This window comes from Candidatus Eremiobacterota bacterium (assembly GCA_031082125.1).
In the GTDB taxonomy this organism is placed as follows: domain Bacteria; phylum Vulcanimicrobiota; class CADAWZ01; order CADAWZ01; family Ess09-12; genus Ess09-12.
Window position 1 is genome coordinate 1 of sequence record JAVHLM010000021.1, and the last position, 115,343, is coordinate 115,343.

94 protein-coding genes (1 of these 94 running past the window's edge) are annotated in these 115,343 nt (G+C 57.8%); 43 read left to right on the forward strand and 51 right to left on the reverse strand.

Going from position 1 to position 115,343, the window contains the following annotated elements:
• Window positions 1–368: 368 nt before the first annotated feature.
• Entirely contained in the window at window positions 369–1,613 is a 1,245-nt protein-coding gene (locus RDV48_20660) for a hypothetical protein (protein MDQ7825224.1), read from the forward strand.
• 20 nt (window positions 1,614–1,633) lie between these two features.
• Here RDV48_20660 and RDV48_20665 read toward each other — a convergent pair whose 3' ends face one another.
• A complete protein-coding gene (locus tag RDV48_20665) occupies window positions 1,634–4,075 on the reverse strand; it encodes a cellulose binding domain-containing protein (GenBank protein MDQ7825225.1) in 2,442 nt (813 codons plus the stop codon).
• Window positions 4,076–4,315: 240 nt separating this feature from the next.
• On the reverse strand, window positions 4,316–6,235 hold the full coding sequence (locus tag RDV48_20670; protein MDQ7825226.1) for a PAS domain-containing protein: 1,920 nt from the start codon (window positions 6,233–6,235) through the stop codon (window positions 4,316–4,318).
• 380 nt (window positions 6,236–6,615) lie between these two features.
• Here RDV48_20670 and RDV48_20675 point away from each other — a divergent pair, with 380 nt between their 5' ends.
• Complete coding sequence (locus tag RDV48_20675) at window positions 6,616–8,523, forward strand: PAS domain S-box protein (protein MDQ7825227.1); 1,908 nt, start codon at window positions 6,616–6,618, stop codon at window positions 8,521–8,523.
• Between the two features lie 45 nt (window positions 8,524–8,568).
• Entirely contained in the window at window positions 8,569–8,865 is a 297-nt protein-coding gene (locus RDV48_20680) for a hypothetical protein (GenBank protein MDQ7825228.1), read from the forward strand.
• Between the two features lie 13 nt (window positions 8,866–8,878).
• On the opposite strand, the gene RDV48_20685 is transcribed toward RDV48_20680, so the two are convergent.
• Complete coding sequence (locus RDV48_20685; protein MDQ7825229.1) at window positions 8,879–9,649, reverse strand: lytic transglycosylase domain-containing protein; 771 nt, start codon at window positions 9,647–9,649, stop codon at window positions 8,879–8,881.
• Between the two features lie 118 nt (window positions 9,650–9,767).
• Here RDV48_20685 and RDV48_20690 point away from each other — a divergent pair, with 118 nt between their 5' ends.
• Window positions 9,768–11,183 carry an amidohydrolase family protein gene (locus RDV48_20690; protein MDQ7825230.1) on the forward strand — a complete coding sequence of 472 codons (1,416 nt, stop codon included), beginning with the start codon at window positions 9,768–9,770 and terminating at the stop codon, window positions 11,181–11,183.
• Here the strand turns inward: RDV48_20690 and RDV48_20695 are convergent.
• The 11 genes from RDV48_20695 to RDV48_20745 all read right to left on the reverse strand — a co-directional run bounded on the left by RDV48_20695 (window position 11,161) and on the right by RDV48_20745 (window position 26,734).
• Window positions 11,161–11,901, reverse strand: coding sequence for a CPBP family glutamic-type intramembrane protease (locus RDV48_20695; GenBank protein ID MDQ7825231.1), 741 nt, complete (start codon window positions 11,899–11,901; stop codon window positions 11,161–11,163). The genes RDV48_20690 and RDV48_20695 overlap by 23 nt on opposite strands.
• A 5-nt stretch (window positions 11,902–11,906) precedes the next feature.
• On the reverse strand, window positions 11,907–12,476 hold the full coding sequence (locus RDV48_20700) for a hypothetical protein (GenBank protein ID MDQ7825232.1): 570 nt from the start codon (window positions 12,474–12,476) through the stop codon (window positions 11,907–11,909).
• Between the two features lie 150 nt (window positions 12,477–12,626).
• A complete protein-coding gene (locus RDV48_20705; protein ID MDQ7825233.1) occupies window positions 12,627–13,652 on the reverse strand; it encodes a hypothetical protein in 1,026 nt (341 codons plus the stop codon).
• Window positions 13,653–13,667: 15 nt separating this feature from the next.
• Window positions 13,668–15,638: a PQQ-binding-like beta-propeller repeat protein gene (locus RDV48_20710; protein MDQ7825234.1), complete on the reverse strand. Its 1,971-nt coding sequence runs from the start codon at window positions 15,636–15,638 to the stop codon at window positions 13,668–13,670.
• Between the two features lie 19 nt (window positions 15,639–15,657).
• The gene (locus RDV48_20715; protein MDQ7825235.1) at window positions 15,658–16,488 is read right to left on the reverse strand and encodes an L-2-amino-thiazoline-4-carboxylic acid hydrolase; all 831 of its coding nucleotides are present in this window, start codon (window positions 16,486–16,488) and stop codon (window positions 15,658–15,660) included.
• Window positions 16,489–16,554: 66 nt separating this feature from the next.
• Window positions 16,555–17,499 carry a TIGR01777 family oxidoreductase gene (locus RDV48_20720; GenBank protein ID MDQ7825236.1) on the reverse strand — a complete coding sequence of 315 codons (945 nt, stop codon included), beginning with the start codon at window positions 17,497–17,499 and terminating at the stop codon, window positions 16,555–16,557.
• The gene (locus RDV48_20725) at window positions 17,496–18,902 is read right to left on the reverse strand and encodes an arylsulfotransferase family protein (GenBank protein ID MDQ7825237.1); all 1,407 of its coding nucleotides are present in this window, start codon (window positions 18,900–18,902) and stop codon (window positions 17,496–17,498) included. Before RDV48_20725 ends, RDV48_20720 begins: the two co-directional genes overlap by 4 nt.
• Before the next feature lie 13 nt (window positions 18,903–18,915).
• The gene (locus RDV48_20730) at window positions 18,916–19,953 is read right to left on the reverse strand and encodes a hypothetical protein (GenBank protein MDQ7825238.1); all 1,038 of its coding nucleotides are present in this window, start codon (window positions 19,951–19,953) and stop codon (window positions 18,916–18,918) included.
• A 173-nt stretch (window positions 19,954–20,126) separates the two neighbouring features.
• Entirely contained in the window at window positions 20,127–24,164 is a 4,038-nt protein-coding gene (locus RDV48_20735) for an IPT/TIG domain-containing protein (protein MDQ7825239.1), read from the reverse strand.
• A gap of 466 nt (window positions 24,165–24,630) precedes the next feature.
• The gene (galT, locus tag RDV48_20740) at window positions 24,631–25,641 is read right to left on the reverse strand and encodes a galactose-1-phosphate uridylyltransferase (GenBank protein ID MDQ7825240.1); all 1,011 of its coding nucleotides are present in this window, start codon (window positions 25,639–25,641) and stop codon (window positions 24,631–24,633) included.
• A 10-nt stretch (window positions 25,642–25,651) separates the two neighbouring features.
• Entirely contained in the window at window positions 25,652–26,734 is a 1,083-nt protein-coding gene (locus RDV48_20745) for a DUF3298 and DUF4163 domain-containing protein (protein MDQ7825241.1), read from the reverse strand.
• A 287-nt stretch (window positions 26,735–27,021) separates the two neighbouring features.
• Between RDV48_20745 and RDV48_20750 the strand changes: the two genes are divergently transcribed.
• From RDV48_20750 to RDV48_20760, 3 genes are all read left to right on the forward strand, one after another.
• Complete coding sequence (locus RDV48_20750; protein ID MDQ7825242.1) at window positions 27,022–27,579, forward strand: pyridoxamine 5'-phosphate oxidase family protein; 558 nt, start codon at window positions 27,022–27,024, stop codon at window positions 27,577–27,579.
• Complete coding sequence (locus tag RDV48_20755; protein MDQ7825243.1) at window positions 27,576–29,753, forward strand: PEP/pyruvate-binding domain-containing protein; 2,178 nt, start codon at window positions 27,576–27,578, stop codon at window positions 29,751–29,753. The genes RDV48_20750 and RDV48_20755 overlap by 4 nt, the downstream gene beginning before the upstream one ends.
• Window positions 29,754–29,821: 68 nt before the next feature.
• Window positions 29,822–30,631, forward strand: a complete 810-nt coding sequence (locus RDV48_20760; GenBank protein MDQ7825244.1) for a hypothetical protein — start codon at window positions 29,822–29,824, stop codon at window positions 30,629–30,631.
• 65 nt (window positions 30,632–30,696) lie between these two features.
• Here the strand turns inward: RDV48_20760 and RDV48_20765 are convergent, their stop codons facing one another.
• Entirely contained in the window at window positions 30,697–31,497 is an 801-nt protein-coding gene (locus RDV48_20765; protein MDQ7825245.1) for a YkgJ family cysteine cluster protein, read from the reverse strand.
• Between the two features lie 263 nt (window positions 31,498–31,760).
• Between RDV48_20765 and RDV48_20770 the strand changes: the two genes are divergently transcribed.
• Window positions 31,761–32,267 (forward strand): GNAT family N-acetyltransferase, encoded by a 507-nt coding sequence (locus RDV48_20770; protein MDQ7825246.1) that lies wholly within the window; start codon window positions 31,761–31,763, stop codon window positions 32,265–32,267.
• An 11-nt stretch (window positions 32,268–32,278) separates the two neighbouring features.
• On the opposite strand, the gene RDV48_20775 is transcribed toward RDV48_20770, so the two are convergent.
• On the reverse strand, window positions 32,279–33,043 hold the full coding sequence (locus tag RDV48_20775; protein MDQ7825247.1) for a PilZ domain-containing protein: 765 nt from the start codon (window positions 33,041–33,043) through the stop codon (window positions 32,279–32,281).
• A gap of 182 nt (window positions 33,044–33,225) precedes the next feature.
• Here RDV48_20775 and RDV48_20780 point away from each other — a divergent pair, with 182 nt between their 5' ends.
• From RDV48_20780 to RDV48_20800, 5 genes are all read left to right on the forward strand, one after another.
• Window positions 33,226–33,765: an ankyrin repeat domain-containing protein gene (locus RDV48_20780; protein MDQ7825248.1), complete on the forward strand. Its 540-nt coding sequence runs from the start codon at window positions 33,226–33,228 to the stop codon at window positions 33,763–33,765.
• A complete protein-coding gene (locus tag RDV48_20785) occupies window positions 33,762–34,760 on the forward strand; it encodes an SGNH/GDSL hydrolase family protein (GenBank protein MDQ7825249.1) in 999 nt (332 codons plus the stop codon). The genes RDV48_20780 and RDV48_20785 overlap by 4 nt, the downstream gene beginning before the upstream one ends.
• Before the next feature lie 136 nt (window positions 34,761–34,896).
• Window positions 34,897–37,266: an ATP-dependent Clp protease ATP-binding subunit gene (locus tag RDV48_20790; protein MDQ7825250.1), complete on the forward strand. Its 2,370-nt coding sequence runs from the start codon at window positions 34,897–34,899 to the stop codon at window positions 37,264–37,266.
• A complete protein-coding gene (locus RDV48_20795; protein MDQ7825251.1) occupies window positions 37,263–37,883 on the forward strand; it encodes a hypothetical protein in 621 nt (206 codons plus the stop codon). The genes RDV48_20790 and RDV48_20795 overlap by 4 nt, the downstream gene beginning before the upstream one ends.
• 28 nt (window positions 37,884–37,911) lie before the next feature.
• Window positions 37,912–38,157, forward strand: a complete 246-nt coding sequence (locus tag RDV48_20800) for a hypothetical protein (GenBank protein MDQ7825252.1) — start codon at window positions 37,912–37,914, stop codon at window positions 38,155–38,157.
• A gap of 11 nt (window positions 38,158–38,168) precedes the next feature.
• Here the strand turns inward: RDV48_20800 and RDV48_20805 are convergent, their stop codons facing one another.
• On the reverse strand, window positions 38,169–39,638 hold the full coding sequence (locus RDV48_20805) for a protein kinase (protein ID MDQ7825253.1): 1,470 nt from the start codon (window positions 39,636–39,638) through the stop codon (window positions 38,169–38,171).
• 523 nt (window positions 39,639–40,161) lie between these two features.
• On the opposite strand from RDV48_20805, the gene RDV48_20810 reads away from it, so the two are divergent.
• Both RDV48_20810 and RDV48_20815 read left to right on the forward strand, forming a co-directional pair.
• Entirely contained in the window at window positions 40,162–41,133 is a 972-nt protein-coding gene (locus RDV48_20810) for a HAMP domain-containing sensor histidine kinase (GenBank protein ID MDQ7825254.1), read from the forward strand.
• Window positions 41,108–42,601, forward strand: a complete 1,494-nt coding sequence (locus RDV48_20815) for an ATP-binding protein (GenBank protein ID MDQ7825255.1) — start codon at window positions 41,108–41,110, stop codon at window positions 42,599–42,601. Before RDV48_20810 ends, RDV48_20815 begins: the two co-directional genes overlap by 26 nt.
• Here RDV48_20815 and RDV48_20820 read toward each other — a convergent pair.
• The 7 genes from RDV48_20820 to pilM all read right to left on the reverse strand — a co-directional run bounded on the left by RDV48_20820 (window position 42,525) and on the right by pilM (window position 49,236).
• Window positions 42,525–42,932 (reverse strand): response regulator, encoded by a 408-nt coding sequence (locus RDV48_20820; GenBank protein MDQ7825256.1) that lies wholly within the window; start codon window positions 42,930–42,932, stop codon window positions 42,525–42,527. The two genes, RDV48_20815 and RDV48_20820, sit on opposite strands and share 77 nt — an antisense overlap.
• A 9-nt stretch (window positions 42,933–42,941) precedes the next feature.
• Complete coding sequence (locus RDV48_20825) at window positions 42,942–44,135, reverse strand: hypothetical protein (GenBank protein MDQ7825257.1); 1,194 nt, start codon at window positions 44,133–44,135, stop codon at window positions 42,942–42,944.
• A 12-nt stretch (window positions 44,136–44,147) separates the two neighbouring features.
• A complete protein-coding gene (locus tag RDV48_20830; GenBank protein ID MDQ7825258.1) occupies window positions 44,148–44,741 on the reverse strand; it encodes a prepilin-type N-terminal cleavage/methylation domain-containing protein in 594 nt (197 codons plus the stop codon).
• A gap of 92 nt (window positions 44,742–44,833) precedes the next feature.
• Window positions 44,834–45,256 (reverse strand): prepilin-type N-terminal cleavage/methylation domain-containing protein, encoded by a 423-nt coding sequence (locus RDV48_20835; protein ID MDQ7825259.1) that lies wholly within the window; start codon window positions 45,254–45,256, stop codon window positions 44,834–44,836.
• A 15-nt stretch (window positions 45,257–45,271) separates the two neighbouring features.
• Window positions 45,272–46,489: a type II secretion system F family protein gene (locus RDV48_20840; protein ID MDQ7825260.1), complete on the reverse strand. Its 1,218-nt coding sequence runs from the start codon at window positions 46,487–46,489 to the stop codon at window positions 45,272–45,274.
• A 24-nt stretch (window positions 46,490–46,513) separates the two neighbouring features.
• A complete protein-coding gene (locus tag RDV48_20845; protein ID MDQ7825261.1) occupies window positions 46,514–48,184 on the reverse strand; it encodes a GspE/PulE family protein in 1,671 nt (556 codons plus the stop codon).
• A 17-nt stretch (window positions 48,185–48,201) separates the two neighbouring features.
• Window positions 48,202–49,236: a pilus assembly protein PilM gene (gene pilM, locus RDV48_20850; protein ID MDQ7825262.1), complete on the reverse strand. Its 1,035-nt coding sequence runs from the start codon at window positions 49,234–49,236 to the stop codon at window positions 48,202–48,204.
• A gap of 189 nt (window positions 49,237–49,425) precedes the next feature.
• Here pilM and RDV48_20855 point away from each other — a divergent pair, with 189 nt between their 5' ends.
• Genes RDV48_20855 through RDV48_20875 form a run of 5 tightly spaced genes read left to right on the forward strand, consistent with a single transcriptional unit; the run spans window position 49,426 to window position 55,043 of the window.
• On the forward strand, window positions 49,426–49,815 hold the full coding sequence (locus RDV48_20855) for a response regulator (GenBank protein MDQ7825263.1): 390 nt from the start codon (window positions 49,426–49,428) through the stop codon (window positions 49,813–49,815).
• A 4-nt stretch (window positions 49,816–49,819) separates the two neighbouring features.
• On the forward strand, window positions 49,820–51,526 hold the full coding sequence (locus tag RDV48_20860; GenBank protein MDQ7825264.1) for an ATPase, T2SS/T4P/T4SS family: 1,707 nt from the start codon (window positions 49,820–49,822) through the stop codon (window positions 51,524–51,526).
• A 3-nt stretch (window positions 51,527–51,529) separates the two neighbouring features.
• Complete coding sequence (locus RDV48_20865; protein MDQ7825265.1) at window positions 51,530–52,234, forward strand: HAMP domain-containing sensor histidine kinase; 705 nt, start codon at window positions 51,530–51,532, stop codon at window positions 52,232–52,234.
• 12 nt (window positions 52,235–52,246) lie between these two features.
• The gene (locus tag RDV48_20870; GenBank protein ID MDQ7825266.1) at window positions 52,247–52,627 is read left to right on the forward strand and encodes a response regulator; all 381 of its coding nucleotides are present in this window, start codon (window positions 52,247–52,249) and stop codon (window positions 52,625–52,627) included.
• A 7-nt stretch (window positions 52,628–52,634) separates the two neighbouring features.
• A complete protein-coding gene (locus RDV48_20875; protein MDQ7825267.1) occupies window positions 52,635–55,043 on the forward strand; it encodes an ATP-binding protein in 2,409 nt (802 codons plus the stop codon).
• 13 nt (window positions 55,044–55,056) lie between these two features.
• Here RDV48_20875 and RDV48_20880 read toward each other — a convergent pair whose 3' ends face one another.
• From RDV48_20880 to RDV48_20920, 9 genes are all read right to left on the reverse strand, one after another.
• Complete coding sequence (locus RDV48_20880; GenBank protein MDQ7825268.1) at window positions 55,057–56,751, reverse strand: hypothetical protein; 1,695 nt, start codon at window positions 56,749–56,751, stop codon at window positions 55,057–55,059.
• A 22-nt stretch (window positions 56,752–56,773) separates the two neighbouring features.
• Window positions 56,774–57,505, reverse strand: a complete 732-nt coding sequence (locus RDV48_20885; protein ID MDQ7825269.1) for an alpha/beta hydrolase-fold protein — start codon at window positions 57,503–57,505, stop codon at window positions 56,774–56,776.
• A gap of 160 nt (window positions 57,506–57,665) precedes the next feature.
• On the reverse strand, window positions 57,666–57,977 hold the full coding sequence (locus tag RDV48_20890) for a hypothetical protein (protein MDQ7825270.1): 312 nt from the start codon (window positions 57,975–57,977) through the stop codon (window positions 57,666–57,668).
• Window positions 57,964–58,704 (reverse strand): pseudouridine synthase, encoded by a 741-nt coding sequence (locus RDV48_20895; protein MDQ7825271.1) that lies wholly within the window; start codon window positions 58,702–58,704, stop codon window positions 57,964–57,966. The genes RDV48_20890 and RDV48_20895 overlap by 14 nt, the downstream gene beginning before the upstream one ends.
• A 20-nt stretch (window positions 58,705–58,724) precedes the next feature.
• A complete protein-coding gene (locus RDV48_20900) occupies window positions 58,725–59,207 on the reverse strand; it encodes a hypothetical protein (protein MDQ7825272.1) in 483 nt (160 codons plus the stop codon).
• 24 nt (window positions 59,208–59,231) lie between these two features.
• Window positions 59,232–60,563 (reverse strand): solute carrier family 23 protein, encoded by a 1,332-nt coding sequence (locus RDV48_20905; protein ID MDQ7825273.1) that lies wholly within the window; start codon window positions 60,561–60,563, stop codon window positions 59,232–59,234.
• Window positions 60,564–60,668: 105 nt separating this feature from the next.
• A complete protein-coding gene (locus RDV48_20910; protein ID MDQ7825274.1) occupies window positions 60,669–61,622 on the reverse strand; it encodes a GDP-L-fucose synthase in 954 nt (317 codons plus the stop codon).
• 9 nt (window positions 61,623–61,631) lie between these two features.
• The gene (locus tag RDV48_20915) at window positions 61,632–62,561 is read right to left on the reverse strand and encodes an NAD(P)-dependent oxidoreductase (GenBank protein ID MDQ7825275.1); all 930 of its coding nucleotides are present in this window, start codon (window positions 62,559–62,561) and stop codon (window positions 61,632–61,634) included.
• Window positions 62,558–63,286 (reverse strand): glycosyltransferase, encoded by a 729-nt coding sequence (locus tag RDV48_20920; GenBank protein ID MDQ7825276.1) that lies wholly within the window; start codon window positions 63,284–63,286, stop codon window positions 62,558–62,560. The genes RDV48_20915 and RDV48_20920 overlap by 4 nt, the downstream gene beginning before the upstream one ends.
• Window positions 63,287–63,481: 195 nt before the next feature.
• Here RDV48_20920 and RDV48_20925 point away from each other — a divergent pair, with 195 nt between their 5' ends.
• On the forward strand, window positions 63,482–64,738 hold the full coding sequence (locus RDV48_20925) for a hypothetical protein (protein MDQ7825277.1): 1,257 nt from the start codon (window positions 63,482–63,484) through the stop codon (window positions 64,736–64,738).
• On the opposite strand, the gene RDV48_20930 is transcribed toward RDV48_20925, so the two are convergent.
• Window positions 64,723–66,378, reverse strand: a complete 1,656-nt coding sequence (locus RDV48_20930) for a hypothetical protein (protein ID MDQ7825278.1) — start codon at window positions 66,376–66,378, stop codon at window positions 64,723–64,725. The two genes, RDV48_20925 and RDV48_20930, sit on opposite strands and share 16 nt — an antisense overlap.
• Before the next feature lie 336 nt (window positions 66,379–66,714).
• Between RDV48_20930 and hisE the strand changes: the two genes are divergently transcribed.
• On the forward strand, window positions 66,715–68,016 hold the full coding sequence (gene hisE, locus RDV48_20935) for a phosphoribosyl-ATP diphosphatase (GenBank protein MDQ7825279.1): 1,302 nt from the start codon (window positions 66,715–66,717) through the stop codon (window positions 68,014–68,016).
• On the opposite strand, the gene RDV48_20940 is transcribed toward hisE, so the two are convergent.
• On the reverse strand, window positions 67,999–68,898 hold the full coding sequence (locus RDV48_20940; protein MDQ7825280.1) for a nucleotidyltransferase domain-containing protein: 900 nt from the start codon (window positions 68,896–68,898) through the stop codon (window positions 67,999–68,001). The genes hisE and RDV48_20940 overlap by 18 nt on opposite strands.
• A gap of 94 nt (window positions 68,899–68,992) precedes the next feature.
• On the opposite strand from RDV48_20940, the gene RDV48_20945 reads away from it, so the two are divergent.
• Together RDV48_20945 and RDV48_20950 are read left to right on the forward strand one after the other, a co-directional pair.
• Window positions 68,993–69,940 (forward strand): Clp1/GlmU family protein, encoded by a 948-nt coding sequence (locus RDV48_20945; GenBank protein MDQ7825281.1) that lies wholly within the window; start codon window positions 68,993–68,995, stop codon window positions 69,938–69,940.
• 196 nt (window positions 69,941–70,136) lie between these two features.
• Window positions 70,137–71,258, forward strand: a complete 1,122-nt coding sequence (locus tag RDV48_20950) for an MFS transporter (GenBank protein ID MDQ7825282.1) — start codon at window positions 70,137–70,139, stop codon at window positions 71,256–71,258.
• Here the strand turns inward: RDV48_20950 and RDV48_20955 are convergent.
• On the reverse strand, window positions 71,242–73,185 hold the full coding sequence (locus tag RDV48_20955) for a transglutaminase-like domain-containing protein (GenBank protein ID MDQ7825283.1): 1,944 nt from the start codon (window positions 73,183–73,185) through the stop codon (window positions 71,242–71,244). The genes RDV48_20950 and RDV48_20955 overlap by 17 nt on opposite strands.
• A gap of 260 nt (window positions 73,186–73,445) precedes the next feature.
• On the opposite strand from RDV48_20955, the gene RDV48_20960 reads away from it, so the two are divergent.
• The 3 genes from RDV48_20960 to RDV48_20970 all read left to right on the forward strand — a co-directional run bounded on the left by RDV48_20960 (window position 73,446) and on the right by RDV48_20970 (window position 75,769).
• Window positions 73,446–73,868 (forward strand): prepilin-type N-terminal cleavage/methylation domain-containing protein, encoded by a 423-nt coding sequence (locus RDV48_20960; protein MDQ7825284.1) that lies wholly within the window; start codon window positions 73,446–73,448, stop codon window positions 73,866–73,868.
• Between the two features lie 147 nt (window positions 73,869–74,015).
• Entirely contained in the window at window positions 74,016–74,597 is a 582-nt protein-coding gene (locus tag RDV48_20965; GenBank protein MDQ7825285.1) for an acyltransferase, read from the forward strand.
• Window positions 74,594–75,769: a YkgJ family cysteine cluster protein gene (locus RDV48_20970; GenBank protein ID MDQ7825286.1), complete on the forward strand. Its 1,176-nt coding sequence runs from the start codon at window positions 74,594–74,596 to the stop codon at window positions 75,767–75,769. Before RDV48_20965 ends, RDV48_20970 begins: the two co-directional genes overlap by 4 nt.
• Here the strand turns inward: RDV48_20970 and mnmG are convergent.
• Complete coding sequence (mnmG, locus tag RDV48_20975) at window positions 75,766–77,637, reverse strand: tRNA uridine-5-carboxymethylaminomethyl(34) synthesis enzyme MnmG (protein ID MDQ7825287.1); 1,872 nt, start codon at window positions 77,635–77,637, stop codon at window positions 75,766–75,768. The two genes, RDV48_20970 and mnmG, sit on opposite strands and share 4 nt — an antisense overlap.
• Before the next feature lie 110 nt (window positions 77,638–77,747).
• On the opposite strand from mnmG, the gene RDV48_20980 reads away from it, so the two are divergent.
• Window positions 77,748–79,958, forward strand: coding sequence for a YfhO family protein (locus RDV48_20980; GenBank protein MDQ7825288.1), 2,211 nt, complete (start codon window positions 77,748–77,750; stop codon window positions 79,956–79,958).
• Window positions 79,959–79,969: 11 nt separating this feature from the next.
• Here RDV48_20980 and RDV48_20985 read toward each other — a convergent pair whose 3' ends face one another.
• Window positions 79,970–81,337: an MFS transporter gene (locus tag RDV48_20985; GenBank protein MDQ7825289.1), complete on the reverse strand. Its 1,368-nt coding sequence runs from the start codon at window positions 81,335–81,337 to the stop codon at window positions 79,970–79,972.
• Between the two features lie 84 nt (window positions 81,338–81,421).
• Window positions 81,422–81,694, reverse strand: coding sequence for a hypothetical protein (locus tag RDV48_20990; GenBank protein ID MDQ7825290.1), 273 nt, complete (start codon window positions 81,692–81,694; stop codon window positions 81,422–81,424).
• Between the two features lie 152 nt (window positions 81,695–81,846).
• On the opposite strand from RDV48_20990, the gene RDV48_20995 reads away from it, so the two are divergent.
• The 3 genes from RDV48_20995 to RDV48_21005 all read left to right on the forward strand — a co-directional run bounded on the left by RDV48_20995 (window position 81,847) and on the right by RDV48_21005 (window position 85,183).
• Window positions 81,847–83,385, forward strand: a complete 1,539-nt coding sequence (locus RDV48_20995; protein ID MDQ7825291.1) for a hypothetical protein — start codon at window positions 81,847–81,849, stop codon at window positions 83,383–83,385.
• A 91-nt stretch (window positions 83,386–83,476) separates the two neighbouring features.
• Entirely contained in the window at window positions 83,477–83,869 is a 393-nt protein-coding gene (locus tag RDV48_21000; GenBank protein ID MDQ7825292.1) for a hypothetical protein, read from the forward strand.
• Window positions 83,870–84,055: 186 nt separating this feature from the next.
• The gene (locus RDV48_21005) at window positions 84,056–85,183 is read left to right on the forward strand and encodes a hypothetical protein (protein ID MDQ7825293.1); all 1,128 of its coding nucleotides are present in this window, start codon (window positions 84,056–84,058) and stop codon (window positions 85,181–85,183) included.
• Between the two features lie 176 nt (window positions 85,184–85,359).
• On the opposite strand, the gene RDV48_21010 is transcribed toward RDV48_21005, so the two are convergent.
• The 4 genes from RDV48_21010 to RDV48_21025 form a co-directional block, all read right to left on the reverse strand.
• On the reverse strand, window positions 85,360–85,662 hold the full coding sequence (locus RDV48_21010; GenBank protein MDQ7825294.1) for a hypothetical protein: 303 nt from the start codon (window positions 85,660–85,662) through the stop codon (window positions 85,360–85,362).
• Window positions 85,663–85,825: 163 nt separating this feature from the next.
• The gene (locus RDV48_21015) at window positions 85,826–88,180 is read right to left on the reverse strand and encodes an HNH endonuclease signature motif containing protein (protein ID MDQ7825295.1); all 2,355 of its coding nucleotides are present in this window, start codon (window positions 88,178–88,180) and stop codon (window positions 85,826–85,828) included.
• A 343-nt stretch (window positions 88,181–88,523) separates the two neighbouring features.
• Window positions 88,524–89,069, reverse strand: a complete 546-nt coding sequence (locus RDV48_21020) for a hypothetical protein (GenBank protein MDQ7825296.1) — start codon at window positions 89,067–89,069, stop codon at window positions 88,524–88,526.
• 119 nt (window positions 89,070–89,188) lie between these two features.
• A complete protein-coding gene (locus RDV48_21025; protein MDQ7825297.1) occupies window positions 89,189–89,455 on the reverse strand; it encodes a hypothetical protein in 267 nt (88 codons plus the stop codon).
• 417 nt (window positions 89,456–89,872) lie between these two features.
• Between RDV48_21025 and RDV48_21030 the strand changes: the two genes are divergently transcribed.
• From RDV48_21030 to RDV48_21050, 5 genes are all read left to right on the forward strand, one after another.
• Complete coding sequence (locus RDV48_21030) at window positions 89,873–90,604, forward strand: nucleoside deaminase (protein MDQ7825298.1); 732 nt, start codon at window positions 89,873–89,875, stop codon at window positions 90,602–90,604.
• A 1,059-nt stretch (window positions 90,605–91,663) separates the two neighbouring features.
• Window positions 91,664–96,184: a DEAD/DEAH box helicase gene (locus RDV48_21035; GenBank protein MDQ7825299.1), complete on the forward strand. Its 4,521-nt coding sequence runs from the start codon at window positions 91,664–91,666 to the stop codon at window positions 96,182–96,184.
• A gap of 72 nt (window positions 96,185–96,256) precedes the next feature.
• The gene (locus RDV48_21040) at window positions 96,257–96,871 is read left to right on the forward strand and encodes a hypothetical protein (protein ID MDQ7825300.1); all 615 of its coding nucleotides are present in this window, start codon (window positions 96,257–96,259) and stop codon (window positions 96,869–96,871) included.
• A gap of 336 nt (window positions 96,872–97,207) precedes the next feature.
• Complete coding sequence (locus tag RDV48_21045) at window positions 97,208–98,833, forward strand: hypothetical protein (GenBank protein ID MDQ7825301.1); 1,626 nt, start codon at window positions 97,208–97,210, stop codon at window positions 98,831–98,833.
• Window positions 98,834–98,932: 99 nt separating this feature from the next.
• Window positions 98,933–99,649, forward strand: coding sequence for a hypothetical protein (locus RDV48_21050; GenBank protein MDQ7825302.1), 717 nt, complete (start codon window positions 98,933–98,935; stop codon window positions 99,647–99,649).
• A gap of 42 nt (window positions 99,650–99,691) precedes the next feature.
• Here RDV48_21050 and RDV48_21055 read toward each other — a convergent pair whose 3' ends face one another.
• From RDV48_21055 to RDV48_21090, 8 genes are all read right to left on the reverse strand, one after another.
• The gene (locus tag RDV48_21055; protein ID MDQ7825303.1) at window positions 99,692–100,981 is read right to left on the reverse strand and encodes an L-serine ammonia-lyase, iron-sulfur-dependent, subunit alpha; all 1,290 of its coding nucleotides are present in this window, start codon (window positions 100,979–100,981) and stop codon (window positions 99,692–99,694) included.
• Window positions 100,982–101,019: 38 nt separating this feature from the next.
• Window positions 101,020–101,226, reverse strand: coding sequence for a hypothetical protein (locus tag RDV48_21060; protein ID MDQ7825304.1), 207 nt, complete (start codon window positions 101,224–101,226; stop codon window positions 101,020–101,022).
• A 51-nt stretch (window positions 101,227–101,277) separates the two neighbouring features.
• Window positions 101,278–102,315 (reverse strand): adenosine deaminase, encoded by a 1,038-nt coding sequence (add, locus tag RDV48_21065; protein ID MDQ7825305.1) that lies wholly within the window; start codon window positions 102,313–102,315, stop codon window positions 101,278–101,280.
• 33 nt (window positions 102,316–102,348) lie between these two features.
• Entirely contained in the window at window positions 102,349–103,143 is a 795-nt protein-coding gene (locus RDV48_21070; protein ID MDQ7825306.1) for an ABC-2 family transporter protein, read from the reverse strand.
• Window positions 103,144–103,147: 4 nt separating this feature from the next.
• Window positions 103,148–103,960 (reverse strand): ABC-2 family transporter protein, encoded by an 813-nt coding sequence (locus RDV48_21075; protein MDQ7825307.1) that lies wholly within the window; start codon window positions 103,958–103,960, stop codon window positions 103,148–103,150.
• Window positions 103,938–104,963, reverse strand: coding sequence for an ATP-binding cassette domain-containing protein (locus RDV48_21080; GenBank protein MDQ7825308.1), 1,026 nt, complete (start codon window positions 104,961–104,963; stop codon window positions 103,938–103,940). Before RDV48_21080 ends, RDV48_21075 begins: the two co-directional genes overlap by 23 nt.
• Entirely contained in the window at window positions 104,951–106,003 is a 1,053-nt protein-coding gene (locus tag RDV48_21085; GenBank protein MDQ7825309.1) for a GntG family PLP-dependent aldolase, read from the reverse strand. The genes RDV48_21080 and RDV48_21085 overlap by 13 nt, the downstream gene beginning before the upstream one ends.
• 119 nt (window positions 106,004–106,122) lie before the next feature.
• Window positions 106,123–107,319 (reverse strand): serpin family protein, encoded by a 1,197-nt coding sequence (locus RDV48_21090; GenBank protein MDQ7825310.1) that lies wholly within the window; start codon window positions 107,317–107,319, stop codon window positions 106,123–106,125.
• A 472-nt stretch (window positions 107,320–107,791) separates the two neighbouring features.
• On the opposite strand from RDV48_21090, the gene RDV48_21095 reads away from it, so the two are divergent.
• The 7 genes in view from RDV48_21095 to RDV48_21125 are tightly spaced (at most 57 nt apart) and all read left to right on the forward strand, a layout consistent with a single transcriptional unit that may run on beyond the window.
• Entirely contained in the window at window positions 107,792–109,117 is a 1,326-nt protein-coding gene (locus tag RDV48_21095; GenBank protein ID MDQ7825311.1) for a bifunctional lysine ketoglutarate reductase /saccharopine dehydrogenase family protein, read from the forward strand.
• 33 nt (window positions 109,118–109,150) lie between these two features.
• Complete coding sequence (locus RDV48_21100) at window positions 109,151–110,488, forward strand: saccharopine dehydrogenase C-terminal domain-containing protein (protein ID MDQ7825312.1); 1,338 nt, start codon at window positions 109,151–109,153, stop codon at window positions 110,486–110,488.
• Window positions 110,489–110,545: 57 nt separating this feature from the next.
• Entirely contained in the window at window positions 110,546–112,093 is a 1,548-nt protein-coding gene (locus RDV48_21105; GenBank protein ID MDQ7825313.1) for an ATP-grasp domain-containing protein, read from the forward strand.
• A gap of 1 nt (window position 112,094) precedes the next feature.
• Window positions 112,095–113,003 carry a succinate--CoA ligase subunit alpha gene (locus tag RDV48_21110; GenBank protein ID MDQ7825314.1) on the forward strand — a complete coding sequence of 303 codons (909 nt, stop codon included), beginning with the start codon at window positions 112,095–112,097 and terminating at the stop codon, window positions 113,001–113,003.
• 25 nt (window positions 113,004–113,028) lie between these two features.
• Window positions 113,029–113,805 (forward strand): citryl-CoA lyase, encoded by a 777-nt coding sequence (locus RDV48_21115; GenBank protein ID MDQ7825315.1) that lies wholly within the window; start codon window positions 113,029–113,031, stop codon window positions 113,803–113,805.
• A 16-nt stretch (window positions 113,806–113,821) separates the two neighbouring features.
• A complete protein-coding gene (locus RDV48_21120; protein ID MDQ7825316.1) occupies window positions 113,822–114,373 on the forward strand; it encodes an HD domain-containing protein in 552 nt (183 codons plus the stop codon).
• A 17-nt stretch (window positions 114,374–114,390) separates the two neighbouring features.
• Window positions 114,391–115,343, forward strand: the 5' portion of a protein-coding gene (locus RDV48_21125; GenBank protein MDQ7825317.1) for a 3-isopropylmalate dehydratase large subunit. Its footprint extends 313 nt past the window's final position; the window shows 953 of its 1,266 coding nt (coding positions 1–953); it begins with the start codon at window positions 114,391–114,393; its stop codon lies off the right edge, out of view.

The window sequence follows — 115,343 nt, forward strand, 5'->3', positions numbered from 1 at the left end:
CCCTTAAAGGGTGAAAAGGTCAAAAATGACCCTGGAGGGTCTCAAAGAATCGCCACGGCCTGTTTCTGCCCTCTCACGGCCATTGCCCAGGCGGGCGGGGCCAACGGTCGCCCCTCTTATGGCTGCAGTAAATAATTTTTCGATGGGGAAGCTTTCCTGCCACCAGGACTCACTCGGGAGCTCAGACTTTATGCAAAACCGGGTTCTGCAGATTTTTCCAAACGTTAACAATTGTACCATTGCACAGTGAAAAATTTTGCCCTATAATAATTGTGACGCAGGCCTGCCCGGCGGTGGTGCCATTGCCCGGTGGGCCGCACCTGAACTGAAGCGCAGGATCAACAAGATCGAGCAAGGGAGGAGCGCCCATGGACGCCCTTAACAGCCAGATACCCTTTTACCCTCCCCCGGGAAACGCCCTGCCTCAGCCGCCGCCGGCGCCGCAGGACGAAGGATCCCATGGAATAATCGACAAGGTGCACCTTTCGGTCAAGAATGCCCTCAAGGGCGTGAAAGACACCGTGGGCAAGATGGCTGAGCACACGGCCGAAGGCATCGGGAAGACCATCGATCCCGCCCTTTACCAGGACAAGATCGAGATCCCCCTCGAGCACAAGAGTTACAATAATATCTCCATTGATGACGCGGCGAAGATGATGGGCTACTTCACCCAGAAGATGCAGAACCAGGGATTCCCCTGGAGCCTCCACGAGGTGACGGGAAAATCCCTCAAGAAGAGGCATAAGATAAGCGAGTTTGAAGCCCTCGCAAGGCTGCAGAAGGGCCAGGAGGTCCTTTTTCAACCCCGCAGGAGCATGCAGTTTGACCTTTCCCCCGACAACCTGAGCGCCGTCTCGAAAATAGGGGGCGATCAGCTCAAGCCAGTGGACACGATGGCAAATCTCTCTAAGACTACCAAGGTCTCGGCCAATGACATAGGAATTGAAGTCACCTTCGGCGCTCCCGTGGTGATAAAGAGCTTCGGAGAGCTCAAGCTCCTCCATCAGCTCTACAACCCCGACATGGCCCTGGAGAAGGAGAAGCCCCCCGAGCCCTCGCCGATCATTCTGCCGGGAGGCTTCAAGAAGGACCAGGAGACCAAGCCCACGGAGGCCGAGAATGTCCTGGGCAAGACGGCCCACAATCTCTCTTACTTCACCAGGAAAACCATGGGCTCCACCCATCCCTGGCGCTTTGTCAAGGAAGGCACGACCAGCTCTTTCATGCGGGTTCTCAAGTCCATGATCTACAAGGGAATCCCCGGCGCACTGATAGGCGCCGGCGTGGGGTTTGCCGTAGGCGGGCCCATCGGCCTTTTCACCGGCTCATGGGCAGCCGCGCTGACCATGTCTTCCTATGGTGCCGCTGCCGGTGGAGGGCTCATGGCCCTCCAGGGCTCCCGCGACGCCCTCAAGGGAGAAGAGATCAACGCCTATGAAGCCACGGCAAGGATACTGGAAGAGAAGCCCGTGACATTCCAGGAGAGGAAGAAGCACTCCATCAGCCTTCCCATCATGGGGAGCTTCACCTGGTTCAGCGACTACGGGAAAGGCTCCGTCATCTCCACTCCCAAGGAGCTGGAATTCTTCACAAAGATGCAGGACCAGGAGTAGCGGGCCCCCTGCCCCCGCAGTCAGAGGTTCGTGGGTGATCTGTAATACTCGATGATTTTTCCCGAGAGCCAGCCGTTATCGTTGGCTCCGACGGTGCCTACGCTTGTAGTCTGGCCGCCTCCCCACAGGATGGAGAATACCCGGCACTCCTTGGCTTTCGCCATGTGGCCTGCCGTCCAGTCCTGGCCGTTCATGGTGAGATACTCCCCGGCTGTTCCCTGGAAGCCATAGACGCCGCCTGCGAGAGTGATGCTCAGGATATAGGGCTGCACGTTGCTTAAATCGGGCTTCAGGCCTGCGTCGCCGAAGAAGTAGTCAGGCTCTGTCGAGCCGTGGTTCCCCCTGGTGTCCACATCGCCCGTGATTTTCTGCAGGTGCCCCCCCGGGATCTGCCAGAGCATCACCGGCGTGAAGCCAAGGCCGTCGCTTATGTGCTTCACAAAGGCCATATAATTGTCCAGGTCCCTCTGGTTCCAGAGGTATCCTATGCCTGCTGCCGCCGTGGAGTCCATCTCATACTTGTCGAAGACCACAAAATCAGGCTTGTATCCCCCGCTGTAGACTCCAAGCTGGTTCCAGAGCCCTGATATGGGAGCCGCGTACGATGCCTTGACCTGGCCGTCAGTGAGGTTCTGGTGCACCCAGTGTGAGGTGCCGGTGCTCCACACGTTGGACTGCCACCCGAAGGTGATGGAGGGTCCGAAGGTCTTGATCGCCCAGTTCGTGGCCTGGATCCACCCGGGAAAGGTGTCGCTGAAAGAAGGGATAGCGGCGCTTGTGGATGAGGGCGCCGACTGCAGGATCTTCAGCGCGGTCGCTTCCCATCCATTCTTTATGTCCCAGGCTGAATAGACCCCCTGGCTTTTGAGCCCCCCGCTGTTCACCAGCACAATAAACTCCAGGGGGGTGAGGCTGTTTGCCGTGACAGGGCTTCCCCATGAGCGCTCCACGGTCCAGTTGTGCCTGGTCGTCATGAACCAGTATGCTTTCTTGAGGGCTCCATTCACCTCGATGAGCCTGCCGTTGAGGGTCCCTGTGCCGTCGGCAGTCCAGAGGCTTTGCTGCTGCACCATGCCGAGGAGGTCGGGGTTCAGAACAATAGATCCCGGGCTGGGACTGCCTGCTGACTTGTAGGACTGCATAATGCCGGCGTCGAGCATCAGGTTCACAAAGTGCATGGTGAGGTAACTGTTGCTGTCGTCGAAATCCTTGAAGCTTGTGCCGCCGCTCATCTCGGCTGTATAGACCACCATTACAGGAACGACCTTTCTGCCCGACGATGCCGTGAGGAGCTCTGCCTGCTTCATGGTATTGGTAGTATAGACGGGGTAGGTAATTTTTCCCGGATCGCCGTTGCCGCCGTCGCCTGCGTATTTGAAGATGGAGTCCACGGGCCTGCCCGCAAAAGTGCCTGAGTTGGTGTAATCCCCGTCAGTGACGGCGCCCATCGCGATATAAGAGGGCCATCCCGGGACCGGTCCGCACTGAGAGGGAGTAGGAGTCGGCGTTGCTGTTGGAGTAGGAGTCGGCGTTGGAGTGGGAGTCGCAGTAACCGTGGCAGTCGGTGCAGGTGTCGGGTCTGGAGTCGAAGTGGCAGTTGGCGTGGGAGTTGGCGTGGGCGTTGTCCCGCCATTCAACGTCATCTTTATGCTCGAAGGGCCCTCCGTCACGTTGCCCGGAGTCCCGCCGAAGCCGATTGAGACTTCTGCTCCCGGCTTTATGAGGGCTGTGTAAGGCTCCGGTTTTACCGTGTAATGGCTTCCCTGGTGCGAGGCTATCTTCCCGTTCCACATGCCGGTGATTTCCCTGTCAAAGTCAAATTCCATTGCCCACGAGGTCACCTCCGATGTCCCGGTGTTTTTCACCTTTAATTCGCCGTTGAAGCCGCTTCCCCAGTCGGAGGTGGTAGTGTAGGTCACCGTCACCGATCCTGACGCGGTGCCGCCGGAGCCTCCGCCGGCGGACTCCCCCCTGAGGGCATAATTCGAGGGGAAGGTTTTCACATTGCCCGGCGATCCGTTGAAGCCGAAGCTTGCGCTCCCGCCCGCCTCGATGAAGGAGTTCCACGTGTCGCCCGTTATGACATAATGATTATTCGCCGAGCTCACTATTTTCGCGTTCCATATGCTGCTGATCTTGCGGTTGAAGTCAAATTCCAGATTCCAGTTGTTGATCCGCACGGCGCCCTTGTTTTTTACCGTGATAGTGGCGCCAAAGCCGCTTCCCCAGTCGCCTGTGAGGGCAAAGTCAGCGCTGTACTGGGATTGATCGAGAAGAGCGGCAGCCCTCGAGGATGAACCCCCTGAAGTATCGGTGCCTGTGGAGGCGCCCTGTGTGCCTGCAATGCCTGCAGAGCCTGTAAAGCCCTCGATGCCGCCTCCTCCCGTGCATCCTGCGAGAGAAATGGAAAGACACAGAACAAGCGCGGTGAAAATGGTGACTCTGGCATTTTTGCTTTTCATACCTGCTCTCCTTTCAAGGTGTCCCGGGCCGCCAAGCTCCGCTTCAGGGACTGAGGAGAAAGTCCTCGGCTGTGGGGACAGGGAACTTCATGACATGCGGTGAGTCCTCTTCAATCTTATCAGGGTACAATGCCCGGCGGCAACGACCGTAAGGACCAAATTCGCTCAGCAAGGGGCGGGAAAAGAACTAATTTAAAGGACGGAATCTGCAGGGATGAACTAATCCCGCTGCCTGCCCCGTCAGGCGATAATCTTTCTTATCTGTTCCTTGAGGAAGGGGATATCGAGAGGCATGGGGATGAGGGCGGAAAAGGTGCTTTCCCACTCATGAAGATCCAGCAATGAGATGAGTATCACCGGGATTTTCCTCAGGGCGATCTTTTCCTGGATTATGCTCCTGAGCTCCTCAACGGTAATATTGGTATTCCCGTGGTATACCAGGATGAGGCTCGGATTCTGCTCGGGAGAGGAAATCTTCTCCAGAACGCCCTCCATGTTCCTGACAAAATCCACCTGGTAGCCCTCGCCTGCGAGAGCCTCCCGGATTATATGGGGACCGCTCTCTTCATCGCTCACCACCAGGATAAGGTGGCTCTTCTGAGGCTTTTTTTCAGGAACGCTGCCACTTTCAAGGCTGAAGGTAAAGCTCGTTCCCTCTCCTGGTGAGCTCCTGACTTCAATGCCTGATCCGTGGCCCTCGAGGGTATTCTTTACGGTATAGAGCCCCAGGCCTGTCCCGCGGCACTCCCCCTTGATCCGTATGAATTTCTGGAAGAGCTTTCCCTGTTCGGACAGGGCAATGCCTTTTCCCGTATCGGTGAACTTCAGCAGCACACGGTCGTCGGCCGGCAGGACAGTTACCGAGATGGTTCCTCCCGGCGGCGTGTAACGGAAGGAGTTGATGAGGAGATTGGAGAACACGGCGCGGATTTTTTCCCTGTCCGCCCGGACCCATACTCCTTCGGGGCATTTGAAGTTCAGAGTGATTGCGCTGAGAAGTGTCAGGGATTCATAGGTATCGTGCAGCTCCCTCAGGAGGGCATCGAGCGGAAAATCTTCCATGGAATAGCTCACCATTCCCGTCTCAATAACTGAGGAGTGCATGATGTTATGGATCATGGCAAGCAGGGAATCTATCAGGCAGCGGATTATTTTCGGAAAACGAGCCGCCTTTTCAGGAAGGGGACCGAATTGAGGCTTTTCCATCAGCTCCAGATACCCCAGCATTGCCGAAAGGGGGCTCTTCATATCATGGGTGAGGGTTGCAAGGAACTCTTCCCTGGTCTCTTTGAGCTTGTTTTCCGCTTCTACGCGGTCCGTGATGTCTTCGATGGCCAGCAGGATAATTTTGGAGTGGTTGAGCTCCCTGAATATCCGCCGTGCATTGAGGAGCATTATCCTGCGGCCGATGACGGGAAAGTCGCAGGCAACCTCGTAGTTTTCAAAGGAGAGCGCCTCGGGAATAATATGCTCCAGCAGCTCATGGAGCCTGGGAATGTCCCACTGGCGGCTGCCCAGGTCATAAATGCATTTCCCTACAGTCTCCTCGGGGGCCACGCCGAAGGTCCCGTAGAAGGAGCGGCTTGCCTTCAAGATATGCATCGTTTCATCAAGAATCAGCAGGGGCTCCCGTATGGTGTCCACAATGCTCTCTGAAAACTCGCGGGCCTGCTGGATTGCCCGCTCAGCGCGCATCCGCTCGGTGATGTCCCAGGATATGCTGAGAATACCCGCTACGGCATCTTCCTCATCGTATACAGGCACTTTCACCATCCGTATGAGGATCTCATGGCCTCTCGCCATGAAAGCCTCATCAAATTCTTCACTCTTTCCGGATCCAATCACTTTCCTGTCAAAGTCCTCAAGCTTTTTCGCCAGCTCTGCAGGATAAAAGTAATGGTCTGTCTTTCCGGCGATCTCGTCGCTTTCAATCCGAAGAAATCTGGCATAGCTCCTGTTGCATGAGACATACTCTCTTTCCCTGTTCTTGTAAGAGACAAAGTGCGGCAGGCTGTCCATGAGGGTCTTGTTATTGGCAAGCTCCCGCTTCAGCTCGGTGATTCTATGCCTGAGGGCCGATTTTGATTTCGCGAGCTCGTCAATTTCTCTATATAGGCTTTCCAGCTGGCTTCCAAGCCTTTCTGCCTTCTCATTGTCCATTGCCGGTGACTCCTGGAGCATTTCGCATCATCGTGTCATTTCCACCGCTCACAGTTCCTGTGTGCAATGGAAAGTCTTTCAGCCTGCAAGAGATTTCAGGGAGCTTGAGGGTCTCAAGAGCGGGAAGACGGGCACGCAAGGGGAAGGGAAATCTTCGCGCAGATGATAAGCAGGCCGGGCCTTGTGAACCCCCCGCTTTTTAAGTATACCACGGGCCCTATGCTTCGTCAAACAGCCATCACTCCCCTCTGTGCATCTGCACTTACGGCTGCATCAATTTCTTCCGCGGATGGCGTAACCCTCATGTATCAAAAAATACATATTTCATCAGTGCGGTGGATTATAATAAGGCTAAATGAAAGCACTCTGCAAAAATGCCCATGCCTGGTAAGAAAACGCCTGCCGGCGCTGCCCGGGAGAATGAGATGCTCGAGGCCATGCGCTCCATCGTGAATAGGAGCCCCGTGGTGCTTATGCTTTGGAGGAATGCCCCGGGAGAGTGGCCTGTCGAGTATGTTTCCGAGAATATCCTCGCCGTGACCGGCTATTCCAGGGAAGACCTCCTCTCCGGCATCGTGTCCTGGACTGCCATCACTCACAAGGACGATCTCCTTCTTCTTGAGGCCGAGGTGGCCTCATTCATGGAAAAGGGCATCGACGAATGGTCCCAGCAGTACCGCCTCCTGTGCAGATCTGGAGAGATGCGCTGGTTCCGGGACTGGAACAGAGTGCTGAGAGACAGCGAGGGCACCGTGACCCACGTGCAGGCTCTTGTGGTGGATATCACCGCTGAAAGGCAGGTCCTCCACGATCTCGCGGTAAAAAGCGCCGCAATCGATGCTACCGTCACACCCATTGCCCTCGGCGACCTCAACGGAGTTGTCACCGCCGTAAACCCGGCGTTCCTCAGGCTCTGGGGGTATGAGAGGGAAGAGGAGGTGATCAGGCGCTCCTATCTTGATTTCTTTGACGATCCCATCGCGGCGGCGGGCATCCTTCCCGGCATCATGCGCCAGGGGAGCTGGGAGGGAGAGATGGTGATAAGGAGAAAGGACGGATCGACCGGGGAGGTATTCTTCACGGCTACGATGGTGAGATCTCCCGATGACGGTACCCCCCTCTGCCTGATGGCCTCATTTATTGACGTTACCCACCGCCGAAACGCGGAGCGGTCTCTGATGCAGAGCGAGCAGACGCTCCGCTCAATCCTCGAGGCATCACCCGATGCCATATTCTTGGTGAACATTGAAAAGGTTATTCTTTATGGCAACATAACCTTTGCGGGGCTTTTGGGCATGCCGCCGGCCCACCTCGCCGTGGCCACCCCGCTGAAAGAGCTGTTCCCGGGTGAGACAGGTGAACTTCTCATGAGGGACCTGGAGCAGGTGTTCTCAAAGAGGAGGCTCTTGAAAAGCAGCGACGTGCTCATAGAGGCAGGTGGTAAAGGGCGATCCTTCGAGCCGCGCCTTATCCCGGTCAATGATCACAATGGGAAGATGTCCTCGGTCATAGGCATATTTCGCGATGTGACAGGGGAAAGGGAAGCGGAGCGCGTACTTAAGCGATCCCACGAAGAGCTTGAAAGCCTTGTCAGGGCGAGAACTGCCGAGCTTGAAAGCCTCGCGGGAGAGCTGGCCGGTGAGATTGCCCTGAGGAAAGAGACCGAAGAAAAGCTCCAGGAGAGTTACGAGAAGTTCCGTGTGCTCCTTGATGTTCCTTATGTGACGGCTTTTCTCATAGACTGCCGGGGCACTGTTGTTGCAGCAAACAAGATGACCTTGGCGGCCCTGAACCTGGACCAGGAGAATTTTGTGGGGAAAAATGCCTTTGAGTGCATTCCCCCTGAAATAGCAGCCAATCGAAGGCTGCAGGTGGAGAAGGTCCTGCGCTCGGGCCAGCCCCATCAGTTTGTGGATCAGCGGGACGGGCGGTGGATTGAAAGCAGCCTGTACCCTGTGTTTAATACCCACGGGAAGGTTGTCATGGTTGCGGTGTTCGGCAAGGACGTCACCGAGGAGAAAAAGCACCTCAATGAGAGAGAAGAGCTCATCGCCAGTCTCCAGAAAGCCCTTGCCGACGTGAAGACGCTGAGCGGCCTTCTCCCCGTCTGCGCCTGGTGCAGGAAAGTGAGAAACGACGAAGGGTACTGGCAGATGATCGAGGACTATGTCACAGAGCACTCCGGCGCTGAAATCTCCCACAGCATATGCCCCGACTGCGCCGAGAGCTATTTCCACAAGGTCATTCCCCCCGCACTCGAGGGGAATGACCTGACCCGGAGGATTTAGGGGGCCTGCGGCGAAATCTGTGAGGCAGGGAGGTGAGGTGCCGCCGTGGACCACGATGAAAAAAAGAGCCACCTTATGAGCGTCCTCTTCGGAGGCACCCTGGGGGGCATCATAGCCCTTTTTCTCTCGGCTGTCATGCTGATGGGTAACTTCTTCATGGTCACCCGTTATGCCGATGAGATCCCCAGGCCGCCTTATCTGTTGCTGTTACTCAGTTTTGTTCTCTTTTTCATATGCGGTGCTTACATAGCCCACAAGCGCTACCACCGCAGAAAGTCTGCAGGGGGGGAAGAGCCTGCCGCCTCGCCTCCATCTGCGGAAAAGGCGCCTCAGGAAGGGTAAGCGGGAATATCTTTCAGGGGAGCACCAGGGTGCCTCTCGCCGCCTGGGAAGGTGCCGCGCCGTAATACCTCGAGAGCACAATCCTCACGTAATTCTGCGTCTCCTCATAGGGCGGTATCCCGCCGTATTTTTCCACTGCAGCGGGCCCGGCGTTATAGGCGGCCAGGGCAAGCTCCACCGTGCCGAAACGGTCAAGCTGCCTCCTCAGATACTGGGTGCCGCCGCGGATATTCTGGCAGGGATCATAAGGGTCGCTCACGCCAAGGCCTTTTGCTGTCTCCGGCATGAGCTGCATGAGGCCGCAGGCGCCGGCAGGAGACAGGGCCTTCGCGTTGAAGCCCGACTCGGCCTCGATAACAGAGAGCACAAGCTCGGGGTCAAGAGCGTAGCGCTCCGCTATCTCGTGGATAAGGGGGAGAATCTCTTCAGGGCACGATGCATGGCATGCCAGTGCCGCCGCACGGGGGGAAGGAGCCCAGGAACGGGCAGAGGCCCATGACGGGTCGGCATCTATCATCACGACGGCGCAGCCGGACTTTCTCAACCCAAGGTATTGGTCCTTCTCTCTCCTCAGGTCTATGAGGGTCACGTCGCAGGAGGTGGAGAAAAGGTTGTGGAGGGGCTTCCTGAAGCAGGGGTCCTGCTCATTCACCAGGTCAATGATGATGAAGTCATCACCATCCTGGGAAAAAGCCGGGGTGCCTGCCGGAAAGAGGAGCAGCGCCGAAAAAAAACCGACAAGCAAGGCACACAGGAGTCCAGGGGGAAACAGATGATTTTTCATAGGACTCCATGGTTCTCCCCCTCAGGGCACCACTCCTCCCTCGCTGATTTTTTTTCCCGGGAGGAGTGAGGCCGGCACCGATGAAACTCATGGAGTGACAGTGAAAGGGGGAATGATTATGAGCACCCTCCACAGGGGGCATGTTTTTCACCTCACGGGGCGGCCTTCACTTGAGGAGGCTGTCGATGCCCTGGTAGAGATCCCTGACGGCGCCATCCTGGTGAGCGACGACGGCATCATAGAGTGGTGCGGCCGCCACGTGGACCGTCCCTCACCCACAGGGGCTCCCGTGAAGGTAGTCGATCACAGGGATTGTTTCATACTCCCCGGTTTCATCGATACCCATATCCACTTTCCGCAGCTCAACTCAATCGATGCTTACGGCGGCGGCCAGCTTCTCGAATGGCTTACCGCCTGCATCTTCCCCGCCGAGGCAAAGTTCCGCAACGAGGAATACGCCCTGGGTGCCGCACGGGCTTTCTGCAACCGCCTCATATCGGCCGGCACGACCACGTCGCTTGTCTATGGGTCACAGTTCCCCCCGGCGCAGGAGGCTCTATTTGCCGAATACCGGGAAAGGGGGCTCCGCGGCGTCATCGGCCGCACAATCCAGACCACGGGCCCCGATGCCGCCAGGCCCCTGATGACCGGCGAGGACGAGGCCATCAGGCTCACCGGGGAGGAGATTGAGCGCTGGCATCCCCCCACGGCTGAACAGCTCAGGGAAAGCCTTCTTGCCGTGGCCGTCATCCCCCGCTTCTCCCTCGCCGTCACTGCGAAGACCCTGGAGGCCCTGGGTGAGCTCTACTCGGCATATCGTGGCCGCGGTGTTTATTTCACCTCCCATCTCAATGAGAACAACAGGCCCCAGAACGGCGAGATTGCCGGAGTGCTGAGCGAATACGGCGTGGAGGCGTACCTGGACACCTATGACGGCCGCTTTCTCCCGGGGAGCAGAAAGGGAGGCGAGAGCCTCCTGGGGAGGCGGAGCGTGCTGGCCCACTGCGTGCACTGCCAGGATCGCGAGCTTGAGAGGATGGCCGAAACGGGCACTTCGGTGGCCCATTGCCCTGTGAGCCAGCTTTTCCTGGGGAGCGGCACCATGCCCTGGAGGCGCACTGCGGCATCTGGCGTCACCATCTCGGCGGGCACCGACTTTGCCGCCGGCGACAGCTGGTTCATGCTTGACGTGGTGAACATGGCATACAAGGTGCACCTGAGCGAGGCGGGAGAGGAAGCCGCAGCCATCCATCCTGCCAGGCTTCTCCATATGCTCACCGCAGGCGGGGCCAGGGCTCTTGATCTTGAGGACCGCATCGGCAATTTTGACGTGGGCCGCGAAGCCGACCTGGTAGTCATCGATCCCCACCGCTGGGAGCCCCTTATCTATGCCCTGGAATGGGGCCTCCGCTCCGACGACCCGGTGAAGCGGATGCATGGCCGTCTCTACACAGTGCTCATGGCGACCAGGGAAGTGGCAGTGACGGAGTCCTACGTGAAGGGAAGGAAGCTCACGCCAGGCCCCCCCAGATGACGTGCCACACGATGTCGGTCCAGAAATGGACTCCCGCGGCGGCCAGGAACCCCCATTTTCTCAGGTAATCTGCGGCAAAAAGGGAGAGCACGCCGTTCAAAAGCAGGAGCTCGGCCAGCAGAGCCCAGGGCAGTTCCTGCATGCTCTTGATGCCATAAAGCATGAAGATCGCAGGGAGGTGGCCGGCTGCAAAGGCGAGGGCTGAGAAAACGCTCACTGTCCAGAACACCTGGTTTTTCCCTCTGTCCCGCAGGAGTCGGCTGATAAGATAAACCCACAGGGAGATGAAAAAGAGGCGGAATATAATCTCTTCTCCGATGCCTGCCGTGACGGAGGCGAGAATGGACGCGGGGAAGGGGGGGTGGGGAAGACCGCCCAGGGTGTGAAATCTGCACAATACCCGGTCCGTCAGGATAAAGAATATGCCCAGGGCAGCGCCGGTCATGAGGGGGATGACAAACCGCTCTCTCTGTGAGACTTCAGGATCCCAAATCTTCCTGAAGCCGAGTTTTCCTGAGAGCCTTAATCCCAGAAAACCCAGGCCGCCGTATATCACAAGAAGGGCGAGGCCGTTCGCGAGGGCAAGCACCGGTTTCGGCGCGGGAAGCTCAGCTCCCGGCATCAGGTGCAGTGGCATGAAGAAGACGCTGGCAGCCCCCGAGAGAGCAAGGATAATGACAAGAAGCCAGTAGGTTTTGTCAGATGGTGACCATTTCATAGTGTTCAGGGCTGTTTATCCCCTTTTTCCTGCTTCATGATCTTCTCCGAAACAGGGTGCATCTTGAGGGACGTTTCTCCCGTCTGCCTCTCCCCCTTGAAATATTTCACCGAAATCTCGGGCTGGACCTTGTAATCATCGCTTTTGAAGCCATAAATCCTGATCTGCAGGGTGCCCGTGCCGGTTGAGCGGTAGACCTTCCCGCTCTTGAGCTCCCGGCGGTCATGCTCAGGCACGAAAATCAGGTGGTAGTCGCACTCTGGGGCGATTGACGCGGCAATGGGGTTCTTTTGAGAAGGTGAGCCGCCCCTGCCGCCGGGGAAGACGCTCTCGATCTGCGTGGGCATTGAGCCCGGGGTTTTGACGGTAATCTCGGTGCGGTCCGCCGCCCCTTCAGTAATCCAGAACACGTTGACGGTGTGGGTAAGGGAGGGCTCGCCGCCGGGGGGGAAGGGCGAGCCGTGTGGATAGCCGGTCTCCGGTCCGCCGCTGCCCTCTCCCGCAGCACAGGGCGCAGGGAGAATGGAGAGAAAAGCAAAAAACAAAAATACTGACACCAGACAGAGATTTCTCATGCAAGACACCTTCCTTATTATTATTTTATCCTGGCAAGGAGCGCGATGATTGCCTCCTTCCCCGGCAGCACGGTGTGGTGCTCTTCAAGTGCTTCCACAGGGCGCGATATTCTCCTCTCCAGGTCCCTTCCCATCGGGAAAAACCTCTCATCATGAAGCCCCTTCACCGCACTGGGGCGATCCCTCTTCCCGGTAGAGAGGGATGAGGAACCTCACGGCGTTGTCGCTGCCCTTTGCCTCGTCGTAAAACTCGAGCTCCCAGTAGCAGGGCTCGGCGGAGCGCAGCCTTGTTCCCGGGGCGTCGGGCGGCACGGGCAGCTCAATGGAGATGTTGCCCTCTTCGTCCCTTCCTGCGCGGTTCATATCCAGGGCAGCCGTGACTGAGTATGCCTGGAAGCAGAGATGGTTGAACGCGCCTTTCTGCTTCTCGCTGGGGACGAGCTTTTCCTCGATATGGCGCAGGGTGATGACCAACCTTTTTGCCTCGCTGAGTGTTCTGGAGTGCCTGAGGGCGCAGCGCACCATGGCGCCCGGGTGGAAGGGGAACTCCCTGAATATCATGAAATGCCGCCCCTGGTTGAGATAGACGTTGCTCACCAGGGCGGCGCAGAACAGGAATGCCAGCAGGCAGGCCCATTCCATCGAGTAGAAGACAAAGTGGATGAGGGTCCTCCGGCCCTCGCTGCCCGCCGATGCCAGGGAAGCATCGGGGTAGAAATGATCATAGCCCGCGAAGGCAATCCCGATCAGAAGGGAAAAAAAGGCTCCCATGAGGGGGGTCAGCAGCCTTCTGTAATAGTCATCGTAAATACCGGCGGCATTCCATGGATAGTCGGCTATCACCGCGCTGCCGGGGTGGCGCATCCTGGCGGCAAGCCTTTTTATCCCGAGGACTATCCTCATGGCCGTGTCCCTCATCCACCAGAAGCTCACCGAGAGGAGCAGCACCGCGAAGAAGCCGAAGCACCCTATCATAAATACGCTCCATAGCACCATCCCGGTCTCTTTCATCATGAGGCAGCCCACCATTGCCAGGAGGAGGGAAATTACTCCCAGGCATGCGAGGGGGATTGCGAGGAGGGCTCTCGACGCCGTGTCCATGGCGGTGACGCCCCGGTGGAGACGGTCCCGGGTGAGGGCGATGGTCTCCCGCTCTTCTCTGAGTTCAAGGTTCATGGATTCTTCTCCCTCTCATTTCTGGCGGCTCACCGAGTTGGGCGCCGAGATCCCCCTCGTGCCGGAGTCAATACAGTAGAGCTTCCCGTCGTTGCTCCCGCAGTACACAAGCCCGTCGGCCACCGAGGGGCTTGAGCGGACCATATTCTCTGTGAGGAGCTTCCAGATCTCCCGGCCCTCTTCTGTCTCAATGCAGTAGAGGTGCCTGTCGTCGCAGCCGAAGAAGAGGTAGCCTCCGGCGCAGCAGGGGCTGGAGGTCACCTTGCCCCGGGTCCTGAACTCCCAGAGGAGGGAGCCCCGCTGTCCGTCCAGGCAGTAGAGCCTCCCGTCGCGGCTCCCGAAAAACACCCTGGATTCATCGGCGCATGGGCTTGCGTCATTCCACATGGTGATCCACGCGTTGCTGTCCTTGAAGTTCCACAAGGTCGTTCCCGAATCGGGGTTTATACAGCGAAGGCCCGACATCGTGCAGGCCAGATATATCAGTCCCCTGTAGTAGAGGGGGCTGGAGTTCGCAGAGTCCCCGATTTCCTCTTCCCTTATCAGGCTTCCGCTCCGGGAGTCCAGCACGTAAAAGTATTTCTTGTCCCCCAGAAAAAGCCTGCTCCCTTCAATACAGGGAGAGCCGTCCGTCATGGTCCTGGTTTTGTACTTCCACCTGACGGTGCCCTTTTCCGCGTCAAGGCAGTAAAGATGACCATCCTGGGCCGCGGCGTAGAGAAAGCCTTTTCCGGCAAGGGGGCTCGAGTTGACAAATGAACGGGCGTCAAAGCTCCATTTTTTCCTGCCGCTCAGCGCCTCGACGCAGTGGAGCCTGAGATCCTCGCTCCCGCAGTACACAGCCCCCTCAAAAACGCAGGGGCTTGAGATTATCCTTGCGCCGGTGCGGTATTTCCAGGCAAGAGCTCCCGATGAGGCGTCAAGGCAGTAGAGATGACCGTCGAAGCTTCCGAAATAGACGAAGCCTCCCCCGACACCGGGGCTTGACAGGATTGGCCCCCCTGCAGGGAATGCCCATAGCTTTTTCCCCCCGCCCCTTATCTCCCTTGTCTTCAGCATTTTGCTCCTCTTCTGCTCCTGTTTTTCCAGGGTTGCCAGCTGCGGATGTTCATTCATTTCAATGGTGATGAGGGTTTCCTGGAATTCCAGGGGAGAAGGAAAGGCCCAGGAGGGATCAGGCTCCAGTGCTCTCATCACCGCGCCCTTCAGCTCCGGTGTGAGAGAGGGGCTCAATGTCTCAATGGAAGCGACAGAAGTTACAAACCTTCCCAGGGGATCGGGTGATGCCAGGGAGAGGGAATCCTCAGGGTCCACCCCCGTGAGGAGGGTATACATCAGGGCGCCGACGGCCCTCACGTGGGCAGCCTCATTGCCAGTGGCGCCAGTGATCAGTGCAAGGGTGAAGTCCACCAGCACCGGGCTCCCGCCGGAGGTGACAATCACTGTTCCCGGAAGGACAGTGAAATCAAGGAGGCCCGCGAGAAAGCGGTCGCAGTGGTCAAGCACCGTCAGAATTTCGATGGCAAGATGGAGCACCCACTTCTCCGGGAGCCCCTGGGAGCCCTGCTCTTCCAGGAGGGTCTTCAGATCCTTCCCCTCGGTGAGCTCTGTCACCAGGTAATACCTCTGCATCGTGGTGAAATGGTCCGTGATGGCCGGGAGCTTCTCAAGCTTCAGGGCGGTGAGGGCGGCGGCCTCCTTTTCAAAGCGGCTCTCGAGGGTCTCCCCCTTCACGGAGGCTCCCTCCGGGCAGATAAGCTCTTTTACGAAGTGCCCGCGGCCCGTGCTGCTGTTGCGGGCCCGGTAAAGGGCGCCCTTGCTGCCGGCATGGACAAGCTCCGTGATCTCATAGCATGCATTGAGGACAAGTCCGGCAGGAAGAAGCCTTCCCTGCGAGGGAATACCCTTGATGGCGCTTCCGCACCTTGAGCAGAAGCTCGCAAAATCCAGGTTCTCGTTCCCGCAGAACTCGCAGAAAAGGGCCATCTTTACCCCCCTCCCTTCATCACGGTTCCCTTGTCGAGGGCGGGAACCTGAGGTCAAGGCGCGCCATCTCGGTATCCCAATTCTGGGTTACCTCGCGCCCCTTCCTGTACCTGAAGATGCAGCTGGTGTCTCCGAAGCCCAGGCTCTTCTCCCTCTCGAGGCCTGTGCCCAGCGCGATGCTCCTGGGGAAGTCCAGGCAACAGAAGTAGGGCATGACCTCCAGGATGTCGGCCCTCGCGAAGAGCTTGAAAACGGCGCACTCCCTCACGTCATAGCCGAAATCGAAGGTCCTCCAGTCGCCGCGGATGAACATGCAGAGCCAGTTGTCGCCATACCACCTCTCCAGGGTGGAGAAAGCCCAGACATCAAGCTTTTCAAGGTACTCGTCGGAAAAGAAATAGTCACGCTCCCTGTCTTTGTCCTCTTCGGACATTGAGGCGTAATACCCGGTCACAAGATCATACATGATCTTGCCGAAGACCTGGCCCTCAACTGATTTTTTCTTCAGGGGACTGTACAGGGCGAGATACTGGGCCCCCGAGATGAAGTACTTCATGTACAGGTTCTGATCGCCGCCGATGGGAGGGAGCTCCGCCAGCACTTTTTCGAAGCCGCTCCGGGCGCTCTCGAGGCAGTACCCGGCGTCGTCGCTGCCCAGGCAGGAGGTGAGGGGAGCCTTCAGAGACTTCAGCATCACCTCGAACTCGGCGGTGAAGCGGTCTCTGTGGGCGGCATACCAGGGGTCGGTCTCTGAAGCCATGGCACTGAAAGGGCGGGGGAGAAGAAAGCCGCATCCAAGCGCCATCGATGCCCGCAGGAATCCTCTTCTGGTGAGCGCCGTGTCTTTCATGAGACTCCTTTCAGTGAAGAGATAATACCAGTATTATAAGGGAAATGCATGGTCCATTGCAAGAGACTACCGGGCCTTTTTCCCCCCGTGGATGATGGCCTCCAGCGCTCTTTCAATGGCAGGGTACCTGAAAGTGAAGCCGCTCGCCGAGAGCTTTTCGGGGTACACCCTCTGGCTTGCAAGGATTGTCTCTTCGCCCATCTCTCCGAAGACGGCCCGCACGGCCGCCGGCGGCACGCGCATCAGCGAGGGCCTCCCCATGACTTTCCCGAGCTTTGCGGCGAAATCGTGCATGGTCAGGGGCTCCGGAGAGGCAAGGTTGAAGATGCCCTCGTGGCGCTCTCCGGCCATCAGGAAGAGAATCGCCTCCACAAGGTCCTCGCGGTGGATCCAGGCCATCCACTGGCGGCCGCTGCCGACGGGGCCTCCGGCAAAGAGCCTGAAAGGCGTCATCATCTTCTCGAGGACGCCGCCGCCATGATCCAGCACAAGCCCGATCCTTGCCGTCACATGGCGGACCCCGAGGTCCCTGAGCCCGGAAGTGGAGGCTTCCCACCGGGCACAGACATCGGAGAGGAAGCCTGTTCCCCGGCCCGATTCCTCCGTGAGCCTCTCATCGCCGCGGTTCCCGTAGAAGCCCACGGCCGATCCCTGGATGATCACGGAAGGGATGACACCGGCGCTCTTCACGGCATTGACGAGGGCATTCCCGGAAGCCACGCGGCTTTCCTGAATCTCTCTCTTGGCGGCCACATTCCACGGCTTTGCCGCGATGGGGCTCCCCGCGAGGTTGATGAGGGCAGTGCCCGGGGAAATGAGGCTCCCTGGGGGCTTTTTTCCCAGGTCTGACCAGGCGATGAGACGAGAGACTCCATCAGGGCGCGGGGCACCCCCGGCACCTGAGGCCCCGTCCTTCCTTGTCACGGCGAGTACCTCGTGGCCCGCTTCGGCGAGGCGCCTGCAGAGGGGAGCGCCGATAAACCCCGTGCCTCCGGTCACGATCACTCTCATGGATTCCCCCGCCCCAGCTTCTCCATGAGGCTTCCGGAAAGGGAGGGAGAAAGCCTTGTCATGCGGAAAATGGCCGAGCGCTTGGTGCCGTCCATTTCGGGGTTGAAAAAATCCCATACCACCGAACCCTTCCTGGTGACCTCGAAGACCCTCCCCCTGGTGCTCTCGGTGATGAGCATGTTTCCATTCCCGAGCACCTCGACGGATCCCGGGGAAGAGGCGAAATCCTTCGGAGTGCTGTCATCCCTGTATTCATAGACAATCTTTCCCGTGAGGGGGTCAAGCTCCAGGACCCTGCAATACTGCCAGGCTATGCCGCCGTTGTCAACGAAAAGAATATGGTTGTTCGCGAGGAGCACCGGTGAGTGGACCCCCTCAATGCTGTCATTCTGCCAGCGCCACACCACCCTGTTCTTTTCTGGATCAAGAAAGGCAATCGTTTTCATCTGCTTCATGCTTATGAGCAGGTCTCCCTTGCTGCACACCCCCGGCACCTCGCGTTCCACCCTGAAGACCGTGTTGGTATGAAAGATGTCGGCAGGGCTGCCGGGCCGGGGGGGAGAGCGCATCTCCCCCGCCAGGTCAAGATCGCTCTGTGGCACAAAGGTACCCAGGGACTCATAGAGGGAGAGCCTCTTTCTCAATGTTCCCCAGGGGGAGAGGTGGATGATGGAGTCGTTCAGGATCGATATCTTTCTCCCCTTGTGGTCCACAGGGAGCCGCTCCCAGGAGAGCGTGTAGATGTCGCCGTCTCCGGCGGCTGAAATCCAGTGATGGCAACGTGTTTCATAGCTCCATATAGGTCGTGATCCCCAGTCCAGCTTGCCGATGAGGAAGCCCACCTCGAGGAACAGAAGGTTCCCGTCAGGATCAACGGCGACGTTCTGCCATGGCCTGAGGGAATTGGTGCGCCAGGTATGCAGGCGCTTCCCCTCCATATCCATCAGGTAGGCCTCGCTTGTGGTGTTTGAGGCATAAAGATTGAGGCCCCCGGCGCAGGCGCCTCTGCGGAAGGCTACGACGCCCCGCTTGTTCAGGTCTTTTTTTGCTGAAGGCGCCCTGGTAAGGTAGGGGAGCGTCATGAGGCGGCTCTCATCATCGTCCTGAGGCTCGGAGGATGAGGCCGGTGCAGCCGTTGCCTCAGGTGACCGGCGAACATCCGGCGGCCCTGTGGCCCGTGCCGTCATCGCTGCCGCAGGAATTCCTGTTGGAAGGGGCTTTGCCATAGGCTCTGCAGGGCTTTTCCAGGGAGGCTCCCTTCTTTCCCCGTGAAACAGCCCTCCCGGCAGGCGCAGGGCTCCCGGGTCTCCCCCCGTGAGCAGGTAGGCGCCTGTAACCAGGCAGAACAGTATGAAGACCCAGAAGAGCACTTTCGCGGAGCCCTGCTGGAACATCGAGGCCATTGTTCTCTCTCCCTTATTCCTCAATGGTAATGCTCTCTCCCATGGAGATTCTGCTTATCCACTGAGGGTATTTGTAAAGCTGCTGCAGCACTTCGACCCTGGCGCAGTGGCAGAGCCAGAATTCAATGTCCGGCGCGATCTGCTTCGCGAGCTTGATGGCGGGATGGCGCTCCTCGTAGCCGCCGCAGAAGAGGTAAACAGGCTTCCCGGTTTTCGTCTGGGCAATATTAACGGCATCGTAGAGTAATGAGTGAAGGCAGGTGGTAAAGAGGGCATTCCCCTCTTTCGTGCGGACCACCAGGGTGTTTTCATATTCGGGGTAGTCCCTGTAAGCGCTCGTGGAGACCTGACCGTTCACCACGGCGATTGTCGGCTTGGCCACCCTGAACTGCCGGGTGATGACGGCAAGGTGCCTGGTGAGAGGTGTGTACCCGGTCTTCATCACGAGGGGGTATTTTGCATAGACTGTCCTTATCGTCTGGAACATGGGTGCCCCGGCCTGGTCAAAATCAAAGCAGAGGAATCCCCTCTTCATGTCCTCGGTGATGAGGACCGGCACCGAGGGGCAGTGCTTCTGGTAATACTCCAGGCCCCCGCTGTAGTTGGTCCAGTGGTTGTGCGTGATGATGATGAGATCGGGAGGGCCCGGGAAGTCAAGGGAAGAGGCATGGCTTTTTTCAAAGAGCTCCACGTTGTGCCGCCAGTATTTCGGCCTTGCGCCCATGTCCACGGCAATCTTCAGGATCCCCCGCGAGAGCTTTCCCAGGAGCTTTCCCTTTTCACCCGGGGGGAGGGGGAGTTTTTCAATCATCCTGTAAAGCGGATCGCCGGAGGAGACCCGCTCTTTAATCAGGAGGATGTTCCCTGCGCCGTTGTCGCGTTCATACTTCAGGCCGCCGTGGGAGACGGGCGACTGTGCCATATCCGCGATGATGGTGTAGGTGGCGAGGAGGCCTGCCTTCCGGGCCGGGGGAGAGGGTTTTTCCCTGCCTGCGGAAGGTCCCGCTGAGAGGAGCAAGACAAGGAGGGAAAAAAGAAAAAAACTTCTCACGACGCTCCTTTTCCGTGAACCCTCAGGCCTCTCTTTCAGGTCTTTCCACAGGCCTTTCCATTTTCCTCTGCCTTCCCCGCCTGCGGCCTGGGAAGATCCGCGGAGCCCTGCCAATAATGAGAAACGCCAGCTAGAAGGGCCGGCGTTTACGCGGGGACATCTCCGCTATGAGGCTATTTCCCGTCAATGGTCACTGAGCCCACCTGCACGGGGAGGTTGCTGTAGTTCACGATCTCTCCCCTGGGACCCTGGCCGGTAATCCTGGTGATAATGACTGTCGCCGTCTTCGGGGAGCTTGCGGTGCTCCCCCCGCCGGAATACAGGTCATAGTGGTCGATGTGGTAGCCGAAAGCACCGCCTCCCGCCGAGCAGCCTGAGAGGTTCCACGCAAGAATTCCTGCAACCATCAGCATCATCAGGCCCCTGCGGGTGCTCTTCGGAATGGAGAGGATCAGCATCAGTGCAAGCAAAGGAGAGCCTGCCTTGAAGAGCGTTGCGAGGCCGCCCCCCTTTGAAGGAGAGCCTGCCGCGATGCCTGAGCTCACCATGCTCAGGCTGATGGTGGCGACCTCGCCGGGTTGGAGGGTGAGCGGCGTGGGGAAGGTAAAAGTCACCGCGGGTCCATTAATCGTTGCCGTGACGATGACCGTTCCCGCTGAGGCCGTGGCCGTAAGGGTACCGCTTGCGAAGAAGGTGTGGTCCGATATCTGGATGGTCACCTCGTTAAGGGTCTGCATTTCCTTGCTCGTGTTGCCCACCTGGAAAGAGCCCACGTTGGCCACTCCACCCGAGAACGACACTGCTCCCGGCGAGGAGGAGATAACAGAAGCGCTTATCTGGTTCACCGAGAAGGGGTTGGTTGCCTGTGTTGAAGCTATGCCGTTCCCCGTGGTAACCACAATAGCACCGGTGATGGAGTCGCTGACAATGGCGGTGATGGTGTTGTCGTCAATGACTGTGAAGGAGGTGACGGGCATGTCGCCTATTGTGACATTGACGGCCCCTGTGAAGTTGGTGCCGGAGATGGTCACGACCGTGCCGTTCCCTCCGCTCTGGGGCGTGAAGGAGGTGATGGCAGGGAGGCCCGTCACGGAAAACGTAGAAGCCGTGACGGCCGTGCCGTTTGAGCACTGGACGGTGATGGCGCCGTTTGCAGCGCCGAAGGGCACGGTGACAACGATGGCTCCGTCATTGAGGACGGTGAACGATGTCGATGCCACGCCGCCGAAAGACACTGCCGTGGCTCCGGTGAAGTTGGTGCCCGTGATGGTGAGGGAGGTTCCGGGGGTGCCTGAAGCCACCGAGACGGTGCTTATCACGGGAGCGGTGGTGCTTACCGTGCCGCCGCCGCCACCACCGCCGCCACCACCGGCGCCACCACCGGCGCCACCGCCCGAGGGAGGAAGAGAGGCAAGCGAGAAGGTTGCGCCGGATGTGGCGGTGCCGCCGGGGGTGGTCACGGAGATCTTTCCATCAGTGGCGCCGCTGGGTACTACCGCGGTGATGGTGCTGTCATCGTCAACAGAGAACGAGGTGGATTCAGTGCCGCCGAACTTGACGCTCGTGGCGCCCGTTAAACTGCTGCCGGAGATGGTGACTTTATCGGCTGCCGCGGCGCTTGCCGGAGTGAACTTGGTGATGACGGGCGCGGGCACCGTGAAGTCGTCAGCCGAAATGCCTGTGCCTGCGAGGGTCGTCACTGAGACGAGGGCAGTCGTGGTGCCCGCCGGAACTGTGGCGGTGATGGTGTTTCCACTGATGACAGCAAAAGACTTGGCCTCAAGGGCGCCGAATTTGACGCTTGTGGCGCCTGTCAGGTCGGTGCCGTTGATGGTCACCAGGGTTCCCGGCACGCCGCTCGAGGGAGTCAGCTTGGTGACGGTGGGAGCCCCGATGACGGTAAAGTCATCGGCGGAGGTGCCGGTGCCTGCCGCTGTGGTGACGGAAACCTTGCCGGTTCCGGCGCCGTCGGGCACCTTGGCGGTGATGGTGCTGTTGTCCACGACGGTCATTGCAGCTGCCGCCGAGACGCCGTTGAACTTTACGTTGGTGGCGTCGGTGAAGTTGCTGCCGGTGATGGTCACCGTGGCCCCCACGATACCGCTTCCCGGGGACAGGCCTGTAATCACCGGCGCAGGCACGGTAAAGCTGTCAGCCGAGGTGCCGGTGCCTTCAGGCGTTATCACCGATATGGCGCTGGTGACGGCGCCGTCGGGCACAGCTGTGGTGATCTTGGTGGCGTCCACGACGGTGAAGCTGCCGGCCTCCACGGCGCCGAATTTCACCTTGGTGGCGCCGGTGAACCTGGTGCCGGTGATGGTGACGGCCGCCCCCCGCACGCCGCTGGTGGGAGTGAAGCTGGTGATGGTCGGTGCCCCTTCGATGCTGAAGTTGTCAGCCGAGGTGCCGGTGCCGCCCGGTGTGGTCACGGAGATTGTGCCGCTCCCCGCGCCGCCGGGAATCGTGGCCGAGATGGTGCTGTCATTGAGCACGGCGAATGTCGCGCTGGTGCCGTTGAATTTCACGGAGGTGGCGCTGGTGAAATTGGTGCCCTCGATGGCAACGACGTCGCCTGGAGCGCCGCTCGCGGGGGTGAATTTCGTGATCGTCGGCGCGGGAATGACGGTGAAGGACTTGCTGCCTGATCCTTTCGAGTTGGTCACCACCACGTCTCCCGTTGTGGCGCCGCTGGGTACCGTCGTCGTGATGGAGGTGTCGCTTGTCACGGTGAAGGTGCTCGCGGTGCCGTTGAAGGTGACGGAGGTCGTGCCGGTGAAGCCCGAGCCCGCGATGGTGACGGCAGCGCCCACCTTGCCTGATGAGGGATCGAGCCCCGTGATGTTGGGAGCCACAAGCTCTGCAATGGTCACAGATGCGGTGGCGGGGTTATTGTCGTTCGTATCCGCGGTCTTGTCTATCTGCACGGCGGGATCGGAAAGGATGGCTGACAAGCTTGCGCTCGTGGTATAGGTCCCCGTGGTGGAAGGCGCTGTGACATTGAAGGTGAGGGTCCTGCTTGTTCCCGTGGGAATGGTGAAGGGCCCCGTATAGGTGAGGTTCTGTCCGCTCAGCGCCGGGTCGCCGATGGCGGAGCCGTTATACTGGGAAGTGCCCGGAGCGTAACCGAAGCCGCTGCTGAGGGCAGCGGCGAGGGAGCTCAGCGTGGCCGCCTGGCTGCCCGAGTTGGTGATGGTCACCGTATAGGTCACGGTCCCGCCGGGCTCCAGCGATGTGGGACTTGCTGACACGGTGAGGGCCAGGTAGTTCACCACTGCGGGAACCGGCGGAAGGGTCACGAAATTTCCCGTGGAGGTGTGCTTTATCTGGGTGCCGCTGCTGATGTGGGCTATGGGATAGATGGGAGTCTCGCTGGAAGTGGTGCTCGTGGCCCTGAAGGTGTAGACCGCGCGGTAGGTGGTATTGGAAGTATTGGGAACGGTTATTGCAAGCGTATCGGTGTAGGTTCCCGTATTGCCTCCCGAGAGGGTGATGGTCGAGCCGGTCATCTTGAAAGCCGTGGCGTTCCATCCCGTTTTTGCGGCAGGTGTGAAGACCAACAGCTTTGAGCTTCCGATGGTGCCACTCTCCCCGTCTATGGTGAGAGTGATGGGCTGGCTCAGCTCGGGGGGGCTGAAGGTGACCGTTCCACCGGTCACCTTGTTGGCATTCGCCGCAATCACGTCAGAGACGGTGTTCAGGGTAAAGGTGCCTGCCTGCAGCTCAACGCCGCCTTTATCGGGGTTGCCACTGTAAAGCTTTATCTGATGAGTCTGCGCTGTGGAAGTTGTGGTGGCTGCCTTGAGGAAGAAGAATGCCGTCTTGGTTTCGCCGTTGCTTATGGCGCCTATCTGGTACTTGTTCGGGGCATTGTCGGAAAGCCCCACGTTGCCGGTGAAGCTTCCAATGGTGACCCACATGTCGGCGTAGTCTGACGAGCTTGTCACCTGGTATGAGGCATAGCCCGAGACAAGCCCATCGGCTGCATCTATGTAATAGTCCGATGAGGAGGTGCGGGTTATTGTTGAGGCATAGGCAGGTGAGGGCCCTGCGGTGACGGCTGACCCTGCCAAGGCAAGAATGATCAGCAGGAGTGCCGCAGCTCTGTGCCATCGGTAAGCATTCAGGCTGACCGGCGCCCCTCTTCTATCCTTCAGCCTTGTGGCGCTTTCTGCCGTCCTGGTGCTCCTGATCCCTTGGGTCCTCATTACCATGCTCCCTCCTCCTGCCTCTGTCATTGTCTATGGTGCAAGTGCTTCTGCAGTATGAAAAAACTCCAGTCCCGCTCTGGTTTTGGTTCGGGGAAATTGATGCGAGTAAAAATTTCCCATAAAAATTCAACGCTAATTAAGACTTATTCTCATTATACTATATTTTGCCTACAGCATACAATACCAAAATTGAGTAAATAATGGCCAATTTAACAAAGAGAGGTCATAGGATAAAAGTAAAAAAAGGCTTAAATACTATTGATATCTCATTAATTTTGTAGTATTAAAGTGTTATTTAAATATAGGATATACTATATAGGGTATTGTGCTTCAATGAAGGGTAAGTTTCAATGTATAGTGCGATATTGGAGAATTGAGGCAATAATCACCGAAATAGTGAGACAGCCTGCTGCTTTTCAAAGCAAGGGCTGACCTGCAGCAATGCGCTCTCCTGTGGGGGAAGCGGCTTTCAATGAGAGGGAAGGGCGACGTCCCGCAGGAACCTGGCGCATTCCTCGGGCAGTGAGGTGTTGATGAACATCCCCGACCCCATTTCAAATCCCGCGGGTCTTGAAATCCTTGGGACGATGGCGATATACCAGTGAAAGTACTCATCCTCTTTCTCCGCCAGGGGCGAGGAGCGGATGCAATAGTTGTAATCAGGGTCCCCGACGCCGTAATAGAACCTGGCAAGTATGTCCTTCAGGATGGCCGCAAGTCCCTTGATTTCTTCCTTTGCTATCTGCCCGAAAGAGGAGCGGTGCTTTTTGGGAAGTATCCAGGTGTGAAAGGGGGAGAATGAGGCATAGGGCTCAATGGTCACAAAATGGGCGTTTTCCGCCACGATCCTCTTCTTCGCCTTGAGTTCCTCGGCTGCCATTCTGCAGAACACGCACTCCCCGTTTTTACCGTGGTATTCGCGGGCGCTTCTGAGGCGCCCCATGACCTGGGTGGGCACAATTGGTGTCGCCACAATCTGGGAATGAGGGTGCTCAAGTGACGTTCCCGCCCCTTCCCCGTGGTTCTTGAAGATGATGATATGGGCAAGCCTCGGGTCCCTTGAAAGATCAAGGTACCGTGCCTTATACATTTCAATGATTTTCTCCAGATGGGAGGTGCGGTAATGGGCCGTCGTGAGATTGTGCACCGGTGACTCAATGATGACCTCATGGGCTCCCACGCCGTTCATGGTGTGATAGACGCCCTTGTCGATTGTTTCGGGCTCACCGGTGAAGGAGAGGGCGGGAAACTTGTTGGGCACCGATCTCACAAGCCAGTTCCCTTCGTGATCCTTTATTGAGGCGATATCCTTGCAGGTCTGTTCGGCTTCTGCTCCCGTGCAGAAAGGGCAGGTGGCAAGGAAGGGGGGGCAGTGCCTTTCCTCCTTATTCCCCTTGATAAACTCGTGGGGCCGCCTTGCCCGCTCGGTGGCGATAATGACCCAGTCGTTCGTGGCAATGTTCAGCCGCAGTTCCGGCATATTTCCCCCATTACCGCTTTCTGATGTCCAGCTTGATATCGTCTATGATGATCATGTCGTCATCCACTACAATTTCAGGTGCCGTCCCGTCGTCAATGGGCTTTTTCTCATCCTTCCTGGCGTAGTTCTCCAGGACGCTCTCGGGATCAATGATTTCGGCAAGGGCTTCGTAGGGTATGGTGACCTCGCCGTAGCCCGCGGCATGGCAGTAGTAGAAGTCCATGACAATGCCCTTGTCGGTGAGGGCGAAGAGATCGAATTTTCCCTCTTCCGGAGCGGCCACTTCCCTGATGAGCGATTCATCTATCTTCGCATCGTCAGGCCTGTCTTCGTTCTGCTTGATGAGATCCTTGATGCAGTAATCGGAGACTGTCCTGAGGATGAGTTTTTCCCTTTCACGGCGGGCCTGCATATTGTCCCTGAAGAGAAAGGACCGGTCAATCTCGTCATCGGGAAGGCTGAAGAGATCATGAAAGGTGAGGGAGCTCCCTGTTTTCGCATCGAAGTTGAAAGTAATGAGCTCATGGTTGGGATGGGCGCAGCCTGCCAGATAGGATGAGCACCCTTCAGTGAAGCTGATGAAGCGGTCATTGTTGGCGCTGGTGTTGAAGCCTCCCTCGATGGAGCTTCCAAAGCCCTCCCGGGGCCCGTTCTCTTTCACGGCTTCCTCGAAGTCGGAGATCTGCTTCTTCACGAAGGATTCAAGTGTTTTATTAATGGCCTTCTGCGACTCTTCGCTGAGTCCCCCCGAGACCTGGGGATATTCTATGGCAATGGTGCAGTCCTTTTCCTCTTTGGAGATGGGTGCTTTTGTTATCTGTGTCTTGGGCGCGGGCGGTGTATCCTGTGCTGGTGCCGCCTGACTGTCCTGGGCTGCCTGTGCCTGCGCAGCCTGCGCGGGAGCATCAGCCGGCGGGACATCCTTCATCTTTATTATGCTCACTATATCGTCTTTCGCCTGGCCGCGGTCCTCTGCTCCCGTGAGGGAGACCGAATCTGCCGCTGAAAGCCCGCTCTCGCTGGCGGAGAGATTCTGAAGGGATCTCATAAGGGTGGGGAAGGGGGTGACCCTTGTTGTGCTCATGATATTCATAAGTTTTCTCCTCTCCGGTGTTCCCGTGACACTTTCCTGCGTTCATTATAGTACATGCAGTACCTTGAAAGAAAGTGCCGTGAGATGACCGGCAGAATGGAGGGGGCACCATGCAAAAAAGTGCGGCCAAAAGTTTTGCATCCCGCGTTCACCTTGCCGCCCCGCCCCTGATGATGAGATGACCCTCGTGGACGCATTTTAAATGGTGGGCCGGGCATCCTGGCCTTGCAAAGGATCTGGCTCATGGAAAGTGAATCATAAAGTGATACCAGTTGGAGGTGGATGCCATGGAACAATCCGAAAAAGGACCAGGAGAAAAGACCGGGGCAAAGGCCGGAGCGAAGTCCGGGGCAATGGCCGGGGAAAAAGCCGGGAAAAAGCCCGGGGTAAAAGCGACAAAAAAAGCCGGCATTGAAGATCGCCTGAGGGACCTCTTTTCAAAGCAGAAGCTGGCGGTGCTCTCCACCAGCGAGGAGGGCCATCCTTTCACAAACCTTGTGGGTTTCACCGCTTCTGGTGATCTCAGGCACATCTTCTTCTCCACCAACAGGGCAACGAGGAAATACGAGAACATCAGCAAGGACCCCCGTGTCTCGCTCCTCATTGACAGCAGAGCCAACAGGGAATCCGATTTTCACCGCGCCATGGCCGTGACCATAATGGGGACTGCAGCAGAAATCCCCTATGACAAGCGCCCCGTGGCGGAGGAGGCAATGATCTCCCGTCTCCCCCACCTGAGAGACTTCGTGCTCTCGCCCACTACCGCAGTCATCGAGGTGACAGTCCACAGCTACTGCGTGGTGACGGAATTCCAGAACGTCCATATCATTGAGATGCCGCAATGAAAACCATCATAACCCTTAAGGAGGCCCTTGGGGCCAAAGCCTCAATGGTGGGAGGCAAGGCATCGGCCCTTGCGCGCCTTGATGAGGCCGGTGTGGTGGTACCGAGGACCCTTTGCATCACCGTGAGAGCCTATGAGCGTTTTCTCAAGGCTACAGGCCTCAGGGAGCTCATCCTTATGGAGCTTGCCAGGAAGAGCTTTGACGAGATGAGGTGGGAGGAGATCTGGGATGCTTCACTCCGCATAAGAAACTACTTTGCGAGGGAGCCGCTGGGGGCGGCGCTCGAGAGGGAGCTTTCCGAAACAATCGGGGAGGCCTTCGGCGATGCTCTGCTGGCCATACGCTCATCGGCGCCAGAGGAGGATTCGAAAGCCAGGTCCTTTGCGGGGCTCCATGAATCCTTTATCGGCGTGAAGGGTGCTGTTGCCGCGATTGAGCATATCCGCCTTGTCTGGGCCTCCCTCTGGTCCGATGCCGCCCTCCTCTACCGGAGGGAGTTCGGCCTCGACATAGAGCGGAGCGCCATGGCCGTCGTGGTCCAGGAGCTTGTCGAGGGTGAAAAATCAGGGGTGGCTTTCAGCGAGAACCCTCTCGAAGGCGCCCAGGCGGTCATCGAGGCAGTAAGGGGCCTCAACGAGGCTCTTGTGGACGGCGGGACCGAGCCGGATCGATGGATTCTCAGTAAAAAGGAAGGAGAGGTTCTCTCCTATATCCCGGCTGCCCGGGGGGAATTGGCTGAGGCGGAAGGCATCGCCGGGAAACAGGCCGGCAGCACCGCAGAGGCCGGGGGCACCACCGAGCCGCCGGGCCCCGTGCTGTCGCCGGGGGAGGTCCGCCGCGTCTTCAGCCTCTGCCGCAACAATGCCCGGATTTTTCAGAAGGAGCAGGATGTGGAGTGGACCCTCAAAGGCCCTTCTCTTGTCTGCCTCCAGTCAAGGCCCATCACGGCAGCGCCGCAGGCGGAGGGCGACGACAAGAGGCCCTGGTACCTGTCCCTGAAGAGAAGCTTTGAAAACCTGAAGAGGCTCCGCTGGATCATTGAGGAGCATATCCTTCCCTCGATGTCCGGTGATGCTGACGCTCTTGCCGGGGTCATACTCCTGTCCCATGATGACGGGACGCTGGCCGATGAGCTTGACAGGCGCCAGGCGCTGCTGGAGAAGTGGACCGCCACCTACTGGGACGAGCTGATACCTTTCGCTCATGGGATGAGGCTTTTCGGGCAGTTTTACAATGACAGGGTGAAGCCCGGCGATGCCCATGAGTTCATGGCCCTCCTGACAGACACGACCCTTATCAGCACGGACCGCAACAGGGAGCTTATGGAGATGGCCCGCCTCGTGAGGGAGAGCGGAAGGGAGGCAGCCCTGGAAAGCCTCGACAGGATAGAAGGATTAAGTGAGCGCTTTGAGGCCTTCCTCGGGCGGTTCAGCTTCCTCTTCTGCAAGACTCCCTGGTGCAGCGAGGGGCGTCAGGAAGTCTGGGAGTTAATCACAAGGCTTGCCAGCTCACCCCTGAAAGAGAAAGCCCGCCACCCTGACGGTGCCGGGAGAGAGGCACTGGAACAGAGGTTTCTCGAAGCTCTTCACGGCGATGAGAAGACCTTTGCCCTTGAGCTCCTCGATCTTGCCAGGGCCAGTTACCGCCTGAGGGATGATGACAACCTTTACCTTGAAAGAATAAGCTATGAGCTTGATCGTGCCCTTCAAGAGGGGAGAAGGCGTCTCGGAGCAGCGGGAGATTATGAGCCGCTCGAGATTGCCGCCGCCCTCAGGGGGGCTCCCCTTCCGGAAAAATCCTCACCGGGAGTTCCTGAAAAGGAGCCCAAGCCTGTAATGATAGCGCGCCAGCTCGTGGGCCAGCCTGCAGGCCCCGGCCTTGGAAGAGGCCGGGCCCGGGTCATCCACGGGCGGCCCGATCTCTCGAGCTTCCAGAGCGGCGAAGTACTTGTCTGCGATGCCCTGGACCCCTCGCTTACCATCATCATCCCCCTGGCAGCGGCCATCGTGGAGCGCCGCGGGGGAATGCTCATCCACGGCGCCATCATAGCCCGTGAATACGGCATACCCTGCGTGACCGGAGTTCCTGGAGCCACGGAAGCGATCTCGACAGGCGATGACGTCACGGTAGACGGCCACTTAGGCATAGTAATAATCAACAGGGCACATTCTTAAATAGTGCGTTGGAATATCCATCACCGGCCACCATCCTTGATGGATTCAGATGAAAAGGCAGGTGTACTATGAAGAAGAAGCACAGGGTCTCCCTTTGCGGGCTCTATGGGATTATGATTTTCCTTGTAACCGGCTTCATAGTAATAATCACGACCCATGCAGCAGGCGGTCCCCCCGGGTATTGCGACGATGATCCTCAAAGGATCGAAACCGGAGTTTTTAAGACAAGGGTAGTGCTTTCCCCATCACTGGAGCCTCAAAGGTCCGAACTGGAGAAGGATGTAGTAAATGCGCAGAGGAGAGTAAGAGAATTCGCAAGGGCTCATGGGTGGGAGAACCTTGTAAAAGACAGCTTTTTCGATAAGGTCGAAATCTATGACCTGAAAGATGCCTATAACAGGAGAATCATTGAGCTCTGCAAGGAAGCACCCTCAACAGAGATTCCTGCAAGTTTTTGCGCTGCACTGGAAAGAAGAGTGCTCGTGGTGGTCTCACCGCGGTTATTCAGAGAAGCCAACCCGAAGTTTGTGGAAGATGCCTTCTATCAGAAGGTCATGGCCCACGAGATTGTGCACCGCCTTCATGTGAGGATTGTTGCCGATGAGAATGCCATGGGACCCTTCTGGGTCTTTGAGGGATTTGCCATGTTCGGAGCAGACCAGCTCAAGGACACCATACCGGAGCTCAGCCGCGGAGAGATTCTGGAAATCATGAGGGGCAGAGAGAGAATCGACTACAGGAAGTATAATGCAGTATTTCGCTATTTTGTAAAGAGAGTGCCTCTCCAGCGGCTGATAAGAAAAGCCGGTGACGATAAGTACGTTGAGTGGCTGGAGAAGCTCGTGGAGGATCAGGGCGCTGCTGAAAAGTCCCTGTGAATGGAAAAATGCCTGTCATTTCTGTCGGTTTTCTCTGAAACTTCAGGCGGTGTACTGCGCCCAGGTCAGCAGCTTCCCCTGTTCCTCAGGCACTGCGCCGTTCCCGGCACATAGCGGCGGCAAGCCGCGGGCCGTGCTTCATGAATGCTGCAGAGGTGCTCCCTGCCTTTCCCCTTTTTCAGGAATATGCAGGGTGGCTTTTCACGGCGCCAGAGGGACTGATTGCTCTTCTTCAGCACCATGGCATCCTCGTTCCACGTGAAACAATCGGGCTTCAGGTAAGCAGCTTTCAATTCAGCTTCAATGATATTCAGATTCGTGGCGATGCGATCCATGTCCTCGAGAGAGACCACCACCTCAAACTGCCGGCAGCACCGGCCGCAGCGGGCGCATGTGAGAAGAGCCGCCAGGTCAGGTGTAGAGCTTCCTTGAGAGAGGGAAGGAGCAGGTGGTATTCCGGGGCTCTCCCTTGAGGGACGGTTCTTTCCCTGCGGCCCGCCGATGGCGGCAAGAAGATCTTTAAGACGGGCAGCGCGGGATGCCAGGGGCTCCTTCTCCATGCGCTCCCTTACAAACTTCTGCGATGAGGCAACGGCGGTTATCACGTCTCCCTGGAGTGTCACATAGGCCAGGTCCGCGATGAGCCGTCCGGGTGCCGCGGTGTCATCCATTGAAGGGAAAAGGATCTCTCTGAAGCCGCACAGGACGCTTCTCACAAGCTTCCTCACCTCGTCCCTCACGGGGGGGTAGTCGGCATAATAGAGGAGCACCTCGTCCATCTCGCCTTGATCACCCTGGAAGACCAGGTTCTTTACAGAAAAACTGTATTCATCGAGCTCTATGATTGTGCCGCTGTGTATCTCCACATCGACTCCTTTCTCACCGGCAACCTGCAACTCCTTCCCGGCTGATGGAACCTGCGGCTCCCTCCCGCGGTAGGGAGGATCGGCCGGCTCCGGTGAGAAATCTCTCCCCGGGAGAAGGAAAAGAGGAGCGGTACTCTAATTCATGGTAAAAGGACCCCTTCCCGGCAGGTTGCTCAGGAGTGCCTGCCGCCCGGAGCACTACATATCGAAAAGGCGCTGCACGGAGTCCCGGCACCCCAGGCACTTATGGCGAGGAGGTTACCATGAAGAAAAAAGAAGCACACCCTATAAAGCATATAGAAGTCCGCCCTGCGGAAGAATCAGACAGGACCTGGATGCGGGGGGTTATCAAGGCGAGATGGGGCGAGGAGCGTGTCGTCTGCCACGGATTTGCCTACAGGCCTGCAGAGCTTCCCGCTTTCATCGCCCAGCTGAACGGTGAAAAGACCGGGCTTCTCACCTACCACGTCGATCATGAGTCCGTAGAGGTCATCACCATAGACAGCCTCAAGCCCCGCCTGGGGATCGGCTCCAAGCTCCTGGATGCCGTGAAGGAATACGGAAAAACCATGGGCTGCAAGCGCTACTGGCATGTCACCACCAACGACAACCTTAACACCCTCAGGTTCTACCAGAAGAGAGGATTCGTGCTCTGCGCCCTCCACAGGAATACGATGGACCTCGCGAGAAAGATAAAGCCCATCATTCCCACGATGGGCCGCGACGGCATACCCCTGCGCGATGAGCTCGAGCTTGAATTGGTGCTGTAGGAGCCCTGCCGCTACTCTCTCTGCTCGGTGCAGAGCGCCGTGAGGTAATTCCCGAGAATGTGCTGCTGCTTTTCATTCATTTCAAGGAAGAGCACGCCGTAGATCCATTTTCTTGTGGACTGCACGTAGCGCTCGTGAATGATCCGCCCCTCGGCGGTAAACTGCTCAAGGTTGCCGAGAGGGCCGATGCGGAAGGTGAGAGTCTCTTTCATATGGATGTTCATGTCAGAGGAGATGAGCATTCCCCCAGCGCCCATGTCAATGATGGTCCCGGTAAAGGTCCTGAGGGCAATGGAGATACCGAGGGGCAGGTCGGCAGGGATGCGGATCTTTCTCCGCTTCTGGGGAGAGAGGCCCACCGAGATGCCGTAGAGCGAGAGGAGATCAGCCACCCAGGAGGCCTGGAGGTTCTTCTTTGAATCCTCGTAGTGGAGGCCAGCCAGGTAATCATGGGTCGTGGGCTTTTTCTTGCACCATATCACCTTCATGCGCAGGCCGCTCCCGGCGGTGACGGCTCCGGAAAAAATACCCTTCCCCGGTACGGCTTCGACGAAAATCTTCTGCTCCGGTCTCATTTTCCTGTCCGTATAAATTCTCATTCCGTAGATGCTTGCCTCGACGGCAATGGCGGAGAATTCCTCTCCCAGGTGATCAGTGCACTTTGTTTCCACGGCGCAGCGAATCCTCGGGAAGAAGCGCTTTTCCTTCATGAGCTGCCTGAGGTCCATCGCTCCCTCTCCCTTGATAAAGCTCTTGAATTTGATGAGAAAATCCATGGCCGTTCCTCCCCTTCATGTCCTGGTCTATAATATTCTCGTCTTTTCCCTCTTTCCCTTGCCCGGTAAAATCCGGCAGCGGTCTCTGGTTTTCCTCCTTTCCCTTGATCTCTCAGGCAGAGTATGCTACACTGATTCCGGAAGAATCGCTTCAGTGAAGCCCGTGGTGAGGTGATTTCCGTATGAAGGCAGTGAAGAGGGGAGTGCAGAGATTCTTTATGGTAGTGCTGGCGGCCTGTGTTATTGCCTGCCTGCCTGCTGCCTCTTCAGGCTGCGGTGACGGAGGCCGGAAAGCCGGAGTGAGCGCCCTCTGCGATGCTGCCGGCGAAAACGCTGATGTCGGGAAAGTGAGGGCTCTCCTCAAAAAAAATCCAGGGCTGATCAATGCGAGAGATGAAGATGGATACACGCCTCTTCACCACGCGGCAGCTTACAATCACAAAGAAGCAGCGGAGCTCCTGATAAGTCAGCATGCAGAGATAAACGTGCAGGGCGCGGACGGCCTGACACCGCTGCATTTTGCCGCCGGCAGGGGCTATGCGGGGATAACCGATATTCTTCTCTCAGGGGGGGCAGACCCCGGAATCAAGTCCGCAAAGGGGAAAACTCCAGAAGAGCTGGCAGCCGGCCTGGGCTGCGCTCAGGTCATTGAAGTATTCCGCTCTCATGAAGGAAAGAAGCACTCAGGCTCGAAAGCCCATGGAAACGAGAGCGGGAAATGAGAGCAGAAGAGAGCACCCGCAGGGGAACCTCAAAGATCTTTCTGAAAGTATCCTTTACGGTTCTGGCTTTTCTTGTGATGCTTCTTCTTGCAGAAGCCATTCTCAGCCTCCTCAATTACCACTATTCTCCCATCAGGATCCAGGTGCTCAACAGAACAGACAAGCGGCACCAGCTTGCATTCAAGGAAGTCTTTTATGTGTACGATCCCGGGCTCATCTGGCGCCCCCGCAGGAGCATAGGTCCATTCAACTCACAGGGCTACAGGGGGGAAGAGCTCCCGGAAGAAAAGAAAAGCGGCACTTTAAGGATATTTGCCTTTGGCGACTCCAATACGATCGGCTGGCTCTGGCCTGCTGATGCCCCCAATTACCCCCTGTTCCTGGAGAGGCTTCTCAATGAAGGTCTGAGCGAAAAGAAGTATGTCGTCACCAATGCTGCCGCCCATGGCTACAGCTCTTACCAGGGATTGAAACGGTTCAGGGAGTCCCTGCGATTCAAGCCGGACATTGCGCTGATCTCTTTTGGAGCCAATGATGCCACCGAGCTGGGCATCACTGATGAGGAGTTCTGCAGGAGAGATGTCAGGAAACTGCATATTGACGAGCTGCTTATCAATTATAAGACGGGGCAGCTCGTGCTTTCATTGATGGACAAGCTGCTGGTGAAGAGGGCAAAGCCTGTACCGCGGGTGAGTCTTGAAGATTATGAGAAAAACATCAGGGAAATGATAAGGCTCGCCCGGAAAAGCGGCATTACGCCAATCCTTCTCACACGGCCTTTCAGGCTGCAGGAGAATGAGCAGGACCGGAAATTTCCTTATAATGAAGCGACGCTAAGGATCGGAAAGCAGGATCATGTGCCCGTGCTCGATCTTTTTCTCTATTTCAAGGATAAAAGCAGCTGTTTCATGGACTCAAACCACTACAATGAAGATGGCATGGAGAAGGCCGCGGCGCTCATATCATCGGGTATCAGGCCCTCTCTGAAAAAATGAGGCTCTCAGGTCTCTCTTTTTACAGAGGAGCGCGGCAGATTCGCTTCCTTATCTGTTTTTGTAAAGACCGGCAGCGGTCCCGCAAGAAAGGAAAAGACTGGCGGAAAGGGAAGATTATGGAGGGTGAAGAGAACCGATGAGCGTCCCTTTTGATGAGTTCATGACCAGGGCCCTGGAGCGCGCCCAGGAGAAGTCCCGGGAGGTGCAGAACGGTTATGTGGGCACCGAGCACCTCCTGTGGGGCATTATCGAGGAAAAGGGCGATCTTGCCGCCATTCTGCAGGAGCACAGTGTCAATGTGGAAGAGCTGCTGAAGCACCTTGACACGGCCATGCGCGATTATGAAGGCCTCTCTAAGGAGCAGGGCCCGAGAACGCCAAGAATGCGGAAAGTGCTGGCGGCAGCCCATCAGCTTGCCCTTCAGCTCATGGAGTCCCGCGTCACGGAGAGGCTCATCCTCCAGGCCATTCTTCAGGGCGGTACCGGTACTGCGGTGAGGGTCCTTGACACTTTTTTCCCCAACAGCAGTGATCTCCTCGGTTTTATAGAGGCGCAGTCCCGGAAAAGCCTCAAGCAGAAAGCCCAGTGGCTTGTGCCTGACAAGATGCCCTACCTGGGAGCACCCATCCCCCGCCAGTTTCTGACCCCGGCAGGGATGCCGATAGCTCCTCCCCAGAATGTGGAGATGCCGCTTAAAATGGCGCCGCCGCCTCCCATGAGAGGCGATCCGTACCCAGAGGCCGTGGGCCCCTTCGGCCGCGACCTCTCGGGGCTTGCTGTGGCAAGGAAAATCGGCCCGGTCTTTGGCAGGGACAAGGATATTGAGGCACTCTGCCTCTGCCTGAGAAGGGCCACGAGCAACAACCCCGTCCTTGTGGGGGAGAGCGGCATCGGGAAGACGGCGGTAGCGGAGGGCCTGGCACTCTTTGTCACCAGTGCTGATGCCCCCGATTTCCTCAGGAGCACCAAAATTCTCGAGGTCTCAAGGGGCCGGTTCCTCCAGGCCCTCAGCGCCTCCAAGGAGGCCGAGGGGAAGTTCAAGGACTTCGTGCAGCACTCCACCTATCCCGGCGCCATTCTGGTCCTCGACGGCATCCTGGAGATCCTGGACGAGGAGAGGATCCCCTGGGCAGTGGTGAACTCTCTCAACTACCTTAAGGAGATGATGGAGGAGCGGAAGGTGAGGGTCCTTATCACGACGGGGCCCAGGACCTATGAGAAAAGGATAGCCGCCGACGCCGTATTCTCAAAGCACTGCCAGAGATTTGATCTGAAGGAGCTGTCGCCCGCTGATGCGGAAAAAGCCCTCGCAAGCGCCGGGGCTCACTTCGCCAGGCATCACCAGGTTGCCGTTGCCGAAGCCCTTTACCCCGTGGTGGTGGAGATGGCCGTCGAATATATCAAGGATGGTTTTCTCCCCGGGAAGGTCCTTGACATACTCGACGAGGCCTGCGCCATTGCAGGCCTCAAGAAGGCCTCCAGGGGCGCAGCCGAGCTCGCGGAGGAGGACCTTTTCCATGCCATCTCCAAGCGCTCGGGCCTCCCTTTCGAGAAGGTGAGCCGGAAGGCCGAAAAGTTCAGAACCATGGAAGAGGAGATCCGCAAGAGGATCATAGGCCAGGATGATGCTGTTGCGGTGGTCTGCGACAGGATCAAGCTCTTCATGACGGGGCTCCATGAGGGGGACAGGCCCCTGGGAGTCCTCTTCTTCGCAGGCCCGACAGGTGTGGGAAAAACGGAGCTTGCCCGCGTCATTGCCTCGTATCTCTTCGGAACTGATGATCACTTCTACCGCTTTGATATGTCCGAATACAGCCAGGCCCATGAGGTCTCGCGCCTGGTAGGGGCACCGCCGGGCTACATCGGCTTTGATGAAGAGGGGCAGCTCACCGGCAAGATAAAGCGGGATCCTTATTCGGTGGTGCTCCTTGACGAGATGGAGAAGGCTCACCCCAGGATCTTTGACATCTTTCTCCAGGTGTTCGATGCAGGGAGGCTCACCGACGCCAGGGGGAACACTGCAGATTTCAGGAATGTACTTATCATCATGACCAGCAACCTGGGGTCTGAGCTGTGGGACGAGGGGCGCTCACTGGGCTTCAGGCAGAAGGAGGCCGAAAGCCCCGACAGGAAGGAGAAGCTCATGGAGATCCTGAAGGAGCGCTTCAGCCCAGAGTTCATCAACAGGCTTCATGAGATCGTGCTTTTCAGGGCCATCTCCCGTGACGACATCCGCGCCATCGCCGCCCTTATAATCGGCGAGTGGAAGGAAAAGTCGAAAAGGCTCGGCATCACTCTCGAGGTGAAGGAAAGCCTGCTGGAGCACCTCTGTGATGCCGGCTACAGCGCCAGGTTCGGCGTCAGGAACCTGAAGCGCACCATAGAAAATGAGCTCATCGTGCCTCTCTCCAAGAAGGTGCTGGAAGAGCAGGTCCCCCAGGGGACCCTGGTGAATGCAGACTATAAGGACGGTTGCCTTGTCCTGGAAAGAGAGGGAAGCCAGTGAAGAAAGGAGTCCTCCTCCTGTGTGCCCTGGTGCTTGTAGCTTCTCAGGCCTGCTGCACCGCGCCCGCTCCCGATGCCGGGCTCACCCCGGTGCCGCCATCCTCCTCTGATGCGGTGCCATCGGTGCCCGCACCGACCCGGAAATCCTCCCTTTCAGGCAGTCCCCTGAAATCCCCGCCTCCTTTCGTCACCACTGTCAAGGGAGGCGACACCCTCATTGTGCCGGGAAAGCGCGTGGGGGCCATCGCGCTCGGTGAGCAGATCGACAGGGTGGAGTCCAGGATAGGGAAAGCCGAGATAGTACCCAGGGAGGACTTCCAGATCTATTCCTTCGTGCAGTATCTACTGGACCTGGGAGTCCAGAAAGACTCTGTCATGATAATCCTGGTGATGAACCCGGCCTATGCCACTTCCGAGGGAATAGCCGTCGGCAGGGGCATTACGACCGTCATAAGGGCATACGGGAGAAACTACGAGTATGAGGAGATAAAGAATGCCGACGTGGAGTATCTCATCAGCTACCCTGCCCAGGGCATCTCCTTTTCGGTGTGGAAAGAAAAAGTGGTGAAGATAAAGATTTATAACCAGAAGCTCACCATCAGGCACATGAAGCAATGACGGCGCGCCGGCGCTGAAAGGCCCTCCCATGATCACCAAGAACTATCTTGAGGTGACCTTCTGGACAGGGGTAGCCATCGTGATCATGGTGGCCCTCTCGCCTCTGGTCTATTATGCGGCGGCAAGGAATGAAAAGCATGGCTCCCGCAGGCTCATCTATCTCGCCATAGTTCTTGTCTTTGACATTGGCGCATGCCTGTGGTTCCTTGAGCACCTCCACAGCTCCAACATCACCCTTCCTACCCTCATAAAGTTCTACCTGCAGTGGCATTAACGGGGATGAGGTCACCTGAGCGACTTCATGTGCTCCCTGAGCTCTTTCTCATCGGGGGCGCCGGGAGTGCAGCGCAGGTATTCCTCGTAGCAGCGGAGGGCCTCGGCCAGGTTCTTTTCCTTCTCATACCCAAGGGCGAGATAATAATAGGTGATTCCGTCGGTAGGTTCATACGAGAGGGCTTTCTCAAGGAATTCCCGGCTTTTTCCGGGATCGTTCCTCTTGAGCGAGAGGTAGCCAAGCTCCCTGAGGGCAGGGGCGCATTTGCTGTCGAGCTTGAGGGTCTTGTGAAAGGCCGCCTCGGCCTTTTCAGGCTCGGAGAGCTTTGAGTGCATCAGGCCCACGGCGTACTGGGCCATGATGTCGTCCTTGTAGTCCTGGAGCGCCAGCTCATATTCATTGAGGGCCTCACGGTATCTGGAATGCTCCTGGAAGTGCTGGCCTCTCAGGTAGTGGCCCCTCGCGCGCCTGTGCTCCTGGCTCTCCCTGTAGTGGGAGTAAAGCTTCACCGAGTCCACCGCGAGGGCGATTCCCAGGATGAAAAGAAGGATAAAGAGGACGGCTACTTTCTCCCTCTGGGCCGCAGGATTCTCGAGGAAGCGCGCGGTGAGGGGGGAGGTCAGAAATTTCCTGGTGAGGGCGTTGTTCCAGAGGATCCCTTCATCCTGCTGGAGGGCCTCCTTCATCTCGGCCGCCGATTCAAAGCGGCGCTCCTTCTTGTATTCAAGGGCCCGCATGATGATGCGGTCGATCCTGGGCGAAAGCGATGAGTTGAGGGTTCTCGGCGCCGGGAAGGAGAAGGGCGCCTCCTCCTGGGGATCGCGGTTGGTGCAGAGGAAATGGAGGGTGGCGCCCAGGGAGTAGATGTCGGAGCGGGCGTCTGTGGTGCCCTTGCCCCTGTACTGCTCGGGCGGCGAGAAGCCCACGGAGCCCATCTTGAAAGTGTCGGTGGACTTGCAGGGATCAAAGAACCGGGCGATGCCGAAGTCGATGAGCTTGATCTGGCCGTTCTCCCGGACCATGATGTTTGACGGCTTCAGGTCGCGGTAAATGATGGGGTGCGGTGACTGGCTGTGGAGGTACTGCAGCACGTCGCAGATCTGTGCCGCCCATGAGGTCACTTCCGCTTCCCTGAGAGGAGTGCCGGCTTCCTCAATCTTTTCGGCGAGGTTTTTCCCCTCCACATGCTCCATGACCATGAAGTATTTGTCGTTTTCCTGGAAAAAGTGGGAGATATGGGGGAGGTTGGGGTGGTTGAGGGTGGCCAGGATCTTCACTTCCGTCTTGAACTGCTCTATGATCTGCTCCCTGAGAAAGCCCGGGGCGAAGCGGAGGCTCATCTCCTTGAGGGCCCATACCTTTCCCGCAAGCTCATTATCCTCGCAGAGGTACACGGCGCCCATCCCTCCCCGCCCGAGGAGGCGTATGATTCTATACCTGTTGTTGACCAAGGTCCCCTCGCTCAGAAGGCCGTCCATCATTTTCCTGCCATTATGCTCTGGAGTATAAGAGTTCGGCCCCGCTGCGGGCCTCCCTATGTATATTTCGCACCGGGGAAGGAAGGTCCTCTCCCGGGGAGGGAGTAGTTCTTCAGTAGTAGTCCTTCCTGATAACGCCCTGGAGTCCCCTGAAAAAATTAGCCCTTAAAGCCGATTGTATCCATGGGGGAGAAGAGCTATAATCATAGTAGAAAAGGTTCCAGCGGAGTGGGCAGAAAGTAGCAGCAGACCAAGCAGACCAGAACCAGCAGAAGTGCCCAGACGTAGCAGCAGACGCAGCATAAACGAACCAGGAGAGGTAGCAGACGCAGCAGTAAAAGCAGCAATCAGGTAACAGTAAACAAGCGTGTTCACTCCTAAGGTATAAGTCGTAGAAGGTTGGACCCCCCACCCCCCCCTTCTGCGGCTTCTTCTTTTACGCCCCGGGGAGTATAATTTTTTTTCAGGCCGCTGAACTCCGGCCTGGCCGGGAATAATCCTCATGGGAGGAGGCCCCTCGAAGGCCATGAAAAAACTTGATAAAAAAGGCTGGCTCCATAAACACATAATCCTTCTCGGCATTGTGTTCGCGGCCCTTTACTGGCTTCTCCAGTCAGCGATGAAGGCCTTTATCCTGTACGAGGACAGCTTTGCCCGGGAGCTCTGCCCGTCCTCCACGGAAGAGCTGTGGCTGAGAACCCTGGTGGTCACCCTTCTTTTGATGTTTGCCACCTTTGTGCAGGTCATCATCACGAGGCTCAACAGGGCCGAGGAGGCCCTGAGGCGCGCCCGCGAGGACTTTGTGGCCATCCTGACCCATGACCTCAAGGGCCCCCTCTCGTCAATAATGGCTTACACGCAGCTCATCATCAGCCCCAAGGCCGGCGGGATCTCCGCCGAGAAGATCTCCTTTGCCCGTTCAGTCCTCTTCTCGAGCGAGGAGATGATGGGCATGATACAGAACATGGCCAATGTCTCAAGGATTGAAGGCGGATTCGCCGTGGAGCTTCACCGCGAGCCATTCCCCCTGAAAGCCCTCATTGACGAGATGGAGAAAAACTACGAGCCTCTTGCCGAGCAGTCAGGCCTTTCCCTGGAGTTCCTCTGCCCCGGCGACGTCGTCGTGGACGGCGACAGGGTGAAGCTGCGCCAGGTCTTTCATAACCTTCTCTCCAACGCCCTGCGCTATACCCCGCGGGGCGGGCAGATCTCCGTGAAGGTCTCGGCGGATAACGGGAGGGCCGACGTTGAGGTAGGCGACACAGGAAAAGGCATCCCCCGGCGAGAACAGAAAGGGATATTCAACAAGTACTCGCAGGTAAAAGGGGACAGGCGCAGCACAGGACTGGGACTTTTTATCGTGAAGTCCTTCCTGGAGAGCCATGGCGCGGAGATAACCCTTGAAAGCGATGAGGGCAGGGGCACGAAATTCTTTTTCAGCCTCCCCATGGCCTGTGGAGAAGGAGGGCGCGATGGACCAGAGCGCAATGGACAATGAGGAGAAAAGCCTCCTTGATGCCGTCTTTTCCTCCATGGGAGACGGCGTCTATTATACCGACGGAGAGCGCCGCATCCTCAGGTGGAACCGCGCCGCCGAGGAGCTCTCGGGATACCACGAGGATGAGGTCCTCGGGCGTCCCTGCAGCGAGATCCTGAACCACACCAGCAAGTGCGGCAAAGAGCTCTGCACCGAGGGCTGCCCCCTTGTGAAGGTCATGGAAGGCGATACCAGCGTCTTTGTCGAGGAGGTGTGGCTCAGGAGAAAGGATGGGAAGCGCGTGCCCGTCGAGGTGAACTGCACAACGGTGAGGGATGAGGGGGGAAACCTGCTGGGGATGGTGGAGATCTTCCGCGACAGGACAAAGCAGTGGGACCTGGCGCGCCTGCGCGAGGAGTTTCTTGCCGCCATGACCCATGACCTCAAGAGCCCCATGAGCGCCATCATAGGCTTTACCGATCTGCTGGCCGACCCGCGCCTCGGCGAGATCCCCGAGGCGAAAATGGAATTCGTCAGAATGATCCAGCACTCGAGCACCATGGTCCTCGCCATGATAAGCAATATCCTGGACAGCGCCCGCATAGAGGCGGGGCAGATGCTCTATGCCTTTGACACCTTCCTGCTGAACGAAGTGCTTGACGAGCTGGGCAAGGTCTTCATGCCCCTTACCTCAAAGGGGGGTATTGCCTTTGATTTTCAGTGCCCTCCCTCAACATGGGTCTATGCCGATTATGGAAAAATTCTGCAGGTCTTCCACAACCTGATAAGCAATGCCCTCCGTTACACCTCTGAAGGGGGGAGGATCAGCATTGACGTGACCGATAGAGGGGATAACGTAGGCGTGGCGGTGGCCGACACGGGGAAAGGCATCGCCCGGGAGTTCCATGACAGGATCTTCCAGAAGTACGGGCAGGCGAAGGGCGAGCGCCGCGGGAGCGGCCTCGGCCTCTTTATCGTGAAAAACATCCTGGAGGGCCACGGTTCAGTGATTACCCTTGAAAGCGATACGGGCATGGGGACCCGGTTCCTCTTCAGCCTGAAGAAGGGCTCGCCTCCCCCCGAGGTGCCGTCCCGCCAGGGGAGCCTCATGCTGGTGGGCTCAGAGTCGGGGAGCATCCGCCTTGTCAGGCTCTTGCTGCAGAAAGAGGGCCACGAGGTGGAGGTCTTCACGCGGGGCGCAGAGGCTCTTGCACGCCTGGAAAAGCGCCTGTGCGACGTCATCCTGCTCCACAGGCCCCTCTCGGATATGCGGGAGGAGGACTTTGCCTACCAGGTGAAGAGCAGACCGATGCTTGGCGACATTCCTATTATACTGCTCTCGGCCCTGAGGCTCAAGGAATGGGAGGGCCGCTTTGACCTCATAGTCCCTCTCCCCGTCACCAAGCAGATTCTCAGGAAGGCTCTGGCGGGGCTGCTAGACACTCGCCGCTGCAGAGAAGCATCTTCACCGTCTCAGCAAACTCCGTGATTTGAAAGGGCTTGGGAAGGAACATGTCGGCCCCTGCGGCGAGGGCCTTCTCCCTGATATTCGCGTCGGTGATGGAAGAGGTGACCAGCACCGGGATATCCCGGTAAAGATCGTTGAATTTCACGAGCCTCGACACTGCGAGGCCCGAGAGGGAAGGGAGAATAATGTCCAGGATCAGGAGGTCCGGTTTTTCCTGCTGGACCTTCTGGTAAATCTCGAGGCCGTCGCCGAAAAAGAGAATCTCCTGGTCCTCACCGGACTTCAGGGCCGCCTTCAGCAGCACGACCTGGAGAGGATTGTCTTCTGCCACGTAGATTTTTTTCTTTGCCATTTTCACCTCTTACCAGCGCGACAGGATATTGAGGCCCGAAGCCTGGGGCCCGTCGGGGCTGTTGAGCTGCAGATCGTAATGGAGGCCGTTGCTCCCCCCGATGGTGAGCGTGTTGGATGCAATGGCACCATGGAGGGCCACGCTGCTGTTGCCCCCGATCTTCACGTCGGAATGGGGGGCGTAAAGGGCGAAATAAAGGCCGTTGCTTTTGCTTCCCACGCCGTTTATCTCAAATTCCTGCTCAGATGACCCTCCGTAGATCAGAAAATTTCCCGGCTTCGGGTTCGGGTTTGCCGCCGTGGTCCCGTTTATCGTGCTGTTGCCCGATATCTTCGTATCCCCGAGGATATAGATGGTGACCTTGTCGCCGTTGGTGGGCGCGAGCAGGTTGGCGCTGCCTGAGAGCTGCACGTCGCCGGTGAACACGTAGGTCCCCCCCGCAAGCTGCAGGGGGCCTTTCAGCTCAAGCTCGGTATAAATTCCGGGATTAAGGGTCCCTGAGGAGGGAGCTTCCCCCAGGTTCGTGCCCTCGGGGGGAGCGGGCGGCTCCGCGAGGGGCTTGTTGAGGCTGGTGGCCTGCGTGCCCAGGACGGTGGGCCCTCCGTTCAGCGTGATAATATCGGCGTTGGTGGCCAGGTTGCCCTGGTTGTTATTGGGGTTGCCCGGCGCGTAAGGCCCTGCCGCCGAGTCATAGCTGTCCACGAGGATCTTGTTGCCGCCCAGGGTGATTTCTGTATCGGTGAGCGCGGCGAACTGGAAAAGGGCTCCCCCTTTTACCGACACCAGCACCTCTTCCAGGCAGGTGGCGCTCCTGAAGCGGCCTACCGACACGAGGTGGACCGACCCTGCCGGCACCTGGCGGCCCTTGTAGCCCGTCACGGCGGCGCTGCCGGCGCCGTTGTTGGTGGAATAGGGCTGGGTGCCTGCGGTGAAGGTCATTTGGTATGTCGCGGGGGCATGGGGGAGCCGGGGATTATTCGGGTCATATGGAAAACCGGCGTTCCAGGCGGGGCTGCTCTTGAGCTGCAGCAGGGCATCCTGGATCCCCCCGTCGGCGGCGGCGTCAGCCACCACCTGCTGCTCCCTCATCTGCGCCATCCCCTTTTCCTGGCGGTAGTAGTTGGCGTAGGCGATGCCGAAGACAAGAAGTATCACCATCACTATAATGGTGAGGACGAGAATGTAGCCTCTGCTCCTTCTCATGGAAAACACCTCCTAGTTGGCCGGGTATATGACGGCCTGCTGCGTCTGTTCGTCGATGGTGCCGTGCCGGCTCGTGTTCCTGACCGTCACGGAGAGCGTCATTGATTTATTGATAGCGTCGGTGGCAATGCTCAGCGACAGCACATCGGAAGCCACAAGCTTTCCTGTGCCATTGCATTGCGCCGTCAGCTCATCTGCCGTGAGGGCGGCGGTGAAGGTGCCGTAGACCTCACGGCGCATCAGATTGGTAGTGCCGGCCTTGAGATAGTACACGACAAACTTTTTCCACACGGGAGCCCCCGTCACGGTATCGGTGGTGAAAGTCCCGGATGTGTCATAGGCCGAGATGGCGCTGAAGGCCCTGCGGTCCGCTGAGACCGTGACAAAGGACAGCCTGGTGTCCTTCAGGTCCTCGGTGATATTATACATTGCTGCGGTGAGGTCCTGGCGCCCCTTGCCGCGCGCCACCGATGCCTGGTAGGTCTTCTTCCCCGCAAGCAGCATGACCACGAGGATGCCCGACAGGAAGGATACAATGATCATGGCTGCAATCAGCTCGGGAAGGCTCATGCCCTTCAGAAACCAGGCCTTTCCTCTCTCTCTCATTTCAGTCACCCTCCGATTTTCCCAGGCGATGAGCCCGCCCTCTTCTCTCACTCTCCTTGGATTCCCCCCCCGGCCGGGAGATTCAAAGACCTTTATTTCAGCCTCGTGAAGACCGTCTCCACCACCTCGTGCTTTGTCTGGAATGCCGCCGACCTGCCGCCTCTCTCGGTCCACGACAGATCGACCCATACGATTTTCTTGTCGGCTCCCTGGGCCTCTACCGATACGTTGTAGAGGATCTCGAGCGTATGCACTTTATCCTTCACGCCCTGTGCGCTGTCGTCGAGGCCCGTGTAAGTCACTTTGCCTGAGTACGCGTAAATATCGTCAAAGGTCCTGGTCTTCATGCCTTCCAGCACGCTCCTTCCCAGGAAGGCCGCCTTGACCCTGTTCTCCGATGCCTGCATGCCCCTGCGCTGCATCGAAAACACTGACACCAGCGTGATGATAAGGATGGCGATGAGCACAAAGGCTATCAGGCTCTCGATGAGTGTGAATCCCTGGCTTTTTTTCATGGGCTTTTCCCCCTGTCAGTTGATGAGCGTGCTCACGGTGAGGAACGGCAGGGCAAGCGTGATGATGACAGCTCCCAGCCCTATGCCGATGAATATCATGATAATTGGCTCAACGAGGCCGGAGAGAGCCTGGAGCGATATCTCCACCTGCGCCTCATAGAAATCAGCGAGCTTTGCGAGGATGGTGTCCAGGGAACCGGTCTCCTCGCCGGCGGCGATCATGCTGATGGCCATTTCGGTGAAAGCTTTGCTTCTCCTGAGGGGATCGGCAAGCTGCTCGCCCTCGCGGAGGTTCTTGAGGGCCCCTTTCACCACGTTTTCCATGACCCTGTTTCCCGTGCTTCCCGAGACGAGCTCCATCGCGTCAAGGATGGGCACGCCGCTCGAGTAGAGCGTGGCGAGTGTGCGGGCGAAGCGCGAGATGGCCACTTTCTGGAAGAGCTCCCCGAGGAGCACCATGTTGATCTTGAAGGTGTCGATGGCAAGCTGGCCCGCCTCGGTTCTCGCGAATCTTACGAAGAGGTAGATGGCGACGCCGATCAGGGGGAAGATGATATACCACCAGGTCCCCAGGAAGCTGCAGAAGTTTATCAGCGTCTGCGTGGTGAAGGGGAGCTCCCTTCCCAGCTCGTCATAGATGCTCTTGAGCCTCGGGATGCCGAAGGTGAAGAGAAAGACCATGACCAGGACGGCGAAGCAGACCACTATCGTGGGATAGTAAAGGGCCGCCTCCACTTTTCTCCTGAGGTACTCCGAGCGCTGGATATAGTCCGAGAGCCTGTTCAGGATGAGGGGGAGATTTCCCGACTTCTCGCCGGCCCCGACCATTGAGACGTAGAGCTTCGAGAAGACCCGGGGAAACTGCCTCATCATCTCCGAGAGGGATTTCCCCTGGGAGAGCCCCGTGGCGAGGTTGGTCACCACGACCTTCAGGCTGCGGCTTGAGATGTCATTGCCCACCACTTCAAGGGAGCGCTTGAGGGGAATCCCCGCGTCAAGCATGGAGCTGAGCTCCTGGGTGAGCAGCAGAAGGTCTTCAGTCTTCACCCTGAGGTTTTTGTAGGCCGCCGCCGATGATGCCATGGTAGCGGTGGACGCCGTCATCGTGAGGCTCGTCACGATGAGATCCTTTTCCGCAAGCACCTTGTGAGCCGCATCGGGGCTGTCGGCCTCAAGCATCCCCGAGACTTTTTTCCCCTCGCTGTCCAGTGCGGAAAATGAGAACTGTGGCATAGCCCCTCCTCTTTCTCCGTGATCTTAATCACCCTCTGCGGTGACGCTCAGCACCTCTTCTATGCTTGTTTCCCCCTCAAAGAACTTTTCCAGGGCGCTGTCCCTGAGGGCTCTGAAGTAGCCGTCAACGGCAAGCCTTTTAATCACCTCGGGGGTCACGTCCGAGGCAGGAAGCCTCCGCATGGCATTGGTGATCTCCAGGTACTCATAGACTGCCAGGCGCCCCTTGTATCCGAAGCCGCCGCAGGCCTGGCACCCTGCCGGCTCGAACACCTCGTACTCCTCGGGGATGTAGCTCACTCCGTAAGCCTGGAGCTCATCCCTGGTAAGCTCCGCCTTTTTCCTGCACTTGGGGCAGAGGCGCCTCACGAGCCTCTGGGCCAGGACTCCCAGCAGCGACGCGAAGATGAGGTACGAGGCGATGCCCATGTCCAGGAGGCGCGTCACCGCCGAAGCGGCGTCGTTGGTGTGGAGCGTGCTGAAGACCATGTGGCCCGTGAGTGACGAGCGGATGGCTATCTCTGCCGTCTCAAGATCCCGGATCTCGCCGAGCATTACGATGTCGGGGTCATGGCGCAGGATGGACCTGAGGCCCCGCGCAAAGGTGAAATCGATATCGGAGTTCACCTGGATCTGCGTGATCCCTTTCAGCTGGTACTCGACGGGGTCCTCGATGGTGATTATCTTTTTCTTGGGAGTGTAAATATGTTTCAGTGTTCCGTAGAGAGTAGTGGATTTCCCCGACCCTGTGGGGCCTGTCACGAGAAAGAGGCCGAAGGGCCTTTTTATGAGCTTCTTGTAATGGTCAAGCATGACAGTGTTGAAGCCAAGGTCCTCCAGGTCGATGGAGCGCCCCACCGTTGCCAGGATGCGGATCACGATGCCTTCGCCATGGACGTTGGGGATTATCGAGACTCTCAGGTCATAGACATCATCGCCGATTCTGAAGGAGGCTCTCCCGTCCTGGGGCATCCGCCGCTCGGCGACGTCCAGGTTGGAGATTATCTTGAAGCGCGACACTATGGCCCGGTAAAGGTGCAGGGGCGGCGGCGGGAACTCGTAGAGGATGCCGTCCACCCGGTAGCGGAGGAACACCGAGTCGGGAAAGAGCTCAAGGTGAAGATCGCTCGCGCCGAGGTTCACCGCCTGGGAGATCATGTAGTTCACCAGCTTGATGACAGGGGCGCTCTCGTCCTCAATCATAAGGGCCTCAAGGCCCTCGGCATTATCTTCCTCTTCCTTTTTCTCGGCGAAGGTGCCCATGGCCTGGGCTGTTTTCTCCTCGGTGAGGAAGATCTTGTTGATGGCAGCTATGATGGAGTCCTTCGTTGCGATAACGGGCTCAACGGTGAGCCCCGTCATCTGCCTGAGGAAGTCGTGAATGGTGAGATCATCGGGATCGGTGACGGCTACAAAGAGGTGGTCATCAAGCTCAAAGAGCGGAATTGCAGTAAAGCGCCTCATGACGCTCTCGTTCAGCCTGTCAACGGAGGCCTTCTGGGGATGATAGAGCTCAAGCTCCACGCTGGGGAGGTGGTAATGGCGCGAAAGGAGGGAGAGGAGAGATCTTGACGGGATGAGGCCCTTTTCCACAAGGAATTCAGCGGGGTTTCTTCCCCCGTGCGCTTCGTTCCGGGCCTGAAGGATCACGTCGGGGCCGAGGTCCTTTTCCAGCTCATCAAGCCATTCATGCATAAGTGGCTTTTCTCCCTTTAGTCAAAAGTCAGTCCCATGGCTACACTGAAAGTGCTGAAGCCGTCGTCGCCCTCTGCGGAGCCCTCGCCCTGGACGCCAGACCGCTTGATCCTGTCCCACCTGTCGCTCTCCACAGGGAGGGCAATGAAGCTGGAGAGCCTCAGGTCCAGGTTCTTCATTGCCGCGGTGCCGCCGGTGATGAATATCTTCTTGATGTCGAAATTTTCGCCAGGGAACTGCTTGACAAAAAACTCGATGGATCTCTTTACATCGTCAAGCCACCGGGTGATGAAGGGCTCTATGGCCGTCTCTTTGGCCAGCACGTCGTACTTGAGCTTGGTCTCCTCGGCTTCTCTCCAGCTGCACTGGCCCCCCATCTGGAGCGCGTAAGTAAAATCCCTCCCCGAGATGGAGAGCTCTCTCACGAAGTAGGGATAGCGGTCCCGTAAGACGATAAAGAATGAGTAACGGAAGCCCATGTGGATTATGGCGAAAAACTCATCCTTGGGAAACCTGTGGTTGAGGGCGAAGAGGCGCGAAAGCGACAGGACCGGTGTCTCGATCCTGTTCAGGTTGAGGCCCGTCGCTTTCATGATTGCCTTGAGCTCCTCGAGTGTCTCGTTCTGCTCGGCGATAAAGAATACGGCGCTTTTTTTCTTGGCCGTCGAGAGCTGCGGCACGTTCACGAAGGAGAGCGTCATGTCTTTCAGCGGGAAGGGCACGTATTTTGATGCCTGGGAGTTCACGGCGACGGAGAGCTCCTTGGGCTTGAGAAGGGGAAGCTCAAGGTAACGGGCCACGCTCCCGCTTCCCTGCACCGAGGCACTCACGTGCTTCCCGAAGCCGGGGACCTCCTTCTGGCAGACTTTCACCAGCTCGTTGACGCAGCGGATGAGCTCTTCCCTCGAGGCGAGCTGATCACGGGTCTGACGGTCCGCCATGGTAGCGCAGAGCCTCATGTCCCTGACAAGGTATTTGTCAGACAGGGAGGTGGCGCATTTCACGCTGTCCTGGCCTATGTCAAGACCTGCGGTGACTTTTTTTCCGAACATCTCTTACCTCGCTGCAACCCGGGAAGACTCTCATCTTTTTACGTCAATTTTGACTTTCGTCTATTATTGTTCAATGAGAGGCCAATCTCCTTCTCACCTTCTGGATGCCGTCAGACGGAGAAAAGATGGAAGGTGATTTCCTCCCGGAAGAGAACAGTATGATGAGGCAGAAGGCGCAAGGAGGAGTCCATGGCGAAGGAAATGATCTTTGTGGCAGAGGATGAGCAGGATATTCAGAAGGTAATCAAGGTCACGCTGAAATACAAGGGCGGCTTCGAGGTGAAATTCGCAGGCAACGGACTGGAGCTGCTGGACCTGGTGAAGGAGGAGAAGCCGGCCCTCATCATCTGCGACGTCATGATGCCCAGGATGGACGGCTACGAGGCCTGCAGGACCCTCAAGGCCCAGCCTGACACTGCTTCCATCCCCTTCGTGTTCCTCACGGCGAAAGCCCAGGAGAAGGAGATCGAGGAGGGCCTGGCCCTCGGAGCCATTGACTACATAAAGAAACCCTTTGAGCCCGACGAGTTTGTGGCGAAAGTGAAGGGGCTGCTGGGGAACGCTTCTCGGAAGGAGTGAGCTCATGGCTGAAGCCGACAAGGTGGCAAGTTTCGGGAAAATGCTCGTGGAGTCGGAGACCATCACGGAGAACCAGTGGAAACAGGTGATGGACTTCTACAAGACCACTCACAAGTCCATCGAGGCCATCCTCATCGAGCAGAAACTGGTGGAGCCATCCCATCTTGGCGATCTGCTCGAGTTCTACTACCAGGTGCCTGTCGTGAAGCTCGAGGAGTTCATCATCTCAATGGACTCGGTGCACCTTATCCCCGAGAATATCGCCCGCCAGTACTGCTTCATGCCCATGAGCCTCAAGGGAAAAGAGCTCACGGTGGCGATGGCGGATCCCAACGACATCGTGGCCCTTGACACGGTGAAATACATGCACAGGGATTTCACCCTCAAGGTGGTCTATGCCACCCGCGAGGATGTCGAGAGGGCGATAAAGACCTATTACGGCGCCGGCGACACCTTTGAGGACACCGTGAGGGAGGTCTCAAAGAAGGCGGCCGAGGCAAAGCATGAGTTCGGCTCCGAGGAGAAGGCCCTCGAGACCCTCAGCGAGGAGACACCTGTGATCCAGCTGGTGAACAGGATACTCCACGCCGCCGTCGATAAGCATGCGAGCGATATCCATTTCGAGCCCACGGAGAAGAAAGCCGTCATCCGATTCAGGATAGACGGCATCCTTCACATAGAGCTCACGCTCCCCATGTCAGCCTATCCTTCCATGATATCAAGGCTCAAGATACTGTGCGGCATGAATATTGCCGAGAGGCGCCTCCCCCAGGACGGGAGGACCCGCATCAAGGTGGGAGAGCGCGAGGTTGACATCAGGGCCAGTGTCTTCCCCCTCGTCTTCGGGGAAAAAATGGTTCTCAGGCTCCTGGACAGGAGCACGACGCTTGCCAACCTTGACAAGCTGGGCTTTTCCGAAGAGAATTACAGGAAGTACTCGGAGATAATCTCCCAGCCGTACGGTATGATGCTCATCACGGGACCCACAGGGAGCGGAAAAAGCACTACCCTCTTTGCGACGCTTAACAAGGTGAAGTCGATTCATCATAATGTTATCAGCGTTGAAGACCCTGTCGAGTACCAGATCGACATGGTAAACCAGGCGCAGGTCAACGCGAGAATTGGCCTCGACTTCGCCAACTGCCTCCGCTCCATCCTCCGCCAGGATCCCGATATCATCATGGTGGGCGAGATAAGGGATAAGGAGACCGCCGAGATCGCCTTTCATGCCGCGATGACAGGCCATTTTGTGCTCTCGACGCTCCATACCAACGATTCCTGCTCTTCCGTCACGAGGCTCGTGGAGATGGGGATCCCCGCCTACCTGGTGGCCTCGGTGGTCTCGGGCGCCATGGCCCAGAGGCTTCTGCGCTGCATCTGCATCGAGTGCCGCGAGGATCAGGAGATTGATGACCGTGTCTGGACCGAAATATTCGGATCGCCGAAGGACAAGCCCGAAAAGGTGTACAGGGGCGTGGGCTGCCCCTCGTGCTATAACACGGGCTACCTCAGGAGAGTGGCCGTCACGGAGGTCATGAAGATGACTTCCCGCATAAAGAAGCTTGTCTCTGTCGGTGAGCCGCTGGAGAAGATCATTGAGGCGGCCCGGGAAGAGGGCCTCAGGCCCCTCAGGGAGGACGCGATGATAAAGGTCATCCAGGGCATCACGACGCTGGAAGAAGTGCTTCGCACCACAGTAAAGGAGCTATAGATCATGGGAGAGCATCTTTTTCTCACAAGCCTTAATAAGCCCCCCTTTTTCAGAAAGGCCTTTCATGACCTCAGGAACCCCCTGGTGGTCATCAAGGGATACCTGGCACTCATGCGCGAGGGCTGCGGCGGTGACCTCTCAGAAGAGCACCGTGAATGGGTTGACGATATGCGGAGCAACTCGGAGCACCTGCTGGATCTTGTGAATACCCTGGCCGATCTCAGCTTTCTTGAATCAGGAATATGGGAGGAGAAGAAGACCTCCCTTGACATGAAGGAGATCGTGGCCCGCTCTCTGAAAGAGCTCGCGCCCATGAGGAAAAATGTCTCCACCGCCGCCTCATTCCCCGAGAAGGCCTGTTTTTACGACGGCGACGAGCTCTATATCACGAGGGCCTGCCGCGGGCTCATTCACCACGGGCTGGTCTATGGCCAGGAGGGCGCCGCGGTGCCGGTCAAGCTCAGGGATGACCCCCATGCCCTCTCCCTTGTCGTTGAGGTCCCCGGCCTTGTGCTCGCAGAGGATCAGCAGAAAGCCATCTGTGAAGGCTTTTTCTCCGGCGAGCCTGCCGGTGAGGCAAAAGCCACGGGGCTTGAGCTTCTGATAGCCCACATGGTGGCGGCCAATTACGGAGGCGGTCTTGTCGCGGAGAGCGCCCCGGGGAAAGGAACAAGCTACACACTCACCTTTGTAAGATTTTCGCATTAAAGGAGGGATTTCATGACCCATCACATACTGATTGTCGAGGACAACGCATCCATTGCCAGGATATGGCAGCTCAAGCTCGTCAAGGAAGGCTATGAGGTCACTCATGCCAAGACCGGCAAGGAGGGCCTTGACAGGGTCAAGGAGAAGAAGCCCTCCCTCATTCTGATGGATATCATGATGCCGGGGGACCTCGACGGCGTAGAGGTCTTCCGCCAGCTCCGCCAGAACGTCGAGACCGCCGATATCCCCGTCATATTCCTGAGCTCAAGCGTGAAGGACAAGCAGGAGATCCAGAAGATCCTGGACATGGGGGCCCTGGATTTCATGGCCAAGTTCCAGATCACGCCCGACGAGCTCGCCCAGAAAATCAAAGTCCACCTCGCGGGAGCGTGAGGCAGGAATGATAGGGCGCAGTGTCAAGCTTCAGAGAAAGCTCATTGGGTTTCTTCTCATAGTCTCCCTGGTCCCCCTTGCCATAATGGGGGTTTACGGCATCTTACTCAACAGGCGCCACCTCATCTTCTCGGAAAAGTACAAGGTGGCCTCCATCATATCCCTTCACAACGTCATGTGCACGAAGATGCTCAATTCTTCAGGTGACAGCCTTATTTTCCTCTCGCAGGAGGCTTCCCTTCCCCGCCTTCTCAGCGGCAGCGCAAAGGCCGGGGACAGAGAGGCAGAAGTCGCCGTCTTATCCAGATTGCTCACGGAGCAGATGCGTCTCCGTGCCGAGAAGTTCAGCCGTCTTTCCCTGCTTGACGGTGAAGGCAGGGAGCTCTTCAGGATTATGAAGGATCCGGCCCTCGGCAGTTATCACCAGTCACTCCAGAGTCCGGTATCTTATGGCGATGACCCCCTGGTGCAGAGGGCCATCGCCCTCCAGGTGGGCCATATCAAGGGAGACCCCTCCTCGGCTTTCCCTTCGAGCGCCGTGATAACAGGCACTGTTTTTGACGGCGCTTCCTGCATCGTGCTCCTTACCCCTTTCTATACACCGTCGGGGAATTATCGGGGCGGGCTCATCGCGGTGCTGGACAGCTCCTTTATAAAAACATCTCTGCTGTACAAGCACAGAAACGAGATGATCCAGAACTTCAACGAGTTTACCTACCTTGCCACCGATGACGGTTCAGTACTTACCTCCACCGATCCCTCCTTTGCCGGCAGCGGAAAAAGCTCCCCTGAGGCGATGAATGTGAAGAGGCTTTTCAGCAAGGCAGATTTTGACGCCATCACCGGTAAATACCAGGAAAGCAAATTTGACAAGGGTGAATGGGTCTGGTCTTTTGACACTGTCTTCCCTGCCATCCCCGCCATGTATGAGCGCCCGGGCGGCAAGGTCAGGGCCTCTCTGAAGACAATTGTGAGAGTGAAATACGATGATCTTTTCAAGGTGCTCAAATGGCATCATAATATCATTGCGATTCTGCTGGGCGCCTCGACGATCATGAGCCTTTTGTCAGGGGTGTACCTCACCAGGAAGTTCCTGATCCCCATCAACATCATCATGAAAGGCACCGAGGAGGTGTCGGGGGGGAACCTGGACTATGAGATCACCATCAGGAGCGACGACGAGTTCGAGGCTCTTGCCAATCGTTTCAACAGCATGACGCGGAGCCTCAAGGAGATCTATGCCAACATAGAGCAGAAGGTCGTGGAGCGCACCGAGGAGCTTGCCCAGGCCAACAGGCTCCTCGGCGACGCCAAGGAGCAGACGGCACGCGATAAGGAACGCATCGAGGCGGTCCTGAATTCCACCAAGGAAGGGATCCTGATGGTGGACAGGGAGGGGAGCCTCATCCTGTCAAACCGCGCATGCCTTGAGCATTTCTCGCTCTCCCTCGCCCCGGAAGGCCAGGGAAAGCCATGGAATCTAAAGGATCTCATCACCCCTGCGGAGATTTTCCAGGACCCGGCGCGGTACTCATCTGATATGGCCGCGCTCGTGGAGCACATGGACGAGGTGCGCTCCGGCCATTTCATAAGGCTCAAGCCCTTCCTTCAGATCGTGGAGTGGTTCAGCGCCCCGGTCGTCCACAGCACAGGCTCCGTCCTCGGGAGGATCATCGCCCTGAGGGATATCACCAGGGAGAAGGAAGTGGAGCGCATGAAGGACGAGTTCGTCTCCATCGTCTCCCATGAGCTCCGCACACCCATGACAAGCATATCAGGCTCCCTTTCGCTTGTGCTTGACGGCACCGTAGGTGAAATCAACGAGGATCAGAAAGAGCTCCTCGATATCGCCAAGAACAACACGACGCGCCTCATCAGGCTCATCAACGACATCCTGGACATCTCCAAGATAGAGTCGGGGAAGATAAGGATGAAGAAGGAGCCTGTCGATATCAACAAGGTGGTGGAGGACTCCGTCGGGGGCATCGGAGGCTTCGCGGAGAACTATGGCGTAAAGCTCTCAAGCGATCTCGGAGAAGACATCCCCTCTTTTGCCGCCGACCGCGACAGGCTCATCCAGGTCGTGACCAACCTCCTCTCCAATTCCATCAAGTTCAGCCCCCGCGGCGGCACTGTATTTACGAAGACATGGAGCGGCGAGGGAAAGGTCTTTGTCTCTGTCCGCGACGAGGGCACAGGGATCCCGAAAGACTACCATGAGAAGATATTTGAAAAGTTCCAGCAGGTTGACAGCTCGACGGTAAGGGAAAAGGGAGGCACGGGCCTGGGGCTCCCCATATGCAGGGCCATCATCCAGGAGCACGGGGGCTCCCTCTGGGTCGAGAGCGAGCCCGACAAGGGGAGCACCTTCACGTTTTTCGTGCCTCTTGCCGGGGAAGCTTCCGACAAAGCCTGAGAATCACAGGCCTCTATTTTTTCCTTAAAGTGAAGAGGGCCCACCGCGCCGATTTATCTGTCTGCTCATAATGGCTTTTTATATAACTGCCGTAAAGGCGCGCAAGGGGTGCCGTAGAATTGGAGTCCGCCTCGATTTTCACCATGATATGGGTCGTGTCGCTGAAAAGCTCTTCAGGCTGCCAGTGCACGCGGTCGTTGAAATTATACTGGTATTGGTAAAAGATTGACTGGTGAAGGGGGCTTTTCAACCCGAGGGCCAGGGGGAAGGGATTGTCAAACCACAGGGCGGCTATCCTCGAGTCGCTGTCAGTATGTTTCCTCAGCAGTGCAAGCCCGTCATTGACGATTGCGGCATAACTCCGCATGTCATAAAGGATGAGCCTGGCCGGGTAATCGGAGTCGGGGATATCTTTCACGATCTCGGTAAAACGCTCCGGGTCATGATCTCCGCCGCAGAACACGTAAAAATTGCATAATGGAGCGGATTCTATTTTAGGGAGTCTCTCAAGAAACTCTGCTTTCAGCTCCAGGGAATATTTCAGGCTCTGCAGGTTCTTGACTATGAACATACCGCTGCTGAGGGCAAAGAGCACGATGAGGATGGCGAAAACCCTGCCTGCTTTCCTTTCGGTGAGAGTGCTCCTCCTGAGGAAATATTCCAGGGGAACGAACGATATGAAGGCATAAAGCGGCAGATCCACGTAATTGAAGCTGAAGTTGGTAATATTAAGGAAATGTGCTGAGAGCAGGGCTCCCACCAGCAGCAGGGAGAGAGAGTTCTTCGAGAGCCGCTTTTCTTCGCCTTCCCCGGAGAAGGCGGGAACGAAGAGCCATGAAACGAAGAGATAGACACAGGGCGCCAGGTGATGCATGAGTGATTTGTATAACGTGTCTGCCTGAAAAACCGCTTCACCCCGCACTTTCGACATCATCCCGTAGTCTCTGAGCACCGCCATGATATTGAACCTGATGAATACCAGGATGGGCAGCAGGCAGAGCAGCGCTCCCGTTGCCGCCCCGATGAGCCATTGCCTCGATGCCCCTCTCATCCATATCCTCATGCAGATAAAGAGGGCAGCCACTGTTGAATATGTGGCCTTCACAAAAAAGAGAGCCGTGATGATAATACCGGTGGAGAGCCCCCCCGCCACCTCATCAAAGGCGGTCTTTTTACGGGGGGGGAAAACCTGCTCGCAGAGCGCAATGAAAAGCAGGGCATATCCATAACGGTTGTAAAGATTACTATAGGTAGCCACCTGGTATTGAAAGCCCAGATGGTAGGTCCCCGCGATAAATGCTCCCACCGATATTGAAAACAGCAGGGCAATCAGGGAGTGCATGCGTCTTATGGCAATAATCCAGGCCCACAGGGTGATGAGCACGAAAAAAAAGCAGTTCATCACGGTGATGGACCAGAGGGAGAGTCCGACCCATTTCATGGAGAGGGCAATAAAAACGAAGGTCAGCAGCCCGAGTCCCGAGTGAAAGTCCCCATGGGGTATCTGGCCGCACAGGACTCTCCAGCCACCGTCCATGAGCAGGACAGTGTCTATCCAGAAAAGGGTGTTGATGAGAGGTCCCACCCTGATGATGAGACCAGCCACCACCGCAATGAAGAAGGCAAGGAGCAGGAACATGCAGAAGGAAGAGGGCTCCTGTCCGTCCCTTGCCGTGAAGAGCTTTGAAACCGGGAGCGGGAATTTCATCTGCCGTGAGCCCTCTCCTGGTTTACGTGTAAAATCTCCCCAGAAGCGAGGGCATCTGCTTCTTCCACCAGTACTCATGGTGATCCGCGGGGGGATCCCATATCTCGTAATGGTGCACTATCCCCTGGCGCGACATGATGTTGTGGAGCTCAATGGTGGCGCCAAGAAACTTGTCGTAGGAGCCGCCTACGAGGACGAGCCTGCTGTGGTGGCGGAACATGTCCAGGTAGTAAGGATCGTTGAGGTTCGCGAGGTACTCCACGGGGTTGTTGAAATATACGCTCTCGTCGTGGTAGCCGTCGGTGAAGTCCCTGATGTCGAACACGCCGCCCAGGGAGACGGCAAAGCGGAAGAGATGGGGGTACTTGCAGGCCATGTTGAAGGAGGTGTAGCCGCCGAGGCTGAAGCCGCAGCACCCGACGAAATCGTTGTGGGAAAGGTTCCTTGCAAGCGGGAGCACTTCATCGAGGATATAGCTCTCATAGGCCAGGTAGCCCCTCACGCGGTCGGCGGGGTGAAGGTAGTCGTTGTACCATGTGTCGTTGTTGGTGCTGTCCACGATGAAAAACTGTATCTTCCCCGTCTCCATGAACCACCAGAGGTCGTCCTGGAGCCGGTAATATTCAAACTCCGTGTGGCTTCCCCCGCAGGTGGGAAAGTAGATCATGGGAGGGCCCCAGTGGCCGTAGCGAAGGACGCCCATCTCCCTTCCCACTCGGTGGCTGTACCATTGATGATATTCTATATGCGCCATGTTCTGTTCTCCATTCTCTCGACCTATAGTGCTTACGCATTTCTCTTCCAGGAGACATTTTCCTCTAAGCCTGAAACCCGGCGAAATCCGGGACAGCTCCCATGGTTCTGTATCGTGAGGCCAGGGGCCATTCTCCCGGCAGGCAGATTTTGTGCGAATCCTATGAGCAGGCTGTCCCTGATTTCTGGTAGTCCTCGAAGCAGAGCTGCATGTATTCCCTCCGCTCCTCGTCCCAGACCGAGAAGAGGCTCTCGACGGCTTTCCCGCACTTTTCGCAGCGCGGCCTGGCAAGGTCCCGGGCATGCCGCACCTGCTCCTCGACCTCGCGCTCCACCTTCTCCCAGCACAGGCGGAAGAAATCCTCTTCACTGACCCCGGGGGGGATGTCGTTCTCATAGGTGGCCTCGTATTTCACCTCCGGGATCTTGCCCATGGCAATGGTCTTGCCATATGATACCTTAATTTTCGCCATTCTGCCTCTCCTTTCCAAGGATCTCCTCCCTGCCCACCAGGCGGTATTCGCCCGGGGCAAGGTCGCCCAGTTCCAGGGCCCCGACCCTCACCCTCCTGAGGGACTCCACCCTGAGCCCCAGGGCCTGGCACATCCTCCTGATCTGCCTGTTCCGCCCTTCCCTGAGGATGAGGTGGAACAGGGCGCCCCTCTCGTCAAGCCTCAGGATGCGGACTTTTGCCGGGGAAGTGACGCCCTCTTCCAGGGCGACGCCTTTCTCCATTTTCCCGAGAAGGCTTCTGAGGGCTCCCCTGCCTGTGCCCTTCAGGCATGCGGCGTATACTTCGTATTCCTTTTCGTGGCCCCGCGAGGGGTGCGTGACAGCCTGGGCCAGGTCACCGTCATTGGTGAGGATGATGAGGCCTGACGAGTCCCTGTCAAGCCTTCCCACGGGATAGACCCGGGGGTATGCCGGTACAAGCTCCATGACGGTTTTCGCCGCATGGGCATCCTGGACAGTGGTGGTATAGCCATGGGGCTTGTGGAGGGCATAATAAACCGGCGCTGCCGGGGGTTCCACCGCCGTGCCGTCAAGGGTCACCCTGTCCTCCAGGGGATCTATCAGCATCCCGCCCGGGGGGGCCACCTCGCCGTTCACGCACACACGCCCCTGGCTTATGAGGGCCTCCGCCTTTCTCCTTGACGCGAGGCCGCAGCGGGACAGGTACTTATGGAGCCTCTCTTTCATTTTCTTGATCCGGGGAGGCCCTAGTCCTCTTCAAACTCCATCTTCCATTTCCCTTTCTCACAGACCATGACGGCCACCTCGTTTTTCCCCTTTATCTTCAGCCTTGCCTTGTTCTCCTGGACCTGCGCCTTCTCCACCTGGTCACCCCCGGCGTTTTTCATGAACTCCTTGGAGGCATCGGTCTTTTTCATGATGAGCTTGAAAAAGTCCTTGGCGCTCATCTTCTGGAGCTCACCGTTGGTGACGCCAAGCTCGGTGATCTTCTGCTTCTTGAGATCCGAGGGCATCGTGTCCAGAATTTCCTTCATCTTCTTATAGCCCTCTTCCTCAAAGGCTTTCTGGGATTTTTCTGACAGCATGTCCCACACGGTGTCCCAGTTCCCCTCGCGCATTGCACTGGTGAACTCCAGAAAAGCCTTCTTCGGGGCGGACTGGTTGCCGCAGCCCCAGAACGTTGCCGTGATGAGGACGAGAACTGACAGGAAAAGGATCTTGCTTCTCATAATCTCACCTCTCCTTTGCCCTTTCTATTCTTGGGGGGATTTCCTTATTCCTTCCTCGCCGCATGGGAGCACTCCTCCGCCGGTTCCGGCCGGGGAGACCTTTCCCCCCAGGGACAGGATGACGTTGAGGATTATGGCGAGGACCGTTCCCAGGGCGATTCCCGAGAGAGCTATCCCCGAGATGAAGATCCCCTTGACGCCAAGCCCTGTGGCCACTATGAGGGAGGTTCCGGCGACAAGGAGATTCTTCTGCTCATAGAAATCAATGCCGGCGTCAACCCAGATCTTCACTCCCATGAGGGTGATGAGGCCATAGAGGATAAGGGTTATCCCTCCCAGGACAGGCTCCGGTATTGACTGGATGGCGGCGCCGAACTTGGGGCAGAGCCCCAGGATGATGGCGATGACTGCAGCCGCCACGAAGTTATAAGTGCTGTAAACCCTCGTGATGGCCATCACGCCCATGTTTTCTGCGTAGGTGGTCTGCGGCGTCCCGCCGCCCATCGCAGAGACGAAGCTCGCCAGGGCGTCGCCAAGGTAAGCCTTCCCGAGGTGGGGGGTGAGGTCACGCTTCATGCAGCTTGAAATGGCGGCAATGTGGCCCTTGTTTTCTGCGACGAGGACCACGAACACGGGGGCGATTACCAGCATGGCCTCAATGCTGAATTTGGGCATCACAAAGGGGGGAAGGCCGAGCCAGGGTGCTGTGGCCATTTTGGCGAGCGCTGCAGGATCAATGGCGCCCAGTGCGAAGGCGAGGGTATATCCCACAATGACGCCGATAAGAATGGGCAGGAGCCTCAGGAAGCCCCGGAGGTACATTGCCACGAAGGCTGCCGTGAGAAAGGTGACCGATGCGATTGTCAGGTTGGTCACGTCACGGGCAGAGGTGATGGCAAAATCGGGATTGATGGCGTTGGCCATGGACGATGCGGCCAGGTTCAGGCCAATGATTGCCACGACGGTCCCTGTCACCACGGGCGGCATAAGGCGGTCTATCCAGTGTGAGCCCCATCTTATCGTGGCAAGGGCCGCGATGCCGTAAAGGATGGCGGCGGCGGCAATGCCAGACTGCGCATAAGGGATATTTGCAGCATTTCCCCCCGTGATTGCCAGCACGGGGCCTATGAAGGCGAAGCTTGAGCCGAGGTAGCTCGGCACCTTGAAGGAGGTGACGGCGATAAAGATGAGAGTGCCGATGCCGGAGAAGAAGAGGGCAATCTGGGGGCTGAAACCCATCAGGAGCGGCGCCAGGACCGTGGCGCCGAACATGGCCAGCACATGCTGCAGCCCCATGGGGATGAGCGTCGTGAGGGGAATCTTGTCTTCAGGGTAGAGGATTCTGCCCTCTTCCATTGTGGTTTCCTCCGTTGAAGCCTTCAGTTGGTCTTTAAAAAGCGAATTGATCACCTGCCGGAAAGAGGGGACGGAAACCCGCCACGTTCAATGGAGCTTTTCCGTTCAAAGCCTTTTATCGGCGCTCTCCTTGTTTTCTCTATACCAGGCAATGGTCTTTTCAAGACCCTCCCTGAGGTTTGTAGGCGGCTCCCAGCAGAGCGCCTCCCTCATCCTGCTCACATCGAGGATCTTCTTATACTGCCCGTCAGGCTTCTCCGTATTCCATCGTATGGCTCCCCCGAACTTTACTATCTCCCTGATGGCTTCCACCAGTTCCCTTATCTCTGTGCCGATCCCCGTGCCGATGTTGAGGGGCACCAGGTCGTCATAACGCTCTGTGGCCAGTATGATTGCCTCGGCACAGTCATCGACATAGAGAAACTCCCTGATGGGCTTTCCTGTTCCCCATACCTCCACCTCGGGAGCCTTTTCAATATCGGCCTCGACAAATTTTCTTATGAGGGCCGGCACGACATGGGAGCGGTCGGGATTGAAGGTATCGCGGGGGCCATAAAGGTTTGTAAGAATGAGATGGAGGGAATTGAATCCATATTGCTTTTTGTATGCCCATCCCTGGACTGCCATCATCTTTTTCGTGAGGCCATAGTTGACCACTGATTCATGGAGAGGCCCGTCCCAGAGGTTTTCCTCCTTCAGGTAATTTTCCAGGTAGCCGGGGTATGAGCATGCCGTGCCTATTCCCACGAATTTTTCCACGCCGCTGAGCCTTGAGGCTTCCATGAGATGAGCGCCCATGACGAGGTTCTCATAATAGATTTTTCCGGGATAGAGCTGGTTTATCCATATGCCGCCGTAAAATGCGGCGCAGTGAATGACGATATGAGGCCCGAAGTGCTTGAAATACTTCTCAGTAGCATGGCAGTCAGTGAAATCCCAGTCCTTTTTCCTGGGTACAAGCACTTCACAGCCTTTGTGCGCCAGGCGGTCCACGATATGGGAGCCCAGGAAGCCTGCGCCGCCCGTCACCATTACCTTTTTCCCGTTCCATATGCTCATTGCTCACCTCTACACATTGGAAAACTCGTTGCTTATGTCAATGACATCCATAGCCTTTATAAGCTCGTCGATTCCCTCCTCAACGGAGATTGTCGTGGTGTATCCCGCGGTGCTTATCTTATCATAGCACACTTCGTAGTTTCTCTGGTCCTCGTCCTTTCCCACGTCGGCGAAATGAAGGTAAAAATCAATTTTCTTTCTGATCAGCATCGCCACTTCCTCTTTGCTGAGGTTCATTTTCTCCGAGCCGACGTTGTAGACGTCATCCTTCACCTTTTCGTAGTGGTCAACAGCGAACATGAAGGCCCGGGCCATGTCCCTCACGTGAATGAATGTGCGCCTGAAGGACTTCTCATAGATGATGAGGTTGCGGATTTTCTTCGCCTGATAGACAAAGTCATTGATCAGGAGATCGAGCCTCAGTCTGTTTGAAATGCCAAAGGCAGTGGCGAAGCGCATGCATATGGTATTTTTTGAGTGCATCAGGTGATTCTCCGCGTCGGTCTTTGTTTTTCCATAAATGGTGAGGGGACTCAGCAAGGTTTCCTCCTTGCAGATTTCCCCGATGATGGCGCCATAGTTGCTGCCCGTGGAGGCGAAGATTATCGGGACCCTGTGATCCCGTGTTCTCTCGAGAAGCACGGTGCCATGAAAATTTATGTCCTCGGCGAGCTGGGGGCTCTTCTTGCAGGCAGGGTATCCCACTATTGCGGCAAGATGAATTATGATATCTATCCCGCCGAGAGATTCCTTGAGCTTCTCCCTGTCCCTGATGTCTCCCCGCAAGAACTCGAATTTCCTGTGCGAGAAGAGGGGCAGGAGCCCCCTTCCGCCGTGAATGAGGCTGTCAAGCACCCTGACGCTGTGCCCTTTTTCAAGGAGCAGCGGAATCAGCGCGCACCCTACATACCCAGCACCGCCCGTAACAAGTATCTTCATGAAATGTCTCCTTTCTTCAGCAGCTTCTCAGGTTTTGTCCCCAGCACCTCAAGGGCAAGCTTCACATAGCGGAAGTTCCTTGTGAAGTTGTTGGTCGAGGACCCGGCACCCCGCTTTTTCCACACTGTAGGGACCTCTTCGACGCGGAATCCCGCACGAAGGGGCTTCACTGTTGTCTCTTCACCGATGTCCTGGAATGGCGCCTCCCAGATTATCCCCTTGGCCACTTCTTTTTTCATAAGCTTGAAGCCAAGGGTGAGGTCATGAATCTTTGTCCTGAAGAGCACTCCGAATATCACCTGGAAGCCCCGGTTCAGGAAATACTTGAGCGGGTCGTATCCCTCGGCGCCTCCCCCGGGGGCCCAGCGGCTGGCCACTACCATGTCTGCCCCGGTCTCTTCAATTTTTCTGACAAGCTCCGGCACAGTATGGGGATCCATCTCGCCGTCGCCGTCCATCATGAGGATATAATCACCTTCCGCCATGCTGAACCCTTCGCGGAAGGCGAGGCCGTTTCCCGGGTACTCTCTCTGAACATGCACCTTCAGGAAGGGATACTCGTTCTCAAGCCTGCTGCAGATGTCTTTGGTCTTCTGCGGCGACTTTGGGGAAATCAATATGATTATCTCGAATATCTCCTCTCCGAGGAGATCTGCAAGCTGTTTCACCAGCTCGGCAACGACCTCTTCTTCAGCGAAAACGGCCAGTAAGATCGATAGTTTCATAGTTTCTGCGGCACCAGATATTCTTATAGTAATAATTTGATTATAGATTCTTTTTTCCTACCTGGAAAAAGGCAAGAGCTGAAATGGACAGGCAAGGGGCATTCCAGGGTTTTCCGGTTTTCAAGGGCAGTTGATCAAGGCCCCTGTTCCTGTTATACTCAAAAGTATACCAGGCGACAGAAAGACAGGCACCTGATGATCATACACTCGAGAATGTTCCTGAAAGGCTCCGCGCTCCTGGAAAAGACCGGAGAGGCCGATATTGTCGTGGGCATCATGTCCCGCAATGACAGCGGCACTGTCCGCCATGTGGCGGAGCAGGCGGCTTCAGGCCTGAGAATGTACCTCCGGGACCTGAAGGCTGTCATGGTGAACATGGACTGCGGCTCCACAGACGGCACCCCTGAGGAATTCCAGCGCGCCGACATCCACCGGGCCGTCACTTTCCTCACTCTCGACCATGGAAAGGATCACCTCCCGCCTGCCCATCTGCTCTTCAAGTGCGCTGAAGTTCTCAATGCCTCCCTTGTCATTGTGCTGAGCGGCGCTTCCCCTTCAATAACTCCTCTCTGGCCGCTGAGGCTTGCCTCGCCTCTCCTGGAAGGAGGCTGCCAGTACGTGAGTCCCCTCTACTATGAGAATCCCTGCCACCATGCCATGAGGGATTTTCTTGTCTTTCCCCTTTTCTCTTCCCTTTACGGTGTCAGGGTGAGGAACCCTTTTCCCGGTGACTATGCCGTCAACGGGAAAAGCCTTCCAGAGCTTCTCAACCCCGAATGTGAAGAGCTTCATATCACAGCAGGAGCAGCTTTTCCCCTCATGAGGGCTCTCCAGATGAAATGGGATATCGGCGAAAGCCTGCTGGGAACAAGGAAGGGCCGCCAGGAATTTTTCCCGGCCCTGGAAAGGCAGGCAGAGCACTTCACGGGGACTTTCGCTGTATTGCTGGACCGCACGGAGAAGCTCTTTTCGGAGCGGGGAGCTCCAGAGGCGCCCCGCCAGTTCGGTGAGGCCCGGTCGGAATATCTTCCCTTTGAAGGCGTGACGGCAGAATCCCTCTGGGAGCATTTCACGAAGGGCCTCAGGAACCTTGAGCACATGGCCTGCGAGGTCTTCTCCCGGCCCTCAATGAGAGCCATTGGAGAGCTTGCCGCCCTGCCCCTGAGGCTTGGGGCATTTCCCGGGAAGCTCTGGGCAAAGGTGGCTTCTGAGCTTATCCTTGCCATGATGGAGAGACGTGACGGGAAGGGGCCTGAAAGCGAGAAGTTTCAGGCAGGGGCAGCTTCGCTTCTGACAGCACTCCTCTGTGCCAGGCTCATGCCGGCGGTGAGGGATTCCACATGCCACTCTGTCGAGGCGATGGAGGAGATAGTTGCCGGCGGGGCCGGTGAGTTCCTGGAAGAAAGGCAGCCTTTCCTGGAGCGACTGAAAAGCTGCTATTTCCCCGGCTGAGGCGTCTGCTGCGGCGCCTGGGCCCCCGGCATATACTTCCCCAGCTGCTCTTCCAGGAGCTTTTTCAGGAGATCGCCTGTCTTGCCTGCTTCCTTGCTGCCCTCCTCCTTGGGAACGTGCTGAAGCACTTCCATGTAGGCCTTCACGAGGTCGTCGGCACTCTTGATCTCCCGGGCTTTCCCTTCTTTCGAGGGCTGGAAGTAGAACTTCCCGCCCTTTGAGAGCATGTCGTAAGCGCCGAGGGGAGAGAGGGGCGTCTTCGCGCCGTCCTGGCCCGCCGTGTACATGCTGCCGCCATATCTGGTGTTGAGGTCTGCAAGGTGGATCAGGAGATCCTTCGTGGCCTGGCTGTCCTTCAGGGCATCCTTGGCCCATTGGACGCTTTCCTGCATGCCTGATTTGGCAATTTCACCGGTAATTTCCTTATAGATGGTGCCGAGCTGCTGGAGATTCCTGATCTCGACCGGCTTTGCGTTCTTGCTCCCTTTCAGATAGATCCCTTCGCCTTTGCTGAGGCTCTGGTATGCCTCCATAGGGCTGAGGGGCTTCTCCGAGGGGCCCTTATCAGTTTTGCCGTAGATGTTCCCGCCGAATTTTCCCGTTATCTCCTGGAGGTGCGACAGGACCTGCTGGCCCTGGGTGCTGTTCTGGAGGGCATCCTGGACCCAGGCCATCCCCTGGTCCTTCACGGCTTCAATGGCGCTCTCCTTGATGACCTGCTGGTAGACGGTCCCCAGGCCCTGAAGGTTCTTGATCTCCAGGGGCTCTGCATCCTTCCCCCCCTTGAAATAGACTGTTTTCCCCATCAGGACGTCCTTGTAAGCGTCAAGAGGGGTGAGGGGCGTGAGGGAATCTCCGCTTTTCCGGTAGATGTCGCCGCCATGGGATTTGGCAAGCTCCCCGAGGTGGGCCATTACCTTCTGGCCGTATTCGCTGCTTTTCAGGGACTCGGTCATGGAGTCCAGGACGCCTGTGGCCTCCTGCTTTGCAGCCTCTGCGATTACTTCCTTGTAAAGGGTGCCGAACTCCTTGACGTTTTTCACCTCGATATAATCAGTGGCCGATGACCCCCTGAAGTAGAAGCTCTGTCCCTTGAGAAGGATGTTATAGGCATCCTTGGCGCTGAGGGGCTCCGTGGAGGGGCCCTTGTCGGTCTTGGCGTAGATATTCCCTCCGTAGCGCTGCGCAACCTCGGAGAGCCGCACAAGCGATGACTCGCCGATGCGCTGGAAGTCCTCCATCGAGGAGATGCCCTGGGATTCCTGGGAGATGACCTTCTCCTGGGGCGGCTTGTCCTGCAAGGGCGGTTCCGCCGTCCTCGTGCCGCATCCTGCCGTGCCAAGGAGTGTGAGGCCGATGAAGAGCCCCACCATCGAGTTTTTGAGCCACTTCCCCAGCACTCCCCCGAAGGGGCTCACTTTTTCTCCCGCGGCGGCGCCTGTTCCGGGAGGTATTTCCCTGCTCTCTGCCGGCATCCCTTTCCAGGTGAGGCCCTTTTCCAGGGACCTGTCCTGCTGCAGGGTTACCGTGTCGCCCTGCAGGGCATTTTCCGTGCTGCCTGGCGCGCCCTGCCCCGGCGGCAGCTGCAGCTCCCGGGGAAACCATGGTAATGCATCATTTTTCCTTATATCCATAGGCATACAGGGGAAGCAGCTTCCCCTCCTCCTCTCAGAAGACGTACAGAGAAATAGAAGGCCTCTGAAATGATTATAGGGGAAGGGAAAGGTTCCGTCAATTACCATTTCGTTAATAAATCGAGACTTCTGCCTTCTCGCTTCACCACCGTCAATTCCACGGAGAGCGAGCTTATTCATTCAGTACCTCCCTGCAGCAGATAATCCCCCGCAATGCAATCCGATATCCCGGATCTGCCCGAGAAGGTATTTCCCTGCCCTCCGCCTAAATCTCCCAGGTGCGGCATTAAGGTCCGGCCGCTTGAGAAGTAAGGAAAACCGTCTCCACTGGGGGAAATATCAATGATCATTCCTTCAATAGACCTCATGCAAGGCGAAGCGGTGCAGTTCGTGGGGGGAGAAGAGTCGCCTGACATGGTGCGCCTCGGCGATCCCCTGCAGCTTCTCAAAAAATTCAGCATTGCCGGAGAAGTGACCCTCGTGGACCTGGACGCGGCCCTCGAGAAAGGCTCGAACGAGGAGCTCATCCTGAAAATGCTCGCCTTGGCGCCCTGCAGAGTGGGAGGCGGGATAAGGACCACGAGAAAAGCAAGGGCTTACCTTGACGGCGGGGCCGCGAAAGTCATCATAGGCACCAAGGCTGAGCCAGCATTCCTCAAGGAGCTGCCCCCTGAGAGGGTCATCGCCGCCATTGACTGCGCCAACGGCCGTGTGGTAATAAACGGCTGGCGCGAGAAAACTCTCTATTCCCTGAAGGAGAGGATGGAGATCATCAGGGACTACGTGAGCGGCTTTCTGGTAACCTGCGTGGAAAGAGAGGGACGGCAGGCAGGAATGGACATGGGATTCCTGGAGGTGCTGGCCTCGATGGGGGGCATGGATCTCACCCTTGCAGGGGGCATCTTTAAGACCGCCGAGATAAGGAGGGCCGACGAAAGGGGAGTCAATACCCAGGTGGGGATGGCCTTCCACACGGGGAAGCTGCTTCTTGCCGATGCCATTGCGGCGCCCCTCAGGCCCTCTGACCGCCCTGACGGCCTCTGGCCCACGGTGGTGGCCGATGAGAGGGGCACGGTGCTCGGCCTTGTATACTCAGGCCCCGATTCCCTCAGGAAGGCCGTGGCGGAGAGGAAAGGGGTGTATCACTCCCGGGGGCGGGGAATCTGGGTGAAAGGCGCGCAGTCAGGGAACTGGCAGGAGCTCGTCTCAATCACTCCCGACTGTGACAGGGACACGCTCCTCTTCACCGTCCGCCAGCATGGCGAGGGATTCTGCCATCGCCGGTCTTACTCTTGCTTTGGGGAGGCCAGAGGCCTCCAGGCCCTTGAAAAACGCATCATGCAGAAGCTTCAGAAGCCTGAAGAGGGCTCCTACACCAGAAGGCTCGCCTCAGAAAAGGGCCTTCTCAAAGCGAAGCTCCTCGAGGAGGCAGGGGAGCTTGCCAGGGCGAAGGGAGACGAAGTGACGGCCGAGGCCGCCGATCTCCTTTATTTCACGATGGTGGCAATGGCCAGGGCAGGCGTGACCCTCTCCTCGGTGGAGGAGGAGCTTGCGAGGAGGGCCTTGAAGGTCACGAGAAGGCCGGGCAATGCCAAAGGGAGGAGCCGTGGAAAGAGCACCCTGTCTTTACCTGGGAACCTCTGATAAGCCTTCAGCGCTCCCGTCCCCCTTGAGAAAATCCCAGTGAAGAGCGATGACGAGCTCTTCTGCCGCTTCGATGTCAGGCTCCTCAGGGAGGGGCGACTCATTCATGAGGCGGGGGAGCAGCGCTTCCTGCTGTGATGACCACTGGACAAGCTCCTCATAGGACATGGCACCTTGGCGAATCCTTTTGAGCCATTCGGCATCGGGCCTCTTCACCAGGACCTCCCCGGTGGCAAGGATTTCCTGGCCCATCACAAGAAGCCTGCACAGATGCATGGCATGCTTGGTGTCATAGCCGTAAAGCTCCTCGAGCTTTGCCCTTGCGGCGTTGCGGTTCCGCCTCCATGCCAGATAGTGGTTCCAGTGCTTTATGGCGGCCTGGTAATGGTGCTCGGCGTCAAGGTGGGGGAAGCGGTAGCGGCCCTCCACCATTTCCGCGCCGAAGTCAGCAGGCGAAGGCTGTCTTTCCGGCGGCGACTGAAGCCACCGGTGATGGCGCTCTATCCTCTTGAGCTGCGCTGCGGCGTATGAGCTGAAGCGCTCGCCCACGCGCCGCGACAGAAAGATCCGCCGCCCTTCAAGAAGCCTTCCGCCCGGGGCATTCACGAAGAGGACATGCTCAGGGTCCGCAAAGAGCGTCTCAATGATGTTGGGATTTCCCTGGAGGGCCAGCCTCACGAACTTGGCGAGGGAATAGACAACGTGGTCGTGGCCGATGCTTTCATGCTGATCAAAGGTGCGAAGGCCCAGGAGAAACTCCCTGGGGGGGATGCAGATGCCCCTGGTGTCTTCATCGCTGTCGTCGCCGGCAAGGCCGTATGCCCTGCTGCCGCAGAGCACGCGCAGGATGAGGTTGCGCTCCCAGAATTCCTCTTCCTTCATAGGGCTCCTTTCTCACCGAGGGCAAGGCGGATCCTTACGACATAATCATCTATTCGCCTCTTTTCCGCTCTTTCCTCGATACCAGGGATCTCCGGTGAGCGATGAGCTCTTCCAAGGGAAAAAGGGCAGAGTCGTCGAAGTATGGTCCATGGAATTCATAGTCCCCGCTGAATGGTATATAATCCCGGAGCGCGTGAAAAAGTACCGCACTGCCGTGGTGCTTGGCGGCACCGATTCGGGAAAGTCCACCTTTGTCCGCTTTCTCTCGTCGGAGCTCGCAAAGGAGGGGATCCCCGTAGGAATTGTTGACCTGGATGTAGGCCAGTCCGACATCGGCCCCCCCGCCACCTTCGGTCTTGCCCTTCCCCGGGCTCCTTTTCGCTCTTACGGCGATCTTCCTGTGGAGTCCCTTTTTTTCCTGGGCACCAAGACCCCCTGGGGAAATACCCTGAGGGGAGTGGCCGGTGCGGCGAGGCTTTCGGCCCTCTCGGCTGCCAGGGGCACCCGGTGCATAGTCATCAATACCACGGGATGGATATATGGACGGAGCGCGAAAGTCTACAAGCAGGCCAAGCTCGAGATGCTGAACCCCGGGCTCATTGTGGCGTTCCAGAGGGACAGGGAGCTTGACCCGGTCCTTCTGCCTTACCGGCATGTCACCGCTACGGAGGTCCTTATCCTCCCTGTGTCGCCTCACATCAAGGTGCGGTCCATGGAGATGCGGATGCGCACCAGGGCGGAAAAGTTTTCCCGTTACCTGGAGGGAAGCAGGGCCTGCACCCTGCGCCTCTCCAGCCTTGCCCTTGCGGGTGCCCACAGAGATGAGCTCTCGTGCGAAGATCTTCTCGGGCGCATAGTGGGGCTCCACGACAAGGAGCGGAACTGCCTGGGGATCGGCGTCTTCCTGGGCACCAGGGGCGACGGCACCATTGCCGTGCAGGCCCATGGGGACCATGTCTCGCGCCTTGCCCTCCTCCACGTGGGAAGAGCGCGCCTCGAGGAGGAGAACCTCCTGGCCATGGGAATCCTGAGGCCCCAATAGGATTCACCCCGGGCGCCCTTGAATAGAGATCCATGAGATCTGCCCGGGAGAAAAGAGAATTCCAGAAGGAGGAAGGCTGTGAAAAGATATGTTCCAGTCACAGCAGTGCGCATATTTTTCAGCGCCGCCTTCTCGTAGACCTCCAGAAGAGGCACATTGCAGTATCTCCACCCGGTGTCGAAGCAGAGGACCCGCTATGAAAAGGCTCAATATTCTGAACTGCCTCATGAAGTTTTTCCAGGGGAGCATCTTTTTCTACCCGGCCCTCCTGCTGAAGGAGCTCCATTTCGGAGGATGGGAGATAGGGATTCTCCTCTCCATCTATTCGCTCACGCCCCTCCTCTTTTCCATCCCTGCAGGCGTCCTGAACGACAGGGTGAATTCACGGTTCCTCATCACCCTGGCCCTCGCGGGATACTCCCTTTTTTACTGCGGTCTCATCTTTTTCAAGTCCTTCCACGGGCTCATCGCGGTCTTCATCATAGGCGGCGCTTCGGCAAACTTTTTCAATGTCTCGGTCCAGGCCCTGGCCCTCAAGTTCGTCGATGACAGGGAGAGGGGCAGAAGCCTCGGGTTCTTCCAGGGAATGGCCTACCTGAGCTATGCCCTCGGGCTTGTGGGAGGCGGCTTCATGATGACCTCCCATCAGCTTGTGGCCCTGCTTGCCCTCTCGGCGGCAGCCAATCTCTTCCTTGCCGTCTACGCACTGTTCCTTGGGAGCAGCACCCTGGTGAGCATCAACATGCTCGAGTACCTGCAGGATTTCAGGAGGCCCCGGGTCCTCATCTTCTGCCTTGTCTACTCTGTCTTTGCCATCCACTGGGGCTCCGAGGCGAGCACCCTTTTCCTGTTCCTGGAAGGGCATTTCGGCTTCACCAAGTTCCAGTCGGGCCTCTACATGCTGGCACCCCTCATAGTCCTGACCATCACGACGATCATGGCGGGGAAGGTCATGGATCGGAATCACATTGATACGTGGAAGATCATGGAGACAGGGTTTTTTGCCTCGGGGCTCGGGATGATCCTGATGGTGAACCACAATGTCTATCTTTCGGCCTCCATGAGGATGGTTCATGAGTTCGGCGACGGCATTGCCGCCGTGGCTTTTCTCGTGGGCCTCTCGCGCCTTTTCAGATCAGACCGGATCGGCGGTCTCTCGTCGGCAGCGACGTTCACCAACATCATCGCAAGCTCCATGGGAGCCCTGATATTCAGCAAGGTGGGCGAAGTCACCTCATACAGTGTTCCAGTGATCTGTGCCGGCATCTCGGCCCTTCTGGCGAGCTTTCTTCTCTACCGCTTCAGGGCGAGCTTCTGAGCTCAATGCTTCCCAGGGTCTTTTCAAAGTCCAGCAGCGCCTCGGAGAACAATTCCACAGGATAAGAGAGCACCGCGAGGAAGACCCTGTCCCTGCTGGCGACTGCCACGGCTTTCCCCTTGTATTCACGGCCCTTGCACTCTCCTGACCAGGAGAGCTCAAAGAGGTTGCAGTGCTCTGTGGAATTATAGCGCGGGGCGCCAAACACCAGGTTTTTCACGCTCTTTTCAAGCTCCGATCGGGCAAGCTCCTCGATTGCCTGCGGCGAGGCGGAGAAGGTGCTGTAAACGGGGAACAGGGCGATGCGGCTCCCTCCGGGAGAGTCAAGGAAAAGGCGCGAGGCGCCTGCGGTGCCTGCGGTCCATCCTGCCGGTTTCTGCAGGGTGATGCCCCAGAGGAGGTGGTCTATCCTGTCGCCGTTTCCTCTCATGAACGTGGAGGGATCAGCGGGGATAAAAGTGCTGTCGCCCGCAGTGACAGACAGCACCGAGATAGCGGTGTTGCTCAGCATTTTCACCAGTTTCACCGTGCTCTGTATGGTAGGCTTCCCTTCCGAATCGGCCCCCAGGAAGATATAGCAGGCAGGAATGCCCACCCTGTTGAGAGTGGCGTCCACGGGGACCCACTGGCCATTGTAGGCTTCAGCCCAGGCATGGAAGCCGAATGAGCTGCCGGTGAACACGAGGCCGCTCGCCTGCCGTGCAGGGATCGAGAGGGCCCTGCACAGGGCGCAGAAAAGCGTGGCATGCTCCGTGCAGTCCCCTGACTCGCTCCTGAGGGTCTCTGTGGCCGATTGCAGCGCCACCTTGCTCTCCACCTTCCTGAGGTGCTCGTAAACCCATGTGCAGAGCAGCTCTATCCTCTTCCCCGTCTCTTTCTCATCGCCCGCAATCTCCCGGGCCTTCTTTTTGATGAGGGGATCACCGCTCTCGATGAGCACTGAAGGCTTCAGATAAGGAGCAAGGCTTTCAGCGCTCTCTTTTTTCCCGCCGGTGCCCGGCCTTATCTCATGGAGGGTCACGGCATAGTTCCTGCTGTCTTTCTCCACGGTCTGGTACAGGCAGTTCTCCAGGACTTCCCCCGGCTCGTCACACTCAATGCGCATGGTGAGCTTCATCCGGGAGATGTCGGCGAGAGGGGGGATGAGCTGCGCCACGGCGATCCTGTTTGAATAGGTTCCTGCCGAGACGAATTTGGAAGCCTTTTCCTTTGAGGTCCTCAGGGCCGTGAGGGTCACGGTCTTCATCTTGAGGTTCCGCCCTTTTTCATCAACCCAGAGCCATATGGGTATCCCCGGGATGGCCGAGCTCTGAACCTTCACGAGATAGCATTCCACAGGGGATCCTTCTATCTCGATCCTGTCACGCTTCAGGACCTCCACGTCCTCTCTCTCGAGAGTGCCTTTCTCCTCGTAGATCACTTTCACCGAGAACCTGTTGCCGACCCTCAGGCCCCTGTGCTTCACCAAGAGGCCGCTTGTGCTGAAGACGCATCCCTTTACATAAGGTATCCGCTTTACCGTCACGGTGGAGCCGAGTTTTTTCCTGAAGGCGATATCCTTGCCCGTGATGATGATCTCCGTGGTGATGACCTGCCCCTCTTCGCGGTTCTCCTCCTTGAAATAGAGAGGCTTCATGTCCATTCCCAGGTAAGCGTTCGTAATGGTGACGACATTACTCTTCTTCTCGTCGATGGCAAGCCGGCCCTCTGAGTACTCGCGGAAGTGGTAGCACTTCTTCCCCTGAAATGTCGAGGTCTCTAACACCACGTGCTCCCTGCCGATTTTCTGGCCGTTGAGAAAGATCTCAAACCACCCGTCATCAACAAGGACATCCCTGGCCCAGGCCCTGTTCCCCTGGAGAATGGCAATGAAAAAAAGAGCCGCTAAGCAGAAAATCGCGATGAAAGAGGGACGGGAACGCTTCATTCCCCCTTATTCTCCAGATGAAGCTTATTCCCTCCGTGCATGGGCCGCACCTGTTATTTTCCCTGTAGGTCTTTTGCCATGCAAAATAGGTCTTTTGGACGAATGCTCCCGGTCTTGTTTTGCAGTATGATATAATCAGAGAGCAGCATTATTATATTATTTGCTGCCGAGAGCTGATATTGTTCATGGGGTGAAGAGACTTGCAGCCAGGAGGAGGCTCCTGGCAGGCATATTTTCAAGAGAAAGGAGGTGATACCGATATGAATCTCTCGAGAAGGCGAAGGATATGCAGGAAGGGTGGCTTCACCCTTGTAGAGCTGATGACTGTTATATTCATCATGGCCCTCCTTATGGTCACGGCCATCCCTGTATACAGGAAAGGCATTGACCGCACCCACCTGAGCGTCTGCCAGGCAAACCTGAGGAATATCACGACGGCCCTCCAGGCTTACCAGTATGAAAAAAAGGAGTTCCCCACTACCCTCTCCGATCTTCCCTCCGGCTCTTATATAAAGATTATTCCAAGCTGCCCCTTTACCCACACCGATACCTACTCGGCAGGCTATATCGTCGATAATGACTGCGGCGAGTTCACCATCTGCTGCAAGGGCACAAACCATGCTTCTCTCGGTTTCAAAGCCGATGAGCCGTATTATGTCTTCTCCAGGGGGCTGGGGCCCTAGGGTAAAAATAAAACGCACTAATTCATATCATTCCAGGCGGAGGCAGTCTGAAAAGGCTGTCTCTTCATATTAGCGGGAAGGCCCCGAGAGAGGAATTTTGCCGCCGATAGGAAAATGGTATCTATCTTACCGTGAAAGGAGCGGACCATGTCGCATTTTTACTGTCATGATTCCTCTTACGTTGACGAGGGCGCCGAGGTGGGCGAAGGAACGAAGATATGGCATTTCAGCCACGTGCAGGGCGGGGCCAGAATAGGGAAGGGGTGCTCCATCGGGCAGAATGTCAACATCGGCTCCAAGGGCGTCGTGGGGGATTTCGTCAAGATCCAGAACAACGTCTCGATTTATGACAATGTGATTCTTGAGGACTACGTGTTCTGCGGCCCCTCGATGGTCTTCACCAACGTGATAAATCCCAGGAGCCACATCAACAGGAAGTCTGAGTACAAGTCCACCCTCGTGAAGCAGGGCTCGACGCTGGGGGCGAACAGCACAATCCTCTGCGGGATAACGCTGGGGAAATACTGCTTTGTGGGCGCCGGCGCCGTCGTGACAAAGGATGTGCCCGATTACGCGCTGATGGTGGGAAACCCCGCGAAGCAGACAGGGTGGATGTGCTCGTGCGGCATCAAGCTCCCCAAGGGCGAGAATCCCGTCTGCGGCGTCTGCGGAGCCGAATATGTCCTTGCCGGCAACAGGCTCTCACCCCGTGAAAAGGTGCTCTCGTGAAGCTGCTGTTCCCCCGGGGATATTTTTACCGCTGCAGGGGCTGCGGCCGGTGCTGCAGGGACTGGAACATTCACGTCGATGAAGCCACATACCAGGCACTGGGTGCCGCGCCTTTCATCGGCCGCCTGAAGGAGGGGAAGGGCTGCGACCTCTTCCGTGTCAGCGAAGAAGATGGCTCGGTGTCAACGGTGAGAAGGGACGACGGCCGCTGCATCTTCCTTGACGATAAAGCGCTCTGCGACATTCATGGTGAGCTGGGGTACGGCGCCAAGCCCCTTGTATGCCGCCAGTTCCCTTTCAAGCTCAAGCCGACGCCTGACGGCGTATTCGTGGGCGTTTCCTTTTACTGCGAGTCCTGCCAGCGAAACGTCGGCGATCCCCTCGAGAGCTATTCCGGGGGACTTGAGGGCATTCTTGGCGAGCACCGGTTCAGCGCTGTCAACGATGAGAATATCCTGCTGGACCAGTGCATATCGCTTGACTGGGAGGGCTACAGGGCGCTGGAAAGCTTTGTCATGGAGCGCCTCGATGCAGGCGCCTCCCTTGAAGGGGGCCTCATTGACGCTCTTTCCAGGGTGTGCCTGCTGGTGATGGAGTGCCGGAAGGAGGGCATTACGGGCCTCAGTGCCGATTTACTGGCCGGCAGGCTTGAGAGGATTGCGGCTCAGCCGCTTGCTCACGATCCCATGCTCGAGGAGCTCAGCTCCTTCTTTACCATGGCCGTCGTGGGTGTGCTGGAATCCTCTTCCCCTGAGGAAGCCCGGGCCAATACCGATGCCCTGCTCCAGGGGGGGACCCTGAAAAGCGGCCTCTTCGAAAAGGAGATCGCGATGGCAGGGTTCTTCCCCTATTACCGCGCCCACCCCTCACCCTGGAAGCATGACTTTACCCGGCGCTATGTAGATCACCTTGTCTTCAGGAAGTTCCTTGCCGGCCCTGAGCCCGTCATCTGCAACCTGGCGGCTCTCCTCGTGGCGTACAGCCTCCTGGAGTTCTACCTGTATCTCTCGGCATACCAGGAGGGAAAGGTGTCTCCCGGAGAGGAAGACATGTTCATTGCCTACGGCATAGTGGAGAAGGGCTTCGCCGCTCATACGCGCACCATGGTGCCTTTTTTCAGGGCTTTTGCCGACGGCTTCATCGACCAGCTTGCCGCCGCGGGAGGGGCCTAGAGAGGCTCCTTTCTCCTCAGGTGCATCATGAGAGTCCATATGGCGGCCGGCGTGATCCCCGATATCCTTGAGGCCTGTCCGAGCGAGAGGGGCCTTGCCTTCTCAAGCTTCTGCACCACTTCGTTTGAAAGTCCTGGAATTGCCTGGTAGCCGAAATCATTGGGGATTTTTATCTCTTCAAGGTGCCTGAAGCGCTCTATGTCGTGAACTTGTCGCTCCACGAAGCCCGCGTATTTTATGGCGAGCTCAACCTGGTAGCGCTCATCTTCCGAGAGCGTGCTCCCTATTCCCGCCAGCTCAATGACCCTGTCATAGGTGGCCTCGGGTCTCCTGAGGAGCTCTTCAAGCGTCGTGGTCTTTTTCATGGCGCTCGTACCCCATTGGGCCAGCTTCTCATTCACTTCCGCCCGGGGATTGAGCCTGGCGCTTCTCAGCCGCACTCTCTCCGCATCGATATGCTCCTCTTTCCCGCAGATCCGCCTGTAGCTCTCTTCCGGGACAAGCCCCAGCCCGTAACCGATTTTCCCGAGGCGCAGGTCGGCATTGTCCTCCCTGAGGAGGAGGCGGTACTCGCACCGCGAGCAGAACATCCTGTAAGGCTCCTCGGTTCCCTTCGTGACCAGGTCATCGATGAGGACGCCGATATAGGCCTGCGACCTGTCAAGCACTAGGGAGTCTCTGCCCTGCACCTTGAGGGCGGCGTTTATTCCTGCCATGAGCCCCTGGGCTGCCGCTTCCTCGTAGCCCGTCGTGGCATTTATCTGCCCCGCGAAGTAGAGGCACTCCACGGCCTTGGTCTCGAGGGTGGGGAAGAGCTGGCGCGGGTCGGAATAGTCGTGCTCGATCCCATAGCCGGGCCGCAGGATCTCCACCTCTTCGAGGCCCCTGATGGACCTGAGCATCTTTATCTGGATGTCCAGCGGGAGGCTCGTGGAGAGGCCGTTGGGGTAGTACTCGACGGAATCGAGGCCCTCAGGCTCAAGGAAGACATGGTGGCTCTCCCTGTCTGCAAAGCGCGTCACCTTGTCCTCGATGGAAGGGCAGTAGCGGACGCCTGTCCCGGTGATTATGCCCGTGAAGAGAGGCGAGCGGTCCAGGCCGCTCCTTATGATGGCATGGGTCTTCTCGCTCGTGGCGGTAATATGGCATGGCACCTGGGGAAGGGTGATTCTTTCCGTGGAAAACGAGAAGGCCATGGGAGGGTCGTCGCCGGGCTGCACCGTGAGCCCTGAAAAATCGATGGTCCTGCGGTCCAGGCGCGGCGTCGTGCCGGTCTTGAATCTCCCGAGGGTGAAGCCCAGTTCCCTCATGCTCTCCGGGAGGTCCTCGGAGGCGAGATCGCCCAGGCGCCCCCCGGGGAAATGGACGAGGCCTATGTGGATGAGGCCCCGGAGGAAGGTACCCGGCGTGATGATGACGGCCTTACCGAAGAAGGACTCACCTGTCGTGTCAGTGACGCCCTGCACCATCTTTCCCTCGACGAGGATCTTTGAGACCAGGCTCTGCCGAAGGTGGAGCCTGGCCGTAGTGCTCAGGATTCTTTTCATGTAGCTGCCATAGAGGTCCCTGTCCACCTGGGCTCTCAGGCCCCTCGCAGCGGGGCCCTTGCTCATGTTGAGGCGCCGGAACTGGATGCCGCTCGCATCGGCCGCTTTCCCCATCTCGCCGCCCAGGGCATCGATCTCCCTCACGAGGTGGCCCTTGCCCACGCCGCCTATTGCGGGGTTGCACGAGAGGTAGCCGAGAGTGTCCATGTTGAGGGTGAGAAGCAGGGTGCGGCAGCCCATCCTTGCAGAGGCCAGCGCCGCCTCGCTGCCGGCGTGGCCTGCTCCCACGACGATAACCTCATAGTCATTTTCCTGTGCCATGGATTCTCCTCCACCCGCGTAACCCCCATTGTAGCAGATTTGCCGCCCCCAGGCAATAAGAATGTTTTTTTCCCCCTGCGGAGAACCATTATGGACAGGAGAAAAGAAAAATGAAGAGGGACTTCAGGGAGCCTGCCATCCACCTGCTTCTTGCCGCTGTCATGGTGATGCTGATATTTTACCCCGCATCGGCGGGGAAGGCCCTTATCTACAGCGGCGATTTCACGGGGTCCGATGCCCTCGATCTCAACATTCCCCTGAAGTTCAACCTTGGTGCTGCCCTCCGCTCGGGAGAGCTTCCGCTGTGGACTCCCCTTCTTCTGAATGGCTATCCCCTCCTTGGCGAAGGGCAGACGGGGATCTTTTATCCCCCGAACCTGCTGTTTTCACTGCTGCCAATGCTCTGGTGCGCCAACGGGCTCATTTTTTTTCACCTGCTTCTCGCCGCTTCCGGGCTCTACGCATACGGGAGGCTCAAGGGGCTCTCCTGGGAGGCCGCCACCTTCTCTTCGCTTGTCTTCTCCTTCTCGGGCTTTTACGTGCTTCACCTTCGCCATCTCAACATGCTTGAGGCAGCCTCGTGGTTTCCCTGGCTTTTCTATTTCGCCGGGCTTCACCTCTCGTCGCGGAAGCCTGCCGCCCTCCTCTCCTGGTCTGCGGTGCTTGCCCTGCAGTGGCTCTGCGGCCATCCTGCCATAACCTACCTGGGGCTTTTCGGCGTGGCCCTTCTTTATGGCGCCACCTTTATAAAGGATATAAGAAAGGGAAAGTCCTTCCTTCTGCCCCTGTCATTTATCGGCGCCGCCTCTCTCTCAGGGCTCCTGGCCGCCGTGCAGCTTCTTCCCACTCTTGAGCTCGTGCCCCTCTCCCTGCGCTCCTCCCTGACCCGCAGCGACGTGGCTCACTTCCCTTTCGCCCTGGAGTCCCTCTGGCATTTTATAAATCCCTATTTCATGGGGAACCCTGCCCGGGGCGCCTACCCGCTCTCCGCCATTGTCAGCAAGGGTGTTTTCTGGGAAAACTGCGCCTATATAGGGATTCTCCCCCTTCTGATGGCCTTCGGGGCCCTCCGGTGGTGGAAGGAGGACGGCCGCGTGAGGGGCTTTTCCCTTTTTGTCATTTCAGGAATCGTGCTGGCTCTTGGCCCTGCCACCCCCCTTTATGGCCTGCTTCTGAAGGTCATTCCCGGCTTCCACCTTTTCAGGTTTCCCGCCCGGTTCCTGGTCTATGCCCTTTTCGGCCTCGTGCTTCTCGCGGGAGTTTTCTGGGACAGGATTGCCCCTGCCGTCAAGGGGAGCAGGGCCAGGCTTGCCATGTTCTGCCTTGTGTTTCTCGTGAGCTCTGCCAACCTCGCATGGTTCTGCCGCTCATTCAATGCCTTTCTCGAGCCCTCATGGTGCGGTCCTCCTCCCACGCTTCGCAGTGTTTTGCAGGGTCATGACGGCAGCCGCATTTACAGCTTTGCAGCCCTCCTCTCCTGGCAGCGCGCTTATATAAAAGACAGGGGATGGATGGGCCCCAGGGAGAATCTTGACCGTTACCGCTCCCTCCTTGCCCCTGACTATAACCTCCTTTTCGGCGTTCCCCAGGTGGGAGAGAAGACTTGGTGCGAGGGGGGGATGGCTCCCTCGCGCATGGCAGAGCTTGCCGGGATAGTTGAAAGGGAGGCCATGCCCCTCTACGGCGGCAAGGTCATCCTTGTTCCCGACGGGATGATAAGGCTCCTCAGGCTTCAGCACACAGGCTTCATCTGCTCCGTGGATATGCTTGCCCACCCAGCCCTTGAGCGCATAGCGGGAAGCGATGACGGGAAAGAAGTGAACGTGTACCGCATAAAAGGCTCCCTTCCCAGGGCATCCATGGTATACCGCCACCGGGTTTTTTACGACAGTGATGAGCTTCGCGGGGCCCTTCTTGACCCTTCATTCGCGCCTGAGCAGGAGGTGCTTCTTGAGGAGGAGCCCGCCATCGTGCCCCGGGGAACCGGGGTGGGGAAGGTGGAGCTGCTCCGCGAATCTCTCAATGGTCTTGAATACTCGGTTTCCACCGATCATGACGGCTTCCTTTTCCTCGCCGACACATGGTTTCCCGGGTGGAAAGCTTCTGTTGACGGCGTCCCTGCGAAGATATTCAGAGCTGATTATGCTTTCCGTGCGGTAGCCGTGAGGGCGGGGACCCACAGGGTAGCTTTTTCTTACAGGCCCGCGTCGCTTGAGCAGGGAGCCCTTCTATCCCTGGCCGGTCTGTTGCTGCTCTCAATCCTGGGATGGAAGACCCGCCAGAGCCCGCGGGAAAAACCCGGGACAGCTCCCTCGTTTTAAATCAGTGAGAGCTATCCGGTTTTTGTTTCCCGGGCTTTCTGCCTGTCCCTCAAGGAAGTGACGACATTGAAGGCAAGGAGCGCGAGGAAGGCTGCAAAGCCTATGCCGGCAAAGACATACCAGATATAATGGGCATGGGCGTACTGGGAAGGGAGGGCCGTGCCGTTGGCAATGGCCTGCTGCCATGCGGTGTGGGCTTCGGGGGAAAGCTTGTCGGGATCGGGGCACCATGCGTTCAGAAGGTACCCCGAGATGCCGAAGCCCAGCAGGTTCCCGAAGAAGCTGTTCAGGTGCGAGTAGCCCATGTAGAGGCCTGTTTCCCCCGGAGGCGCCTGTTTCGACGCGTATTCCAGGAACCGCGGCGAGAGAAAGCATTCCGCGAAGCCCTGGAGGGCGATTCCTGCAATCAGCACGGCTGTCACGGGATGTATGGCGAAGCCCAGGAAAGGGATACTGGAGCCCCATATTTTGACGGCCGAGGGGCTCAGGCTCATGGTAAGCGAAGAGAAGGGGATCAGAAAGAGGGCTATCGCTATGGACTGCACGGGCCTGAGGTTCCTCACGAGCTGGGTGACGGGAAGGACAAAGAGGATGACCACCAGGGGGTTCACATTGGCATACCACTCAGGCGATGCCGATTCACCGACGGTGCGGAGCACGTACTTGGGCATGGTGGCGTAAAGCTGGTGCTGTATGGCCCAGAATCCCCCCACGATGATGATGATGGCCATGAACCTCAGGTTTTTCACTACCTTCAGGAGGCCCTGCCAGATCTCCCTGAAGCTTTTCCCCACGCCGGTCGTGTCCACGTTCTTATAAAGGATGAGTATGATGACCAGGGCGGCTATGCACATGAGCGCCGAGGCGATATTGATATACTCTATGCCCAGGCCGGTCCTGAGGGGCTTGGCGAGGGTCTTGCCGGAAAAGGAGCCGATGTTGACCATCTGGTAGAAAATGGAAAACGCCCTGGCCCGGTTGGCCTCGTCTGAGCACTTGGCCACCGTTCCCGTGATGACGGACTTGATGAAAGAGCCTCCCACCATGATGATGGCGAGGGCCATGATGGTCGTGGGCTTTGTCTGGAAGAGCCCCAGCATGCCGTAGCCGATTGCAAGGAGGATGAACGCAAGCGCGAGAGCTTTTCTGAAGCCTATCCTGTCGGCCCAGGCGCCGCTAATGGTGGGGGCGAAGTAAAGGAGCGCGGCGAAGACTCCCGATATCCAGCCGGCCTCTATGTCATTGAAGCCGATGAGGTTCGTGAGGTAGAGGGTGAGGGAGATGAACATCCCGTAATAGGCTGCCCGCTCCAGAAGCTCCACGGAGTTTGCAGTCCAGAACTCCCTGGAGAATCTCCAGGTAAGCTGTCCCTCCGGCATGGAAGATCTCCTTTCACGTGGTAAGGGTTATTATAGCAGATTGGCGGCCGTTGGCAAGAGGCCATGCTCCCCGGTGACAGCCTGTCAGAGCGCAGAGCCGTCCTTATCAGAAGGCCGCGCTCCGATGAGCCGCCTCAGCAGGAGCACCTCCAGGGTACCCAGCACCAGCAGCACCGCGGTCACGAAATACCGTTCCCCGGCCTTGGGGCCTTCTGCCGCTTCATCAAAGGGAATGCATACCACGAGGGCAAAAACAAGAAAGCATACCGCCGCCAGGTTGGCGATGGCTATGACAGTCACCACTATCTTCGCTGAAGCGTTCATGAAGAGCCTCTTGTCGTTTCCATGCCTCACCATGCCCCCCATGATGGAATATCATACATTCACGACATCGACTGCTTTTCCTTTGATTTTTACAAAACAGCAACAAAATATTAACATAATGTTTGTTAACAAATTAACTGTTTATGATATACTAGGATCAAGCACAGAGAAAAGGAGAGGATACCATGACCATACAAGCCCTTCCCTGGATGAGCACCTCGGCAGCCCCCGCCAATGAAGGACTCGAAAGCACTCCGCCTCAGGTCCGGCCCGGGCTTGCGGCGGCAGAATCCTCCCTGCAGGTTCTTTTTCTCAGGGACAGCGTGGACAGGCGCTTCCAGGGCTATCATGGAATAATCGCCGCTGAGTATGCCGATGCCCTTGACGCCCGGAGAGATGCACCGAGCGACGGGGAGCTCAGGATGCTCTTCGGGGCCTGGTCAGGCGAGATATCATCGCTTCTCAAGTCAAGGAGCGACGTGAAGATAGGCGATCTGGCCAGGCTCTCCCACAGGCCCGATCTCCTCGCGAAAGTCCTCTCCACCCTCAACAGCCGGCCCGATCTCCCCTTCGCAAGCCTCATGCATAAGAACTGCGAGGGGAAGCTCTCCCTGGACATGACCGAGCTTGACACCGGCTTCAGGGTGATGAGCAACCTTGAAAACGAGGCGCCCATAGAAAAATACCGTGACGAGGACCTGGAGCTCATTTTCGGCATGCAGGGAAAGATGGTCAGGGATTTTCTCACCGCGAGGAAAGACATCAGGCTCAACGAGATCATCGCTGTGAGAAACGACAAGAGGGGGCTCCCCGAGCTCTGCCGCCTCCTTGCCGAGAGAAGGGACTTCGCCATAGGCGACGTGCTTCACCGATCTCCCGACGGCACCGTTTCCATCACCTGGTCGGTGAGCGATGACATCTCCAGGGAGATCATGGGCACACGAAGGGATGTAAAGCCCAAGGAGCTCTCGAGGCTTTTTGCCTACCTGGTGAAGGCCTTTGACGGGAACCCCCAGATGGCCAGGAGAGCCTACCTGCACACGGCAAAGCTTCTCAAGCAGCGCTCCGACATCTCTCCCGACTCGGTGGGCAGGATGGTCTCCCGGATGTCCGATCAGCTCGAGATGGTAAGGCCCCAGGGACCGATGGCCGGCCGTTTGATGAATGCCACCAAGCTCGAGATGATCGAGAGCTCCGCCGAGCTTCTCAGCACGAGAAGAGACCTGGGCACCGACGACATGACCAGGCTCTCGGAAAGCATGATAACGAGCTTTGGAGACAAGAACGACGCATTTTCGCTGAGGCGCATAGGAAAAGGCTTCAAAAACGCCGCGGAGATGCTGAGGAAGCGACCCGACGCAGGGATAGGTCAGGTCCAGTCCCTTCTCTGCACCCTTGACTTTGCCGTCCCGGGCAGGAACCGCTACGCCATGGAAAACAAAGCCTCTCTTTTCGGCACGGTCTCGAAGGCGCTCGCCGCAAAGCCGTACCTTCAGCCGGAGCAGGTCCAGGGCCTCATCTTCAACAAAGCCTGGGGAAGAGGCTTTGACAACGGCTTCTCGCTCTTGTGCTCGGTGAACAGGATCCTGTCGGCTCTCCCGGGCTCTTCCAGGGAACCAGGGCAGAAGGAGGCTCCCGGGGCCAAGGAGATCCAGGGGGGAAAGGACACCGGGGGGGAGCAGCAGAGCCCCGGGGCCCAGGTGGAAAAGGGCGGGGAGGAGTAGAGGAGCCGGGACGGCCATGCCTGTGCCGGGTGACAGGAAAACCCCGCTCCATCACAGAAGAGCATGGCAGTCCTACACTTGAGAGAGCACCATGAGCGAGACACTTTTCCCCCTCCCTGAGGATGCGAAACCCTGGCCCAGGGGAATCCGGGAGCCTGAGCCCCATGCGCAGCCTGTAAAAGCGAAAAATATCAAAGACGGGCGTTATTTCAGCACGTGGCCAGACGGGGGGATCCGTGTCTTCGGCCTTTTCGAGGAGGGCTGGCTTGTGGAATGGATATACTTCCATGAGGAGCAGGACTCCGGCTATGCCCGCTCTGACAGGTGGCCCTGGTGTGCCCAGTATTATTATGCGAACGGCACCGCCGAGGATTTCAACATGTGGGATGACAGCTCCAGGCCCTATGATGCCGGGATGACCTTCGAGGAGTGGGTGAAAGAGCAGGTTGCATCCATGCTGAAGTGGGCTCCCAGGAGGCGATAGCTCTTGGGATGAAATACATGCAGGCCCTGTCTTCCGGCAAGGGCACCAGGCGCCATGGCCCTGTGCCTGTTCGTGACGCAATCTTAAAAGATATGTAACAAAAAATTAAACAAAAGGCCTTAACAATCATGCGTGGTGATATTATAATAGAGAGAGAATAGTGAGGAAAAACTCCGGGAGAGACCTATGACGGACCGTATCGACTTTTCAGGATCTGATCCGCTCTCTGCAGCCCGCTTCCGGGAGCCGGTCGATTCCAGGCGCGTCGAGCGGGATGCCGCGCTTGAAAGAAGTGAGCCTGATTCAATGGAAGCGGTAGATCCCTCCCGGGCCTCTGAGCTTACCCGCTTTCATAATATGGTCCTCCAGGACATCGACAGGCTCCGATACCCGGCCGCATTACCCGATCTCACCGCGGCTCAGGCGCAACAGACTCATACTTCTGCAGGCTCACAGGACCCGGTTGACTATGATATGCCACTCCCGTCGGGAGAGCAGAGCCCTGCCGGCACAGATCAGAATCCTGCTGCAACCGGGGAGCCCCCCGGCCCGCTCAACGGACAAGCCCCTGCAGCCCAGGGACCTGTGGCGAGTGCCCCGCAGGCGGCTCCAAAGAAATATTACCATGGCTCCCCGGAGGAGCAGCTCCTGCAGGCAAAGCTTGATAAAGCGAAGCGCTCGGGAAACAAGGCGCAGGCAAGAACTGCCAGGGAGAACCTTAAAGTTTACTGGCGCAAGATTGTCGATGAGGAATACGGCTCCCTCACCAGGGAGAGCTTTCCCAGGGAGCTGAAGCGTCTTAAGCAATCCTATAAAGAGAATCCCAATGACTTCCAGGTTCAGTACAGGCTCCATGCGCTGTCATTGAGAGCCAAAGCCTGCGGCGATAATACCGCGATCAAGGAGATAGAGAAGATAAGGAACGGCTCCCTCAAAAGGTCTTCTCCCACCGGGAATGCCATCGCTGATTATGCCGACACCCACGTGGGAGGAAACGGGCACCAGTGCTACGCTTATGTGGCAGATGCCCTTGAGAGCGCGGGGATCAAAGTCTGGGGGGAATCGGCTTACATGGCGGCCGATCAGCTTGCCAGGAATCCAAAAGTCCGCGAGATAAAGGGAATCAAGGCCGATCAGCTCTCATCCCTTCCCAAGGGCGCCATCGTGGTGTGGAATCATGGCGACGGGCACCCCGACGGGCATATCTCCATAGCTCTCGGCAACGGCAAGGAAGTGAGCGACATAGTGAGAACGCAGCTCACCGATTATGGCACGTCGTTCCGGGTCTTTGCGCCCGTTGACCTGGTCGAGTGACGGGAACCGGCTCTCCTCCCGCAGGGTCATGGTGATTCCGGCCGAAGGTCCCCTCCTTGGATCTCTCCGGCATCGCGCCTCCGGGTGATATATGGAGCAGTGAAGGGCATATTGACTGATAAAAACAAGCAGCCCGAGACTCACGTCCCGGGCTGCCGCTCCAGGCTCATATTTTTCTAATGACGAATGCTTTCCCAGATACTCTCCAAGGCCCCCAGTATGCTCTTTTTACGAAACACCTCGTCTCTTGTGTAATCCATGGAGCCCCTCTTTACCGCGCGATCCTGATCTCCGTCCATGGCGTCTTCAAGCCTGCGACGGTACCCGAATACCTCGGCCCCCCCCTTCATTGCTCCGTATGCCCCATCTGCAGCGGTATGGAGGTTTCCGTACCCGACAGCCGCCCTTGAAGCGCCATTCATTGCTCCTGACATTGAGATGCTTCCGATAGTCTGAGCATAGTCGCCCCGGTCTCCCATAGGTCACAGCCTCCTCTTTGGATTTTTCCCACCAGAGTTCATCATACCAGGAGCATATTACCAATTTGTGACGAAATTGTAACATTTGTGTGCCTTTATTGGACTTTTGCCGTCAATGCGGGCGGGCCTGTCCGGGGTACTGCTGCAATTAACATTACTGCCACTAGAGCCTTTTCCTGCCGCGCGGGAAGATGAAGGTGAGACCATGGGGCGCCAGGCCCCTGATGATGAGGTGGCCCTCGTGGAGGCACCGCAGGTGGTGGGCCCTGCAGAGGGTGATGAGGTTCGCTTCGGTTGTGGGGCCGCCATGGGAGCGGTATTGAATATGATGGCCGTGGAGGTTGCGGCGGCAACGGCAGCCGGGGGCCTGGCACTGGTAGCGGTCCCGGGCAAGGACGCGGCTGTGGAGGTCTTTTTTCTCTGGGTGGTCCCGGGCGGCAAGGAAGGCATCAAGGAGGGCCTCGATGAAGAGGGGAAGGAGCGCCGCATCTGAAGCCTCGGGGCCGGGGTCTCCCTTGGAAGCGTGAGCGCCCCGGGATGCTTCCCAGAGTCTCGCCGCGTGGTTCCAGAGGGGGATGAGGTCCCGTTTGAGGAAGAAGTTGATGAGGGCGCCCCTCTCTGAGAGGTTTGATCCGAAGGTCCCCTCTTTTGAGATCTCTCCCGAGAGGATGGAGAGGATCTCAGGGAGTTCGGGGTGCTCCCCGCCACCGGTGACCTGCCAGATGACGGCGGGGTTCTCCTCCCATGCAGACAATGAGCCTCCTTCCACGGTTTTCTGCTGTGCACAAATCTGTACTCCGGCGTCAAAACCATTGTCCCCACTGGGTTCCGTGGCATTAGAGAGTGCAAGGGAAACCCTCTTGACGGACCTCCCCGTGACGGCCACCTCGAAGGCCTCGGGATGGATGTCCCACTTTTTGTGGACCGCCCTCTTCGCGAAGCGGAGGAACCCATCGACCGCCTGCAAGAGGGTAGCCACCGGGACCTCCTGGGCATAGGAGAGCCATGCCCCATGGGCGCGGGTCCCCTCAATAAAGACCCTGGCAAGATGCCGCGCCTGCTCGGGGGTGAGCTTCCCCACCTCTACAAGGTCCAGCATATCGGGATACTCAAGATAGCTCCTTTCCATTTTTATAAGAGAATACGCGGTGCTGCGGGACATCCCGAGGCGCTCCCGGGTGTAATGCCCGAGGGAGAGGAAGAGCATGTCCTTGTAGAGGCCGAAATTGTTGAGGGTCCGAAGGAGGCGCCCCTGGTAGAACGAGAGGGAGTGGCGCAGGGAAGCCATCTTCCGGAGGCGGGCGACCGTCTCGAAGGGATCGGCGGGAGGGCGCACCCGGGTGCCATCGGGAGTAACGATGGTATCCCTGGTGGGGAGCTCATCCCAGGGAGCGACTCCCTCAGAGCTATCGTTGTCCGATGCTGAAGAGCCTGAGCCCTCGGGGAGCATGTGGCGCCCGGGAGCTTCGAGCTCCGAAGGAAGCTCCACCGCGACAGGCTTCCATGGCAAAAACTCCCAAAGATGAGAGACCTCTTCGAGGTCCTTGTGGACCTGGCGGGCCAGTTCCTTGTCCCGCTCGCCGAAGGAGGCCTCGTCATCGAGGGAGCTGATTGCCCCTGCCAGGGCGCCCACGAGAAGGGCTTTCTCCTCTATTCCGGAATGGCGCTGAAGCTCCGGCTTCTCTGTCCCGATGGTGCCGGGAGCATTGATTGCATCGCTGCCTGCTGTCCCCATGTGGCGGCAGAGAGCTGCGCCCTGGCTTTCTATGCCCTGGGTCCCGATGCCATCGAGTGGCGCCGAGGCGGCGAACTCGGCAAGAAGGGCCTCCACGAAAGACTCCGAAGAGAGCTCCGCCTCCTCCATTCTGCGGAAGACCTCGAGGGCCCGGTCCCACTTCGCGGCAACGGAGAAAGGAACCCGCGCGCTTACGGCGAGGCTCTCTGTGCCCTCTTCATCGTCATCCCCGGCGACGAATGCGTTGATGCCGCTCCCCACGGCTTTACAACGCTTCACCTCCTCTTCTAGTCCTCTGATAGTGGAATCCATGGCTTTTCGGAGCCACTCCGCCTCGGTCTCAGGGGTCACGACCTGGAAAAGGAACCGCAGCGCGCTCTTGCGCAGAAGCCCCTTCTCGAGAGCCTCCCTGATGAGGGGGAGCTTCTGAAGGGCCTTCGCGTTCCGCATCAGCTCATAGCCGCTCCTGGAAGAGATCCCCAGCTCCTCACGCACAAAATCGCCGACACGCACATAGCCGAGCTTCTCGAGCTTCCCGTTGAGGGAGAGAAGGGCCTCCCCGATGAGGAGATCAAGCTTGCCACCAGCCTGGGAGAGGCACCAGAGGTTCCAGTCCAGGACCTCGGCGGTGAGATCGCGGAATATGTGCCGGCAGTTGGAGCGCGTGAGCACCTCGTCGGCGCCGTACGTGACCAGCGGGAGGCCGGGGCAAGCCCTGAAGACCTGCCCGCCCTCCATGACGGCCTCGTAGCCGGGATACTCTCGGATCACGCCGGTATTCACAATAGTCCTCCTTTCATGAATCTTTAAAGACAGATTGGATACGTTTGAATCCCTATAAATATTATACAAAAATGAGGCTGTCATGTCAAAAGGTTCGTCTGCAGAAATGCCTGTCATTACTGCTATTGAAGGCCATCGCCGGATGTAGTCTGGAGGGCCGTAGAGACCCGTGGTGCGATTTTTTTTGCCTGAAGCCCCTGAAAATCTCTCCAGCGCAGAAAAAAGGCCTCCTGCGGCAGGGCCGGGAGGCACGGGAGGAAAAGAGGGAATGAAAATAACAATTTTACCGCATTCTCAAGCCATACGCTCCTGTTCCTGAATCATGCCGCCCCGGGATGATCCGCTATTGTAACCAGTGGGAGCCGTCCTCGAGATCTATGCAGAGGAAGCGGTCATGGCCAAGGTCCAGAAACAGCACGGCGCTCGCCCTTCCGCATGAGAGTCTCACTATGACGGAGCCGCAGGCCATTCCAAGAGATACCCTTATGGTGACGGGCCCGCCGGCCTTGCTCCCGTTCTCGTAATAGGTATCCCCGGAAGAGGTCATCGCCCTGGCGCCATTGGAATAATAGGCATTCCCCGAGCTGTCAAGGAGTATCGCGCCATTTGAGTAATAAGCATTCCCGGAGCTCGTCATGAGCCGGCTCCCGTTGGGATAGTATGAATTCCCCGAGGTATCGTAAGCACTGGCCCCGTTGCGGTAGTATGCGGCGCCCGATGAAGTGCGGGTTTTTGCCCCGTTTGAATAATAGACATTTCCGGAATAGTCGGAGAGCCTCGCGCCGTTGGGGAAGTAAGCTTCCCCCGAAGAAGACGCCGGAGCCGATAATGCGAACACAAAGAGAATCATCAGGACAAGCATCACTGATGCACTTCTGGCAGAGCGCATTGCAAAACCCTCCTTATCGAATTGATTATCTTGCAAAAAGCCCGGCTCCTTGTGCCGGCAGCTGATTCCCTAAGGGCTCGCGAACTTCTTCACCGTGAGCTTGCCTCCCTGGGCCCAGTTCAGAAAGGCGACAAAAAGTAATCGGCAATCCTGCCGGTATTCATAAGGATGTAAAGGACCTTTGTTTCGTCGGTAAGCCACATCTCAGGCCTGTAATGGGTTTTAAGGTCCCGGACATCCGATATCTGATAATAGATGCATTCCTTTACCTTTTCGAGGCAGAAAAGGATCCCGTCTTCAAGCCTGGCCTGCCTGGAATCACAGAGAAATACAATACTGCCGGGGCCGTTGAGAGGGATGGTTATCGAGGAGCCGCCAAATTCCATTCACCATCAGTGCCTCGGTGCAGGCAGGATTGCTCTGGAGCACCTTTTCAATACACTCAAGGGCATCATTGCGGTTTCCTCTTGCGAGCAGTGTGTGAGCTCCCTGAGCAGGTAAGTTTCAGATGACGTGCTGCTCCTGCCTCCCAAAAGGCTGCCCATAATTACTCACTCCGGAGGGCAGGAGTTTTGATTTGCATGGAGTTCTGCCCCGGAACAATTATTCGAAAGCATCTCGAAAAGTCCCGGGAGATTCACTTCCTGTTCCCCGCTCTGACGCACCGCCTCCCGGCTTCCCGGGAATCTGCCCCCTTTCACCGCTTTTCGCCGGGAGATTTCTGGACTTTTCCGGAGATTTCTTGTATACTATCTGCGGGGGCCGGGGGCAGTCGAGACCAGGCTTTCTCACCTCCGGGAGAATTGAGGATTACCCGAGCCTTCACCGCGACGGTCTCCTGGAGAATATCGGGCAGTGCCGGCGCCTTGCCGGCCTGCGGAATCAGGCTTATCAATGGAGGCGAGAACATGCAGGAGTCAAGACGTGTTTTTTTCAAGGCTGCGGCAAGGACCGGAGCGGTCCTTTTGGCGACGACAGTCTCTTTGCCGGCCCATCGGGTGCTTGCCCTGGAAAAGACGGAATCCGGGAACTGGAACCCCCCTTCGGAACTGAAGGGTCTTCCCCTCAATCATCAGCAGATCCTGAAACATCTGAGGACGGCCAATGAAGTCGCCAAGGAAACGGCGGAATTCGGCCACCACCCCTTTGGCGCAGTGCTTGTGGCGCCGGATGGCGAGAGGGTGCTGATGAAACAGGGAAACCTCAGTACGATCCAGCATGCCGAAACAGAGCTCTCACGGCGGGCCTTTGAGCAGTACAACCCCGATTACTTGTGGGGATGTACCCTGGTGACGACCTTCGAACCTTGCGTCATGTGCGCCGGAAACGTCTATTGGGCCAACATCGGAAACCTGGTCTATGGCGTTGAGGAGACCACATTGAAGAAACTGACCGGCGCCAACAAGAACAACCCCACGATGAGCATGCCGTGCCGCACGATCTTCAAGGCGGGGCAAAAGCCCATCCTGGTGGCAGGCCCCTTTCCGGAACTGGAAGGCGAACTGGTCGCCCCCCACAAGAACTTCTGGAAATGAAGCTGCCCCGTCGCGGATTCCTGAGATAATGCGGCTCTTACTGCAATGTCTCCCTGGGAAAAGCGAGATGACATCAAGCCGCCGGAGTCGGCACCGAGGGGCGCACCTGCACCACCAGGACTCCTATGCCGATTACTATTTCCTCGATGTTTCTCGGGCGCAGCTAAAAAGCGAAGGAGCGGGGCAGGAAGGGCTCTGGTTCTGCCCCTGCCGCCTCAGGGCTTTCTGCCCGATATCCCGCCCTTTTCCCCGAACTGACACGGCGCTTCCCGGTATCTATCTTTCTTTGTCCCCCTTTCACCGCTTTTCGCCGGGAGATTTCCATGCATCATGGTTCGCCTTTCGTGGCAGACAGGGTGAGATGATGAATCCATGGGTGCGGGCAAAATCCTTGTACCTGCCCAGAACCACTACATTTTGTTTGCAGGCTTTCACAATACATAAGCCCTTTGAACCTCTGGCATATCCCCCCAGAGAGATTTACCCTCCCCTTGAGGATCGGGGGCACTCACCCCTTGCGCACCTGGAGCCTGACCTCCGGAAAGATCGCCTCCACCCTCTGTGCCGCAGGGCACAGACCCGGAAGAGCCTGTCGCGTATAATAAAATCAGAGAAGATGAAGAGAGAAAGGAATACAAAAGTCACGATATGGTCCTCCGAACCTGCACGCGAAGGCGTTGCCCCCACCCGGAGGACCTACATGGGAAACAAGGCCGATTCACATAAAAGCCTGCCGAGTCCTCCGGGAAATGAGGCAGGCTCTTTTCTAGCCCGGGGCAGGACTGAGGAGATCTTTACGCTGCACTTGCCATCACGTCCCGGAGAGCCGCACACGGAGGACGCCGCACACGGAGGACGCCACACACAGAGGATGCTACAGGCTGAATCTGTAGCTCTCTTCAAATCCCGCGAGGAGCCTCCTGGCGGGCAATCAGATTACGGAGGGCTGTCGTGAGGAAAAGGGAGGATAAGCTCTCCCCTCATAGGGAGCAGCCACACCATCTTGCCCCCTGTGCTATAATCAATGAGGCGGCACTCTGTTCTAGGACCTGGAGCACCATGCAAAAAGAGCAGTCTTCCCTCTCCCTCTTCCACCCCCTTGTGGCCTGCTGGTTCTCCGAAAGAATCGGCACTCCCACGGAGGTGCAGGCCGCCGCTTGGCCGCAGATTGCCTCGGGCTCCCACCTCCTCATCACGGCGCCCACGGGAAGCGGGAAAACTCTCACGGCCTTTCTCTGGGCCCTTGACCGCCTCGCCACGGGGAAGAGCAGCGGGGGCTTCACATCGGTGCTCTATGTCTCACCGCTGAAAGCCCTGAACAATGACATAAGGCGGAACCTGATGACGCCTCTCGGAGAGCTCAGAGATCTCTTCGAGAAAGAGGGGGAGCCCTTTCCCGGGATAAGGGTCCTCACCCGGAGCGGGGACACGCCCCAGGAGGAAAGGCGCCGCTTACAGCGCCATCCCCCCGAGCTGCTGATCACCACCCCCGAGAGCCTGAACCTCATGCTGAGCTCCGCCGGGGGCCGCACGGTCCTCGGGAGCCTTTCGACGGTGATACTCGACGAAATCCATGCCCTTTTTGCCACCAGGAGGGGAGCTTACCTTATGACGGCCGTGGAGCGGCTGGTGCGCCTGTCGGGGGAATTCCAGCGCATCGCCCTCTCCGCCACCATCAGGCCCGCTGACAAAGTCGCCGCTTTCATAGGAGGATACTCGCTCTCCATGGACGGCGCGGAACCCCGTTATGAGGCCCGTCCGGTAACAATCATAAGCTCCGGCATGAGAAAAAAGTACGATCTCTCTGTCCATTTCCCCGAGAAAGCCGCTCTCGACAGGGACAGGGAAAATTTCTGGCAGCCCTTTGCCGATGCCTTCAGGGAGAGGATCGCGCGCAACCGCTCCACCCTTCTCTTTACCAACAGCAGAAGGCTCGCTGAGAAGATGACCCTCGCGATAAACTGCGAAGGAAGCCTTGCCTATGCCCACCACGGCTCTCTCTCGCGGGAAATAAGGGAAGTGGTGGAGCAGAAGCTGAAAGCCGGCGATCTCAAAGCGATAGTGGCGACAAGCTCCCTGGAGATGGGGATCGATATCGGCTCACTTGACGAGGTGATCCTGATCCAGTCACCCTTTTCCATCTCGTCGGCAGTGCAGCGGCTGGGGAGGGCGGGGCACCAGGTGGGCGAGGTGAGCCGCGGCAGGCTCGTTCCCGTCAATTCCCACGATTTCGTCAGCGCGGCAGTGCTCACCAGAGCGGTCATGGAACATGATATTGAATCCCTGGCACCTGTAGAATGTCCTCTTGATGTGCTCGCTCAGATCCTCATCTCGATGACCGCAATGGAGCCATGGGACATCGATGAGCTCTTTGCCCAGATAAGGACCTGCTTCTCTTACCGGCGCCTCGGCAGGGAAGTATTCAACAGCGTGCTGGAGATGCTCGCAGGCCGCTATCAGAAGAGCAGGATCAGGGAGCTTGCACCCCGTGTCTCCATCGACAGGCTCGACAACACCGTCACCGCGAGGGAGGGGGCTATTAAGGTCGTGTACCGCTGCGGCGGGGTGATCCCTGACCGCGGCTATTTCCATATGCGGCAAAGTGATACAGGCGCGCTCCTCGGCGAGCTCGACGAGGAGTTCGTGTGGGAGAACCCCGAGGGGAGCATTTTCACGCTGGGGACCCAGAGCTGGAAGGTGGAGCGGATCACCCACAACGATGTCTTCGTCCAGCCTTCAAAAGTCTCGGGACCCCTGCCGCCCTTCTGGAAAGGAGAGCACTACGGGCGTGATTTCCACTTTTCAGCGAGGATCGGGGAGTTTCTCGAGGAGGCCGAGGCCCGCCTCAAGAGGGGGAGCCTCGCTGAATTCAGTGATGAGCTGAAAAAGAATCATTTCATGGACGACTGCGCGGCCCGGGAATTGATTGCCTTCCTCATGCGTCAGCGTGAGGCCACGGGGCGCGATCTTCCCCACCGCCACCATATACTGATAGAGCAGGTGAATTCGGGGCCAGACAGGCCCCCTGTGAGTCAGATCGTGCTCCACACCCTGTGGGGAGGCCGTGTCAACAGGCCCTATGCCCTGGCACTCCAGGCCGCGTGGATTGAACAGTTCGCCTATAAACCGGAGGTCCACGCGTCCGACGATTCTGTCATCATCATCTCGACTCATGAAGTAAGCGGTGATGAGATCCTCGCCCTGGTGAGCGGAGGGACCCTCCTGCCGCTCCTTCGCAGGCAGCTTGAGAGCTCGGGCTTTTTCTGCGCCAGGTTCAGGGAGTCTGCCCGGCGGGCTCTTCTGATAACCCCTTTCAGAATGAACCAGCGGATGCCCCTGTGGCTCTCGAGGCTCCGCTCACAGACGCTGCTGAACGCTGTCAGGCACTTTGATGATTTCCCCGTCATGCTCGAGACCTGGCGGTCGTGCATCAATGATGAGTTCGACATGGAAAGCCTCTCGAAGGTCCTCGCGGAGCTTGAAGCAGGAGTTATCGGGTGGACGGAAGTCACGATGGCCCATGGGAGCCCCTTCGCCCAGGCCGTCACATGGGAGCAGATCAATATATACATGTACAGGGAAGATCTGCCGGCCCCCGGCGGGCCATCGGGCCTGCGGGAGGACCTGATAAAATCCGTGGTGTTCTCGCCTGGCTTCCGCCCTGCCGTGCCTGCTGAAATTGTGAGCCTCTATGAAAGGAAGCGCCAGAGGCTCTTTCCGGGCTATTCACCTGCCACGCCGAGGGATTTGCTCGAATGGGTGAAAGAGAGGCTTCTTATCCCTGAAGATGAATGGAATGCCCTTCAGGATGCCGTAAAAAGGGATCATGGGATAAGCCCCTCCGACATTACCGTTGCGGTTGCCCGCAAACTTGCAAAGGTGTGCCTCAGGGGGGCGCACCAACCGCTGATTGCCGCCCGGGAAGAGCTCCCGCGGATAATGGAGACCCTGTATAAAGAGGGATCACCGGCAACGATAAAGCCTTATGACGAAGAGGGAAGCTTCCCTGACATTGAGGCCGCGGTACCGGGATATAAGCCCGCCGGGGCAGGCTCCTCCGAAGGGATATCCTCGGCAGTGCTGGGTGAATGGCTGCAGTTCTACGGCCCCAGGCCGTCGGCATTCATCGGGTCCTCGCTGGGAACAGGGAATCCGGAGCCCATGCTCGGGGAGCTTGCCGATGAGCAGAAGATCATCACCGGGAGGCTCATCGCCGGCGACGACAGGGAGCTGGTCTGCGAAAGCGGAAATTTCGAGGCCCTCCTCAGGATGAGCCGGGCCGCCGCAGTGCCGGTCTTTGAGCCTCTCGGCCTCGAAATGCTTCCCCTTTTTCTTGCCCATTACCATGGCCTCACCATGCCAAGGAATGATATTGATGGCTTGTACAATGCCCTTGAACAGCTCACCTGGTATCCCCTCTCTGCCGCGCTGTGGGAGTCGGAGATCTTTCCCGCCCGCTTTCCTCTTTACAGCCCCTCGTGGCTTGACACCCTGATGGCAGAGGGCGAGGTGCGGTGGATTGGCACAAAACCGGAGCACATTGCCTTCTCCTTCCAGGGAGACACCGATCTTGCAGGGAGCCGGGGAGAGGCCGGGGAAGGCCGGGAACTCTCTGCCCGGGGGAAGGGGGCGCCGGGCTTTGAGAGCCTCCTCCCTGACAATGAACGGCGCGCTGATTTTCCGTCGCTTGTGCGGATTTCAGGGTACGATCCGGAAACGCTTGCCGCGAGGCTCTGGGATGCGGTATGGAAAGGGCAGGTCACCAATGACACTTTCATCGCCCTCCGCCGCGGTATTGAAACGGGCTTCAGGTATCCCGGGCCTCCTGAAGCTTCCCATGATGAGGGGCGAAGGGGAAGAGGGCACCGCCGCAGGGGCATGGGAGCAGCAAAGGAGAGGAAGGCCGCGGGAAGATCAGCCGGGAACTGGTACCGCCTCGGGAGAGAGGGGCTTCCCGGAGACCTGCTTGATCTTGAGGAGCAGCACAAGGAGCGCGTAAGGCTTCTGCTTGACCGTTACGGCATCCTGTTCCGTGAGCTCCTCGCAAAAGAGCTCCCTGCCTTCAGGTGGCCAGCCCTCTTCCGCACTCTCCGCCTGATGGAGCTTTCAGGCGAGGTCCTCGCGGGGTGCTTTTTCAACGGGATTCCGGGACCCCAGTTCATGGCGCCCCATGCCTTCAGGATGCTGAAAAGAGAGCTGCCCGGCAGGGCTCTTTACTCTGTCAACGCCATGGATCCCGTGTCGATATGCGGCCTTCAGCTTGACGCGCTGAAAGGGCGGCTGCCGAAGCGTCTCCCCGGCACCCACTGCGTTTACCGCGGCACGGAACTTGCCCTGGTATCGGAGCGGAACGGCGCTTCCCTTACCTTTAAAGTGAAGCCTGATAATCCCGATCTCGAGGAGCTTCTTTCGCCGCTCCGGCGCCTGATGACACGTTCCTTTCAGCCTCTTCACCGGATTGTCGTGGAAACGATAAACGGCCTTGATGCAACCGGAAGTCCCTATCTGGATGCCTTTCAAGCATATTTTGATGTGGAGAGGGATTTCAGGACGCTGATCCTCTACGGGAAGCGGCAGTGAAAGTCTAAAGCCTCGCTCATTGACGGAGTTCAGGGTCAGGATCCGGAGAATCAAGAGGGATGAAAGGCGGGCTTGCAGAAGTCGTATGAGCGCCCTGAGGCCAGGGAGGGAGAGGCACTGGTAGAGGAGCGTGGCACTGATACCAGGGTGACAGAGAGCAGACAGAACCTGCGGGAGGAAAAGCATATGTCCGGGAGATTCGAGGAATACTATGTAAGAAGGACAGAGCGCGCGCCTGATCCCCGCTTTATGGAAGAGCATAAAGGTCTCTCTTTGATGGAGGCCCCGGCCGGCACCTATGTCCTTCTGCACCGCAATGAGGACCTGCTGGATTTCAGCGGCAATGAGTGCAGGCATTATTCCCTCATGACAGGCGAAGCGATCTATACAGGCGTTCAGGAAAATGTAGGCGCCTTTCATTACGAGCACTGGAAGGAAGGGGCACTTGAGAGGCTTCTGTCATACAATTCAGATTACTTCTGGCACAAGGTGGAAGGCACCGCTGAGGAATGGGAATCGAAGGTGCTGTTCACCGAGGAAGGCCTCAGATCCTCACTCCAATGCTATGACGAAGAGTTTCATGAGAGAATCAGGCAGGCCTGGGAGAAAAAAGAGATCAAGGAGGGCGATCAATTCCCGCCGATAAGCGAGACGGAGGCCTATCAGGGCCTGCTGGGATCTCTATAAGCAGAAATCCTGGAGATTAACACTGTGCGAGCAAGGATGTCCTTTCTTTTTATAGCAGCGATTCTATGGGGAGCAATGGCATTCTGTCAATGCGCCGTCCCCCCCTGATTCTCTCAACAGCCTGTCCTTGTTAACAAAATTTAAACATTTCCGGCGGATTTGTTCACAAAGTGAGGGTCTTGTAAACAGAATGTTAATTATTTTAATAAAAAGCTTCCACTTTTCATATTTATTTTACAAAAATCCCATTTACATGAAAACCAGATGAGGTGAAATACATGGTACAGCAAAGGAAAAATTCCGGGGAATTGCAATAGAATAACAGGGGGTGTCACGATGGACGGGATAAAAGGGATAGGTCAGAGTGGGCAGGTTACGCAGGCTGATCTCCAGAAGCTCGGGCAGCAGGGAGGAAAGCCGACGGGAGCAGGCGATTCTACATCGCTGATGGGAATACCCAAGTTCGTGGACGGCTTCCAGGTGTCGCCCGATCTCCAGGACGAGGGGGGCCTGCAGGGCCAGCAGGGCACGAACATGCTTGATGATGCCAAGAACCTCCTGAACCAGAATGGAATCAACCCTGATCAGCAGAACCAGGACCTCCAGAACTACATGAACGCCGCGCAGAAACAGAATGAGGACATGATGAAGCAGATGGCCAACGCCCAGAAGGCAGCCGCTGCCGGGCAGCTCGCAAACGGCATCATGTCGGGGATAGGGAACCTCCTGAAAGGCCTCAAGGGGGGCGGCGACAAAGGCGGCGGCGGCGGGAGCAAGGGCGGCGGCGGAAAATGCGATGACAAGGGTGCCGGGGCGCCTAAGGAGTCCAACCCCCAGCAGGGAAACAACCAGGTAAAGGCCGACAAGAACGATCCCAATGCCGAGGCGAAGCTCAAGGCCGAGGGCGCCAAGCAGGGCGACATCAAGGACGGCCAGAAACAGGACGGCGCCGAGAACCAGGCAAAGGCCCAGGAAGCAGGCAAGCAGAAGCAGGACGCCCAGGATACGAAGTCTCAGCTCGAGGGCGAGAAGCCCACGCAGGAGCAGGCGGTCAACGACGATAAAAACAATATCAAGGACGGCCAGGACCAGCAGAAGGAAGGCAAGGAAACCCAGAAGGAGGGCAAGCAGGAGCAGGAGACCGGCAAGCAGGAGAAGGCCCAGGGCAAGCAGCAGCAACAGGCTGGAAAGCAGGAGCAGACCCAGGGCAAGCAGCAGCAGCAGACGGGCAAGCAGCAGCAGCAGGCCGGAAAGCAGCAGGAGCAGTCCGGCGAGCAGCAGAAGTCCCAGGGCGAGTCGATGAAGGCTGCCGCCGCGGCAGATCCCGAAGGGGGCGGAGCCCAGCAGGCCCAGGGCGAGCAGATGGTGCAGCAGGGCGAGCAGCAGAAGACCCAGGGCCAGCAGCAGGATCAGCAGGGCAAGCAGACGGAGCAGCAAGGCAAGCAGCAGGAGGACAAGGGCAAGCAGACCGAGACCCAGGGCAAGCAGACTGAGGACAAGGGCAAGCAGACTGAGGACAAGGGCAAGCAGACTGAAACTCAGGGCAAGCAGACCGAGGACCAGGGCAAACAGACCGAAGAGACGGGCAAGCAGAATCTGGGTCAGGATCAGAAAGACCTTGAAAATACCAACCAGGGTATCCAGGACAACGCTGAAAAGGCCAAGCAGGCCGCCGGAGACCAGGCGGCAAACCAGAACGCCGCTGAGAAGAACAAGGCCAACGAGAACACGGCGGGGCAGAACGAGCAGAAGCTCAACGAGGCTGCCGAGAAAGTCAAGCCTACCCAGGGTCAGCAGCCCGGCACTGGCACGCAGCCCGGCACACAGCCCGGCACACAGCCCGGCACGCAGCCCGGCACGCAGCCCGGCACGCAGCCCGGCACGCAGCCCGGGACACAGCCCGGCACGCAGCCCGGCACGCAGCCGGTAAAACCACCGGGTCAGCAGCCGGGCGGTGGCTGAGGAAGCCAGAGCGGCGGTGGTTCACCGTCATCAGGCGGAGGAAACAGCGGCGGCGGCGGCAGTAAAGGCAGCGGCGGCGGCGGCGGCGGGATGCCCTCGATGGGCGGCGGCATGCCGATAATGGGCCAGCCTCCCAAGACGCCGGAGCAGCTCAGGAAAGAGATGGAGGCCATGGGCATCAAGTCCCCCTGGGACCTGATGGCCCAGATGGGCCAGAACCAGCAGAACCAGAACGGCGTGAACAACCAGGGCCAGCAGGGGCAGCAGGGCCAGCAGAGTCTGCAGAACCTCGGGCAGATAGCGTCGAGCGGCGATATGATGGGCGTGATGAACTATGGCAAGGCGCCTCAGCAGACGCAGCAGGTCCAGCCCACCACAGGAACAGGGTCATCCAACCTGGCTCAGATGGGCGCCTCCGGCGACATGATGGGCGTCATGCAGGGCGGCAAGCCCCAGGGCGGGACTGCTGCAGAGGGACTTATGGGAGCAGCACCTGCGGGCGATGGACTGGCGTCAGCGCCGGCAGTCACCGAGACAGCTCCCACCGAAGGCCCGCAGCAGGCCAGGGGCACCGGCGAGGCCTCTATAGAGGAAGCTGACGATTCAGTCACGGTGAATCTCGGGGATTTCGAGGACGTGAGCGGAGGGGGGTCAACAGTGGCCCCGTCAGGGAGCGGCGGCGTCATTGACCAGGGGATTGATGCATCGTCGGTCGGGGCATCCGATGACGAAGGGGGTAACAGATTCCCTCCGAACCTTGTCACGGGCTCAAAGATATTCAGCTCGCTGATGAAGTCGCTGAACGGGGATTCCTAGCAGGAGCGCATGGAGAAGGGGCTCGCGGCACGCGGGCCCCTTTTATTTTTTGCCCCGGTCTTTCTCTTTCATGATGTCCACGATTGTCTCGTCCATGTGCTCCATGCCGATCTCGGTGATGCGCGTGAGGTTGCGGATGGTCTCCTCGGCCGTGTGCCCCACGAAGCCCTCCAGTCCGTCGATGCCATAATGGTGGATTCCCAGGTAGGCGGCCCTGATTGCGGCATCTGTGGAGCTCACCACCTTGAAGGCGCAGCCGCTTTTCGCGCCGTCACAGATCATTCCCCCTATGTCGCTCACCATGTTGTTGATGGCAGTAGTTATCCCCTCCAGGTCCCTCCCGTTCTTCTGGTAGACCAGTGCCGCCGTGGCGCCAATCCCCGCGGCTATGGCGCACCCGCATATGGGAGCCAGCTCCCCGATGAAGACCTTCACGTAGGCGTTGAGAAGGTGTGAGAGGGCGATGCTTTTCAGAATGGTCCTCTCGTCAATGGAAAAGTGCTTGCCCACGTTGTAAGGGACAAGGGTGGCAACGATCCCCTGGTTGCCGCTTCCCCCGCTCGCCATGGCAGGCTTCGCCATCCCGTCCATCCGGGCATCTACGGCGCATGAGGTAAGGATTTTTGTCGAGGAGAAGACATCGTTCTGCAGGAACCCCTTGGTGAGAAGGTCCAGCAGATAGGAGCCCACCTTCTTGATGTGGACTCCTTCCTGGGAGAGGGCAAGGTTCATTGCCACACCCTCCGACAGGTATCTCATGTCTTCTTCATCGATTGCCTCCGCCAGGGTGATAAGGTCATCAATCGAGAGCTTGCTGAGCTCGTCCTTGTAAGGGGCATGGCTATGCTCGCAGGAATTGCCCTTTTCATCAATGAGGACCCTGCCGTCGCGCTCCAGGTAGACCACATTCGTGTGGCTCCCGGCGATGATGCAAGTGCTCCTGTGGTGGGCTGTCTCCATATCGACCTTTACATAGAAGGTGGTGCACCGGGGATGGACTTTTATGGAAGCCCGTTTCTCCTCTATCAGACGGCCTGCCAGGGCAAGCTGCTCTTCTGTCACCTTGCTCAGGATCTCCATTTTTTTCGAGGGATCCCCGATGATGCAGCCCAGCGTGCCGGCAATGAGGTTCCCCTTCCTGCCACCCGTGTTGGGCACCGTGACCGCAAGGCCGTTCTTGTAGGTCCCCTGGTTCACCACGAAGCTTATCTTCTCAAAAGGCTCTTCAATACCCTCGGCGGCAATGCTCCCCGCGTAGGCCAGGGAGATGGGCTCGGTGCATCCCATGGCCGGGAATACCTCGTGGGCAATCACTTCCTTGTAAACATTCATTGACAGCTTACCGCCTCTCCCCTGAGGGGAGTGCCTTTTTATTTCCCTGGCTCCTCGTCATCAGGATCGGGCTCGTCTTCTTCGACGATCTCCTCATCCTCTTCGACGGGCTCCTCGAAGTCGTCGAGGGTATAGCCTTCCCGCTCCAGGATGTCTTCCATCATCTCGAGAAGATCCCTCACGGCGAGAGCCATCTCGGCAAAATCATTGACGTCAATCTCTATGGTTTCCTTTTCTTCTTCCATGGGTTCCTCTCTCTTTCTTTCCATAACAATGCACAGGCTCTCTTCATTCTCTCAGGCTCCCTTTTCTTCCTTCCACGAGGGGTGGAGGGAGAATTCCCCGGCGCGCTTCTCCTTCTCCCCGCGGGAGCACCACGAGGATTCTATGGCATTCAGGATGAGCTTCCTGATATCTTCCCTGGTGAGGCCGAAAGCTCTCATGAGAGCCCTGTATTCCCCTGCAAGAGACGTTCCGAACATGGCGGGGTCGTCGGTATTGACGGTCACCTTGAGGCCCAGCCTGAAATAGCGGGCCACGGGATGCTCTTCAAGCGAAGCTACCACGCCTGTCGCCACGTTCGAGAGAGGGCACAGCTCCAGGGGCACCTGGCGCTCACCGAGGTAGCGTACAAGGTCATCGTCTTCAAAGGCGCGGGTCCCGTGTCCTATCCTCTCCACTCCAAGGCTCCTGAGAGCCCCCCAGATGCTCGGGGCCCCGGCGGCCTCCCCGGCATGGGCCGTGGTGTGAAAGCCCAGGCGCTCCGCCTTTTTATAGACGCGGGTAAAGGCTTCAGGGGGATACTGCTGCTCCGATCCGCCTATCCCGATGCCGATTATCCCCAGGTGGCGCACCTCTGTCGCTTCGTCCAGGGTCCGCTCGCCGCGGCAGGGCCCGAAGTCCCTCACAAGGTCGGCGATGAGGGCCACCTCGATTTCCGGCACTTTTGAAAGCCCCCCTCTTATGGCTTCGGCGATGAGAGAAGTCGAGAGGTTCCGGCGGGAGAAGTCGCCGGGGGAGAAAAAACACTCGGCATACCTTATGCCCTGCGCCGCAAGGTGGCGGGCCACTGCCTCCGAGAAGAGGGTGAAGTCCTCGTACTCTCTGATGAAGCTGTTTTTCCAGCTCCACGTGGCAATGAACTGCGGGAAGCTCCTGTAGACGAACTTTTCCCTGAGGGCTCCGAGCGAGGGCACATCGCCTGTGCCGCCGTACTTTTCCACGAGCGTCCAGAGGGTATCGAGGGGGATTGCCCCTTCAAGGTGAAGGTGGAGCTCCACCTTGGGGATCCTTTCAAGCCACTCCAGGGTGCCGTCATGATGCCTTTCCTCCATGGTCCCTCCTAATCGTCAAAGCTTTATACCGTCTTAAATATTCACATTCATGGCGCTCCCTGACTCATAGCGGCGGAGCCCCCTGTAAAAAACCAGGGAAAGAAGGATTATAAAGGCCAGGCTCGCCAGGGCAAGGCCGGGGAGGCTCTCCCAGCGCATGTGCTTCACGATGTCAAGGGGGACTGCCCCGATGAGGGCCGCGGGGAGCACCGTGAGGACCACGAACTTGACCCCGCCCTGGTAAATGTCGCCGGGGTACATGGCAAGGGCCAGGATCGAGTTGTAAAGCTGCGCCGCAAGCTGCGCCGCGTTCCCCATCCAGAAGCTCAGGCTCCCGAAGAGGGAGAACACCGAGACCATGATGGCCGCCGAGCAGAGGGACGTGAGGGCCCAGAGAAGCCATGCTTCTGCACTGTGGGGGCCTGCAATGATGAAGGTGATGATCCCGAACACAAGGTCGCCCCATGCCGAAAAGAGTGAGCGTGACGCCAGTATATGGAGAAGCACGTTTCTGGGGAGCACGAGATAGTAATCCAGGCGCCCCCTGGCGATGTGGTCGGCAAGCTTTGAGCAGTTCCCGAAAAATCCCAGGGCGATTCCGTAGGCGGTGGTGATAATGGAAAAGAGGAGGAGCATGTCTTTGAGCTGCCAGGAGCCAATCTTTGAGAAGCGGTGAAAGAAGAGGATCCAGAAGGTGAACATGATGGCGTCGTTCACCATCATTCCAAGGGCCTGGCTGATGAAGCTCACGCGGTATTCCATCGCCGAGGAGATGTTGAGCCTCCATAGTGAGAGAAGGAACCGCAGCTCTCCTGCCAAACGATTCATACTCCTATCCTCCGTTGATAGCCACGTGTCGCAGGCTTTTTTTAAAGGCCGCCGCCAGCGCAATACCTATGAGGACAATCCAGCATAACTGGGAAGCGGTAAGGGCCCACCACCGGGCCATGGAAAAGTCCACGAAGAGCTTTGCCGGGCCGTACAGGACCAGGTTGAAGGGGAGCGCCAGGCTTATCTGCCTGAGCCACTGGGGGAAAAAGTCCAGGGGGAAGAGAAGGCCCCCCAGGATAAAGAGAATCTTGCCGTAAATGAGCTGGATCCCGGTGATGTCCTCGGTAAAGAAAGCCATGAGCCCTATGAGCCCCTCAAGGCAGAAATCCAGGATAAAGGCCAACATGAGCGACACGATGAAGGGAACGATATAAAGGGGAGAGAGGGATGGTGGTCCCACGAAGGCCGTCATGAGGAGCCCGCCCATCACAAGGTTGATGGTGAGCCTCACGAGGCTCTCGCCTCCCTGGAAGGCAAAGTGGTAAAGGAGGTAATTGAGGGGCCTGCTCATCGAGTAGGCCAGGGTCCCCTCCTTCACCTCGTCGGAGATGGTTCCCGAGAAAGGGGAGCGGCTCATGATGAGGGACTCGGTGACGACGAGATACCAGAGGGTCTGCGCCATCGATAGCCCTTCGATTCTGGACGCCCCCGCCGAAAGGTACGTGGCCTTCCAGAGGTGGACGAATATATAAAGAATGACCAGGATAAAGATGCTGCGCAGCAGGAGCTCCCCGCCGTAGGCCAGGCTGTTCTGCACGTTGATGAGGGCTATGGCGCCGTACCGCCCGAACTCACGGAAGATCCTTGCGGTCATCGCCCTCAACCCCCCTTTCCTGCGGGGGAGCCTCGTAAATGCTCCTTATGATCTCCTCGAGAGGCGGGTCCACAATGGTGATGTCTGCTACGGTCCTCTCATTCATGAGGCGCTGTATCACTTTTTCCACGGGCGTCACATCGGTCATGAATGATATCTTGGCGCCGTACCCGCTGGTCTTGAGCACGTCGGCGCCCTCGACGTTGAATCCCTCCTCAAGCGCCTCGGCAAAGCGCACGTTGATGATCTTGCGGTTGAAGTAGCGGCGCTTCAGGGCCGATACCCTGTTGTCATATATCACCTGACCGTGGTTGATGATGATGACGCGCTTGCAGAGGCTTTCGATGTCGCCGGCATCGTGGCTCGTGAGAAATATGGTGGTCCCTTCCTTCTCGTGGAGCCCTTTCAGGATGGCGCGGATCTGCTGCTTCGCCACGACGTCAAGGCCTATCGTGGGCTCGTCCAGGAAGATGATCTCGGGCCCATGGAGGAGCGAGGCCACGATCTCGCACTTCATGCGCTGCCCCAGGGAGAGCTTCCTCACGGGCGTCGTGACAATATCTCCTATGTCGAAAGCTTCCACAAGGAAAGCGAGGCGCTTTTTGAAAATGCCCTTCTCAATCTCGTAGATCCGCGCGAAGAGAGAGAAGGTATCGCCGGGAGGGAGGTGGTACCAGAGCTGGGGCTTCTGCCCGAAGACGCTTCCTATGCGGCAGGCGATCTTCTTCTGATCCTTCCAGGGGGTGAAGCCCATCACCCTGGCTTCCCCGCCCGTAGGGTAAAGGATTCCTGTGAGCATCTTGATGGTTGTCGATTTTCCCGCGCCGTTGGGGCCGATGAAGGCAAGAAGCTCCCCCTTCGGAAGCTCAAAGGAGATGCCTTTCACGGCCTCTACTGTTTTCCGCTTCGGCCTCACAAGGGTTTTTATGCTCCCTGCAAGGCCCGGCTCCTTCTGGGTAACGGAAAAGGACTTGCAGAGGCCCTGCACTGTTATGATGGGCATCGGCACTCCTCGTGGATTATCTTCTCAGCCCTCGCGACGGCCTCTTTCACGAGCTCCCCTGTGATATGGCGGTGCGTGACAAAGCGGAGCATGGAGTGAGCGGTCACCGATGCCATCACGCCTTTTTCCTTCAGCTTTTCCGCAAGATTCTTCGCAGGAATACCTGTCCCGCTGATATCCACGTACACCATGTTTGTCTCTACCCGCTCCATGTCGATGGAAAAGCCGGGCAGGCGCGCCAGGCCTCCGGCAAGAAGCTTCGCGTTGGCATGATCTTTTGAGAGCCTCTCTATCATCGTGGAGAGGGCCACGATTCCGCAGGCCGCCAGGATGCCTGCCTGGCGCATGGCGCCTCCGAGCCTCTTTCGCACGCGCCGCGCCCTCTCGATAAAAGGCCTGTCGCCTACGACGAGGGAGCCCACGGGGCAGCTCAGGCCCTTGCTGAGGCAGAAGGTCAGGGATTCAACGGTCTTAGCGTATTCCGCCGCGGGGACTCCCGTGGCGACCTGGGCGTTGAAGATCCGGGCGCCGTCCAGGTGGACTGCAAGGCCCTCCTGGTGGGCAGTTTCGCAGAGGGCCCTGTGGAGCTCAAGGGGGGTGACGCGACCCTGGCCCCTGTTGTGGGTATTCTCGAGGCAGAGAACCCTTGGGGTGGGCATGTGGAGGTTACGGGGCCTGATGGCGCCCTTCACCTCGGCAGGGTCCAGCAGTCCTACCCGGGACGGCACGGGCCGCGGAGTAAGGCCTGCCATGGAGCAGAATGCCCCGGCCTCGTAGAACCAGATATGGCTCTCGGGGTCGATGATAACCTCGTCGCCGGGGCCTGCGAGGGCCATCAGGCCGCAGAGGTTTCCCATGGTCCCCGAGGTGACGAAAAGGGCGGCCTCCTTGCCGAAGAGGGCCGAGGCCCTCTCTTCAAGCTCATTCACCGTGGGATCCATACCCATCATGTCATCGCCGAGAGGGGCGCGGCGCATCGCGTCATACATCTCCTCCGTGGGCAGGGTCTGCGTGTCTGAGTAGAGATTGATCATTTCCATTGTCGTTCTCCTGAAATGAGTATTTCATGCGGTTTTCCACCGGTGGCGCGGTAAAGCAGGAGGAGCAGGCATGCCGCGCTGCTCCTCTCTTTTCTTTTTTGACGGCTCCCTTTCCTCTGTTACGGGTTCACAATGGATCCCATAAAGAGGGGCATCTGGGTTTTTCTGTCCACAATCGCGAAGAAGAAGGGCCTGTCTGCCTTGAACACGAAGGGCTTTTCTTCTCCCATCGGCGCGCCCCTGGCCACCAGGACGGCAGTGACGGCAGCCGCTTCAGTTCCCTCCTCGTTCACCTCGACGAAGGTTTTGTGGATCACCTTGGATATAAAAGCCTTTCCGCTCACCATTTCGGAAAAATCAGCATTGGCGCCGAAGGCCTTCTTCATGCCGAGGGCTTTGAGGGAATCGTTGAGGGCGGTGGAATATTCACATTTGAAGCGGGGGATGAAGAGGGTGCCCTGGGCCGACTTCAGGCTGTGGGTCCATTCGCTCCAGTTCTCGAAGGTAAGGGCGCCATGAAACTCCCCGAGCGTAGATTGCTCTGAAGGCAGGAAGACATACATGAAGAACCTCTTGTTCCCGTAAGGAAGGGCCACTGCCTGGAAAGCCCTGTCGCTGTAATAGAGGTATTTTCCCTTCTGCATCATCATAGGCACCTTTTTGGCGCCTCTTGCCGTGGCGAAATCCATGGGCTTCGTGAGGGCCTTGTCAAATTTTGCCGTCCATGTGCCTTTAAAATATATGGCATTGACAAGGATAAGGATGACGTCATTCTCTATACGGTCGATGATTGACGTGATTTTTCCCTTGGTGCTCTTCGAGACCCAGGCGTTGATCGCCGAGGCCACAAGCTCATTGCTCACCTCGGCGCCGAAAAACTCCTTGTTTCTTTTCACGAACTCCGGCTTGAGGGTAAGGCCCTTCCGTGCCCAGAGGGAGTTGGCAATCTCGAGGGTCACGGAAGGATCGGCCTTCCGAAGGTCGTCCAGGAGCTTCCTGTTCTCCTCGTTGACCTTGTCTATGCCCAGGCCTTTGAGGCCGAGGACATCTGCCATTTCGCTCTGCGTCTCCCTGGCCGCACCGTTGTAAGTCATTGCGAGGGCTATGGCGATGCTTGCCGGCGAGATGAAGACATTTTTTCCCTTCTCAGCTTTGAGCACCTCAGGGTAGAGATTGAAGCCGAAGCCGCTGTATCTGGAAGCGAGGTCAGCCTCCGACCCCTGACAGGCTCCGTCCTGCGTCATGGCCCCGCATGGCACCCATGCGAGCAGAAAGAGAAGAATACCTGCTGTCACAGTGAGCGCTGCTTTTTTCACGAGAGTCATCTCCTTTCATGGGGGAGTGTTTTTTCTCCCTCCCTCTCATACCTCTGATCTCCCTGAAATATTTCCTCTTTTCCGGGATGTTGCCATTTTGCTTCTGATATATTACCGGAATAAGAACGAAATGTTAACGTTCTGTAAACGGCAGCCCCCTTTGCTTGAATAAAAATCAAATTGTTGCCAGATTGCTCTTTTTATTGCCGATTTGTAAAAATACTGCCGTTGTTTTATGGAAAAGCCCGGGTGGCGCGGAACTTCCTCACGACCGTGATGAGAGCTCCATAAAGTAGTTCGCCGGCCCTCTCCTTATCCCTCCCGCTGAGCAGGCTCGCAGGGAAAAAGGATTTCCGGGAGCCTTTAATGAATTAAAAATCATCAGAAAATTTACCACCATATCATAAAGAGAGAAAAATCCTTCCACGGGGTAATGTTCTGATGCCCAGTAATCCCATCGCCAGGAGCATTTATGAAGCATAAGATCGGGATCCGGCGCGAAGACAAGAACCAGTGGGAGCGGCGGGCGCCCCTGTCTCCCGAGCAGATCCAGCATCTGATTGAAAAGGACGGCCTGGAGGTCATCGTTCAACCCTCGCCGATCCGCGTATTTCCCGATGAGGCATACGGGAAGGCGGGAGCCACCATCGATGAAGACCTCTCCCGTTGCTCTGTGGTCATTGGGATTAAAGAGATACCTCCTTCCCTCCTTCATGAGAGAACTACCTATATTTTCTTCTCCCACACCATCAAGGGCCAGTCCCATAATATGCCCATGCTCCGGAGGCTCAGGGAGCTCCGCTGCCAGGTCATTGATTTTGAGCTTATCAAGGACGAGAATGACCGGAGGCTCATATTCTTCGGATATTACGCGGGGCTTGCCGGGATGATTGACATGCTGTGGGCTCTGGGCCAGCGCCTTCTGTGGGAGGGAATGGACACGCCCTTCAAGCAGATTCTGCCTGCCCACAAGTATGCAAATCTTGAGGAAGCCCGCAGAGCTATTATCAGAATCGCCGATCTGATAGGACGGGATGGCCTGCCGGAGAGCCTTGTCCCCCTGGTGTGCGGTTTTACAGGCTACGGAAGGGTATCGCAGGGTGCCCAGGAGATCTACGATCTCCTCCCGGTGCAGGAGATCCCCCCTTCTCACCTTCCCAGTCTCTTCGAAAGGGCCAGTCTTCTGCCGAATATCCTCTTCAAGACAGTGTTCAGGGAAGAGAATACCGTCGAGCCCGTGTGGCCCGACCGCTCATTCGACCTGCAGGATTATTACCGCTCCCCGGAGCACTACCGCTCCCGCTTCTCCCGCTTCCTTCCCTCTCTTACGGTCATCGCAAACTGCATCTACTGGGAGCCCCGGTATCCCAAGCTCATCACGAAAAAGGATATGAAGGATCTTTATGAAAGTGAGAAAACGCCTCGCCTGAGGGTTATCGGCGATATTTCCTGCGATGTCGATGGAGCGATTGAAGCCACCGTCAAGTACACCACCCCGAGCAGCCCCGTGTTCGTCTACAACCCTGAGACAGGAGAGGCCACCGACGGATGGGAGGGCAGGGGGCCCGTCGTCCTTGCAGTGGATAACCTTCCCTGCGAGCTCCCCGTCGAATCATCGAGGATGTTCGGGGAAGTGCTCCTTGCCTGGGTGCCTCACCTTGCAAGGGCAGACTATGAAGGGCCCGTCGAAGGTTGTGAGCTTCCCCTCCCGGTGAAGAAGGCATTAATCCTCTACAAGGGCGAGTTTACCGAGGCATACCGTCATATGGAAGATTTCCTCAAAGAAAAATCCCATTGAATGCAATAATTAAATTCCGGAGGTCGCCGCCCTATGAAGAAAAAAGTGCTTCTCCTGGGAGCAGGGCTTGTCGCAAAGCCCCTGGTGAGATATTTCTTCGAAAAGACAGGTCATGAAGTCATCATTGCCACCCGTACCGTAAAAAAGGCCGACGATCTCATCGAAGGCCACCCCCGGGGCAGGGCGCTGGCCCTCGATGCGCTGGCAGATGCCGGGGGCCTTAAAAAGGCCGTGCAGGAAGCGGATCTGGTGATAAGCCTCCTGCCCGCCGTGCACCATCTCATCGTGGCGGAGCAATGCCTCGAGGCCGGCAAGCCCCTGGTGACCACGTCCTATGTGAGCCCCGGCATGGCGGCGCTTCATGATGAGGCCCGGCAGGCAGGGCTCCTGTTCCTGAACGAGATGGGCCTCGATCCCGGCATCGATCACATGACAGCGATGAAGCTCTTTGACGAGGCCGCCGGGAAAGGAGGCCGCATCACCGGCTTTATCTCTTACTGCGGAGGGCTCCCCGCCCCTGAAGCCAACACCAACCCCTTCGGCTACAAGTTTTCCTGGAGCCCCAGGGCGGTATTGCTCGCGGCAAAAAGGCCTGCGCATTTTCTCCGCGACGGAAAGGAAGTGAAGGTCTCCTCTGAAGATCTCTTCCTCAACTGCGAAAAGGTGGTCATCCCTGGCCTTGGAGAGTTCGAGGGGTACCCGAACAGGGATTCCATGAGCTATCTTGCGACCTATAACCTCACCGGCATGAAGACAATGTTCCGGGGCACCCTGAGGAACAAGACCCATTGCGAGAGCTGGAAGCAGATAGTGGACCTGGGCCTCCTTGACGAGGAAAAGCTCCATGACCTCCCGGGAAAGACTTACCGCCAATTTATGGCAGAATTGCTGGGAGTGACGGAGGAGCATGTTGAAAAAGAGATGGCCTCGCGCCTCAAGATTTCAAAGGATTCCCTGCTGATACAGAAGCTCGAGTGGCTCGGCTTCCTGGGAAGCGACATGATACCGCTTCAGGAGGCCTGCGCTCTCGACGTGCTGAGCCACAGGCTCAATGAGAAGCTCAAGTATGAAAAAGGGGAAAGGGACATGGTGGTCCTGCAGCACGAGGTCACCGTCGAGTACCCCTCGGAAAAGAGAAGCGAGAGGCGCTTCAGCACCCTCATCGATTACGGCATTCCCCATGGGGATTCTGCGATGGCCCGCACCGTGAGCCTGCCGGCGGCCATCGCCTCCCGGATGATCCTGGACGGGGAGGTGTCCCTCACGGGCGTCCATATCCCTGTGCAGAAGGAGTTCTATGAGCCCGTGCTCGCGGAACTTCAGGATCTGGGGATCCTCTTCGAAGAGAGAACGGCAGAGCTTTTGGCATAGAGCCGCCGGGAGAACCCCCGGAATCCATCGATAATTCACCAAGCGGGGAGTGATATAATGGCACGGATATTCGAGCATCAGGGAAAGAGCCTCCTGGGAGCCTTCTCCATCAATGTGCCTGAAGGGAGCACTGCAGGGACAGCGGAGGAAGCCGCAATAATTTTTGAAAAACTGCAGAAGCCTGTCGTCATCAAGGCGCAGACCTGGACTACCGGGAGGGCCCAGTCGGGAGGGATAAAATTCGCGGGCTCGGCTGAAGAGGCCAGGGCTGCCGCCTCGGCCATTCTTGGAAGCACCATCAAGGGGTTCACCGTCACAGAGGTGAGGGTGGAGGAGAAGCTCGATATCGCCAGGGAGTTTTACGCGGGCGTCATCATCGACGATAACGGCAAGCAGCCCCTTCTCCTTTTCAGCTCCGTGGGGGGTACGGGAATCGAGGAGATTGCCGCCCTCCACCCCGATAAGGTGGTGAAATATCCCATAGATATCATCGAGGGGCTTGAAGAGTTCAAAGCCAGGGACCTTGTGAGGGAGACAGGAATCTCCGGGAAGCTCCAGGTGGACCTGGCATCCCTTCTCGTGAAGCTCTACAGGCTGTGCAGGAGTTACGAGATGCGCTCGGCCGAGATAAATCCCCTCGTGCTGGCTTCAGACGGCAGGCTCTATGCGGCGGACTGCCACATGGCGCTTGATGACTATGCAGTCTTCAGGCACCCCGACTGCGGCATCGAGATCGCGCGCGATCTTTCCAATCCCCCTTCGGCGCTTGATAAAATCGCCTTCAATGTCGAGAAGGGAGATTACCGGGGCACCTTCTATTTCATCCAGCTCGAAAGGGATTTCAGCAGGGAGGAGAATTACGTGGGCTTTCACGGCGCCGGCGGCGGCGGCTCCATGATGAGCATGGATGCCGTGCTGGCTGCTGGCTTCAAAATTGCCAATTTCTGCGATACGAGCGGCAATCCCCCCGCCTCGAAGGTGTACCGCGCCGCGAAGATCATTCTCTCTCAGAGGCACATAGTGGGATATTTCGGCTCAGGCTCCGGCGTGGCGAGCCAGGAGCAGTTTCATTCCGCCAGGGGCCTCTTGAAGGCATTCATGGAGGATAACCTCCAGGTCCCGGCGGTGATCCGCCTGGGGGGCAACCAGGAGGAAAAGGCGATGGAGCTCTTTTCCCGCTTCGGCCCGCGCCTCGCGGTGCCCGTCGAGTGCTACGGCAAGGACACCTCTGCCGTCACCTGTGCCGGGCGCCTGAAAGCCCTCACTGCTGAGAGGGAAAAGCCCGAATCGCCGGTGAAGCCGGAGCGTGCCGCCGAAACCGTAAAGTCCTACAGCTTTAAAACGGTGACAGGGGGAGAGGTCTCCTTTGACTACACAAGATGCGGGGCCTGTGAGAGCAAAGCGTGCAGCGAGGAATGCATCCCGAAGATCCTGAAGCTGGAAGAGGGGAGACCCGTTCTTGCCATCACCGCCGAAGAGGCGGCAAAGGGAAAATGCATCGAGTGCCTGGCCTGTGAGCTTGAGTGCCTGGACAGGGGAAAAGGCGGGGCTCGCATAGATCTCCCCATCCCTGGCCTGGAGGAATACAGGGGGGAGGGCAGATGACATGGCAATCCTGATTGATGAACACAAAAAAGTGCTGATCCAGGGAATCACGGGCCGCGAAGGGATGGCCCGCGCAAAGCTGATGATCGAGTACGGGACCTCTGTCGTTGCCGGCTGCACTCCCGGTAAGGGGGGGCAGGTGGTCCATGAAATCCCGGTCTACGATACGGTGAAAGAAGTGGTCAGGGAAAAAGGGACAATAGATATAAGCGTCATCTTCGTTCCCGCGCCCCTCGTGCGGGATGCCGTCCTCGAGGCCTTTGACGCCGGCGTCAGGCTCGCCGTCATCATTCCCGACAGGGTGCCCGTCTATGATGTCATGGAGATAGCCCATTATGCGAAGAAGAACAATGCCCGCTTCCTGGGGCCCAACACCCTGGGGACCCTGAGCCCCGGGAAAGGCGTGCTCGGCATGATGGGCGGCAGGGCCGCAATGGCGAAGAAACTGTTCAACCCGGGGCCCGTGGGAATCACCTCCCGGAGCGGCGGCATCACCTCGTCCCTGGCCTATTATCTGAATAAAAACGGCATCGGGCAGACAACCCTCGTCCATGTGGGCGGAGACTCAATCGTGGGCCTTCCTCATCCCGAGATTGTGAGGCTCTTCCAGCATGATCCCGACACGAAGCTTGTCGTGATGTTCGGCGAGATTGGCGGCTCCCAGGAGGAGCAGGTGGCCGACCTCATTGATAAGGGGGAGTTCACCAAGCCCCTGGTAGCTTTCATCGGCGGCAAGGCGGCAAAGGAGGGGACAAGGTTCTCCCATGCCGGCGCCATTGTGGAGGGTAACCGGGGGAGCCATCACGGCAAGGTGAAAAGGCTCAGGGAGGTGGGAGCCCACGTCGTGGACGACTTCGACAAAATCCCGGAAGTCACGAAGAAAGTATTGGAAGAAACGGGAAGCATATAAATACACAATCCATCAAGGGGGAGCCATGGGAGACAATCATTGGAAAAGTGCAGTGACAAGCATTGAGCCCAACAAGGTCCTCATAAGGGGATATCCCATCGAGGAGCTCATGGGCACCATAAGCTACGGCCAGGCCCTCTATCTCCTCCTCAAGGGGGAGCTTCCCCCTGGCAGCAGGGGCAAAATAATAGACGCCATCCTCCTCTCGTCGGTCGATCACGGCCCCAAGGCCCCGTCGTGCAATGCGGCGATCATGGCCGCCTCGACGGGGGCGCCGATAAATGCCGCCCTCTCGGCAGGCATCCTCTCCATCAACCAGTTTCACGGGGGGGCCATAGAGAACTGCATGCATGCCATCCTGGAAGTGGAGAAGAAGATGAGGGAGAGGAGCCTCCCCCTCCGGGACGCGGTGAAAGAGCTTCTCTCGGAATACAAGTCGCGGAAAGAGAGGGTCGCAGGGTTAGGACACAGGATTCACACAAATGATCCAAGGACAGCGAAGCTCTTTGACCTGGCCCATCAATACGGCCTCTCAGGAAAGCATATCGAGATCCTCAAGGCCATGGAGGAGGAGCTCAAAAGCTCAGGCAAAGGGCTTCCCATCAACGTTGACGGCGCAATCGCGGCACTTCTCTGCGAGCTTGAGATTGAGCCCTCCCTGGCCAATGCCTTCTTCATCATGTCCAGGCTTCCGGGCCTCCTCGCCCATGTCAGGGAGGAGAAGGAGCGCTACAAGCCCATGAGGGTTATCGACACGGAGGACTGGGAATACGACGGGCCGCCTGAAAGGCACTTGAAATAGGAAAGGAGCCATCACGATGAAAGAAAGACTGAAAGAGCTTATCCCGGAATTCGGCCTGATAGGCGATGAGAGCCTGCGGGACAAAGTCATAGGCGTCTGGATCGATGCAATGAAGGGGGGGGGCTGGGAAATCGAAGACCTCGAGAAGATTCCCTTCACCCTCCTGATCCCCGACTGCCCCGCCAATTTCATCGAGCATACGAGAGGCGTGGTGCAGGTAAGCCACGGCGCGGCGAAAATCATGACGGGGCTTTACGGGAAGAGGCTCCCCCTCTCGATGGATTACCTTGTGGCCGGCGCCCTGCTCCACGACATCGGCAAATTGCTGGAATATGAGAGAAAGGACGGAAAGTACGTGCAGAGCAAGTGCGGCAAGGCCCTGAGGCATCCCTTCTCGGGGCTGGGAATCGCCTTCGGGAAAGGCATTCCCGACGAGGTGCTCCACATGATCGCCACCCACGCCAAGGAGGGCGACCTGGGGAAGCGCTCGCCGGAGTCACATATCATCCATCACGCTGATTTCACCAACTTCGAGAGCCTCAAGGCCTATATCGAGTCCGGCAGGTAGCAGAAAGGAGGAAGGCAATGGGGAAGACATTTGCCGAGAAGGCACTGGCAAAGAAGGTGCATAAGGAGGTCATACCCGGCGAGATTGTCGTCGTGGAGCCTGAATGGCTCCTGACCCATGACAACACGTCGGCCATCGCCAAAACCTTCAAGTCCATAGGGGTGAGCAAGGTCAGGTATCCCGACCGCGCCGTCATCGTGCTGGACCACTGCGTCCCCGCGGCGACGGAGCAGTATGCCCAGAACCACAAGGCCGTGAGGGAGTTCGTGAAGGAACAGGGCATCAGGCATTTCTTCGACATCAACTACGGCGTGTGCCACCAGGTCTTTTGCGAAGAGGGCTTCGCCCTCCCCGGCGCCGTGATTCTGGGATCGGACTCCCACACCAACACTTACGGCGCCTTCGGGGCGCTTGCGGCCGGCATCGGCAGGAGCGAGGCGGCGGCAATCTACGCCACGGGGGAGATGTGGCTCATGGTGCCTGAAAGCATGAAGGTTGACGTGAGGGGCAGGTTCCCCCAGGGCACCCATGCCAAGGACCTCGCCCTCAGGATACTTGGCGACATAGGCGCCGACGGCGCCCTTTACAAATCGATGGAGTTCACCGGCGAGGCCATGAAGGCCCTGCCTCTCTCGCAGAGAATGATGCTCGCCAACATGTCGGCCGAGATGGGGGCGAAAAACGGCTTCTTCGCCCCCGACGAGCATACGCTGGCCTACCTCAAGGAGAGGGCCAAGGGCCCCTACGAGGTGATCCTTCCCGACGAGGACGCCCGGTACGAGAGCACCCTGGAGTATGATCTCTCGGTCCTCGTGCCGTACGTGGCATGCCCCCACAGCGTGGACAACGTGAAGCCTGTCACGGAGGTGCAGGGAAAGACGATACACCAGGCCCTGCTGGGGACCTGCACGAACGGGAGGCTCGACGATCTCTCCGTGGCGGCCGAGCTGCTGAAAGGAAGAAGAATCCA

Bases quoted from the DNA above. Each gene is read 5' to 3' on its own strand.
- RDV48_20660 (MDQ7825224.1), top strand. From the start codon at position 369: ATGGACGCCCTTAACAGCCAGATACCCTTTTACCCTCCCCCGGGAAAC.
- RDV48_20665 (MDQ7825225.1), bottom strand. From the start codon at position 4,075: ATGAAAAGCAAAAATGCCAGAGTCACCATTTTCACCGCGCTTGTTCTG.
- RDV48_20670 (MDQ7825226.1), bottom strand. From the start codon at position 6,235: ATGGACAATGAGAAGGCAGAAAGGCTTGGAAGCCAGCTGGAAAGCCTA.
- RDV48_20675 (MDQ7825227.1), top strand. From the start codon at position 6,616: ATGCCTGGTAAGAAAACGCCTGCCGGCGCTGCCCGGGAGAATGAGATG.
- RDV48_20685 (MDQ7825229.1), bottom strand. From the start codon at position 9,649: ATGAAAAATCATCTGTTTCCCCCTGGACTCCTGTGTGCCTTGCTTGTC.
- RDV48_20690 (MDQ7825230.1), top strand. From the start codon at position 9,768: ATGAGCACCCTCCACAGGGGGCATGTTTTTCACCTCACGGGGCGGCCT.
- RDV48_20695 (MDQ7825231.1), bottom strand. From the start codon at position 11,901: ATGAAATGGTCACCATCTGACAAAACCTACTGGCTTCTTGTCATTATC.
- RDV48_20700 (MDQ7825232.1), bottom strand. From the start codon at position 12,476: ATGAGAAATCTCTGTCTGGTGTCAGTATTTTTGTTTTTTGCTTTTCTC.
- RDV48_20705 (MDQ7825233.1), bottom strand. From the start codon at position 13,652: ATGAACCTTGAACTCAGAGAAGAGCGGGAGACCATCGCCCTCACCCGG.
- RDV48_20710 (MDQ7825234.1), bottom strand. From the start codon at position 15,638: ATGGCCCTTTTCTGCGAGTTCTGCGGGAACGAGAACCTGGATTTTGCG.
- RDV48_20715 (MDQ7825235.1), bottom strand. From the start codon at position 16,488: ATGAAAGACACGGCGCTCACCAGAAGAGGATTCCTGCGGGCATCGATG.
- RDV48_20720 (MDQ7825236.1), bottom strand. From the start codon at position 17,499: ATGAGAGTGATCGTGACCGGAGGCACGGGGTTTATCGGCGCTCCCCTC.
- RDV48_20725 (MDQ7825237.1), bottom strand. From the start codon at position 18,902: ATGGCCTCGATGTTCCAGCAGGGCTCCGCGAAAGTGCTCTTCTGGGTC.
- RDV48_20735 (MDQ7825239.1), bottom strand. From the start codon at position 24,164: ATGGTAATGAGGACCCAAGGGATCAGGAGCACCAGGACGGCAGAAAGC.
- galT (MDQ7825240.1), bottom strand. From the start codon at position 25,641: ATGCCGGAACTGCGGCTGAACATTGCCACGAACGACTGGGTCATTATC.
- RDV48_20745 (MDQ7825241.1), bottom strand. From the start codon at position 26,734: ATGAATATCATGAGCACAACAAGGGTCACCCCCTTCCCCACCCTTATG.
- RDV48_20750 (MDQ7825242.1), top strand. From the start codon at position 27,022: ATGGAACAATCCGAAAAAGGACCAGGAGAAAAGACCGGGGCAAAGGCC.
- RDV48_20755 (MDQ7825243.1), top strand. From the start codon at position 27,576: ATGAAAACCATCATAACCCTTAAGGAGGCCCTTGGGGCCAAAGCCTCA.
- RDV48_20760 (MDQ7825244.1), top strand. From the start codon at position 29,822: ATGAAGAAGAAGCACAGGGTCTCCCTTTGCGGGCTCTATGGGATTATG.
- RDV48_20770 (MDQ7825246.1), top strand. From the start codon at position 31,761: ATGAAGAAAAAAGAAGCACACCCTATAAAGCATATAGAAGTCCGCCCT.
- RDV48_20775 (MDQ7825247.1), bottom strand. From the start codon at position 33,043: ATGGATTTTCTCATCAAATTCAAGAGCTTTATCAAGGGAGAGGGAGCG.
- RDV48_20780 (MDQ7825248.1), top strand. From the start codon at position 33,226: ATGAAGGCAGTGAAGAGGGGAGTGCAGAGATTCTTTATGGTAGTGCTG.
- RDV48_20785 (MDQ7825249.1), top strand. From the start codon at position 33,762: ATGAGAGCAGAAGAGAGCACCCGCAGGGGAACCTCAAAGATCTTTCTG.
- RDV48_20790 (MDQ7825250.1), top strand. From the start codon at position 34,897: ATGAGCGTCCCTTTTGATGAGTTCATGACCAGGGCCCTGGAGCGCGCC.
- RDV48_20800 (MDQ7825252.1), top strand. From the start codon at position 37,912: ATGATCACCAAGAACTATCTTGAGGTGACCTTCTGGACAGGGGTAGCC.
- RDV48_20805 (MDQ7825253.1), bottom strand. From the start codon at position 39,638: ATGATGGACGGCCTTCTGAGCGAGGGGACCTTGGTCAACAACAGGTAT.
- RDV48_20810 (MDQ7825254.1), top strand. From the start codon at position 40,162: ATGAAAAAACTTGATAAAAAAGGCTGGCTCCATAAACACATAATCCTT.
- RDV48_20815 (MDQ7825255.1), top strand. From the start codon at position 41,108: ATGGACCAGAGCGCAATGGACAATGAGGAGAAAAGCCTCCTTGATGCC.
- RDV48_20820 (MDQ7825256.1), bottom strand. From the start codon at position 42,932: ATGGCAAAGAAAAAAATCTACGTGGCAGAAGACAATCCTCTCCAGGTC.
- RDV48_20825 (MDQ7825257.1), bottom strand. From the start codon at position 44,135: ATGAGAAGGAGCAGAGGCTACATTCTCGTCCTCACCATTATAGTGATG.
- RDV48_20830 (MDQ7825258.1), bottom strand. From the start codon at position 44,741: ATGAGAGAGAGAGGAAAGGCCTGGTTTCTGAAGGGCATGAGCCTTCCC.
- RDV48_20835 (MDQ7825259.1), bottom strand. From the start codon at position 45,256: ATGAAAAAAAGCCAGGGATTCACACTCATCGAGAGCCTGATAGCCTTT.
- RDV48_20840 (MDQ7825260.1), bottom strand. From the start codon at position 46,489: ATGCCACAGTTCTCATTTTCCGCACTGGACAGCGAGGGGAAAAAAGTC.
- RDV48_20845 (MDQ7825261.1), bottom strand. From the start codon at position 48,184: ATGCATGAATGGCTTGATGAGCTGGAAAAGGACCTCGGCCCCGACGTG.
- pilM (MDQ7825262.1), bottom strand. From the start codon at position 49,236: ATGTTCGGAAAAAAAGTCACCGCAGGTCTTGACATAGGCCAGGACAGC.
- RDV48_20855 (MDQ7825263.1), top strand. From the start codon at position 49,426: ATGGCGAAGGAAATGATCTTTGTGGCAGAGGATGAGCAGGATATTCAG.
- RDV48_20860 (MDQ7825264.1), top strand. From the start codon at position 49,820: ATGGCTGAAGCCGACAAGGTGGCAAGTTTCGGGAAAATGCTCGTGGAG.
- RDV48_20865 (MDQ7825265.1), top strand. From the start codon at position 51,530: ATGGGAGAGCATCTTTTTCTCACAAGCCTTAATAAGCCCCCCTTTTTC.
- RDV48_20870 (MDQ7825266.1), top strand. From the start codon at position 52,247: ATGACCCATCACATACTGATTGTCGAGGACAACGCATCCATTGCCAGG.
- RDV48_20875 (MDQ7825267.1), top strand. From the start codon at position 52,635: ATGATAGGGCGCAGTGTCAAGCTTCAGAGAAAGCTCATTGGGTTTCTT.
- RDV48_20880 (MDQ7825268.1), bottom strand. From the start codon at position 56,751: ATGAAATTCCCGCTCCCGGTTTCAAAGCTCTTCACGGCAAGGGACGGA.
- RDV48_20885 (MDQ7825269.1), bottom strand. From the start codon at position 57,505: ATGGCGCATATAGAATATCATCAATGGTACAGCCACCGAGTGGGAAGG.
- RDV48_20890 (MDQ7825270.1), bottom strand. From the start codon at position 57,977: ATGGCGAAAATTAAGGTATCATATGGCAAGACCATTGCCATGGGCAAG.
- RDV48_20895 (MDQ7825271.1), bottom strand. From the start codon at position 58,704: ATGAAAGAGAGGCTCCATAAGTACCTGTCCCGCTGCGGCCTCGCGTCA.
- RDV48_20900 (MDQ7825272.1), bottom strand. From the start codon at position 59,207: ATGAGAAGCAAGATCCTTTTCCTGTCAGTTCTCGTCCTCATCACGGCA.
- RDV48_20905 (MDQ7825273.1), bottom strand. From the start codon at position 60,563: ATGGAAGAGGGCAGAATCCTCTACCCTGAAGACAAGATTCCCCTCACG.
- RDV48_20910 (MDQ7825274.1), bottom strand. From the start codon at position 61,622: ATGAGCATATGGAACGGGAAAAAGGTAATGGTGACGGGCGGCGCAGGC.
- RDV48_20915 (MDQ7825275.1), bottom strand. From the start codon at position 62,561: ATGAAGATACTTGTTACGGGCGGTGCTGGGTATGTAGGGTGCGCGCTG.
- RDV48_20920 (MDQ7825276.1), bottom strand. From the start codon at position 63,286: ATGAAACTATCGATCTTACTGGCCGTTTTCGCTGAAGAAGAGGTCGTT.
- RDV48_20925 (MDQ7825277.1), top strand. From the start codon at position 63,482: ATGATCATACACTCGAGAATGTTCCTGAAAGGCTCCGCGCTCCTGGAA.
- RDV48_20930 (MDQ7825278.1), bottom strand. From the start codon at position 66,378: ATGCCTATGGATATAAGGAAAAATGATGCATTACCATGGTTTCCCCGG.
- hisE (MDQ7825279.1), top strand. From the start codon at position 66,715: ATGATCATTCCTTCAATAGACCTCATGCAAGGCGAAGCGGTGCAGTTC.
- RDV48_20940 (MDQ7825280.1), bottom strand. From the start codon at position 68,898: ATGAAGGAAGAGGAATTCTGGGAGCGCAACCTCATCCTGCGCGTGCTC.
- RDV48_20950 (MDQ7825282.1), top strand. From the start codon at position 70,137: ATGAAAAGGCTCAATATTCTGAACTGCCTCATGAAGTTTTTCCAGGGG.
- RDV48_20955 (MDQ7825283.1), bottom strand. From the start codon at position 73,185: ATGAAGCGTTCCCGTCCCTCTTTCATCGCGATTTTCTGCTTAGCGGCT.
- RDV48_20960 (MDQ7825284.1), top strand. From the start codon at position 73,446: ATGAATCTCTCGAGAAGGCGAAGGATATGCAGGAAGGGTGGCTTCACC.
- RDV48_20965 (MDQ7825285.1), top strand. From the start codon at position 74,016: ATGTCGCATTTTTACTGTCATGATTCCTCTTACGTTGACGAGGGCGCC.
- mnmG (MDQ7825287.1), bottom strand. From the start codon at position 77,637: ATGGCACAGGAAAATGACTATGAGGTTATCGTCGTGGGAGCAGGCCAC.
- RDV48_20980 (MDQ7825288.1), top strand. From the start codon at position 77,748: ATGAAGAGGGACTTCAGGGAGCCTGCCATCCACCTGCTTCTTGCCGCT.
- RDV48_20985 (MDQ7825289.1), bottom strand. From the start codon at position 81,337: ATGCCGGAGGGACAGCTTACCTGGAGATTCTCCAGGGAGTTCTGGACT.
- RDV48_20990 (MDQ7825290.1), bottom strand. From the start codon at position 81,694: ATGGTGAGGCATGGAAACGACAAGAGGCTCTTCATGAACGCTTCAGCG.
- RDV48_20995 (MDQ7825291.1), top strand. From the start codon at position 81,847: ATGACCATACAAGCCCTTCCCTGGATGAGCACCTCGGCAGCCCCCGCC.
- RDV48_21000 (MDQ7825292.1), top strand. From the start codon at position 83,477: ATGAGCGAGACACTTTTCCCCCTCCCTGAGGATGCGAAACCCTGGCCC.
- RDV48_21005 (MDQ7825293.1), top strand. From the start codon at position 84,056: ATGACGGACCGTATCGACTTTTCAGGATCTGATCCGCTCTCTGCAGCC.
- RDV48_21010 (MDQ7825294.1), bottom strand. From the start codon at position 85,662: ATGGGAGACCGGGGCGACTATGCTCAGACTATCGGAAGCATCTCAATG.
- RDV48_21020 (MDQ7825296.1), bottom strand. From the start codon at position 89,069: ATGCGCTCTGCCAGAAGTGCATCAGTGATGCTTGTCCTGATGATTCTC.
- RDV48_21025 (MDQ7825297.1), bottom strand. From the start codon at position 89,455: ATGGAATTTGGCGGCTCCTCGATAACCATCCCTCTCAACGGCCCCGGC.
- RDV48_21035 (MDQ7825299.1), top strand. From the start codon at position 91,664: ATGCAAAAAGAGCAGTCTTCCCTCTCCCTCTTCCACCCCCTTGTGGCC.
- RDV48_21045 (MDQ7825301.1), top strand. From the start codon at position 97,208: ATGGACGGGATAAAAGGGATAGGTCAGAGTGGGCAGGTTACGCAGGCT.
- RDV48_21050 (MDQ7825302.1), top strand. From the start codon at position 98,933: ATGGGCGGCGGCATGCCGATAATGGGCCAGCCTCCCAAGACGCCGGAG.
- RDV48_21055 (MDQ7825303.1), bottom strand. From the start codon at position 100,981: ATGAATGTTTACAAGGAAGTGATTGCCCACGAGGTATTCCCGGCCATG.
- RDV48_21060 (MDQ7825304.1), bottom strand. From the start codon at position 101,226: ATGGAAGAAGAAAAGGAAACCATAGAGATTGACGTCAATGATTTTGCC.
- add (MDQ7825305.1), bottom strand. From the start codon at position 102,315: ATGGAGGAAAGGCATCATGACGGCACCCTGGAGTGGCTTGAAAGGATC.
- RDV48_21070 (MDQ7825306.1), bottom strand. From the start codon at position 103,143: ATGAATCGTTTGGCAGGAGAGCTGCGGTTCCTTCTCTCACTATGGAGG.
- RDV48_21075 (MDQ7825307.1), bottom strand. From the start codon at position 103,960: ATGACCGCAAGGATCTTCCGTGAGTTCGGGCGGTACGGCGCCATAGCC.
- RDV48_21080 (MDQ7825308.1), bottom strand. From the start codon at position 104,963: ATGCCCATCATAACAGTGCAGGGCCTCTGCAAGTCCTTTTCCGTTACC.
- RDV48_21085 (MDQ7825309.1), bottom strand. From the start codon at position 106,003: ATGGAAATGATCAATCTCTACTCAGACACGCAGACCCTGCCCACGGAG.
- RDV48_21095 (MDQ7825311.1), top strand. From the start codon at position 107,792: ATGAAGCATAAGATCGGGATCCGGCGCGAAGACAAGAACCAGTGGGAG.
- RDV48_21100 (MDQ7825312.1), top strand. From the start codon at position 109,151: ATGAAGAAAAAAGTGCTTCTCCTGGGAGCAGGGCTTGTCGCAAAGCCC.
- RDV48_21105 (MDQ7825313.1), top strand. From the start codon at position 110,546: ATGGCACGGATATTCGAGCATCAGGGAAAGAGCCTCCTGGGAGCCTTC.
- RDV48_21110 (MDQ7825314.1), top strand. From the start codon at position 112,095: ATGGCAATCCTGATTGATGAACACAAAAAAGTGCTGATCCAGGGAATC.
- RDV48_21115 (MDQ7825315.1), top strand. From the start codon at position 113,029: ATGGGAGACAATCATTGGAAAAGTGCAGTGACAAGCATTGAGCCCAAC.
- RDV48_21120 (MDQ7825316.1), top strand. From the start codon at position 113,822: ATGAAAGAAAGACTGAAAGAGCTTATCCCGGAATTCGGCCTGATAGGC.